Genomic DNA, 115,343 nt, shown 5'->3' on the forward strand with positions numbered 1-115,343 from the left:
CTGGCCGAGGCTGTTGCGCATGTTCCAAAAAAGAGATGGTTGTGCTTTTGCCATAACTTTTAGTTTTAATGTTAAACAATTTTTAATATACTGGGACAACCCGTCGGTAACCGGCGACCCGCCCTCCTTCCGGTCGGGAAACTGCCGCTCCCGCCGTGTTCGATAATGCAATAGTATGACATTCGCGAGCGATAACCAAGAGAAAAACGGATTATTTTTATTTTATTTTTAGCAATGAAAACATAATTTTGCAATAACACCCGTTTTAAGTTAAAACGGTGTTTTTATTATAACATATATTCACCTATTTTAAATATCTCTACAGCCCGCGCCAGGCGTGGGCTAGAGGGGGTATTCTACTGGTATTTTACTGGTATTCTACTGGTATCTTACTGGTGTATATACAGTACTTTTTTAGTTAAATAATGATAATATACCGGTAAAAAATCACGTGTTGCCCGTGGATAGCCGGCGCGTGATTTTCGGGGTGATCGTGGAATGATTAACAACCCATATAGCTTAAATTTTGATAAAATGAAAAATGTGATGCCCGGACGATCGTTTTAGAGTGTTAGAGAGATTATTAAATGATCGTTTATTGAGTTACAAATATATTAACATTTTTGCTAATAGACAATGTTTTTGTTATGTTTTCCACTTTTAATAATCAAATGATTATAAAATTGTCGATAAATGTAATATGGAGATATCTTTTTTATCAATAAACGATCATATAGTGATACAAGAACGAGGAAAGGTAACGATATAGTCAGCGTGTGTGGTAAGTGGCTATGAACCAGTTGGGGTGGGTGTGAGTCTGCCCTGCTTGGTTCTTTTAATATCCATTTTTTTCATTCAACTGGTCAAGAATGATCGAATGAGTTAATTAATTGAATAATAACACTTAAACAAATGAAAATGAGATTTTTTTTATTATCAATGCTAGTTGTCCTGTTCGCGGGATGTGACAAAGACGATGATTCCACGACCGAACCGGAAGAAGAACCTGGAACAGTGACGTATTCGGTGACCTATTCCGTGAACAAGATCAGTGATGATTTCTTCACTTTTGGAAGTTTTATCGTGACTTATGCCGATAAGGATGGCAAAGAACAGGTCGTCGAATTGAAAAAGGCGAGTCAACTACCTTTGTCTATTACCGTGGAAGGTCTGGACGAGGATGGGAAAATTTATTTCGACCTGACTTACGGTTCTTATATTGATGTTGAATTGACCAAGGAGACGTATACTTTCGCGAGAGAAGTGTCTTACTCGGTCAAGGGGTCTAACGGGGCAACGGGTTCGGCAAGCCTTGTGAACAATTCTCTCACGGTTGGCAAGAACAAGGTCGAGGCTTACGTGAAAAAGATGGTTGATGAAGACACCACGCAGGACACCACGATCAAGGATTTGATGAAGAAGGAGTGAACGGCTCATTTTGCCGGGGAATGGTAACGGGCGTGAAAGCTAAAAGATAAAAACTAAAAGCTAAAAGATGAAAAGGACGAGAAAATTCATGATGATTTGTAGCTTGCTGGCGGTGTCGCTGCTGGCGGGATGTCACGATGACAAGGACGAGGTTACTCCCGTGGAACCGCCCCTCCCGGAAGCCGACTACACGGTGATGCTGTACGGGACGGGAGGGGGAAATCTGGACGACAGGTTAAGTTACAATCTCGACCAGGTGGCCGGTTACGGGTATACCCCGAAAGTGCGATTCACGGCTCTCGTGAAATATTCCGCTGATTACCAGGAGGACACGGCGAGACGGGGAACTCGTCTCTACACGATGCGGGAAGAAGGGATGGAGGACGAGGAGGTGCACGATGCCGGTTATCGCATGGACAATCCCGATAACCTGGCCGCTTTTATCAAGGATGCCACGGAACGGTTGCCGGCGAAGAAGTACATCCTCGTGTTGTGGGATCACGGGAGCGGTTTCTCGATCGAGGATCAACCGCTGGACTGGTCGGATTTCGAACCCCTGGGACGCTCCATGGTTTACGATGATAATTGCAAGGACGAGTACGGCTACGACGAGTGCCTGTCTATTTTCGAGCTGGAGGAAGGGTTGAAACGTTCGGGGGTGAAGCTCGACATGTTGTACTGGGATCTCTGCCTGATGAACATGATCGAGAATCTTTACCAGGTGAAGGATTACACGCGCTACGTGCTGGCCGCGGCCCACTTGACTCCCGACATGGGCGGGAATTACGCCTCGTTGATGCAGGCGTTGGAGAATCACCCGGGTATCGAGGAGGCGGCGCGGGAATACGTTCCCGCCACGATGACGTACTGGAAGAATTCGTGTGGTTTGAATAATCTTGACTTGACCTTGACGGACATGGAGAAGGTTGATGCCGTGGTCGAGAGTTTCGCCCCCGTTGCCGCGGCGATGCGGGATTGGAAACAAGCCATGGTCGACGAGCGAGACTGGTTGTGGTTTGATTACTCCCAGAAAACGGCCATGTACTTGTTCGCGGGAGGGTATACCACGATAGACATGCTGCATTACGCCAGGTATATGGCTGACAGGGGAATAGGGGATGGCATGCTATCGGCTAAAGTAACCCGCTTCGGGCAGGCCATGAAAGATATGATCGTGGTGCAGGAGTGCTTCGATTCCGACGGGAAATTGCCGGGGGACGGTATTTCTATCGGTATCCAATTCCTGAGACGGGGCATGTACGAGTATGAATACCCCGGCTTGAAACCGTACAGCATTATTTACCCGCTCACGCGTTTCGATCAAGTGACGCGGTGGAGCGAGTTCTTGAAGGTCAACGAAATGAAGAATGTCGTGGTTGACGAGGAAAGTGGTTCCGCTCACGAGGTGCCGTGGGGGACGGGTGAAAATTAAAAGATGAAGGATAAAAGTTTAGTGTGAAATGGAGTGGCCGGGGGGCGGGAGACGAACCTGTAACTTGCCGAGGGCGACTCTAGCGATTGAAAATTGAAAATGAACAGAAAATTTGGAACAAGAACAACCGCTCTCGCGGCCTTCCTCTTCCTGCTCGCGCTCGGTGCTTGCAAGGAAACGAACATTACGGAGATCATCGAGCCGGGGAACGAGGGCACGGGCAAAGACTCGCTTTATTACTCCACGAGCTGGATCGTGGAGGCGGCGGCCATGAACTACCTCGGGATCGAGGCCCCGGATCGGCTTTTCCCGTCGTACATCCTGCAAGCGAACGGGTTGCGCCGCATGTATGCCGGGAGCCCGTTCGCGCGAGAACTGATCACGGAGGATATTTTCGTCTCCTTCTTGAATCCCGGCAAGGGCACGAAAATCACCCTCACCATGGCGGGGAGCGAGATTAACGAGGAGTTGTCGAGATCAATATATATCGGTGATCAATACGGCGATACCGACACGTTGACCCTCCGGTTTCCCGTGGACTGGAAGCGGCAGGTGTTGTGTCACTGGTGCGCGGACAGGTCGGTTAACTTGCGCTGGGATATCTCGTTTGATGACCGGCCCGTGGAAACCTACAAGCGGACGTTTACCTGCTGCTCGGTCAACGCGGTAACTTACGGGTTCAAGGTTGTTCAACGGGACGGACCGGAGATGTACGCGCATTTCAAGCAGTTCGATTACGGTAATTTCCCGTGCGCGGAGAGCGGCGACACGCTGTCGATCAGCCTCGAAGACTTGATCGCCGGGTACATCGACGAGAACTCCCCGCTCATCGAACGGATGAAACGGGAGTTGATCGAGGACGGGTACACCAATTTCATCTGGGGCGCGGCCGCTTACGAGGATGAACAGGTGGTGGATGGCGTGAGAAACTTTAATTACTTGATGCTGAAACACGGGGTCACCTACGGGATTCGAAACGGGAACACCATGCAATACATGCGTGGTATCGACGAGGTGTTCGCCAACCGTAACGGTTATTGCTCGGAGCTGTCGGCGGCATTCGCTTCGTGGTGTATTAACCTCGGTATAAAAAGCCAGTTGTACAGTATTCCCGGGCACGTGTACCCGATCGTGCAGATGCTGGACGGGAGTCCCTACCCGTGGGACCCCAACCTGTTATGCTTGTATGTTGACAATTATCCCGACCTCGGTGAATTTACGGAGGAGAAAAGGGAAGCCGTGGACTGGTTGTTTGACATCGTGGCGGAAGGTTCGCGGGGAAATTACGAATGGGATCTGGAGAGCGAGGCTCATTCACCTATTGGTTTCCATACAGTTGATGTCACGATGCTACGTTATTACCTGCCCTCGTTCAACGCCAGCGAGGAATACTGGTCGACGACGCTTTCCCGCTCGACGGGGAACGAGATGAGGATCGTGGAACGCCCGCGGTGGTTCAAGCACGAGGAAAAAACGATGCGGGAACCTTCCCGGGTGGAACGAGAGGCCGCGGAAAAAGTCGGTTTTGCGAGCGATGACTACCCCCTCCGGCTCCCCGTTGCACGGGGGAATAGTTGATTACCAAATAGTTGTCGAGTTCGTGCGAGGAGGGGCTAGGGGTAGTGGTTTTATCTTGTCACCCGGAAGAAGAACGTGTATAAGTTTCAACGATCATGGGAATATTATCATCAATAACCAGCCTGCTCACGGGACAGAAGCGTATCCGGGTAAGCGGGCAGACGATTACTCGCAAGAAGGATAACACGTACGTGGCACGGACGAGCAGGAACCGGCAACCGAACAAGCGACGCGGCGAGCGACGGAAACGACGTTCGGAGAAACAACAGGCGTGTAACGAGTCGTTCCGGGGACAACGGAAGTTCTACAAGGCGTTCCGGGTCGTGGTGATGTTGCCTTATCCCGCGTGGGATTTCTTCGCGGAGTGGATGCGGCGCGTGGCCCACACGGGAGACAATTGTTTCCATGCGATCAATCACAAGTACATGAACGGCAACGAGGTGGGATGCCCGGCCCTGTTCCATTTCAGCCGGGGCGAGTTGGGGATGCCGTGGGACATGGCGGTGACCCGCGTGGGGGAGGTCGTGATGTTCACGTGGCACGACGACCGCGATTGCCCTCACGCGAGGGGCTCCGACCGCCTGCTGGTAGGCCTGCTCTACGACGAGTATCGCGATCGCCCCGTGCTGATTGATCCCCACGCTCTCCGGGGACACGGGGCCGCCAGTATCACGCTCGACCCGAAGTACGGTGCCGTCGCGCACGTCTACCTGTTCTTCGAACGGGTGGACAAGAGAGCTTACTCGGATGATCAATATTTCTTATCTTGAACTGCCACCTTTAGCCCCTCCTTGCACGGGCGGGGAAATCGCTTGGTAATTCGTGGGGAAGGCCGGAGGGGATAGTTATTATTTGTTACCGGGAACCTTTTTTCGTGTTCAACTTTCAATTCTCGATTTTCAATCGTATATTCGTGGCTGTATAGATATGTTTATGAATAGAGTACTGATCATTGATGACGAGAATCAAATAAGGGGATTGTTGTCCCGGATTATAGGTCTGGAGGGGTACGAGGTTTTGCAGGCGGATTGCTGCAAGAGCGGTTTGAAACAGGTGGTGGCACACGACCCGGACGTGGTGTTGTGCGACGTGCGGTTGCCGGACGGGAACGGGGTGGAGCTGATCGGCGAGATCAAGCGGTTGAAGCCGCTGGCGGAGGTGATCATGCTGACCGCTCACGGGAATATTCCCGACGGGGTGCGGGCGATCAAGAACGGCGCGTTCGATTATCTCACGAAAGGGGACGATAATAACCGGATTATCCCGTTGATCAGCCGGGCGATGGAGCAGGTGGCGCGGGCGAAGCGGGAATGCCAGGCCGTGCCACCGGCGGGACGGGAATATTCTTTCGACACGATACTGGGTAAATCCGGGGCGATACGGGAGGCGGTGGAGCTGGCCCGGAAGGTGTCGGTGACGGATGTTCCCGTGCTGTTGACGGGGGAGACGGGGACGGGGAAGGAGGTGTTCGCGCGGGCGATCCACCGGAACAGCGACCGGGCGAAGAAGTCTTTCGTGGCCGTGAATTGTGCGGCATTCAGCAAGGAGTTGCTGGAGAGCGAGATGTTCGGTCACGTGGCGGGGGCTTTCACGGGGGCCTTGAAGAGCAAGAAGGGATTGTTCGAGGAAGCCGATCACGGCACGATTTTCCTCGACGAGATCGGGGAGATGGCTTTTGACTTGCAGGCGAAGTTGTTGCGCGTGCTGGAATCGGGGGAGTTTATCCGGGTTGGTGACACGAAACCCGTGAAGGTTGACGCGCGGGTTATCGCGGCGACCAATCGCGACTTGACGCGGGAGATCGAGGGCGGGCGTTTCCGCGAGGATTTGTATTACCGTCTTTCCGTGTTCCGAATCCCGTTGCCCCCGTTGCGGGAGCGGGTGGAGGATATCGAGGTGTACGCCCGGGCTTTCGCGCGGCAAATCGCCATGAGGATCAAGGGGAAAGAGCTGGAGATTGATCCCGCGTGTATCGAGTGCCTGAAACGTCACGACTGGCGCGGGAACGTGCGGGAGTTGCGCAACGTGGTGGAAAGGGGTATCGTCATCGCGGACGACGATCGCCTGACGGTGGACGACCTGCCGATCGAGTTGCAACGCCCCGTTTCCGGTGGAACACGGGAGTTCTCCGATTTCGAGCTGGCCTGTATCGAGAAGAATCACATACGACGCGTGCTCCAACACACGGGCGGCAACAAGACGGAGGCGGCCCGGCTGATGCGTATCGGGTTGACGACTCTCTACCGCAAGATCGAGGAGTACGGGTTGAATGAGAAATAAACAAGTCCATAAAGTTCATAAAGTCCATAAGGTCTATAAAGTCCATAAGGTCACGGGTGTCCTTCGGACGGTGTTTATCGGCAGCGTGAGCTGCCGTAGACCAAGCGCCCCGCGGGGGGCCACGGACTTTATAGACTTTATGGACTTTATGGACCTTATAGACCTTATAGACTTTGTAGACTCTTTTCATCTTTTCTTTTTCAAACTCTTCCGGCCTTCGGTCAAATGAGCCCGAAGCGGTCTCGAACCGCCTCCCACTCGACAGACAAGGAGCAAGCTCACGATCTGTCCTCGCTTACCCGGCGGTTTACTCTATAAACAGAGTGTACTGGAAAAGTCCCATTATTTGAACTACCACCCCTGTCCCCTCCTTACACAGGCGGGGAAACCGCTTGGTAATCAACTCTCCCCCTGTGTAAGGGGGAGCCGGAGGGGGTAGTTATTTCTTGCAAAACGGACTTTTTCAGCAGCTTCATAAACAGAGGAGGAGCTGGTGATTCTTGCCGAAGGGGGAGGGAGTTTGGGATGTTTTACCGAAATGAAAGGGTTGACCCTTTCATTTCGGTAGGGTTTAGCGTGTCTTTACTTTTCATAGTTTTGTAGTTATCTGCTTGTTCGTTAGTTTGTTATGATGATGTTTCCCGTTCGTGGCATGGCTTTGGTACGGGGGAGGGCAAAGAGTAATGAATTAATAGGTAGAATTATGGAACAAGTGTTATCATTTATTTTCTTGTGTTTGACGGGCGTGGCCTGTTACTGGTTTTTCTTCAAGTGTATCGGTTGGTTTGAAAAGATTTAAAGGAGGGAAGTGATGTTTACAGTACTATTTATTGTCAGCGTGGCGATGTTCGGGTACATGATGTACGTGTTGATCAAGCCGGAGAAGTTTTAGGAAGAGGTATCAAGAAAGATTGAAAAGATGAATACAGAGATTCTAGGAAGCGTGTTGCAGGTAGTCCTGATGGTGGTATTGGCTTATCCCCTCGGGCGTTATATCGCGAAAGTGTACAAGGGGGAGCGGGTGTGGACGGATTTCATGGCTCCCGTCGAGAAATGGATGTTCAGGTTGAGCGGGATTAACCCGGCCGAGTCGATGAACTGGAAGAAGTTTCTGGTGGCGTTGCTCACCATCAACGTTTTCTGGTTTTTCTGGGGAATGTTCTTGCTGGTGGCACAAGGACACCTGCCGTTGAACCCGGACGGGAATCCGGGACAGACTCCCGACCAGGCGTTCAACACGTGTATCAGTTTTATGGTGAATTGCAATTTGCAGCATTATAGCGGGGAGTCGGGGTTGACTTATTTCACGCAGTTGTTCGTGATCATGTTGTTCCAGTTTATCACTGCCGCCACGGGTATGGCCGCGCTGGCGGGTATTTTCCGGGCCATGGCCGCGAGAACGACGAGTGATTTCGGTAATTTCTGGGCGTTGCTCGTGAAGAGTTGCACCCGTGTTCTTTTCCCGCTGGCCCTGGTGGTGGGCTTTATCCTGATCGTGGAGGGCGTGCCGATGGGGTTTGACGGGAAGATGGAGGTGACGACCCTGGAGGGAGAGACCCAGATGATCTCGCAAGGTCCCGCGGCGGCGATCGTGCCGATCAAGCAGTTGGGGACGAACGGGGGAGGGTATTTCGGGGTAAATTCTTCCCACCCGCTAGAGAACCCGACTTTCCTCACGAACATGGTGGAGTGCTGGTCGATCCTGGTTATCCCGATGGCGATGGTGTTTGCCCTGGGATTTTATTTGAAGCGGAAGAAACTGGCCTTTACCATTTTCGGCGTGATGCTGTTCGCCTATCTGGTAGGCGTGGTCGGGGCGCATTATTTCGAGATGCGGGGAAGCGACCAGATCGCCCGGATGGGTATTAGTCAGGAGTTGGGGAGCATGGAAGGGAAGGAGATACGCGTCGGTTCGGCCGGGACCGCGTTGTGGAGCCAGACGACCACGGTTACTTCCAACGGTTCGGTAAATGGCATGCACGATAGCCTGACACCGATGACGGGGATGCTCGCGATGCTGAATATGATGATTAATTGCTGGTTCGGCGGTGTCGGTGTGGGATTCATGAATTATTACGTGTTTATCATTATTGCCGTGTTTATCAGTGGTTTGATGGTGGGGCGTACACCCGAGTTCCTGGGGCGGAAGGTGGAGGCGAGGGAGATGAAGATCGCGATGATCGTGGCGTTGTCTCACCCGTTTTTTATCCTGTTGTTCACGGCGATAGCCAGTTTCCTGGTGGCACACGATCCGGAACTGGCGGCGACCTGGTTGAATAATCCCTCGTTTCACGGTTTGAGCGAGATGCTGTACGAGTACACTTCATCAGCGGCCAACAACGGTTCGGGTTTCGAGGGTTTGAGCGATAACACCTATTTCTGGAATTACACTTGCGGTATCGTGCTGATCATGGGGCGTTATCTCCCGATCGTGGGGCAGGTGGCTATCGCGGGATTGCTCGCCGGCAAGAAGTTCATCCCGGAGAGCGCGGGGACGTTGAAGACCGATACCTCGACGTTCGCGATCATGACTTTTCTCGTGATCTTTATCGTGGCGGCGTTGTCGTTTTTCCCGGTACTGACGCTGGGGCCTATCGCTGATTATTTGTCATTTTAGTTGTTGAATTGTAAATAGAATATAGATATGAAATCCAATAAATCAACTTCACTTTTCCCGCGGGAACTGGTGCTGGAGAGCTTGAAGCAGTCGTTCGTGAAGTTAGACCCCCGAATGATGGTCAGGAATCCCGTGATGTTTATCGTGGAGGTCTGCACGGCGTTGATGATCGTGGCGACCTTGTATTTCCTGTTCGCCGGGGTCACGGATCAGGGTGCGTTCGGTTATAACGTGGCTGTTTCCGTTATATTGTTTGTCACGTTGTTGTTCGCCAATTTCGCGGAGGCTATCGCGGAGGCGAGGGGGAAGGCGCAGGCCGACAGCCTGCGAAAGACGAGGGAGGAGACCCCGGCCAAGCTGGTGGAGAACGGGACGATCCGGGTGGTGAGCAGTTCCCGGTTGAAGAAAGGCGATGTTTTCGTGTGCGAGGCGGGCGACGTGATCCCTTCTGACGGGGAGATTATCGAGGGGCTGGCCTCGATCGACGAGAGCGCGATCACGGGCGAGAGTGCCCCGGTGATTCGCGAGGCGGGAGGCGACAAGAGTTCCGTGACCGGGGGAACGAGGGTGCTTTCCGACCGGGTACGGGTGATGGTTACCACGCAACCGGGCGAGAGTTTTCTTGACAAGATGATCGCGCTCGTGGAAGGGGCTTCCCGGCAGAAGACGCCGAACGAGATCGCCCTGACGATCCTGTTGGCCGGGTTCACGCTGGTTTTCGTGATCGTGTGCGCCACGCTGAAGCCTTTCGGTGATTACGTGGGAACGAATATCACCGTGGCCGCTTTTATCTCGTTGTTCGTGTGCCTGATCCCGACCACGATCGGGGGATTGCTTTCCGCTATCGGTATCGCCGGGATGGACCGGGCGTTGCGTGCCAACGTGATCACGAAATCGGGGAAGGCCGTGGAGACGGCGGGTGACGTGGACACGTTGCTGCTCGACAAGACGGGGACGATCACGATCGGTAACCGGAAGGCCACCCGTTTTTACCCGGCCGAGGGGGTCGAGGAGAAGCGTTTCGTGCGGGCCTGCATGTTGTCCTCGCTTTCCGATGACACGCCGGAGGGGAAGTCTATCGTGGAGCTGGGATGCGAGAGTAACCCGCGGGCGCGGGATATCGACGCGGCGGTGACGCGGATGATCAAGTTCACGGCGGAAACCCGTTGTTCCGGGGTCGATCTGGCTGACGGGACCCGTATCCGCAAGGGGGCGTTTGACGCGATCCGGGGGATCGCCGCGAAGGCTGGGAACGGTATCCCCGCGGAAATGGAGGAGATAATCCGCGTTATCTCCGGTAACGGGGGAACGCCGCTGGTGGTCAGCGAGAACGAGAGAATCGTGGGTGTGATCGAGTTGCAGGATATTATAAAACCGGGTATCCGGGAACGCTTCGAGCGGTTGCGAAAGATGGGCGTGAAGACGGTCATGGTGACGGGGGATAACCCGTTGACGGCGAAGTATATCGCCGGGAAAGCGGGGGTGGATGATTTTATCGCCGAGGCCAAGCCGGAGGACAAGATGGAGTACATCCGGAAGGAGCAGCAGGAGGGTAAACTGGTGGCCATGATGGGCGACGGCACGAATGACGCCCCGGCTCTGGCGCAGGCTGACGTGGGGGTTGCCATGAACAGCGGCACGCAGGCGGCCAAGGAGGCGGGGAATATGGTCGATCTGGATAATGACCCGACGAAGTTGATCGAGATCGTGGAGATCGGCAAGCAGTTGTTGATGACGCGGGGGACGCTTACCACGTTCAGTATCGCTAACGACGTGGCCAAGTATTTCGCTATCGTTCCCGCCCTGTTCATGGTGACGATACCCTCGCTGGGTGTGTTGAATATCATGGGATTGCACAGTCCGGAAAGTGCTATCCTGTCGGCGGTGATCTTCAACGCGGTCATTATCCCGTTGCTTATCCCGCTGGCCTTGAAAGGGGTGGCTTACAAGCCGATAGGGGCTTCCGCCCTCCTGCGCCGGAATATGTTGATCTACGGGTTGGGTGGGATTATCGCCCCGTTTATCGGGATCAAGTTGATCGACCTGTTAATCAGTTGTTTGTTATAAAGTTAAATAAAGTATAGTCATGAAATCTAATTTATTGAAATCATTAAGGTTGACACTGGTGTTCTGCGTGTTTTTCAGTGTCTTCTATATATTTGTACTTTGGGTGTTCGCCAAGGTGGCGGGACCGAACGGTGGTAATGCCGAGGTGGTGTTGCTGGATGGGAAGGTGGTCGGGGGCGCCAACGTGGGCCAGAAGTTCACGAAAGATATTTATTTCTGGGGACGCCCGTCCTGTGCCGGGGACGGTTACGATGCTTCCAGTTCTTGCGGTAGTAACAAGGGAACGACGAACGAGGAGTACCTGGCCGAGGTCGAGAGCCGCGTGGATACTTTCCTGGTGAAGCATCCCTACTTGAAACGGGAGGAGGTTCCCGCCGACATCGTGACAGCAAGCGGTAGCGGGCTGGATCCGGATATTTCCGTGGCCTCGGCCTACGCTCAGGTGAAACGTGTCGCCACTGCCCGCGGGCTGTCCGAGGAGAAGGTGAAAGAAATCGTCGGGATGACGCTTCAAGGGCCTTTGTGCGGGATGTTTGGTCCGGCAAAGGTGAATGTTCTGAAACTAAATCTGGCGTTGGACGAGAACGCCGATTAGTTTTATCCTTTCTCTTTCTCGTTTTTCCGGGTTCGGATGAGGACGGGGCGATTGTCGCGTAAGGTTGTGGCGAAGAGATAGATGTCCCCGCCGTCCTTTATTTTTGAACGGGAACGTAGTTCACTGACCGAAAGTTTGAAGTTGCGGGTGGTGAGGTTTGCCCGGGGAATGGCGCGGGAGATTTGTTTCAGTAGCTTGCCGGAGAATTCCAGCACTTCGTCCACTTGGAATGTTCGTCCTGGAAAGTTCTCGACGGGATTGTCGGAGGTGTAAAGGTGACTGTGTTGGTGCAATTTGCTTATTCCGTAACGACTGGTAACGAGTTTGAAGGCTCCTCCTTTGAGGAGCGAACTGTTAGGCTCGTAGAGGTATTTCCCGACCGTGTCGGTATAACGGGGAAGGGCTTCCCGTTCCTCGTCGAAGGAGAACGTGAAGTGCTGTTCTTCGTTGGTGGCGAAGTTCACGGTATGGATGTTCACGGGCTGGTCGACGGGGGTTTTGCCCAGCACGAACAGGAGTTCCTTGCATTCGTTGCGGACGGAGATCACGTGGATATCGGTGGTTTCGGGCAAAAGTAACATGACTGCGGACAGATCGGCCATGGGCGAGATTTTGATGATCAGGCGTTGGCCTTGCCGGAGTAGGGTTTCTTTTATTTCGAGCACGTTCGGGGTGTAGTCGGTGAGGGCGAATACCCGTTTGTTGTCGAGGGCCCGGCGTGCGGGGTCGATGTAGTAGGTGTCGGCGTTGACGCGGTGGGCCACGGTGGTGGCATCGGCGTTGATGACTTCGATGTTCTTCGCTCCGAGTACGCGGAAGTTGGCACGGGCGGCATCGCAGTACGCGGGGTTTTGTTCCACGTATGTCACGCAGTCTGTCACGCGGGAAAAGAAGTAGGAATCAACTCCCAAGCCTCCCGTGAGGTCGCAAAGGGAAGTGCCCGTGGCGAGTTGAGCCTTGTACCGGGCGGTCGCTTCCGAGGAACATTGCTCGGTGGAGAGCCTGGAGGGGTAGTATATTTCCCGGTAGGCGTGCCACGCGGGGAGTTTGTCCCGGATGTTTTTCCGGGCATGAATTTGTTCTACGGTCAGTACGACCCGGTCGTCCGGGTATTCGTTCTTTTTCCACGATAACTGTTCGGGATCGTCATCGAGATGTTCCTGTATGAAACGGAGTATGTCGGGATGTAACGTCATGTGGTGGTGCGTGTTTGTCGGGTTATAAATATATCTGAATGATTCTTTTTAGCTGGCTTGGGGAGATCGGTTTTACCATGTAGTCATTGCATCCGGCGTCAAAGGCTTTTTGCTTGTCGCTGTCGTAGGCGAAGGCAGAGAGGGCAATGATCTTGACATCGGGGTCTGTCTCCCGGATTCTCCGTGTCGCGGCGAGGCCGTCGAGGTCCGGCATGCGGATGTCCATGAGGATCAGGTCGGGGCGGTGTTCGCCGTGCAATCTGGTGGCTTCTTCTCCCGTGCGGGCACGGATGATGTCGTAATTATCGCGCAGGATTGTCGAGACAAGGACAAAATTACTATCCGTGTCTTCCGCTACCAGAATCTTTTTACGGGCATTATCGGGTGTCCGGGGAAGTTGCCGTGACTTGATCGTGTCGGGCTCGTTGATTTGGGGTTGCTGGTTGTAGGGGAGCGTGAACCAGAATCGTGATCCCACGCCCAAGGTTGATTCAACTCCGATGCTCCCGCCGAGTTTATTGATGATGCTTTTGCAGATGGGTAGTCCCAGCCCGGTACCCCTGGCGAAAGAATCCAGTTTGACGAAACGGTCGAAGATTTGTTTCTGGTTTTCGGGGGAGATACCGATACCCGAGTCTTGCACGTAGAATTTGAGGTGTTCCCCGGTAGTTTGATAACCCACCCGGATGTGGCCGTGGTCGGTGAACTTGATCGCGTTGTTGATGAAGTTCGACAGGACTTGGTTAATCCGGTTCCTGTCGCTGCTGATGAAGCAACGCGGGAGGTGATCCTCGAAGGTGAGGATGACGTTTTCGGATAGTTTCATGGCGTGCGCGCGGATTATTTCCTCGCACAGGGCGTTCACGTCGACTTCCGCGTAGTTCACGTCGAAGGTGCCGGCCTCGATCTTGGAGAGGTCGAGTATGTCGGAAATGAGTTGTAATAGAAGTTCGTTATTCTTCTGGATTACGGAAATGTAGAGTTCCCGGTCGGCTAGGTCGTCGGTTTCGGTCAGCAGGTTGGAGAAGCCGACGATGGCGTTGAGCGGTGTGCGTATCTCGTGGCTCATGTTCGCGAGGAAAGCGGATTTGAGGCGGTCGGACTCTTCGGCTTTCTGCTTGGCGGTGATGAGTTCTTTCTCTGTCTCTTTTAATTCGGTGATGTCGATGTTGAGCCCGATGAGTTCGATGACCCCGTTGCGCGGATTGTATTCCTTGACCTTGAAACGAACGCGCATCCAACGCCAGGAGTCCCCGAAACGGATACGGATCTGGTCGGAGAATTTTTGTTCCTCCCCGTCGATGACATCCTTGAAGAAACGGGTTAGTCGCGGGAGGTCTTCCGGGTGTACGTGTTCGTACGCCTCGGTGATATTGTGAATCGGGCGTGGGGTTTGGTTCAGGTTTTGGAACCAGACGTCCGAGCCGAAAAAGCTGTCACGTAGAGGGTTCCAGCGACAAATACCTACCTTGGAGAATTCGGCGATGTCGTTGAACAAGGTTTCGAATTCTTCGATCTTGCGGTACGCTTTCAAGGCGTCGGTGTTGTCGATGACGATGAGAAGGTAGTTCGTGATGTTATGATTCAGGTCGTAGAGGCAGGTGCCTTTCACGGTGAGGTTTCTCGTTCCCTCGTGTTTCGTGTTGTAATATGTTTTGTTTACGCTTGAGAATTTGTACGTGAGGGGGAACATGATTTCTTTCCCTTGTTGTAGTGCTTCAAGGTGCTGTACGGGAAGATTCGGGTTGTCGAACAGGTTAACTCCCAGCACGTCTTCTTTGCGCTCGAAACCGAATATCTCGGATTCGATGTCGTTCAGGTCGAGTAGAATTCCCGCGCTGTCATAGATTTCGATCCCGACGGGGATATTCTTGTATATGTTGCGTAAAGTCTCTTCGCTGCGACGGAGGGCTTCCATGGTTTTCATCTGTTCCGTGATATCGGTGAAGAGTGCGACGATTTCGTCCTGACTTTGCGGGTAGATGATGACGTGGTATTGCCGGCCTGTAACAGGTAGTGTCCGGTTACCTTCATGGGTCCTGCCTGATGACACGACTCGTTGTAGTACTCCGATTTCTTCGGGTTTGTCCATTCCGATGTCTTTGGCTGTTAGTCCGATGTATGTTCCCGGGGCGGAGCCGATGATGTTATAAAAAGCCGGGTTCGCGTCGAGGTATTTGTAATTGTTGGCCTTGCCTGTTTCATCGTAGAGGAGTTGCAGGCGGAGGTAACCGATCGGCATGTGGTCGTAGAGGCTTTTGAAATATTCTCTTTCGATTTGTGCCTTTTTCTCGGATGAGCGTAACTCGATGCAGATATTGATGATGTTGGAGATGGCCGAGAACCATTCCCTGTCGATGGTGCTCCACAAGCGAGGCTTGTCAACGATGTCAATTCCCATGTATCCCCAGATTCCCTTGGCGGATATCAGGGGAAATACCATGAGCGAAGCGATGTTTTGACGGGCGAGGACTTGTTTATCATTCTCTGAGTCCGGGGGCATCTCGTCAAGGTTGTTGAGGATGATCGGGATGTTGTTGAGTATTTGTTTACTCCACCATTGGTTGCTATTGATGTCTATACCTTGTAGCGTGTCGATCTCCGGGGTGACCCCTTCGCGGGTGGCCTCGTAGATGCAACTTTGCGTGCCTTTTTTCTTGTCGTATTCGAAGATGTAGGTCCGGTCGCCGTTAAACTGATGTAGTAGTTCTTGCAGGGTGTCCGTGATCGCTTTCCGGGTATCGGTTGTTTTCAGGAAATTCGATAGAGACTGGGATAGCGAGAATTGGCGAATTAATAATTCTTTTAAACGGGAACCTTTGTTCTGTTTGTAAAGCGTGGCGCTGGTTTCCTCGTCAAGAATTTGCGAGTAGCCGATAGCCGTGATGGTGTTGTCTGCCTGTATGATTTTGTTACCTAGCTTGGAATGTATCCATAATTCACCGTATTTGGTCCGGATCGGGAATACTTCGTCATAAAAGTTTTGGGTCCGGATATGAATGAACGTGTTTGAAACCCGCTGCCTGTGTCCCGCGTTGATGATATCCAGAAGTTCATCAACGGTCATGATGTTGCTTTTAAGATCCAGTATATCCACGATGTAGTCCGAGCAAATGATCTTGTGCGTGTTGAAGTTTACTTTCCACCAGCCGATTTTTGCCGATTTTTGGAGTTCGTTGAGGATGAACTCATGCTCTCGTAAATGTTCTAATTCACTTTTCGGAATTGAGGTGTTGCTTGTCTCAAACATAATCGTGTCTAATTTGTGGCAGGTTTGTTATCTAGGTGATGTTATTTTCGGGTAGCAAATGTAGATAAAAAAAGGTAAGATTGTTATTGTTCGAGGCTAAAAACGGGGGAAGGAAGGGCTAAAGCGTTTAAACTCTTTAGCTCTGGTCTCTAAAGTTAGTGGACTTTACGGACTTTATGGACCTGATGGATTTTACAGACCTATTTTTATTTGGATTATTAACGAATTCGGCGTTTCTTTGTGTTGAAATAAATTAATTGAAAATGACTTGTATAGTATAGGGTGAAAGGAGTGTTGGCCGAGGTGGGAAATTAACCTGTAACTTGCCGAAGGCAAATGTGACCTGTAGCTTGCAACTTGCCGGAGGTTATTAAAAATGATAAAGACGTGTTAGAGCGATTAAAAACATGGATGTTGCCTTTGGCGATGTTAAGCGGAGGGGTGTTTTATTCTTTTTTTAGCCTGTTCTCTTTCTTAACGCCCTATTTGATTTCGGTGATGCTGTTGATCACGTGTTGTCGTTTGTCAATCCGGGAAATGCGTTTCACGAGGTTACATGCCTGGATGTTGGCGATTCAGGTGTTCGGTAGCGTGTTTGTGTACGGTGTGTTGCGTTTTTTCGACCCGTTGTTGGGCGAGGCGATGATGATTTGCGTGCTGGCTCCGACGGCGGTTGCCGCGGCGGTGATTACCGGGATGCTGGGAGGAAGCGTGTCTTGTCTTGCGACGTACACGCTGGCTAGTAATCTTTGCGTGGCGGTCGTGGCTCCCGTGATCTTTTCGCTTGTCGGGGGGCAGGAGGGGGTATCTTTCGGGGCTTCTTTCTGGTATGTTTGTCGTCAGGTTGGTCCTTTGTTGTTACTTCCACTGGCTGGGGCGTGGGTACTTGAATATTTTGTTCCTTCCGTGCATAAGGTGTTGAGGAATCATCAAAGTATATCTTTTTACCTGTGGTCGTTGGGTTTGACGATCGTGATGGGGAAAACGGTTTCGTTTATCATGCAGCAGGATAGTAAGAATTACGGGGAAGAGTTCCTGATGGCTTTCGCCGCTTTGTTGCTTTGTATCGGGCAGTTTGCCCTAGGACGGTATATCGGGCGTCGTCACGGGGAAACGATTGCCGGGGGACAGGGACTCGGACAGAAGAATACGATTCTGGCGATCTGGATGGCACAGGTGTATCTTTCCCCGCTCTCGTCAATTGGTCCCGCGGCTTATGTGCTGTGGCAAAATAGTATGAATGCTTTGCAGTTGTGGTATAAAAAGAAGCAAGAGGGGTAGAAAGATAAAAGTTTGGAGATATTGTAAAAATGTATTATCTTACATGCGAGTATCGGTAGGGAAGAGAAAATGCTAATAGAATTGATATAATTATGAATAATTGGAGGGTGTGCATACTGTTACGATGTTGCAGGATGCTTATATGATTAAATCTTACCTGGAATCGACCGGAATTGAAACGCTTATTCCAGAGGAAATGACCGCGCAGGTAAATAATTTTTACATGAATAAAAAAATGAAATGACCTATGGAGAATGATAAAGTGGAACATGCTGATGATCATGAATTGGTATGTGTTAATGATAAGTTACGGAAAGAGGTGGATATATTATTCACGGACGAGGAAAGGAAGAAGAGGTTTATCGAGGTACTGCTTGGAAGCGTGGAAGAGTCACACGCGATAATGAATACGCTGGGGATGTTGTTAGAGTTTCCCAATATGATGCAAGATGCGGAGTTCCGGATGGAGATGCAGGAAACTATGGTGAAGCATAAGTTGGCATTAGCGGAACTGCTCAAGAAAATGAAAACATTATCCTGATGGGTAACTTAAGGTTTACTGGTTACGATTTTGGGGGTTGTTTTTTTATTGATAAGTAGGAACCCGGCGATAATTAACACTAGGGCAATCGGGTCGTGCCACGAGAATTTCTGTAATCCGAGGGAGATGGATACGATGGCCCCGGTGACGGGAAGAAGGTAGTAATACACGCTTTCCACGAAAGGGGTAATGTATTGCAACGCTTTTAGATTCAGGAAATAGGCGATCATCGTGGCGAAGACAAGAACGAATCCTAGTTCTAACCAGATATGTACCGGAGTTTCCGAGGTGAACAGGGGCGCTGTGAGGACTTGATGAAGTCCGAAAGGAAGCACGATGATCACCGCGGCCAGGCTCATCCAGCGCATGACGATCACGGAATTGAATTTCTGGGTGTACGGTTTGATCAGGATGAGGTACAGGGCGTTGAATATGGAGGAAACGAAAATGAGAACGTCTCCCGAGAACGAGTCTTTCACGGGCCCCGTGTGAGGCATGATCGAAACGTAAAGAGTTCCGGCAAGTCCCAGGGCAATACCGATGGCTTTGTATTTGTTGAAACTGGCATGCAGGATCAGGACGGCGAGGGCGATCACGATAATCGGTTGCACGGTTCGGATGACAAAAGCGTCGACAGGGCCGGTGATGTTCAATCCGTTGATGTATAGTAAAAGGTTGCCCCCAATTCCTAAAACACCGCCGAGCATCATCATCAGTATATCTTTTCTCGTGGGTTTAACCTGGTTGCCCGTGGGTAGGAAAAGAGAGATGATCCAAAAACCGCAAGCCATGATAGCGCAACGGATTAACACGAGTCCATGAGGCCCGACCCAGGTGGGCATCAGTATTTTCATGAAGTTCGTGTTGAAGCTGTATATGATGATTGTTGACAAGACCATAAGATGACCTATGATCTCTCTCGGTTTTCGGGTTGTCTCCATTCGTGTCCTCGTTTGTTTCCGAGATTAACGGAATTTCCCTGAGGAATGTTGTGTAACCCCTTGTAAATTATATTAAAAAACAGGAAATGCCCACGGGGGATTCCTGTTTATTTGTTCATATCTAACGCGACGTCATTGGCCGGGATGGGTTCTTTTCTTATAGAAAAATGGAAACGTGTTCCCCTACCCTCGGCGGAAGTGAATTGGATCGTTCCGCCCATGGCCTCGATGTACGCTTTGCAGATAGATAAACCGAGTCCCGGTCCGTCCGTGAACGTGTTGGCCTTGTAGAATCGCTCGAAAAGATAAGCATGGATTCTCGGAGGCATACCGACACCCGTGTCTTCCACGATGAAGTCTATCAAGTCCTGTTCTTTGTTCACGCTATAAGCCAGTTTGATATGTCCTTTATCCGTGAACTTTTGGGCATTTGACAGGATGTTGATGATGACCTGGTAAAGTTTCTGTTGATCCGTGTAGACGAGTAGTTTCGGGGAATCTCCTTCCAGGTATAGTTCCACGTTCGGGTGGGTGTTGTTCATTCGTAGAAGGATGATGTCCTGGCAGAACTCGTGCAGGCAGAAAGTGGTCATTTGCAGGTCGATCTTGTGAGCGTCGATTCGAGCCAGACGTAACACGTCGTTAGCCATGTGTGAAAGTTGATCCGAATGCTCGTAGATCAGGTTCATGTATTCATTTTGCTGCTTGTGTGTCAGCGTGCTGTCCGTGCTTACTAGGTTTGTCCAACCCAGGATGCAGTTTAACTGGTCGTTGATTTCATTTCCCAGTTTTTCGAGAAACGTGAATTTGGATTTCTCGATTCGTTCCGTTTTGGACAGGGCATCTTCTAACCGGATCTGAGCTTGTTTCAGTTCCGTGATGTCATGAATCGTGATGAGCATTTCCGGACGATCTTGCAGGTTCATGTAGGAACCCGACACGGATACGTTACATTTTAAGTTTTTCTTTTCCGATAAACGAAGGTTAACGGTAGCTTCCAGGTTAGAAAAGTCTTTTTTGCTTCTAAACGCTTCGGTAATAGCCTGTCTGATCGGGCAGGTCTGGCAGAGTTCCCCGTTTCCGCAACCTTTCGCGATAGAATTGACACAGTTGATCAGTTCCCCGACTTTCTTGGGTTGCTCCGATATAGGCGTGTTCGTTATCGCGTAGTAATTCGTTTTCTCGACGATAAAATTCCTGTCAATGACAAGAATATAAGACTTGATATGTTGTAAGATAAAATTGAATAACGCTGTCGAAGTTCCAATTTCCCCTTTTTTCTCGCTAATGATTTGTCTAGCCTGTATATATTTGTATACGATAAACAGGATAATACATATTAATATTGCGATGATAATGTGATTATTCATACTGCACGCTTCTTGTAATTCACCACAAAGTTTGTTATAATTTACCGATGTTCCAAAAGATAGAATTATAAATTTCTATCTTTTTGTGAAAATCGTCTTGTTGTAGTCACCACTATATAGCTTTATTTTCGTTGTAACTCATTGAATGGCGAGCGGTTCCGCTACCGGGAGAGTGTTCTTCGCGAAAATAAATGCAGGGTGTATTTTTTTACTTCTTGAAATGAGTCAAGAGTGTTCAAATGCTGATCAAGTACGAGAAAGTGTTTTTCTGTTTAACTTGTGTCAAAGCAAATTTTCGTATTCTTTATGACGGGCCACGTACACGCGGGCAAAAGGACAGGTTATAATTACTTTTAAATGGTTTGCGCGGGCGTAATCTAACGTGTGTTTTACTAGTGCCGCCCCGTAGCCTTTATTCTGCAAGGGTTTGGGTACGAACGTGTGCATGATGTTTATTCCCCCGTCAAAGGGTTTATATTCTACCACGGCCGAATTCCCGCCTTCGGAGAATTCGAACACGTGGTTCGTCTTGTTATGTGTAATTTCCATATTCTGAGTGTTTTGAGTTTATATTTATCAAGTATACGATAAAAGAGTACGTGCAGTTTCAATCTTTCGATTAAAAATTACTTGCTGTACGTTGATCGGGTTTATTGTGAGCTGTTTAGCCGTGGTTCTGAAGGTTGTCGAAAAGGTGTTTGTATGTTAGGATGGAATTTTATGATTTTTTAGGGAGAGATGATTTGGATATTAGAAAAGTGTTCGTATATTTGCGAACAACGAACAATGATATTATGGAGAAGAAGAAATACACGGAAGAGCAAGAGAAGATTGCTCGTTTTGCGAAGGCCATGGGGCATCCGGCCAGAATGGCTATCTTGGATTTCTTGGTGAAACAAGAGAATTGTTATTTCGGGGAGATTCACGAGGAATTGCCTATTGCTAAAGCAACGGTTTCGCAGCATTTGAAGGAGTTGAAAGATTCGGGATTGATCCAGGGGGAGATTGAGACCCCGAAGGTGAAGTATTGTATTAACCGTGAAAACTGGGAATTGGCCAGTGCTTTGTTTGCCGGGTTCTTTTGCGAGTGTAAGAAGAAAAAATCGTGTTGCGGGTAACACTATTTTTTTGCATGTAATGTTCGTAGTTCTACGAAATACGTATATTGATAAATTAAACTAGATGAATTATGGAAATTAAGATTTTAGGTACAGGATGCGCGAAATGTAGGGCCATGTTTCAGTTGACGGAACAGGCGGTGAACGAGTTGAGATTGGAGGCTAGTGTGGTGAAAGAGGAGGATATTTTGAAGATTATCAGTTATAAGGTTCTGGGGCTCCCGGCGTTGGTGGTCGACGGGGAGGTGGTGTCGGCAGGGCATGATTTGACGAAAGAGGAGATTAAAGTATTAATCGCTAAATAGAATACGGGTATGAAAGGAGTGTTGTATGTGATCGCGGCTGTGGCGTTGTTTGTCGCTTGCGGGAACGGGGCAAAGAAGAAGGCCGTGTCGGAAGAGAAAAGTCAATTAACAGGTGACCGGGTGGAAGTGCTTTATTTTCACGGGGCGCAACGTTGCGTGACTTGTAACGCGATTGAAGCGGAAACGAAAGCATTGCTTGACAGCGTTTACGCGAAGGAGATCAAAGCGGGTAAAGTGGTTTTTAAAGAGGTTGATATTTCGAAGAAGGAGAACGAGAAATTGGCAGACAAGTACGAGGTAACTTGGTCTTCGCTTTTCGTGAACGGTTGGAAAGAGGGACAGGAGACGGTGAATAACATGACGGATTTTGCGTTTTCGTACGTGAAAGCAGCTCCCGACACGTTCCGGAAAGGCGTTCGGGAGAAAGTAGATAGTTTGTTAAGGTAGTAGGATATGGAGTATCTTCAATCGTTAATAGATAATAGCAATGTCCCGTTGATCACGGCTTTTTTGCTGGGGTTGCTGACTGCGGTGAGTCCTTGCCCGTTGGCGACGAATATTACGGCAATAGGTTTTATCGGGAAAGATATCGAGAGTCATCATCGAATTTTTGTCAACGGGTTGCTCTACGCGTTAGGGCGGGTTCTGGCTTACACGGCCTTGGGTTTTATCCTGATCCCGATTCTCCGGGAGGGGGCGAGTATGTTTGCCGTGCAAAAGGTGGTGGCTAAGTACGGGGAAATGTTGCTTGCCCCGGCGCTGATCGTGGTTGGAGTGTATATGCTGGGCGTGTTCCGTTTGAAATTGCCGATGTTGAACGTGGGGAGTGATAAGTTGAAACAACGGAGTCGCGGCGCGTGGGGAGCTTTGTTGTTGGGGGTGTTGTTTGCCTTGGCTTTTTGTCCCACGAGCGGGGTGTTTTACTTCGGGATGTTGATTCCGATGTCAGCGGCAGAATCGGGTGGGTATCTTTTACCCGTGGTTTATGCTATTGCTACCGGTTTACCGGTGATTATCGTGGCTTGGATTCTGGCGTATAGCGTGGCCCGGCTTGGGAAGTTTTACAACCGGATGCAGGTATTCGAACGTTGGTTTCGTAAGGTGGTTGCCGTGTTGTTTATTGGTGTCGGAGTGTATTACGGGTATATTACTTATTTTTAAAATATCAGGTTATGAATACAATAGAGATTTTTGATCCGGCGATGTGTTGTCCTACGGGGTTATGCGGGCCGAATATCAATCCGGAATTATTACGGATAGCGGCAGGGATAGAGACTTTGAAGCGTCAGGGAATTCATGTTGCCCGACATAATTTGCGGGATGAACCGCAGTTATACGTGTCGAATCGGGTCGTGAACGAGTACTTGAAAGAGCATGGAGCGGAGGCGTTACCGATCACGTTGGTAAATGGGATTGTCGTGGTGTCGAAAGGGTACCCGACAAATGAACAATTGAGTGAATGGACCGGGGGCTCGGTAAAGATCGAAGGGATATAGGCTGAAGTTCCAGCCGGGTTTGTCAAAAGTTTGTGAAGTTTATGAACTGGAGCTGAGGCGTTTTAACGCTTTGGTCTTGGGTGTGTTGTTTTTAATCATTAAAAGAAATATATATGAAAGCGTTTAGTTTATCTGCGATTAAGTTGACAAAGTATTTGTTTTTCACCGGTAAAGGTGGTGTTGGAAAGACTTCGGTAGCTTGTGCCACGGCGGTCGGATTGGCCGATCAGGGTAAGAAAATCCTGTTGATCAGTACCGATCCGGCATCGAATTTACAGGACGTGTTTAACCAGCCGTTAAACGGGCATGGTTCGGAGATTCAAGATGTCCCGGGGTTAACCGTGGTGAATCTTAACCCGGAAGAGGCGGCGGCCGAATACCGGGAACGGGTGATCGGTCCTTATCGGGGGGCTTTGCCGGAAAGTGTGATACGTAATATGGAGGAACAGTTATCGGGGTCTTGTACGGTGGAGATCGCCGCGTTTAACGAGTTCTCTGATTTTATCACGGACAAGAAGAAGCAGGCAGAGTTTGATCATATCATTTTTGACACGGCACCGACGGGTCACACGTTGCGTATGTTGCAATTGCCCTCGGCATGGAGTACGTTTATAAACGAGAGTACTCACGGGGCATCGTGTTTGGGGCAGTTGTCCGGTTTGGAGGAACGGAAAGAGGTTTATAAGCAGGCCGTGGCAACTTTGGCCGACGAGGGGATGACGAGTCTGGTTTTGGTGAGTCGTCCGGAAGAGTCGGCTTTGCGTGAGGCGGCTCGTACTTCTGTTGAATTGCAGTTGTTGGGAATTAATAATCAATTACTCGTGGTGAACGGGGTGTTGCAGGTTGCCGATGGGAGTGATCCGGTTGCCCGGCAGATGTATGAACGGCAGCAGGCGGCGTTGAGCGGGATGCCAGACGTCTTGGGCACGTTCTCTATATATAGCGTGCCGTTGCGGTCTTATAATTTATCAGACGTGCGGAATGTCAGAAGGATGTTGCATGATGATTCTTTGTTGGAAGGCTTAGCTCGTGTGTCTGTTGCCGGGGAAAAGAGTCTGGATGATTTGATTAATGATCTGTATGTTTCCGGTAAGCGTGTTGTTTTTACAATGGGTAAAGGAGGTGTCGGGAAAACGACGTTGGCTACTCGTATCGCGTTAGGATTGAACGAGCGGGGTGTAAAGGTGCATTTGACAACGACGGATCCGGCGAATCATTTGAATTATGATCTGGCGATAGAGGCCGGTGTTACAGTGAGCCGTATTGATGAGGCAGAAGTGCTGGAGGATTACAAGAATGAGGTGCGGGCGAAGGCTTCGACGGCGATTAGTCCGGAGGATATGGAATATATAGAAGAAGATTTACGCTCTCCCTGTACGCAGGAGATTGCCGTGTTTAAAGCCTTCGCTGAGATCGTGGACCGGGCGGATTCGGAGGTGGTTGTGATCGACACGGCTCCCACGGGACACACGCTTTTGTTGTTGGATGCAACGGAGAGTTATCATCGGGAGGTGCAACGTACACAGGGGGATAGTTCCGAGACCGTGAGAAATCTGTTGCCGCGTTTGCGAAACGAGCGGGAAACGGAAGTGGTGATCGTGACTTTGCCGGAAGCGACACCTGTTTACGAGGCGGAACGGTTGCAGCAGGATTTACGGCGTGCGGGAATTCATAACAAGTGGTGGATCGTGAATTCCTGTCTTTCGTTGACAAGCACGAATGATAGTTTCTTACAGGCAAAGGCTCGGAATGAATTGGGGTGGATCGAGCGGGTGAAGGAGTTGTCCGGGGGAAACACGGCACTTGTTGAGTGGACTAACGAGTGTGTTTTATGAGTTGTATTGGATGAAAGAATAAGGATGTTATGGGAACGAAACAAGGTATAGGTTTTTTCGAGCGCTACCTGACAATTTGGGTGATGTTGTGTATCATGGTGGGTATCGCGATCGGACAATGGCTTCCGGTGATCCCGCGGGTGTTGAGCCGTTTGGAATACGCTAATGTCTCAATTCCGGTGGCCGTGTTGATCTGGTTGATGATTTACCCGATGATGTTGAAGGTGGATTTCCGGAGCGTGCGGGATGTGGGAAAGCGACCCAAGGGTATTGTTATTACCTGCGTGACGAATTGGTTGATCAAGCCATTCACGATGTTTGGTATTGCTTATTTATTCTTCTACGTGGTGTTCCGGACGCTGATTCCGGCGGAGTTGGCTGGGGAGTATCTGGCGGGAGCCGTGTTGCTTGGGGCGGCTCCTTGCACGGCAATGGTTTTCGTGTGGAGTTACCTGACCCGGGGGGATGCTGCCTACACGTTAGTGCAAGTGGCGTTGAATGATTTGATTATTCTCGTGGCGTTCGTACCGATCGTGGCATTGTTGCTGGGAGTGGGAGGGGTGGCTATCCCGTGGGATACTTTGTTCCTGTCCGTGGTGTTGTTCGTGGTGATTCCTTTGGTGGCGGGAATCGTGACACGTACGAGGGTTATCCGTCGACGGGGCATAGTTTATTTTAACGAGGTGTTCGTGAAGAAATTTGACAATTACACGGTTGGCGGGCTGTTGTTGACGTTAGTTATTTTATTCTCGTTCCAGGGAAAGATTATTTTGAGTAACCCGTTGCACATTTTATTGATTGCAGTTCCGTTGGTGTTGCAAACCGTGTTGATCTTTTTCGTGGCTTACGGCTGGGCGAGGTGGTGGAAGTTACCTCACGAGATAGCCGCCCCGGCGGGAATGATCGGGGCCAGTAATTTTTTCGAATTGGCCGTTGCCGTGGCAATATCGCTCTTCGGTTTGCAATCCGGGGCGGCATTGGTGACCGTGGTTGGGGTATTGGTGGAAGTTCCCGTGATGCTGGCACTGGTTCGGGTGGCGAACGGGACGAGGACTTGGTTCTCGAAAAGTAATTTATGAGAAAATGGGGTTGTATTCTTAAATGTTGCTTGCATGTAAGTTTATACTAAATTTGTATAAAAACAAAGTTTTCCGGTAATGGCGTGCGTTATGGGGAAATTATACAGGTTGGGTTGATTTTAAGAACTTTACGTGTGGAGGCTGATTCGTGATGATATTTTTCTTCATTCGCGTGGTGTATATCTCGGATAATTGTATAATTTTATAGCGCTCCCGTGTGGATGTGGCATGGATGAGCGCGTGAATCATAATTATTTATTTAATACACTATAAGTCATGAAACAAACATTGACATTTAATCTCTCCACGATCGCTTCCACGGAAAGTAAGATCAAGGTTGATCATTTCGATACGAGCGTGGAGGCGTTCGATAACGGAGAATATTTAAAGTCGTTTTACGCTTTGTTGGATTACGTGAACGACGAGTTTCGCGAAAAATACGGGAACGCTAAGGGAACAGAATTTAATATTCCTCACGGTTCGATCGTGGTGAATATTAAGATCGAAGATGATCAGTTGGTGATTCACGCCCCGTTTCTCTCCTTGCCTGAAAAGAACCGGATACCCTTGTTGAGACAGATCGCGGGATTGAATTTTAATGATCTGGATCTGGCCCAGATCGAGTTGAAGAAAGATCGTCTGGCGTTCGAGTACAGTTGTCCTCTGGCGTTGGCAAATCCTTACAAGATATATTATATCCTTCAAGAAATTTGTAGCACGGGCGATAAGTACGATGATGAGTTCGAGACGAAGTTCGGGGCTCAACGGGTGTACGAGCCGAAGGTGACACCTTTTGACGAGGAGACGTTGAACACGGTTTACGAGGTGATCCAGTTGAGTTGTAAAGAGTGTATGGACGCGGTAAAAGGGTTTGAGGTTGATCGGAAGTACGGGTTCGCTTGGAACGTGTTGGATACCACGATCCTGAAAGTGTTGTATTATGCTCACCCGCAAGGACAGTTATTGAATGACTTGAATAAAGCGGTTGCCGAGATGGATCGGGAGGATATCCCGTTGCCGGAAGTGGTAAACTTCGGGAAGTCGGTGATTGCCCGTTTGCAAGGGATGACGAAAGAGCAGCTTGCCGAGGATTTGTATTTCGTGGAGACATTCATTTCCGACAAGCGGCGTTCTAACCTGAAGAATATCCAGGAGAATTTCGAGAACTCGTATAATCGTGCCACGCAAGCATTCGAGTCCAATGATTACATGACTTGTTGCTTGATGATCGTCTACAAGTTCTACGAGATGTATTATTACAATAACGTGCAGGATGACGTGAATGCCGTGGTTGTACGCGCTTTGGAAAAATCCTCTGCTAAACCGTGGGATGAGGCAGCCCCGATTTTGCATGCCGCCATGGATAATATCATGGAGGGAGAGCTTGACGAGGATGATGACGAGGAAGAAGGTGAATTCGACATGTCGCAGATGATACAAGGAATGCAACAAGCCGTGCAAGCCATGCAAAGCGGTGGCGGTATGGTGGAATACATGCAGAAGGTGCAAGAATTGCAACAGCAGTTGGCAGCCGGGCAAGTCGGCATGGACGAGTATTTGCAGAAAGTTCAACAGTTAGCAGCCACTTATATGGGTGGCGGTCAGCAACAATAATGAAATTTAATACACTATGGAACAGAATATTTTTAACGCTGTATATAAGGTAAATCATGCTGGCGGGTCAGGCAGTTGTTTTTACCTGAAAAATAAGGATCTCTTCGTGACGAATTTCCACGTGGTAGACGGGTTTCGTGAAGTTGCCCTGCAAGATAATGATAAGAACCGTTTTTACGCCAGGGTGGTGTTGGTGAATCCGGCTAAGGATATTGCTTTGTTGAAGGCAGACGGTGATTTCTCTACCCTGCCGGAGATTAATTTATCCGTTTTGGACACGGTTTCTATCGGTCAAAAGATTAACGTGGCGGGTTACCCGTTCGGGATGCCTTTCACGGTGACCGAGGGAACGGTCTCTTCTCCTAGGCAGTTGATTAACGATAGTTATTATATCCAGACGGATGCGGCCGTGAATCCGGGAAATAGCGGGGGACCGATGTTCAACGATCAGAATGAACTGGTGGCTATCACTGCCAGCAAGATCACGGATGCGGATAACATGGGATTCGGTATCCCGGTAGCTTCGTTACGGGAATTACTGGAACAGATCGGTGATCTGGATACGGATGTGTTTAACGTGCAATGTAATAGTTGTGACGAGTTTATTTCTGACGAGGAGGAATATTGCCCCTCTTGCGGGGACAAGTTGCCGGAGAATATTTTTAAAGAACGTTCGTTGACCGATCTGGCCGTTTTCTGCGAGGAAGCGATCGAGGCGATGGGGATTAATCCCGTGCTGGCGCGTGTCGGTTACGAGAGTTGGGTATTCCACAAAGGAAGTTCGGAAATCCGGATGTTCGTTTATCAACGCTCTTATTTGTTGTGTACTTCGCCGATTAACGTGTTGCCGAAGAAGAATCTCGAACCGGTGTTGACTTACTTGCTTGACGCGGGAGTGAAACCTTACCAGTTGGGACTGGACGGTAACCAGATTTATCTCTCTTACCGGATTCATATTTCCGACGTGTTCTCGGATTATGCCGACGAGATACAAAAAAATATCACGAACATGGCTTTCAAGGCGGATGAATTGGATAATTACCTGATGGATACGTTCGGGTGCGAGTTGTCCGAGTATGCCAAGAAGGATGCTTGATATCTGAAAATAGATAAATAATAGATGAGGTGTGTCAAAAAGCACTTCTCCTCTAAAGTCACTACCTCCTTCAACTCCCTCTTACACAGGGGGAGAGTTGATTACCAAGCGGTTTCCCCTCCCGTGTAAGGAGGGGCCGGGGGGAGGTAGTGATTCAATAAATACTTTTGGTACCCCCCTTTGTTTTAGAACTTCTTTTGCCTATATTTACTTGTTCGTTAGTTGGGAATGACGCCTGATTTATGGTTCTTCCGTCCGGGGTACAGGGTACTTTGGGAGGGGGTATTCTGTGGTCGTGTCGGTATATCGATGATACTTCAAGGTAAAATCGGGGGTAAGTTCACGGTGTAGATCGGCAACTTATCGGCAACTTATCGTTAACTTATCGGCAACTTACCAGGGAGACACCGGCACGAGTGTACTGGAATAGCGGGTTGACGGGCTATGACGACTATTTAGTGCTTGTTAATAAATGTATCTAATAATACGAATTTTAACTAAGTTGTATCTTTTTTAAGTAAATGATTATTAGTGGATTAGTTTGATATAAATTGTAGTAGATGAAAACAGAAAAAGAGAAAATGATTGCCGGGGAGCTGTATGAATCAGCGGATACCGAGTTGCGTGAGGCGAGAATGCGTTCTAAAGAGTTAATATACGATTATAATCATACCCGTCCTTCCGAGTTGAAAGCACGTGAAAAGATCATACGTGAACTATTCGGGAGCGTGGGGAAGGGGTTTCTGATCGAGCAACCGTTTCATTGTGATTACGGGTATAATATTCGTGTCGGGGAGAATTTTTACGCTAACATGGGATGCGTGATTCTGGATTGTGCCCCGGTAACGATTGGCGATAACGTGATGCTTGCCCCGAACGTGAATATTTACACGGCCGGCCACCCGCTTGACGTGGAACAACGGAATGCCGGGGTGGAATATGCTTATCCCGTGACGATTGGCAATAACGTGTGGATTGGGGGGAACGTGACGATTGTTCCCGGCGTGACGATCGGGGATAATTCGGTTATCGGGGCTGGGAGCGTGGTGACGAAAGATATTCCTGCTAACGTGGTCGCGATGGGTAATCCTTGTCGGGTGGTGCGAGAGATCGTTTCTCGCGGGTGACGCTTAACGTCTGCAATATAACGGAGAGGATGATGATGGCTACCCCGATGTAAAACGGGGTATTCAGTTCTCTCGCCTCGTGGAAAAAGAGAATGGCGAGAATGATGCTGTACACGGGTTCGAGGTTGTAGCTGAGGTTGACCGTGAAAGCGGAAATGACTTTCAGGACTTGTATTTGCAGGGTGTAAAGTCCGATCGTGCAAACGGATGCGAGGATTAACAGGTAAACAAGGTTCGTACCGTCGGGTATAATCGTGGCTACCGGGAAATAATGGAGGTAAAAAGGCAGGAGGCAGGAGAGCCCGATGAACCCGCCGAGCATTTCGTGTAATAACAACGTGTTTGTCGGGTGGTTTTGTCCGATCTTTTTGTTCGTGATCGTGAACAGGGCACAGATTCCCGACGATATGACCCCCAGCCCGATTCCCAGGCGGTAACGGGTGTCGAAATGGAAGATGAGAATAATCCCGAACAGCGTCAGGAGACTGAAGAGTATTTCCTTGATGGATATTTTGCGGTGTAAGATCAAGGGTTCAAGAAAGGCCGTGAAGAAGCTGACCGTGGAAAAGCATACCACTCCGATCGAGATGTTTGACGCCTTGATGCTACCATAGAAAAATACCCAGTGCAATCCGAGTAATAGCCCGACACCCCCGATTTTTAGCGCTTCTTTCCAACCGACGGTTTGCAGTTTCTTGCTAAACCAGAGAATGGCCCCGAAAATCAGCGAGGCAAACAACATCCGGTACCACACGAGCAATCCCTCGTTTAGCGTGATCAATTTTCCGAAGATGCCCGTGGTTCCGGCGATGAGAATAGACAAGTGTAGTTTGGCGAAAGCTTCTCGCATGGCTCTGTGTTTTTAAGTTTGCACGGGGCAAAAGTAGATCTTTTTCATGAAATTTTACCCCGGTGATTGGAAAACTTACTTGCTATCCGGGATAATTAAAGGTCTGTCTCCACGGTATCTTTTTTGTCGATATAGTTCGAGAACCGGAAGGCCGGCATGCCGAGGGCCATGGCCGCGTGGATGGTGCCGTTTATACCCAGCATGTTGGCGAGCGTGTCTTTGTTTTCTTGATGGATGGCGGTGCAGACAAATCCCATGTAGAATTGGTTGACCCCGAGACATTCAGCCATGAGCGAGCCGTTCTGGTAAGCCAGATTTGCGTCGGCACTCCCGAAGCGACTGGATTTCGGCGTGTGGATAAAAAGGGCGGCAGTTGCTCCCCGGAGAATCATATCGTTTCCTTTGGCATACTCCCGGTTCAGACGGTCGAACACGGGTAAATAACGGTAAGCGTCGGGCATGATCTTTTTTAACACGAGTTTCAATATCGGGTTTTTCAGTTTTTTGGCGGCCGAATTGAACACGTCGAGCGTGAAGCGGGTGATCGCGTCGAGTTGTTCGGGATCGGTTACTAGCGTGAAGTATACTTGCTGCATGTTACTTGCTGTCGGGGCACGATGCGCGGCCTCGATGATCTGTTTGAGCGCTTCTTGAGGAATTGGTTGTTTTGAGAATGCCCGGTTGGATCGACGAGCCTTGCATACGAGCATCATTTGCTCGGGCGTGGGGTAGTCGCTATACTTGAACGGGTGAACCTTTTCCGCCGGGAACTCGGAGTGAAGTACCGATCCGGTCGGGCATACCGCCACGCAGTGACCGCACGCGATACAATTTTCCACGTTTTGTACTTTCACTGGAGAACCTTTTTCTTCCTGCGTGATGATCAGAGACGGGCAAATTCGTGCGCACTTGCCGCATTTGATGCAACTTTCCGTGTTAATGCTAAGTTGACCTTCCATTGTTATATGTTTTTGCCTGTGTTAATAATTCTTTGTCTTGTTTACAAAAGTAATGAATATAACGTGACCGCGAAGGTTTAATCCTTATTTTTGTTATGATATTAATCTACTCACGTGCGAGAGATTTGCTCACGCGGAGAATGATCTCGTTTCTTTCTGGAACCGGGAATGATGATAGGGGACTGAAAAGGATGGAGCGAGAATTTTTTCATTAACTTTGGGGTGTAATTTAAACTAACCGGGTGATGTATGAAACGAATTATTTTAACTTTGGGGGCACCCAATGACGAACAAGGAAATTTGAGCCCGATGGCATTGGATCGATTGGAGTGTACGTTGGGGCTTTATCAGCATAATGATCATGTGAAAATCCTTTGTACCGGAGGGTTTGGCGAGTCTTTTAACACGACGAATCATCCTCACGCTTATTATTCGAGACGCTTTTTGATGGAGCAAGGGGTGAGCGAAGATGCCTTGCTGGAACCAGTACTTACCACGAACACGGTGGAGGATTTCAGAATGTCAAAGCCTATTATTGAACGGGAGAAACCGGATTTATTACTGGTGGTGACTTCCGATTTTCACATGAGGCGTGTGAAACTGTTACACGATCTTATTTTGAAATACCCTCACGTGGTTTTTATTCCGGCGAAGTCAAGTTTGTCCGGGGAGGAGTTGGCTCCTTTGGTATTACACGAGGAACTTGCCGTCAAGAGTTTGCAGGAACGGAATTTCGAATTGTATTGATGGCTTAATCTTATCATCTTTTTTTCAAAAAAATGGAATCTTTCTTTTGTAAAATCAATTTTTCCCCTATCTTTGCGTCCGCATTTGGAGAGGTGGCAGAGTGGTCGATTGCGGCGGTCTTGAAAACCGTTGAACTGCGAGGTTCCGGGGGTTCGAATCCCTCCCTCTCCGCGAAATCGACTAGAAAAAAGAGAGTTAGCATGAAGCTGACTCTCTTTTTTGCATTTGAAGGATACGAATGAAGGGTTGGCGGGTTTGTATAATGAGGGTATTGTATAGAGTGATTGATCTGATATTTTCATTGTCGAGTTGTTTCTTTTTTAGAATTGCAAGATTTTTGCTTGAAAAAATGAAATTGAAACTCCGATGAACAGAAGGTTCACCTAATTTTTCATGTGAGCCGATTTTCCACTTGATCCGTAATCGCAATAAAAAAGAGAGGTCTTTAAAACCTCTCTAATTGACTGATGCTCAGTAGTCGGGATGACAGGATTTGAACCTGCGACAACACGCCCCCCAGACGTGGACTCTACCGGGCTGAGCTACATCCCGAAATGCGGATGCAAATGTAGTGAATTTTTTTGAAATGATGCAAGAGGTTGGAGGAAAAAAAAGGGCAGTTATTTGTGTTTTTAGCTTAGAGTGCAGGTTTTCATGGAATTGGAGAACGAAAAAAGGTGATGTGGAATAAAAAATTGGACGTGAAGTTTTTTTTTGGTAACTTTGCGAACCATTAAAAGAAATTGATGTGTTGTAAATTAAAAAAGGAATAGACTATGTCAACAGAAAATGCGATAGAAAGAGTTAAATGCTTGATTATAGGATCAGGACCTGCGGGTTATACTGCTGCTATATATGCTTCGAGAGCTAATTTGAATCCGGTACTTTACACGGGATTGCAGATGGGCGGTCAGTTGACCACGACCACGGAGGTTGAAAATTTTCCGGGATACCCGGAAGGTGTGACGGGTCCGGTGATGATGGAGGATATGAGAAAACAAGCAGAGCGTTTTGGAACGGATATTCGTTTTGGAATTGCTACTGATGTTGATTTTTCCGGTCATCCACACAAAGTGACGATTGATGGAGATAAAGTGATCGAGGCAGATGCGGTGATTATTGCAACAGGAGCTACTGCTAAATATTTGGGTTTGCCTTCAGAGGAAGCTTTCCGTGGGGCCGGGGTAAGTGCTTGTGCTACTTGCGACGGGTTCTTCTATCGCGGAAAAGACGTGGCTGTCGTGGGTGGTGGTGACACGGCTTGCGAGGAAGCAACTTATTTGGCTGGCTTGTGCCGTAAAGTATATTTGATCGTTCGTAAGGATTACCTGAGAGCATCCAAGGCGATGCAGGAACGTGTGTTCAAGACGGAGAATATAGAAGTTTTGTTCGAACATAACACGTTGGAATTGTTTGGTTCTGATATGGGAGTGGAAGGTGCACGTTTGGTGTACAAGAAAGGTTCCCCGGAAGAGCAAGTGAAAGAGATCAAGATTGACGGTTTCTTCCTGGCTATCGGACATACCCCGAATACTGACGTGTTCAAGAAATACATTAAATTGGACGAGCAAAATTATATCATTACCGAGGGTAAGTCTTGCAAGACGAATGTTCCCGGGGTATTTGCTGCCGGGGATGTTATGGACCCGACTTATCGTCAAGGTATCGCTGCTGCCGGTACAGGTTGTCGTGCTGCTATTGACGCGGAGCGCTATTTGGGAGAATTGAACGCGTAAACATGCTTTGACAAGGCTTTTGAAAGCATTGTTCTTGCAATAAAAATAGAAAAGCTGTTTGAAGTAATCTTTGAACAGCTTTTTCATTAAAAATGATACCGATGAAGTACTGGATTATTCTGATCACGCTTGTAATGGCTTGTCCCGGATTGGGAGAAGCGCAAGAGAAACGTAACGGTTTTCGCCTTGACCCGGTTTATAAATCGAACGTGCGGCGTAAGGCCGTGGCCCCGGTGAAGAAGAACGTGCCCTTGAAATCTTCCGTGTCCCGTCAAGCGGGCAAATGGACGTTAAGCGGTTCTTTCGGGATGTCTTTCGGGGATTATACTAGTATTGACGTGTCACCCCAGGTCGGGTATCACTGGAACGAATTTTTTTCCGCTGGTGGGGGTGTTAGTTACAATTATCACCATTCTTCCGGTAATTATGATATGAATTATCTTGGCGTGAACGTGTTCGGGCGGGTGAACCCGGTGAAATATATCGCTCTTCAAATCCAGCCGGAGCTGAAGGGTAGTTGGGGAAAAACGTACGGGCGGAAGATTGATTTCCGTTACGTGCCCACGATGCTTGTCGGCGGGGGCGGGGTTATCCCCACCGGAACAGGCTCTGTTTCCGTGATGTTTTATTATGACGTGATACAAGATCAGTATTCGCCTTACGGGAAAAACTGGGTATGTTCCGTGGGTTATTCCTTTAATATCTGATTATTTTATCGTGACCATGGTAGCCCCGTAGCCGTATTGCTTGAAAGAGGCGTCCTGATGATTGAAGCGCTTGTACTTGGTTTGAAGTTCCCAGAGTATACGTTGGCGCAGCACCCCGTCGCCCTTACCGTGGATGAACACGATCTTTTGCCCCCGTCGCAATTTGTAGTGTTCCAGCGTTTTGCGGAACATGTCCATTTGAAAATCCAGAATATCCTTGTTTTCCATTCCGGTAGTGTCGTCGATCAGGCTGTTAATGTGTAAATCGATCTCGATAATGTTACCGACCGGTTGTTTGACTTCGGGCTTGTGGAGCGTGTCCTCCGTTTTGCGCGGTGTTTTTTGTAGGAATTGTTCGGGGATTGTTTCCAATATTTCTTCTTTCGCGATGGTTTCTTTGTCAAGCGGGCGGAGTAGCGCGATGGAGTTGAACCAGCGGGTATGTTTGTATGCCCCGGCCTTGCAGAGATTCACGGGTGATACTTTTATTTGCGTGTCGATGGCGCTTTTTAACGGGTGGATTCCTTTCTGGTAGAAAACGGATTGCACGTGTATGGCCTTGATGCTGTCAATCTCTTTGAGGGAGTAGTTTCCGATCAGGTAGGTAGAATCCGGGTTACAGTTGCCGGCCGTGATCCCGTTGTATTTTTCCCCGTCTTGAAAGGTTATGGAATAGAGGCTTGTTTGGGGCGTGTCGTTCACGAAATAGATGTCGAATCTACTTTCCATCAGGTTGTTGAAGTTTTCCGGTACGAACGCGACGTAAAGCGTGTCGGCTGATTCCATGGTTACGCTTTTCTGCCCGGAGACGGGAGTGGAGGATGTTTCTTTTGTCGGTTTCACGTCCGAGTGAATCACGACAAGATTGTTCACGGAAGCGGGGATTTCGAACCCGTATTCCTCACAGTATACGTTTACCGTGTTGTTGTCAATAATCCCGGTTACTTTGCCTTCGAGTTTGTCCGATATGAACCGAACGATATCACCTATTCTTATATTCATGTTCTCTTCTGTTTTATTGTTAGACAAAAATAGTGTTTTTTTCATAGGAAAATATTAATTTAGCCAGCTGTTTGGTGAGCTAAGAACTAAAAGTTAAAAGTTAGAAGTGGGGTGGAAAGGGCTTAATCAAGTGATTATTAATTAAATCATGGCGTGTCTTGATGATAAATTGAAATAAAATATAATATAATGACATTACAAGAATTTCAACAATCAATTAGGGAAGGAATCCCGGCTGTGTTACCGGCTCCGAAGGCTTATGACCCGGAGATCAATCATGCACCTAAAAGGAAAGATATCCTGACAAAAGAAGAGAAAAAACTGGCTATACGCAACGCGTTACGTTATTTTGACCCGAAACATCATGCCGAGTTGGCACCGGAGTTTGCCGCGGAGTTGGAGAAATACGGGCGTATATACATGTATCGCCTTCGTCCGGATTATAAGATGTATGCTCATAATATCAATGACTATCCTCACAAGAGCTTGCAGGCCGCGGGTATCATGTTGATGATGAACAATAACTTGGATTATGCCGTGGCTCAACATCCTCACGAGTTGATCACTTACGGGGGAAATGGTGCCGTGTTCCAGAACTGGGCGCAGTATCGCTTGACCATGAAGTATCTGTCGGAAATGACCGACGAGCAGACGTTGGTACTCTATTCCGGCCACCCGATGGGATTATTCCCCTCGCACAAGGATGCTCCTCGTGTCGTGGTGACGAACGGTATGGTTATCCCTAACTATTCCAAGCCGGATGATTGGGAACGTTTTAACGCTCTTGGGGTTTCCCAGTACGGGCAGATGACGGCAGGTTCGTTCATGTATATTGGTCCGCAGGGTATTGTTCACGGTACAACGATTACCGTGTTGAATGCCGGTCGTAAGATCTCGAAGCATGGTGAAGGATTGGGCGGGAAATTATTTATCACCGCGGGGTTAGGCGGTATGTCCGGTGCACAACCGAAAGCCGCTAATATCGCTGGGTGTATCAGTATTACAGCCGAGATTAACCCGAAGGCAACGCATACCCGTTATTCCCAAGGTTGGGTGGACGAGGTGATTGATGATCTCGACAAGCTGGTTGAACGGGTGAAAGTGGCTCGCGAAAAGAAAGAAACGGTATCTATCGCCTTCCAGGGGAACGTGGTCGACGTGTGGGAACGTTTTGCTGAGGGCGACGTGCCTGTTGAATTGGGATCAGACCAGACATCCTTGCATAACCCGTGGGCGGGTGGTTACTATCCCGTGGGTGTCAGTTTCGAGGAGTCCAAGCGGATGATGGCCGAGGAACCGGAATTGTTCAAGCAAAAGGTACAGGAATCATTACGCCGTCACGTGGCTGCCATCAACAAATGCGTGGCTCGTTTTGATACTTATTTCTTTGATTATGGTAATGCTTTCTTGTTAGAGTCTTCCCGTGCGAATGCCGACATCATGAAGCCGAACGGAGACTTTAAGTACCCGTCATACGTGCAGGATATCATGGGTCCCATGTGTTTTGATTACGGGTTCGGGCCTTTCCGTTGGGTATGCTCTAGTGGTGACCCGAAGGATTTGGCCAAGACTGACGAGATCGCAGCTCGTGTGTTGGAAGAAATTAAAGCTCATTCCCCGAAAGAGATACAGCAGCAAATGGATGATAACATTCGTTGGATTAAGGCTGCCATGGAGAACCACTTGGTGGTGGGATCACAAGCCCGTATCCTGTATGCCGATGCCGAGGGACGTATCAAGATTGCCGAGGCTTTCAACAAGGCTATTGCTGCCGGGGAGATTTCGGCTCCCGTGATCCTGGGACGTGATCATCACGATGTTTCCGGTACGGATTCTCCTTATCGCGAGACTTCCAATATATACGACGGTTCTCGTTTCACGGCCGATATGGCTATCCAGAACGTGATCGGTGATTCTTTCCGCGGTGCTACTTGGGTATCTATCCACAATGGTGGCGGTGTAGGCTGGGGAGAAGTGATTAACGGTGGTTTCGGGATGATGCTGGACGGTTCGGCAGATAGCGACAGACGTTTGAAGAGTATGCTGTTCTGGGACGTGAATAACGGTATTTCCCGTCGTAGCTGGGCTCGTAACGAGGGTGCTGTTTTCGCGATTAAACGTGCGATGGAAGCGAATCCGAATTTGAAGGTAACGTTGCCGAATTTCGCGGATGACCAGTTGATAGAGTCTTTATTTTAGATAAAATATTTTTTGATAGCGGGGAATGCTTTTGAACGGCATTCCCCGTTTTGTTTTGTGTTTAGCGGGTAAAGTCCCTGACGAACTTTTGGCGTGTGATTTCTTCGGCTGGGAGAATGAGAATGCGAGGAGCCGAAGTTATAAAATATGCTATAAACAAGGAATAGCCTTGTGCAGAACTGCTTTTTTCCCTTTCGGTTTTCCGGGAATAGATTTAATATTACTTCGTTTGGCGAGCTACCGGAAAGCGTTAAACTTGTATAAATCCCACTAAAATGGCGGCTAGGTGTGGGTTAGGTGGCGGTTAGGTGTGGGCCAAGTGGCCTACATGTGGCCTAATAGTCACTTGGTAGTCGCCTAAAAAAATAGGCGATCCCTTGTTTTGGGGATGAATAGAGATTGTCAGAGAAGTCAATTTACCTGGAACAACCACCCCTAGCCCCTCCTTACACGGGAGGGGAAACTGCTTGGTAATCAATCCTCCCCCCCCGTGTAAGGGGGTGCCGGAGGGGGTAGTGATTTTGTAGGGAAGAGACTTTTCAGACAGCCTTGGAGCTGTACGTTTATTTGAACAAGGACGTGAACTTGGCGGGTATGTGAGTTTCAAATTTCATCTTTTTGCCCGTAACCGGGTGGATGAAATGGAGTTTGAAAGCGTGCAGGGCCAAGCGGTGCAAGGGGTTTTTCGTGGCCCCGTATTTCTTGTCTCCGGTAACGGGGTGACCTATTTCCTGCATGTGTACCCTGATCTGGTTTTTACGTCCGGTTTCGAGACTCAGTTCCACGAGCGAGAATTGTCGGTTTGATTTTAGCGTCGTGTAGTTCGTGATTGCGAGTTTTCCATCTCTAGCGGAGGCTGAATGGACGATGAGAGCGCTGTTTTCACTGATGTATGATTTTACTTGCCCTTGTTCCGGTTGCGGGCATCCCTCGACAACGGCCACGTAGTTCCGTTCGAGAATCATGTCGTTCCAATTTTTCTGTAAGGTTTCCTGGGTTTTCAAGTTTTTGGCGAACATCATGATTCCTGAGGTTTCTTTATCCAATCGGTGGAGGATGAGGACGTGGCCTCGGGGATTTTTACTTTTCACGTAGGTGTTCAGGATATGGTAGGCTGTTTTGGTCTTGTCCCGTTCCGTCCCCATGGAGAGTAAACCGCTCGCTTTCTCAACGACAATCAAGTCTTCATCCTCGTGTAGGATGTTTAACATCGGGTGATGAAAGGGGGCTGCCGTCTTGTTCATGCCAACGGTCACCGTGTCGCCGGGTTTTAGCGGGGTGTCGAATTGGGTGGTAATCCGGTTGTTGACTTGCACGAGTTTATGGGCCAACAGTGATTTAACGGTTGTCCTGCTTTGATCATGCAAGGCTTGCAACAGGAAGGGCATGAGTGTGTTCTCTTCCTGGATTTCGAAATTTCTGCTTCGTGGTGTCGGGCGATGGGATGGGTATTTGGGTTTCATAAGTTTATCTACATTATTCGAGGGTAAAGATAATAAAAGTAAAGATGCGGAATGATGATTAAGTGAATGTTTGTACGAAAATAGACAAATTTAACCTCGTGTTGTTGCGGAAATAGGGGCGTACCACTGGAACTTGGGCTTGATCTTTGTTGTATACTCTGTTTGGAATCTTATTGGCATGGAAAGAAATATGTAAGAGAGGGTAATGTTTGATGAAAAAATGATTATAAATCGGTAATTTAAGTATTATGAAAAACAAGTTGTTATTATTAGTGATTTTAGGTATCACGTTTTTTGCTAGTTGTAGTGATGATGATGATAAGTATGGGCCGAAAGATTTTAACGGGACTTATTCTGCAGCGAGTACAGATCATGTATTAGATTTAAAGTATAGTAATGCTATATTTACGGGGAAATCCGTGGAGTTTAACTCGGTTGATGGGAAGAAAGGGACCTTCAAGTTACAAGGTGTCGTGCCGGGAGAACAAGAGATTGTTATTCCGAACGTGGATTTGACGGGTAGTAATTCTGTTTACTCGTTTTCGGTAGAGGACAAGGATGCCGATCGTACCGTGACTTTGACGGGAACTGTCGAGAAAGGAAAATTGAGTTTGAAGGTTGACGTGAAGTTTGCCCAGAATGATTTGATGAATACATGGGATTTTTCGTCGGTAAAGATGGCATGGACTCCTCACGATTATCCTTTGACGGAGGTTGACCTGGGTTTTACGAAGATGAAGTTGACCACGGGCTTGCTTGCGACGATGGCTCCTACTATGTTAGGAAAAGAGTTGAAAAATTATTTGCAGAACGTGACTTTCAGGGAAGACGGGAATATTGTTGCCAAGTATAATGCAGCTACCGCCACGGAAGCTGATCCGGAGCCCGCGGCTGACTGGCAGGCATCGCCATTGAATCTGGTTCACTATCGCGTAAAAGATGGTGTTTGTTACGTGTACCTGAATATAGAGATGATCATGCGTCAGGTGGAGGAAGATCAAGCCGGAGGACGTTCTACCGGTACGGATCCGATACTTGGTGCCTTGGAACAGCTTTTGACAAATGGAATTCCTGTTCATTTCGAGATCACGGACGGGAGTGCATTGTACGTGTATCTGGACGAGGTTGTGTTGAAACAAGTTGGGCCACTGGTTCCTATGCTTGAAGGATTAATTCCTGATGACATGGCATTCGAAGCTACTTTTTTGGGAAAAACGATTTCGGTTCCTTTAAAACCGATCCTGGAGAATTTGCCGGGTGCGTTAGAGGCTACGACTGCTATGGAAGTCGGGTTGAAGTTTAATGTTACCGAGTAGTATTTGATATGATTTACCGGGCATGCGTTTTAAGGCGTGCCCGGTAAGATTAATTAATAGGTTACTTCCAGTGATTTTACCCATAACGTACTTTCGGGGGCACCTTTATAGGCGTCTCCTTCTTTGCTGGGGGTACAAACAATGGCGATTTTGTATTTTTGGGAGGTCGGATCAAACGTGCCGTTACCCGTGGATTCAAAATTGACTGTTTTTTCTATAAAGCTATCTTGAATTCCACTGCTAAAAGCGGCTTTAAGGATGACTTTGTCTGAAGTGTTGATGTTCGTCCCGTCTAGGTGATCATTATAAGAATCTACCTCGTACACATAGGCCGTCAAGGAGCATTCATCCGTTTTATCCGGAACTTCTTCTGCTGTGACTTTTGTTCCGAAGCCAGACCCGGTGATTACCGTGTTGAAAAATTTGGGGCCTGGCGTGTATTTGTACGTGAATTTAAATGCAACGGGTGCTTTTGTTCCTCGGTATGCTTCCCCGAAATGAGTACTTTTCAGGGGTGCCAGTGCATCCAGTTCAAATGTGCCGTTGAATAACGTTCCGGCCGTGACTTTAGGCATAACTGCGATCAAAGCGTATCCACCGTAAGTGTCTCTGGTTAAGATTTTAGCTGCATCCCCGTCTTGGCTAACGGGATAAGGTGTAGCTGTTAATTCCGGATGCCCGATCATTCCTCCTGATAGCGGGAAGAGGTCTGCAGCAGCGTTAGAACTAGCCAGGTTCGCGGGTTCTTGGTATTCTTTCTCATCGGGGGTGTTCCAGTTGTCCATTTTGTAAACGGATTTGAATTCCGACATTTTTTCCAAACGGAGGGTTTTGGTTGCGGGATAACGGACGTCTTCCGGCGTGATGTAATATCTTACATCGTATTTTTCTCCTTCGATCTTGGAGAAGTCGATAGCGTCATTTTCTTTAAGTTTGGCTTTCGTCCCGTCAGAGTATCGAACCACGATGGAATCGAGGGTTGCTCCTTTCGGAAGTTCAATCTTGGGTGTCAACTTTAATTGATTGGCCGTGGCTGTTTCCCATATATTGAAAATGTAAATCGAGGCCGTTTTTGAGTTGTCCGGTTGGGTCGCAACAGCTTCGCCTTCAATCGTTAATTTGATTTTGGTGTCCGTGTTTTCAGTGATCGTGTCTCCCGTGAAGGTAACGTTAACAACTAGTGGCGTTGCGTTCACGGAGAGGTTCAATTTCATGATATGATTTTCAACGATGGCTCCACGGGCAGTTAGCTTCACTCCCTCAACGCCGGGGATATCCAATCCGGTAAGTTCTCGATCTTTTGCGGTGAAACCGTATACATCTCCTCTTTTAACGAATGGGATCGTGTCAACCTGAATTGTTCCCAAGTTGATACCTTGGAAGGAGAAGTTTTCGATTTTTAGGCGAAGATAATTCGGGTCTTTGCCAGAGGGCTTGCTCACGTACACGCGTTGGGTCATGGTTACGGGTTCTATTCCCAGGTCGATAGTCATTTCTCCCTTGAAGGTTTTGTTATAGAAGTCTTCGGCGCTTGTCGGTTCGCCTTCTATTTCCGTGATTGTGATGTTTATTTCCATGATATCATCCTCGATGTTGGCGTTGGCCTGGACTTTATAGCCGCTAATATTATCCGTGATAGAACCTGTTAGCTGGCTGTAGTAGGAACGACTAAGGGCTTCGAAGGTAACATTGGGTATCTCGAATTCAGTGTATCCGGGGACGATATTGATTAACTTGAAAGAAGTGGTATTGTCTTCTTTTTGAATGATTTGCACGGAGGCGTTTTCGGTAGTAGCGGCTCCGGTGATAGTCGCTTTTAAGTTTTCCCCGGAGTATTGACCGACGACCTTGTCTATCGTGGGGGGTACCGGATCGTCATCGTCCTTGCAGCCGGTGAAAAATACTATGCTTAAAGCTAATAACAATAAAAGTTTGTTTTTCATACTTCATTAAATATTAATTAGACATCTTTTTATAATCAGATTTGCAATATCAATAAACCTTCGTTTATTGATGACGTATGAACAAACATTACACCGGTTGAAATTTAAGAAAGACCACATGGCTATATAGCTAGAAAATAAAAACATGGTATTATTAAATAACAGGTAATTAAATATATACGATTACGAAAATGTTAAAATCATGCATTGGTTGCGTTATTTGATTAATTTTGCACGTTTTTTGCTATTGATAAGGCCATGTAGCACAATAAACGAAGGTTTGTTGATGATGAAATAATTTGAATAAAGGATAGAAACGAATGTTTAATTATTATTTAATGAAGTATGAAAAATAGATTTTTATGGTTGTTGATTTTGGGGATGGCGTTATTTGCCAGTTGTAGTGACGATGATGACAAGGATCCGTTCAAGAATTATTCTGCGGATTACTCTGCAGATAAGTTGGATTTGAAGTTGAACGGAATGGATATAACAGGAGCGTCTGTTGCTTTTAATTCTATTAATAAAGAGAATGCTTCAGTTACATTGAAAGGGTTGATCCCCGGGGAATCGGCTTTGGAGATAAAGAATTTGGTGGTTACGGAATTGAGTGGTGACGATTATTCTTTTATCGGGGAGAATAAGAATGATGATCGTACGGTCTCTGTGGAAGGTGCTGTAAAATCAGGAGTATTGAGTTTGAAGACTGGGTTCAAGGTGACTTCGAAGGTTGTGGGTGAATGGCAATTGGCTCCAGTCGAAACAGATGACAGCGGCGCTCCTCTTTCGTCAGGATTATATATGAATGTTATTCCTGAAGCGGATACTTCAACAATAATGGGATTACCTGTATCAATGTTTATACCAATGGTTTCTAATATAGGAGGACAAATTTTACCGATGTTGTTGAAAAAGGTAGAATTCAAAGATAATGGAACCTTGATTGCAACTTATTTAGAGAATATGGATGAAATGGGTTCTGGTGAAGGTAATTTTGTACAATCTTCAGAAGAGTTGGTAAGATACAATGTAAAAGATGGACAGATATATTTGTCAATAAATATTGCTTTGTTAATACCGGATATGGCATCGTTGTTAATTGGTCGAAGTGAGATGGGATTGGAGGAAATGATGAATATGGTTGTTAATGGAATTCCTTTGAAATTGGATATTAACGAGGGAGGAATTAGAGCTTACGTGGATCAACAAATGATGTTACCATTTATGAATCCTATTCGGGAGTTATTGATTCCGATGATGCAGGGGAATGAGGATATGAAAGAATTAGTTCCTCTTGTTTATGATGTTATCCGTTTAGTCGAAAAAAGTAAAACGATAGAATTGGGGTTAGATTTAGTGCCTTATGTAGAGGCTGAGCAACCTCAGGCTTCAATGGCTTTACCTAGAACTATTAAAGAAACAGTACATGTACTGCAACTAAAATAGGAAAAGAATAAATCAATTTATTTGTAGAAGGTAGTTCAAAATACTCGGTTATTGCTTGAATTAAAGTTTGTAATCCAATCTTTAAAAAGTAATTAACTTGTAAGAGAGTATTTTGAACTACTTTTTTATAAATCGTATTTTATGTTGCGCTGATGTTTATTTAATTAATGGGATTTGTTCTTCGTAATTCAAGGGCTAAATTGAATGTATAATTAAAAATAATTTTCTCCAATTACAGGCTGTTTGGCTTGGTATTTGCTAAGTAGTGTAAATCCAATGGAAAAATTATTATTAATCGGTAATTGAATTATGATGAAAAACAAGTTTTTATTTTTAATTGTCTTGGGATTAGCATTCTTGACTAGTTGTAGTGATGATGATAAAGATAGTCCGAAAGATTTTAATGGAACTTACTCTACGACAAGTACGGATCATGTATTAGATTTGAAATATAGTGACATTGTGTTGACTGGAAAAAATGTGGAGTTTAATTCGGCAGATGGAGTGAAAGCTACATTAAGATTGAAAGGTGTCGTTCCGGGAGAGGAGGAAACTGTTATTTCGGATATTGAATTGGTCGAAAGTAATTCTATTCATACATTTGCGGCAGAGAATAAAAGTGATGTCCGTACGGTGACTTTGAGTGGTTCTATTGAGAAGGGAAAATTGACTTTGGGGGTAAATGTGAAGTTTGTCGAAAACGATTTGATGAAGAAATGGAATTTGACGGGAGTGAAGATGACATGGTTGCCTAGGGATTATGTTTTGATTGAGACCCCTAAGAAGATGAATACGGGTGGTTTCGCAACTTTGCTTTCTTTGTCTGGAATGATGTTGAAACAGTATTTACAAGATGTGACTTTTCAGGAGGATGGAAATATTGTTGCAACTTATAATGCGGCCACAGCTACAGACGAGAATCCGGAACCGGAAGCTGATTGGCGGCAATCTCCCTTAAACTTGGCTCATTATTGCGTGAAGGATGGTATTTGTTATGTATACTTGAATCTTGACATGATTATGAATCAAGCGAATATGGATCAAGTTGGTCGTTCTACAGGTGTAGATCCGACGTTTGCTGTTTTGGAGAAACTTTTGACAGAAGGAATCCCGGTACATTTTGAAATTGCATCAGGGAGTGTGTATGTATATGTAGATGAAGTTTTGGTAAAACAATTGAGTCCCTTACTTCCTATGGTGGGTAGTTTGATTCCTGATGATTATGAGATTCCAGTTTTGAAAGTTCCTGCTAAAGCTCTTATCGAGAGTTTACCAGGAGCGTTAGCCGTGACTACTGAGATGAAAGTAGGTTTGAAATTGGCACCTGCGAAATAATTGTTTGTAAATAAGAGAGCTGATGATATGCATAATTGTCCGGAAGACTAGTCTTCCGGATTTTTTTTTCTTTAAATATTAAAGAAGAGGTTTGGAAAATAGTTTTCCTTTTATATATTTGCAGCACGAAAAAGACAAAATATGAATAGTACATTACATCATATGCATCATCATTGCCATCACTGTTTTCAGGTGAGATGATGCTGTTGTGCTGTAATTTGAAATAAAGAAAGTATAAACGAGCTCGCCTGAATCAGGCGGGCTCGTTTTGTTTTTTTCGATAGATAGATGCCTTTCCGGATTCAGAGCGACGATAAATCAGACAAAAATGGTGAAGTTAAAAGTCGCGATTCAAAAATCAGGTCGATTGAACGAGGATACCCTCGAACTGCTGAAAGAGTGTGGAATTTGTATTAATAACGGGAAAGATCAATTGGTGGCACAAGCTTCGAATTTTCCCTTGGAGGTGTTGTATTTACGCAATTCGGATATTCCTCATTACGTGGAGGACGGGATTGCTGACGTGGCGATTATCGGGGAAAATACGGTGATCGAGAAACGGGCGAGAGTGTTGAAATTACTGGATTTGGGATTTTCCGGGTGTCGGGTTTCTATCGCTATTCCGAAATCGGAGGAGTTTACCGGGCTCGGTTGGTTGCAGGGGAAGCGGATAGCAACTTCTTATCCTAACACGCTGAATGATTTTTTGGGACAGAATAATATTCAGGCGGAAGCGCACGTGATTACCGGATCGGTGGAGATCGCTCCCGGTATCGGGTTGGCAGATGCAATATGTGATATCGTGAGTTCCGGGAGCACTCTTTTGAAGAATGGTTTGACGGAGGTATACACGTTGTTTAAGTCAACGGCTTGCTTGGTTGCTAATCCTACGTTGGATGCGGAGAAACGGGAGTTGATAGAACAGTTGATTTTTCGAATGAAGGCGGTACTGGCGGCCAAGTGTAATAAGTATATTTTATTGAATGCACCGGAGGAGAGGTTACAAAAGATTTGTGAGCTGCTTCCGGGAGTGAAGAGTCCCACGATTATGCCGTTGTGTGCAAAGGGGTGGTATTCGCTTCATTCGGTGGTGAACGAGAACAAGTTCTGGGAGTCGATCGGGGCGTTGAAGGCGGCGGGAGCCGAGGGGATTCTGGTGGTGCCGATAGAGAAAATGATCGAGTGAGTCGCCTGCGGCGAGTTTCGGGTTGATAGGTTATAAGTTACAGGTTTTTATTAATTGAAAAAATGATATGATGAATAAGATTTTGTATCCGGGAAAAGAGGAATGGGCGAAGGTTGTGGAACGTCCGGTGAATAAGGGGGAAGATTTGGAAAAGGTGTGTAAAGCGGTGTTTGACGAGGTGGCGAGAGACGGGGATGAGGCGTTGAGAAAGTACACGTGGTATTTTGATCGGGTGAAGTTGGAGCGGTTTGAGGTGACGGAAGAGGAGTTTCTGGAGGCGGAGAGGTTGGTGAGTGAGGAGTTGAAAGAAGCAATTCGGGTGGCTAAAGGGAATATCGAGGAGTTTCACAAGGTGCAGGTTCCCGTGAGGTGCGAATACGTGAGCGAGCGGGGATTTCGTTGTTGGCAGGAGGCTAGGGCGATTGACCGGGTGGGATTGTATGTTCCGGGAGGTAGTGCCCCGTTGTTTTCGACGGTGTTGATGTTGGCTGTTCCGGCAAAATTAGCCGGGTGTGGGGAAGTGGTGATTTGTACGCCTCCGGGAATGGACGGGCGGGTGAATCCTGCCATCCTGTGGACGGCTCGTTTGTGCGGGGTTACGCGGGTTTTCAAGGTCGGGGGGATTCAGGCGATTGCGGCTTTGGGGTTAGGTACGGGGAGTATCGGACGTGTGGATAAGATTTTCGGGCCGGGGAATCGTTTCGTAACGGCGGCTAAACAATGGGTGGGGAGATACGGTGTGGCGATTGATATGCCCGCAGGGCCTTCGGAGTTGATGGTTGTGGCGGATGAAACGGCACGGGCTTCATTCGTGGCGGCTGATTTGTTGTCCCAGGCGGAGCACGGGCCGGATAGTCAGGTTATTTTGGTGACTTGTGATGAACGGTTGATTGATGAGGTGGAAAAGGAGTTGGTCGGGCAATTGGAACGGATTCCAAGAAAGGCGATTGCCGAGGTGGCGTTGAGAAATTCTAAATATATTGTTTTGGGTTCTCGTGAGGAGTGCGTGGAATTGGTGAATTGTTACGCGCCGGAACACTTGATGCTAAGCGTGAAGAATTATTTGGATTGGGTACCGGAGATTCGTAATGCGGGTTCCGTGTTTTTGGGACATTATTCTCCGGAGAGTGCGGGAGATTATGCTTCGGGGACGAACCATACGTTACCCACGAACGGGTATGCTCGGATGTGTAGCGGGGTGAATATGGATGCCTTTATGAAGAAGATCAGTTTTCAGGAGATTACACCGGAAGGGTTGAATTACTTGGGAAGGACGATAGAGGTTATGGCGGATAACGAGAAGTTGGAGGCGCATGGGAATGCGGTAAGAGTAAGAAAGATAAAAGTTAAAAGCTAAAAACTAAAAGATGAAAAGGTTCGGTGATTGCTATTTAGAATTTGAAATTTAGAATTTAGAATGATGGATTTTGCAAAGATCGTGAGGGATAATATAAAGGGGGTACAGGGGTATTCTTGTGCCCGGGAGGAATTCGAGGGAACGGGTGTCATGTTGCTGGATGCGAATGAGAATCCGTTTGAATCGGGGTATAATCGTTATCCCGATCCTTACCAGCGGGAGTTAAAGGAGGTGATCGGGCGGTTGAAAGGGGTGGAGGTTTCCCGGTTGGTTCTGGGTAATGGAAGTGACGAGTTGATTGATATGTTGATACGTACGGTTTGTACTCCCCGGCAGGATAATGTGATTGTTTTTTCGCCCGGATATTCGATGTACGAGGTGAGCGCGCGGGTGAATGATGTGGAGGTACGTCGCTTGGATTTGGACGAGGAATTTATGCCGGGGTGGGATGCGTTGTTTGATCGGGTGGATCAATACACGAAGATGATTTTTTTCTGTACGCCGAATAACCCGGTGGGGAACGTGATTCCTTTGGAACGGATAGAACGGGTAGCGGCACGTTTTGATGGGGTGGTGGTCGTGGATGAGGCGTATATTGATTTCGCAGATATGGAGTCTGCCGTTAAATTGCAGGATGCTTACCGGAACGTGGTTGTGTTGCAGACTTTGTCGAAGGCATGGGGGTTGGCTGGATTACGGGTGGGGATTTGTGTGGCGGATCCGGAATTGGTGGTTTATTTGAATAAGGTGAAGCCGCCTTATAATATCGGGATTTTGACTCAACGGAAGGCGTTGGAGGTTTTGCGAGATGAAAGTTCTTTCCGGAGGGAGGTGGAGATGATAAAGAGCGAGAGGGAGAGGGTTATAGGGATTTTGCGGGGATTACCTTGGTTGGAGGTGGTGAGTGATTCGGAAGCTAATTTCGTGTTGGTTTGTTGTGAATGTTATCTGGAGTTGTACAAGTATCTGATTGAGAACCGGGTTGTGGTACGAGTACGGCATATCCCTCCCCGGTTGAGTTGTGGGTTGCGGATTACGATCGGGACGAGGGAGGAGAATAATTTATTGATTCGGAAATTAAAGGAATATCGCCTTCAGCGAGTTACAAGTTATAGGTTATGAAAAAGATATTGTTTATAGACCGGGACGGAACGATTATTCAGGAACCTCCGGGAGATTATCAGGTGGATAGTATGGAAAAACTGGCGTTCGTGCCGGGTGTTATCGGTGCATTACGGGAGATCGTGCGGGATACGGATTACCGGTTGGTGATGGTGAGTAATCAGGATGGTTTGGGAACGGGGCGTTTCCCGATGGATACTTTCCTGCCACCACATGAGTTTATGCTGAAGACTCTGGCGGGGGAAGAGGTTGTTTTTGACGAGGTATTGATTGACGAGAGTATGCCTGAAGATTGTTCTCCCCGGAGAAAGCCCGGAACAGGAATGGTCGGGAAGTATCTGAATGAAAGTTTGGACCGGATGAATTCTTACGTGATCGGGGATCGGTTGACGGATATGCAGTTGGCGGAGAATATGGGAATTCGAGGAATATTTTTTGGAGAAGAAGAGGGGGAAGGTTTGCCGATTGTTTTGAGTACGGGGTCATGGGGTAAGATTGTCAGTTTTCTGAAACAAGGAAGTCGTCAGGCGATTCGAGTGAGAACGACGGCGGAGACGGCGGTACGTGTAGCTCTCGATTTGAACGGGACGGGACAAGGGGAGGTGAAGACCGGGATCGCTTTTTTCGATCACATGCTGGAACAGGTTGTTCGGCACGGGGAGGTGGATTTGGTTATTTCAGTGAAAGGAGATTTGCAGGTGGATGAACATCACACGATCGAGGATACGGCTATCGTGCTGGGAGAGTGTTTTGCGGAGGCACTGGGGGGGAAGAAGGGGATCGGGCGATATGGTTTTGCTTTGCCGATGGATGAGGCGAAAGCCGAGGTTTTGCTTGATTTCGGGGGACGGAGTTGGTTAGAGTGGAACGCCACGTTTAGCCGGGAGTACGTGGGTGATTTCCCCACGGAGATGACGAAGCATTTTTTTGCCTCGTTTTGTCAGGGTGCGAGGTGTAACCTGCACGTGACGGCGAAGGGAGAGAACACGCACCACACGATAGAGGCTATTTTCAAGGCTTTTGCCCGTTGCTTGAAAATGGCGGTGAGGCAGGAGACGGGGGGAAGGGTGCCGTCGACGAAGGGGGTAATTTAGGATAATTGAAAGTGAAAAAATAAACTCCTTCACCGGCTATGCCGCCAAGTGAGCCCGAAGCGGTCTACTCTATAAACGAGGGGACGGAAAAAGTCCTTTTGGGAGGAATAACTACCCCCTCCGGCTCCCCCTTACACAGGGGGAGAGCTGATTAGTGAGTGTAGATCTCTTACACGGGGGAGAGAGGATTACCAAGCGGTTTCCCCTCCTGTGTAAGGAGGGGCTAGGGGTGGTAGTTCAAGATAGTAGAACTTTTGCAGCGTCCTCATAAACAGAGGAGGAGCTGGTGACTCTTACTGAAAATGTGGGTATTTAGAGAAATTTAGAATTTAGGATGAAAAAAAGGATAGAATTGGATGATAGGGAAGAACTTGTAACTTGTAAACCTGTAACTTGTAACTCACCGAAGGTGACGATTATAGAATACGGGGCGGGGAATTTATTTTCGGTGAAGGCTGCGGTCGAGCGATTGGGGGGAGAGGTGGTTTGTAGTGCAGATCCGGAGGTGATCCGGGGGGCGGATAAGGTGATATTTCCGGGGGTGGGACAGGCGGCAGCGGCGATGCGACAATTGAGGAGGTACGGGTTGGATCGGGTGATCCCGGAATTGGAGGTTCCCATGCTGGGGATATGTTTGGGTATGCAGTTGATGTGCGCTTACTCGGAGGAGGGGGCAACGGAAGGGTTGGGGATATTTCCGATGCGGGTGAACGAGTTCGAGAAATCGAGTAAGGTGCCTCACATGGGATGGAACGGGGTGTATGATTTGAAATCCGGGTTGTTGGAAGGGGTGAACGAGGGTGAACGGGTGTATTTCGTGCATTCGTATTACGTGCCCGTGAGTGAGTATACTGTGGCCTCGTGTGATTATCAGGTGGTGTTTTCTGCTGCGATTCGGAAAGGTAATTTCTGGGGATGTCAGTTTCACCCGGAGAAGTCGGCGGGGGTGGGAGAAAGGATTATTGAGAACTTTTTAAAAATGTGAGTATGAAGATAACAGTGATTCCGGCGATAGATATTATCGGGGGAAAATGTGTGAGGCTTACCAGAGGGGATTATGACGAGTGTAAGACTTATTATGATGATCCGGTGGAGGCGGCTCGGCGGTTTGAGGATATGGGAATGGAACGCTTGCATCTTGTGGATTTGGATGGGGCTAAGGCTTCCCGGATAATGAATTTGCACGTGTTGGAGCGAATTTGCATGGCTACCGGGTTGAAGGTTGATTTTAGCGGGGGAATAAAGCGGGAAGAGGATATTTGCCGGGTGTTTGATGCCGGGGCTTCGTTTGTTTGTGTCGGGAGTATGGCCCAGAAAGATCGGGACGTGACTTCCGGGTGGTTGGAGAAATTCGGGGCGGATCGGGTTATTATCGGGGCGGATGTAAGGAATGAGCGGGTGTGTATTCAGGGGTGGAAGGTGGAGACTCGAACCACGATTTACGAGTTGATAGATGCTTATTTGCCGATGTTGAAGTACGTGATGTGTACGGATATTGCCCGGGACGGGATGTTGGGAGGAGTTGCTTTGGATTTGTATCGAAAGTTGGTATTCCGTTATCCGGATATTTCGCTGATCGCCTCGGGAGGGGTCGGTTCATGGACGGATGTTCGGGCGTTGGAGAGTTTGGGGGTGTCGTCCGTGATCGTGGGAAAGGCGTTGTACGAGGGGAAAATGGAAGAGAGTTTATAAGGTTTGTGGACCCCTGTGGGGCGCTTTGTTGACAGCAGTTTGTGCTGCTGGATTAAATCGGAAATCATAAATCAAGAAATAAGTCTGACTTTGTGTAGCTGGAATTTAAAATCTAAAATCTAAAATTTAAAATTAATATGGTATTTTTAGCGAAAAGGATTATTCCTTGTTTGGATGTGAAGGAGGGGCGTACGGTGAAGGGGGTGAATTTCGAGAATTTGCGGGATGCCGGGGATATTGTCGAGTTGGCCGGGCGGTATTCGGACGAGGGGGCGGATGAATTAGTGTTTTTGGATATCACGGCAAGTAATGACTGCCGGAAGACGCGGTTGGAATGGGTTGAACGAGTGGCCCGGCAGGTACGGATTCCTTTTACCGTGGGAGGAGGGATCGTGTCGGAACGGGATGTGGAGGCTCTTCTGAGGAAGGGGGCGGATAAAGTGTCGGTTAATTCGAGTGTCTTGAAAGAACCGGGGTTGATTGACCGACTTGCCGCAGCGTTCGGGAAACAGTGTATCGTGGTCGCGGTGGATGCCCGGCAGGATGGGGGTGAGTGGCGGGTGTACAGTCATGGGGGACGTGTGGAGACGGAACGGGAACTTTTTTCATGGGTGAAAGAGGTGGAGGAACGGGGGGCGGGAGAAATTTTATTCACTTCCATGGATCATGACGGGACACATCAGGGATTTGCTTGTGATGCGGTTGCCCGGATGACAACTCTAGTCAATGTCCCGGTTATTGCTTCCGGGGGAGCGGGGTGTATGGAGGATTTTTATGATGCTTTTACCCGTGGACAGGCGGATGCGGTGTTGGCTGCCGGGGTGTTTCATTTCGGGCAGGTTCGAATCCCGGAGTTGAAGTGTTTTTTGAGAGAAAAAGGTATAGTTGTTCGATAAATGAAATAGAAATGATAAACGTTACAGAATTGAAATTTGATGCAGCCGGGTTGATTCCGGCTATTATACAGGATGCTGATACCCGGGTGGTGTTGATGCAGGGATATATGAACCGGGAGTCAATTGCCGTGACCGAGCGTTCCGGTAAGGTGTGTTTTTTCAGTCGTTCCCGACAACGCCTGTGGACGAAAGGGGAAGAAAGCGGACACTTTTTGTTTGTGAAAGAGATGTTGGCGGATTGTGACCGGGACTCGTTGTTGGTGAAGGTCAATCCGGTGGGGCCCACTTGTCACACGGGACAGGATACGTGTTGGGGAGAGAAGAACGAGGAGGCTGATTTCTTGTTTTATTTACAGCGTTATTTACAGAAAAGGAAAGAGGATTCTCCGGAAGTGTCTTACACGGCTCGTTTGATTGGCAAGGGAATTAATAAAGTGGCGCAGAAGGTGGGGGAAGAGGCTGTCGAACTGGTGATCGAGGCCAAGGATAATAACGAGGAGTTGTTTTTAAATGAAGCTGCCGATTTGATGTATCACTATATCGTGTTACTGATTGCGAAAGGGTACGGGTTGGAGGATGTGATCGGGATGTTGAAGGGAAGACACAAGGAGTGAATTTAGAATCTTATTGATTCCGTGATACTTGATTCCGTGATCCGGTTGCCTTGGGTGTTGTTGATAAATTGTTTTATTTGCTAATCAGTTTCCATTTCACGGCATCGGCAAAAATCATTTGCACGGGATCAACTCCCTTGTCGCTTAGTGTGATGCTGTTTTCCCCGGCTTGCAGTTCGTATACCCCGATAGAGGCCCAGCAACTGTAGGTTTGATCTATTTTCAAGGTGACGTTCTCGATGCCTTCCTTGGTTGTCAACGTGTAGTATTGTTCGGGGATTCCTTTGAACAGGGGTTGAGCGGGATGGACGTAAATGAAGATTTCGTATCGCCCGGTATTGGGTAATTCGATGGCCCATGTGGCGGGGCTATCGCCTTTCCCGGATGTTTTGTAGAGGCAACTTTTGATGATATTCCCGTAATAGGGGCTTGCCTCGACGTAAGAAGTCCATTGTACCGGGAGCTTGGTACCTTGGGTATATATTGATGCGTCATCGAAAATGTACGTTTTCTCTTTTTTCCCGTTGAACGGGGAGCCGAGTTTCTTTTTTTTCGAAGATTTTAACCGGAATCCCGGGTCCTCGTTATCCACGATGATCTCGGTGGGATCAGGCAAGAATTCTCGGGGATTCATGGTGAATTGCCCCTCGGAAGTGTCGCTCGTGATGCCCATGATTTTATTAATCCATCCTTGTGTGATGCCGGAGGGGAGATTTCGTGAAAGATTCAGGTCAATATAAATAATTTCAGGTTTTTCGTGAAAGACCTTTTTTATGTTCCAGCAGCTCCCGGCGGGGACGTGGTATATTTGCCACTTGTCTTTTGGTTCCCCCAATTTGGAACTTAAGGAGATAAAACCGTCAACTTTTCCGTTATTTTGTATCTCGAAACTGACTTGGTAGGTTATAAACTCGCCCGGCTCTATTTTGCATACCTGAATATTCCTGACAGTATAAGCGGGAATCTCCTTAGCCTCGTACCACCCGGGTAATACCGAGTCGAGGTCGACCTCGAAGTGAGCTTTTATTTTGCGGTTGAGATCATTGAAATCGAGTTCCCGAAACGAGTGCATTCGTTTGTACTCGCTGATGAACTGTTGTGTTTTTACCGACGTGTTTTTAGAATCGAGAAGATTAACAAGTTCTCTTGTTTTTAGTTTGAGAATGTACAGGAACACGTCTTCCGGTAGCGTCGGGTCTGTGATCGCCTCTTTCAGGCAATGAGACGAGAGATAGCGTGAAGCGGCGAGCGAGATTGAGTTCCCGTAGAATATCGCCGAGGTGGGCTTGTCGGAGGTTTGGAGTAGAAATATGATTTTATTCATGACCGGGTAATTATCAGAATAGATGTAGTTTGGTAGGCGATCGAACAGGGGTTGCAGGCATTGCTCGTTGGGTAGTTCCACTCGTGTTCGGTTACGTTTAGTCAGGTCGGGGATAAAGATATTATGCGGGTAAAACGGGTGAAATGAATTTCTAAATATTCGATTTGTAAAAGCTTTCAGAAATCTTTCTTCCCGTGTTTCATCACTAAAGAAACCTATCATTTCCCGGATAGTTTCATGTTGTTTTCCATCTTTAAAGAAGCGGGTGGGGTACAGGTTTCGGAGGTTAATCCATCTCTCGGGAAACAAGACGATTTCGGGTTGCACGAAATCTCCTTGATTTTCCCATCTTCGTCGATTGGCGTTGAAAGAAACGGGGGTTTCTGCCAGCAGGAACTTATCGTACGGGTATGGTTGATTGAAGTAGTTTTCTATCCTTTCTTTCATGTCGGACACGTATTTTTCTAGCTTCCCTGCTGGAACGTCTTTAAATAATGTGGAGACCGTGTTGTTTTTCTTGAAGGTGTACAGTTCCATATTTACCGAGTCGATCGTGATGGTTTTTCTCTCGTAAAGGCCCGTGCACAAGGTAAGCCCGTGCATGGCTTGCCGGTTCGAGAAACTGGTCGTGTCGCCATGTCGTCGTGGTGAGCCTTGAGAGATCACGGTCCTCTCCCCCGGGACGATTACGCTCAAGCTGAAGCGGGTGAAATCTTTCCTGGAGTTGCAAGGTAAGACGAGGTTCACGGTGGGAACGGGGGTGGGGTACCACAGGCATTCGGGGGTCAAAAGGGTGTATTCCTTATCCATGTAAGCGTAGCGTTTCCCGAAGTAGAGAGGGCAATTTCGCATTTGATAGTCTCGGAAATTTTGATCGTCCGAATCGAGATAACAAATTCGGTCATCAATCGTGCCTTGATAATCGACTTGAATATCTAGTATTTCCCCGTGTTGCAATTTTTGCTCGATCACGATCACCTGGTTCTCCCTTTGGAAGGGAATCTCGTTTCCTGTTCCCCCGGCGAGTCGGGTGATATTCAGCGCCGGGTTCAGGAACAGGATGATCTTGTTGACGGTTCGTCCCTCCCGGTTAATCACCCGTAGGTGACTGGTGGCCGATACGCTTTCCCCTTCTTGTTTGAACGTGATAGCATGTTCGGGCACGTGAACGGGAGAGGAATCAGCAAATTTCATCCCCGTCTCCCTGTAACGGTCACGAGCGATCCCGTCTGCCTTGTAATGGAGGTAGAAGATCGCCCCAGCCGTGATGGCTAGGAGCGGGAAAACGATCCCGACGGTCCCGGGAAGAAAGGTATCTTCCGGGTTGTCGGGTAAGCGTTCCTGTCGAGTAGCGGCGATCCCGAGACACCCGATCCCGAGGGCTAGAAAAGCGATTCGTTGGGTGATGTATGGACGGGGAGCCACGTGTCCTAAAACCTCGGAGAACACGTTCGGAACCGTGGTGGCCATGTAGTCGATCATCCCGTGTTGGATGTCGGTCAAGTAGTACATGGTACAGGTGATAAACCCCGTTAATAGAAGAATGGTTAACGCCCTGTTCTTGATGAACGAGGAGACGAGCGTGGCAAGTCCCGTGAGGAATAGCATGGCGGGGAACGAGAGTGTAACCCCGTAAAAGAGGTAGAGTAAGCCGTCGAAAGGGGCATCACTAGCGAAGAGGTTTATCCCGGCGGCCAACAACATGGATAGTAAGTTAAGAACCAGCAAAACGATCCCGACTCCGAGTGTTTTTCCGGTAATGTACACCAGATTGTTGAAGGGGTGTACCCGCAGGGCTTCTAGGGTATCCGCCCTTTTCTCGGAAGTCCTCCACTCGCTGGTAGCCAGGATAACGAGGACGGACTGGAGGATCATGAACAGGTAAGCGTTTATGAACGGAACGGCCGAGGAGAGGGAGACGAGAAACCATGCCCCGGCGTGCTCTTTTCCTTGCAAGAGGTTTTGCATGATAAAGATGATGATCAAGCCGCTAAGGGCAATCCCGAGGAAGACTGGGTTCCGGCAAATATACTTGCTCTCGTAACGGGCGATTAGGCGGATATTGTGAAAGTTCATAAGTCGATGGTTGACGTGAAACGTTTTGTCTTTTAATAATAAGACACCACCGGGAGGTATGCGGGATGAACAAGAGGTATAATAATTTCAATTAAAATTGTTATTGTTTTTGTTCATCCCTTGGTTCCTTGAACGGTGTCTATAAATTGAGACGTTTGGAAAGAGGAGAGGTATATGTTTAATTAAAACTAAATGCTTATGAAAAGTTTAATTTTGAAAAAATGGATGATGACATTCTTAATTGTCACGTGTTTCGGATTTGGAGCATTCTTTCAATCGTTGAGAATAGAGGGACGTGTAACTGATGAGGTAGGAGAACCTTTACCTGGAGTTACTATCTTGATAAAAGGGACTTCGTATGGAACTTGGACAGATCGTGATGGAAGATTTGCAATACTGGTATCGTCTAATGCTACGTTAGTATTTAGTTTTGACGGATATGAAACAAAAGAAATAAAAATAAAAGAGTGGAAGGCAGGAGATATAAAATTGAAGGAAGCGGCAGTGGAGAATAGATCATTTTTATCTGAAAATAAATTTATTGGAGAGAAAATGTATTTGTTTCTTCCGAGAAAAGAAAATGACGTTGCGTGATTGGTGAAGTACAAACCTATTTTCGGGAATAAACAGGGCAGTAGATACATTTTGTCCGCCGCCCCTTGTTTACGATGATTCTCTTTTCAGGAAATCTTCCTGTTTGTTCATGTCGGGGAACGGGTGGTGTTATTCGGGCAACAAGTATTTCTGGGTATGAGCGTGTTCTTCGGGTAGAATCGGAAGGTGGATCGTTGCGGGGGAATGCCTTGTTGCTGATCGTTCAGGAGAAGAATGAAAGGACGTGTCCCGTGACGTGAAAGGAACTGCCGATTTACTTGCTGGGCAGTTCCTTTTATTTGTTTTAGTGAGATGTTTGCTTGGTAGATTTCGTGTCTTTCGACTCTTTTTTCAGTTTCACGTCTATTGTTGTTTTTTCTCCCACGAGAATTTCTTGGGTTTTCATCCCTTCTTTGGAGTATGTTAATGTGCTATTGGCTGTTGCAATGAAGATGTAGCGTCCTTTTGCGTTGGTCACGGTGCCGATGTCAGTTCCTTTGACCATGATGATTACATCAGGGATGGGTTCTCCGGTCACGCTATCCGTTACAATTCCGGTGATGGTTTTTCCGGGTTCAACAGTTATGGGCGTGGCGTTGCTTCCAAGTATGAAGCTGCCAACTATGGTGCATATTAATAATATTTTAAACATGGCGTTTTGTATTAGTTTGGGTATATATTTCCGGTTATATTGAATAAGCGAGAAGAGACCGGTTTATCACGGGCCGGTCTCTTGGGGGATGGTTAAGTCGTGTAATTAATTTCTATCAGGACGAATACGTGAGTATTTGTAGTGATTGTCGTTGATTAGTGGAAATTCTTCTATGGCGTGTAGTTGCATGCCCCGGGGACGAATAGCCCGGTATTCTACGCTAGGGATGTTTATTCCGGGATAGGCTTGTGAAATTTCGAAGCCCCCGAAATCATCCTGTAACACGACATCTATGACGCTTCTAAAGCTTCTTACACAGACTTTCACGGTTTTCATGCCAAGGTATGAAAACACGAGCGTGTCATTGGGCATGGCGTAGATCGTGTAATTGCCGTCGAAGTCGGTCATGGTGCCAATGTTGGTGCCTTGTATCCTCACTGTTGCACCGATGATCGGGTTTTTGGCTCGGTCTGTCACGGTTCCCGTGATGCCCTGGGCGGATGTTTGGGCAAACGGGCTAAATCCTAGTAATAGAACAAAGAGCACGAGTACTCGTTTCGAAAATGGTTTAGATTTCATAGTTATAATGTTTTAATTAAACAATGGCTGTTATGTGAAACAGCTTGATTTCAAATAATAGACACCGCCCGGATCGGGAGGGGATGAATGAATCTGTCGTTTTTTTTTGAATTTTTTCAAGATAATTTCATCTTCATTCATCCCGTGTCGTGGCGAGTGGTGTCTATTATTTAATTGATATTAAATAATGTGTGGTTTACCTGCATTATTTTTTGAAAGAAAGGAATTCCGAAAATGGATTCTATTTGTTTAATTAAAACTTTAAATTTGTGGAAAAATTAGTATCGAAAAAATGGATGATGACCTTGTTGGTTGTCATGGGTTTCGGGTTGAGTGCTGTTGCTCAAGCGAAAGAAATTGCCGGTAGAGTTTTTGATGATAAAGGAAATACTTTGCCTAATGTCACGATCATGATAAAAGGTACCTTATACGGTACGACAACGAATTCTAATGGAGAATATAGAATTGTAGTGCCTCGTGGTACCACGTTAGTGTACACGTTGTCCGGAATGAAAATTCATGAAGAAATTGTAGGAGATTCGAATGTAGTGAATGTCATCATGGAAGAGGAAACTGATGATCAGGGGCGTTTGTTATTCATGCAAAGATGTGTGTATGGTAAAGTAGGAATGATCGTTGCAATTAAGGAAGATTAGTGTAAATCTAAAAAATAATCTTGTGAGAGGGAGTGTCGGGAATTAAACTTTCGATAATTCCCTCTTTTCTGTGTTAATTTTAGATTTAATGTTTTTATTCGTACGAGCTTCCATTTTTGTTTTTTATATATTTCCATTTAACAGCATCGGCAGAAATGATTTGGTGTGGATGTGTTCCTTTGTCATTTAAAATTAATGTAATTTCTCCCTCATTTAGATGATATGTCCCAATTGAAATCCATTCTTGGGTTGGGTATTCTTTAGAAGTTGTTATAGTAATGTTTTCTTCGATATTTTGATTTTTTAACGTGTAAAATTGCTCGTAAATATTTCTATCTGGTGACTGGAAATATAAGGTAAGAATAAAAATTTCATACTGTCCGGTTTTAGGTAAATGTGCGGTCCATGAAACATGGTGATCACCTTTTCCCGCTTTTTTGCATACGATACTTTTGATCGTGGTACCAAAATAACTACTATGAATGAATTTTGTCCAATGATTCGGGAATATGTCCTTTGTATAAGGTTGCGTTGATATGCTTTTGAATACGGGATTTTGGAATTCTTTTGTGAAATAATTCAATTTCAGTGACTTGATTGGTTCTACGATTCGGAATCCCGGATCTTCGTTGTCTACAATGATCTCGTCCGAGTTAGGTAAGAAATCTCGTGGGGATAGTTGAAACATTCCGGAAGAAGTATCCCGGGTCGTGTTGATAATGGAATTAAAACTTTGTAGGTAGCCGGAAGGAATGTTTTGAGAGAGGGGGGTATGAATGCTTACGGTATGCGTTTTTTCTTGGTATTTTTCCCGGATGCTCCAGTAGGAGTAGGCGGGGATGAGATAGTATTTTTTTTGTTCTTTCCCGTTGGTTGTCAATGAAATGATTCCGTCCGTGTCACTAGTGTTTTGGATTTTGAAACATACCTTGTAACAGTTGTCGTCATCAGTCTCGATCTGGAATATATGAATGTCTTTAATGATATAGCTTGGTATTCGGGAGGAATCGTACCAAGAGGGTAGAATTGATGCGAGTTCTATGTCATATTCTTGTTTAACTTCATGGATAAAAGAGTCGAAGGAGAGGGCTTGAAACGGGAATTTGTTTTTGTAGGTACGGATAAAGTGTAAGAAGTTTTTTCCGGTAGTTTTTAACGTGACATGGTTAAGTAAGTCTCCTGTTTTCAGGCGAAGGATCTCGTCGAAGATGTCTCGTGAGAGGGCTTGGTTATTTATCGCATCTCTGAAACTGTGCGATGAGAGGTAGTGATGAGCAAGATACCATTTTATGTTGCCCTCAAAATTGATGTCTTGGATGTTATTTTGACTTTCAAAGGTGAAAATAACCTTGTTTACGATCGGGTATTTGCTCGATTGCCAGTAGTTTGTGAATGCGTTAAATAACCCTCTGATGTTTTGTTTATTTATTGAATACTCCCTTTGGCTTGACGGAAGGAAAGGGATAAGGAGATTACGGGATGTAAATGATGTTGAGAAATTTTGTAGTGCGATACGGGTGAAATACATCTTCAAATAGATGTCTCCGTCGGAAATATAGTCTTTAATGCCAAGCGTGTTCCTAGATTGTTTATGTGTGGCAATTAATTTCCGCACGTGTTTTGGAGCTAGTTTGCGTAGGGTGATCCATTTTTCCGGGAACATGATGATTTCGGGTTGGACATGCTCGTGTGTATCAGCCCATTGTCTATCATTTGAGGCGAAGGAAACTGGGGTTTCCGTCAGAACGAATCTTTTGAACGGATAACGGAGGTTGTAGTGATTTTCGAAGTATTCTTTTTGTTCCCGTAAGCAGGTATGTAGTTCTTCGTCGGTCATCTCCTCGAACAAGTTGGCCAAGTGGAAATGATTTTTAAAGGTGTAAAGTTCCATGAGCACGGAATCGACCACGATGGAACGCTTCTCGTAATCGCCGATGCAGAGGGAGATAGCGGGAAGAGCGTGCCCGATGTCAAAACGGGTCGTGTCACCGGATAGGCGAGGTGTTCCTTGCGTGATGATCGTTTTGTTATGCCTCTGTATGACGTTCAAATGGAAACGGGTGAAATGTTTCCCGGAGAGGTAGGGTGATCGTAAATTCACGGGTGGGAGGATCACGGGGTACCAGATGGATTCCGGGGTTAAGAGGGTGTAATCGTCACTCACGTAAGCGTAATGTTTCCCGGTGTGCAGGGGAGATGCGTATAGTTGAGAATCCCAATAGTCGGGGGGAGGTATGTCAAGGTAACAGATTCTTTCGTCGATGATGCCTTGGTATTCCAGGGCGAGCGTGATGCTGTCACCGGGGGCGAGAGATTGTTCGAAGCGAATCACTTGATGTTCTCTTTGGTAGGGGATGGCTTGCCCGTGTCGGTTTGTAACGTGGGTGATTTTTAAGCCGGGATTGAGGTAGAGTTTTATTTCTTCAACCCGGGATTCGGTAGGGTTCTCTAGTCTCAAGAGACTCTGGACGAAGAGTTGATTTTTTTCTTGTTTCACGGTGATCTCGTGTTTCTTGACTTGTACCGGGGTGACTTGATCGTGTTTTAATTGGGTTGCCCGGTAGTGTTCCCGGATGGTATCGATGTTTTTGAAATGGTAGAAGAAGTTTGTCGCAACAAGCAGGGCCAAGAAGAGAGTACCCGTTCCGGCCATGCGTGAATGCGTGTTGTCCCGAACGTGGTGGGGAAGTCGCTTTTCGAACCCGATGGCAAGGATTACCGTGGCAATACCGGTGATTAGGAAAAAGAGACGATGCAGGAGGTAGGGAGTGAGTGCGGCGTGTCCCGTTATATCGGAAAAGAGATTCGGTAGGCGGGTGGCCTGGTAGTCGAAAAGTCCGTGTTGCAAGAGGGGCAGGTAATACCATGACACGAGGAAGAAGGCGAGGAGGATTATCAGGGATATCCCTTTCCCTCTCAGCCACCCGGAGAGGGCGGTCGAGATCCCGGTCAGGAAGATCGCCGAGGGGAGGGTGAAAGTGAATAAGTAGAAGATGTAGGGTCGCAAGTGAAAAGGGGCATCACTGTTAAACAGGTGGATGGCGAGGCTCAACGTGATCGAAACGAGATTGAGCGTGAGTATGGTGGCGAGTATCCCGAGGCTTTTCCCGAGTATGTATTCCGAGTTGTTGATCTGCCTTGGTCTTAACGCTTCGAGCGTTTCGGCTCTTGTTTCGCTTCTTCTCCATTCGCTGACGGCTAGTATGATAAGGAAGGACTGGAGGTACGAGAACAGGAGAGCGTTAATGAACGGCAAGCAGGAGGGGAGTGCTATCATGTACCAGAAGGCGGTGTATTGTTTGCCTTGCTGGAAATATTGTAACATGAATATCACGATTAGTCCGAGAATGGCGATCCCGGTGAGTACGGGGGTTCTACGGAGTATTTTGCATTCGAAGCGGGCTACTGTTTTTATGTTTTGCAGGTTCATCATTGTTATGTTTTAGGGGGGACACGAGGTCTTTCCTGTTTATATAATGACACCGCCCGGATCGGGAGGAGATGAATGGAATAAAGAGAATATGTGAAAAAGAGAGCGTTTTATAGTTCTTGTTCCTTGTACCTGGAAATGAGGTACTCCTTTAGTTTCTTCATGGCGGAATACTTTAATGTTTTTATCGTGTTGACGGAAACACCGATCACCTGGGCTATTTCTTTATTTTCATAACCGGAGAGTACGAGGCGCATGATACGGGCACTTTGGCCCGGAAGTTTGTTGATTGCGTCGATGAGTATCTGGTTGATGTCTTCTTCTATCAATCGGTTGAGGACGGTTGGGTGTTCGTATTCTTCAATTTCCAGTTTGTTGTATCTTTTTTTTTCTCGTTCTGTTCCCCGTAAGTAGTTCAATGATTCATTTTTTATCATGGTGTAGAGGTAACTGCTTGCGGATTCAATATCGGGGTAGTTTTCCCGGTTTTTCCAGAATTTGATGATGACTTCCTGGGTTATATCCTGTGCGATGTCGGGCGAGCCGATGAAGCGTAGGGCAACGGCACGCATGGAGGAATAGTGTTTTCGGATGAAAATTTCTAGCTGTTGACTTTCTCTCATAATTTGTAGCACTTATACAGACCGTATTGTTCGTGTGAAGTTTGCGTCAGGGGTGATTATAGAAAATGTGGAATCGTGTTTTTTGAAATATCCTTCATTTGTAATTGTTGTCGGATATGAATCGTGAAGGAAAATTCGTATCGTGAACACAAGGTGGATAAAAATTCCGTGAGGACAAAGTGTCATCAAATCTTGATGTCTGTTTTTTGGGGGCGAATTGTCGGGGATGGCTCTTCGAGGATTGTTTTCTGATAGTTTGTAATAAGTGTTAAATATTGGAAATGCTATCTTGGGGTTATTGTTGGTCCAAAAGTTTAGAGGACAGGGAAATAGTCCCTGTGGATACAAGGTGTCGGGGAATGCACGGAGACTTCGAGAGGGAATCTCCGGGGAAATAAGATTTTGCGGCAGGGAATCTCGGTTGAAATGTTTGATTGTTAACGTGCTCTGGGTGTTCATACAACATACTGGATATTTGTTCGACACGGTATATTATAGTTATAGACACCGCTCGGAATCTTGTGGGATGAATGAAATCCTGTTTTTTTTACTTGAAATCTGTGATTTTGGCTGAGTCTGTCCGGGAGGTGGTGACGTGGTGATTGTTGAATATGGATTTTTGAGATATCGGATATTTTTTTTCAGATTCCGGTTTTAGCCTGTGGAGGAATGTTTCGGACAGGCTTTGTCACGAGGCGTGAAAAAAAACAGGATTTGATTCATCCCGTACTTTGACCAGTGGTGTCTATATACAAAATGCAAGATGATTTAGGTGATGAAGAGAGAACAAATACTGGCAAGAATTATTATCCGGGTACGCTTGGAAATGGCTTCCAATGAAGAACGGGAGATTTTAGGTGAATGGTTGGACGAGAAAGCGGCCAATCGGAGGTTGTATAAGGATATTATCAGGGGAAAGTGTATTGCACGAAGATTGAGATTAGAGGATGAAATTAATCAGACGACTGATTTCCAAAAAGTTTACGAAGAGGTGTCTCGTCGTTTGTCCGTGCATGGTTCTCGTCGGATGCCGTTGAGGCGAATCGTGGTGGGTGCGGCCATAGCATCGTGTTTCGTGGGGATTTTAACGATTTTTCATCCCTTAGTGAAGGTGGAGGTACACCGGACGATGAGTCTTCAAGGTGATCTGAAAGAGATAACGGTGGAGAAAGAGAAGGTGATGCTCGTGTTGGGGAACGGGGAACGTATCGGGCTGGTGAAGCACGTGCCCGATAGTCTGAAGTTGGCGCAAGCTACATTGATCGGGGCGAAGGGGAGTTTGTTGTACGAGATAAATACGGATTCTGTTCCGGCACAGGAAGAGTTCCATAAAATAATGACGGCCGTGGGTGGAGATTTTTTTGTCGTGTTAAGTGATGGAACGCGAGTGTGGTTGAATTCCACGTCGGAATTAGTTTATCCGGTACAGTTTATTGGTGATCGCCGGGTGGTACAGTTGAAAGGGGAGGCGTATTTCGAGGTGAAGCACGATTCGTCACGGCCGTTTATTGTTCAGGTGAGAGATGTAGAAACCAAGGTGTTGGGGACGGCATTCAATATCAGTGCGTACGAGGATGAGGAGTCGGTTTACACGACATTGTTGACGGGAAAAGTACAGGTGAGTTTAAGGGATCAGAAATCGGATATCCCGTCGATGGTGTTGAAGCCGGGGATGCAGTCTTGCTGGAAAAAAGGGACAGGAGAGTTTTCCGTGCGGAAAGTGGATACGAAGAACGTGGTGGCGTGGCGTTACGGGGAGTTCGTGTTTGACGAGGATGATATAGAGGTGGTGACCCGGATGTTGTCTCGCTGGTACGATGTCCGTTTCGTGCATGACGGAGGAATGAAGGGACGACACACGTTTAGCGGGAAGATGAGTAAGGATGAGAAGTTGACGTCTATTTTGAAGATGTTGACGCTGGCGGGGGGACCGGAGTTTAAGTTCGAGAATGGAGTTGTACATATTATAGAAAAAAGGTGAGAAAAAAATGCCGGAAATGTTTAGGAGGCATTCCCGGCTTGGGACCTTGCTGATAACAAGGTACTTGTTTAATTAAAACAGAACAAAGCTATGAAAAAAAACTGCAAAACAAAAGTGTTTTGTAGACTTTCGGTGATGCGTGGTGTGTTATGCGGATTGTTTTTACTATCCTTAATCACACTGTTGGATTATTCACCGGTCTACGGACAGCAAAATGTAAAAAGAATTTCTTTGAAGCTTGAAGCGTCGGGTTTGCTTGAAGCGTTACGCGAAATTAATCGCTTGAGCGATAACCTGGTTGTGTTCAAGAAGGAGGAGGTAGAGCGGGAGAGAAAACGAGTAACCGTCGATTTGAGGAACGTGACGACCAAGGCGGCGGTAGAGGCTTGTGTGGAAGGGACGGGGCTAACTTGCATGGAGTACGAGGGGAAAGTGGTGGTGACACCTCGCCAGCAACCGACGTCGATCACGATCACGGGTACCGTACGGGATGTGGGGGGCGAGCCCTTGCCGGGAACGACGGTTGTCGTGAAAGGGGATTCCCTGTTACTGGGTACGAGTGCGGGGATAGACGGGACATATCGTTTCACGATCCCGACAAACGTGACGACATTGGTGTTTTCTTTCGTGGGGTACAAGTCGAAAGATGTGGTTATTGGCGGACGTACGAAGATCGACGTGGTGTTGGAAGAGGACGTGAAGAGCGTGGACGAGGTGGTGGTGACGGGGATTTTTACCCGCAAGGCGAGTAGTTACACGGGGGCAGTGGTGACGATGACTGCAAAGGATATCATGCGGGCGGGGAATCAGAATCTGTTTCAGAGTCTGAAGAATCTTGACCCGTCGTTGTTTATCATGGATAATCTGGAGATGGGGTCCAATCCGAACGCTATCCCGGAGATGAAAATGCGGGGTGTGTCAAGTTTCCCGTTGGAGGAGACTGGAGTCCGTCTGAAAGGAAATTACCAGAATAACCCGAATCAGCCGTTGTTTATGCTCGACGGGTTCGAGGTGACGGCAGAGCGGGTGATGGATATGGATATGAACCGGGTGGAGAGCGTGACTCTGTTGAAGGATGCTTCCGCAAAGGCGATTTACGGTTCAAAGGCGGCTAACGGGGTCGTGGTGATCACGACCAGGCGGTTGTCCGGTAACGAGCAGCGGGTGACTTACACGGGAAGTGTGGATATACAGATGCCGGATTTGAGTAGTTATAATTTGTGTAACGCAGAGGAGAAGCTGGAGGCGGAGCGAATTGACGGAATTTATGACGATGCGAATTTTCTGTTACATACAGAGAAACAGATGTTGTATCAACGGCGGAAACAGTTGATTGCCGCCGGACTGGATACTTATTGGTTGTCAAAGCCTTTGCGCACGGGAGTGGGACATAAGCATAACCTGAGTGTGGAGCTGGGTGACGCGGAGACTTTGAGGGCTGTGTTGGATTTGTCGTATAATCAGGTGATTGGTGTGATGAAGGGATCAGATCGACGGAATATTTCGGGGACTCTGGATTTGTCTTACCGGAGAAATAACCTGATTTTTAACAATACGATGACGGTGAACAGTAATAAGAGTTATGATTCTCCTTATGGTAATTTTAGTGATTATGCGAAGATGAATCCTTACTGGCGGGCTAAAGATACGGAAACGGGACAGGTGGTGCGTTGGGCCGAGAATAAGGTTGCCAACCCGATGTATGATGCGGAAATCGGTACGTTGAAACGGGAGACTTACGTGGATTTCTTGAACAATTTTCAAGTAGAATGGAGGTTGATGAACAGTTTGATCCTGAGGGCCCGCGTGATGTTGTCGTTTAAACGGAATGATGGTGACGAGTTTTTGCCGGCCACGCATTCCAATTTTGCTGGTATCACGAAGGATTCCCCGGTGGAGGATCAATTGCGGAAAGGGTCTTACCGGTTGGATAATGGCCGGAGTAGTGACGTGTCCGGGGATATTCACGGGAATTATGCTATCACGTTAGGTAAACATGCGATTGTGGCAATGGGCGGTTTTGGAATATCCGAATATTCGTACCAGGCTTACGTGCATCGGGCCGAGGGTTTCCCGAACAGTCAATCTGCGGATATCACGTTTGCCCGTCAGTACGCGTTGGATAAGCGGCCGGAAGGATCGTCTTCTTTACGGCGAGAGATTAATTTTGTGTTGGGTGGTGTTTATAGTTATGACGATCGGTATTTCTTGGATTTTAACGTGCAGACCAGCGCATCTTCTCTTTACGGGAATGATAATCGCTGGGCCACGGGGTGGTCCGTGGGTGTGGGGTGGAACTTGCATAACGAACCTTTCTTTCCTTGGAAGGATTTGGTCAGTCAATTTAAAGTACGGGGTTCGATCGGGTTGACCGGGAACCAGAATTTCGATACGAACGAGGCGGTGGCAACTTACCAGTATTACACGGATGCGAATTATTTGGGAATGACGGGGTCTTATCTCGGTCGTTTGGCGAATCCTTCGTTGAAGTGGGAACAGAAGAAGGATTACAACGTGGGTTTTGACGCCACGATTCACCGGGCTGTTTTGCGTTTTGACCTTTACCGGGCGGATACGGAGAATATGTTGACGGATGTGTCTGTACCGACAAGTACGGGGTTTTCGACGGTAAAGGATAATCTGGGTTTGGTGCGTAACAGTGGTATCGAGGCTTATCTTTCTTATGGCGTGTTGCAGAAGGATCGGACTTTCCTCACGGTTTTCGGTTCACTGGTGACGACGAAGAACGAGATTATTCGTTTGTCGGAGAGTATGCGCGCTTTTAACGAGTTACGGGATAAAATGGCCTCGGACCGGGGAAATAATCGCCCAGTGTTAAAGTACGTGGACGGGGAGTCCATGGAGACGATTTGGGCCGTTCGTTCAGCCGGAATTGATCCTATGACGGGACAGGAGGTTTATATCCGTCGTGACGGTTCGTTGACTTACACGTATTACGAGTCGGATTTGAGTCCGGTGGGTAACGAGTTACCCAAGTACCGGGGAAATTTCGGTTTCACTTTGGAGCATAAAGGATTTGGTATCAGTACGACCTTCCGTTATCAAGCCGGGTTCCAGTATTATAACAAAACGTTGATTGATCGCGTGGAGAACGTGGACATGAATTATAACGTGGATAAGCGGGCGTTGTACGGGCGTTGGAAGGAACCGGGACAGGTGACTCCTTTCAAGCGTCTGGGAACTTTCCAGTATGACGGAGATCCGCAATCCCGTCAGGAGATGACACGGGCGACTTCCCGTTTCGTGCAGGATTGCAGGGAGTTGACGTGGGGATCGTTGAACGTGTATTATGATTTCCAGCCGGAAGTGCTTAATTATCTTCGGATGAAACGGTTGAGGGTGTCGTTCTACATGGAGGAGATTGCGAAAATGTCTTCAGTAAAGGCCGAGAGAGGGTTTGATTATCCTTTCGCCAGAACGATGTCGTTTTCGCTTATTGGAACATTTTAATTAGGTAGATATGAAGACAATAATAGTAAATATCGTGTTGTGTGCGATGTTGTGCACGGTGGTAGCTTGTGATAGTTGGTTGGACACGACGCCCCCGTCGCAAGTGCCGGAAGAAGACCAGTTCGGTGATGAGTTCGGTTTCAGACAGGCTTTGATCGGTTGTTATATTGGTATGGCGAATGAAAATTTGTACGGGAAGCAGCTCACGTGGTACTCGGTGGATATGCAAAGCGGGCAGTACACGCTTCATTCGCAGGGACAGGTGTATGCCATGGGCACTTACCAGTATACGGCTCAACGTTCGTTGACGGTGCTTAATACCGTCTGGCAGAGGGCGTATAGCGTGATTGCTAATGCTAATAATGCGTTGAAGTTTATAGATAATCGTCAGGATGTGCTGGATCCGCTTTCTTATCGGATGATTAAAGGGGAGTTGTTGGCTATCCGCGGTATGCTGCATTTTGATATGATGCGTTTGTACGGATACGGGAATTTGGCTAACCGGACGGATAAAGCGACGAAACCGACTATCCCTTACGTGACGGTGTACGATAAGGAGATGACTCCCCAGTTATCGTATGACGAGACGATTAAGCTGGTGATTAAAGATTTGACGGATGCGTTGGGATTGCTGGATGACGAACCGATCACGGGGAAGCATCCCGCGGATTATTATGAGGCGTTGAATGATGACGGATTTTTTAGTGATCGTAGTTTCCGGTTGAATTATTACGCCGTGAAGGCTTTACTGGCGAGGGTGTATATGTGGGAAGGAAGTGATGCGTCAATCGCATTGGCTCGTCAGGAGGCACTAGACGTAATTCGTGATGGTGAACGCCTGGGACTTTACCGGTGGATCACAACGGATGTGGTGGGAACGGACCCAGTTCATTCCACGGAGCATATCGCTTCTTTGAATATTCCGGCATTTACAGACCGTTTGAAGGATTTTTATCTCTATAATTTCCTAGAAGGTACGGAATATAATGCGATCAAGTTGAGCGAGGGGAATATGATCAGTATTTACGAGGAAGAAGGAGACGGGGAGAATGCCGATTATCGCCGGGAGAAGTTGTTTTTCAGAAATGCCAATGGGTATTACACGCCGTTAAAGCTAGCGCAGGATCGGTCTACGGGGTATCTGAGACTGAACCGGATGCCTTTGATTCGTCTCCCGGAGATGTATCTGATCGTGGCCGAGAGTTATTTGAAAGGTGCGAGTATTGATTTGAACGAGGCGGTATCTTATTTGAAGACCTTGCGGGAGTATCGTTCGAATTATATCAAAATTGACGGTTTTACGCGGGACGAATTGTTGACGTGCTTGATGAACGAGTATCGTCGGGAGTTTTTGTGTGAAGGTGTGACATTCTTCTATTTTAAACGTATCGGGTTGACAGATATTCCCGGTTCGACGATCGTGATGGATGACGGAAGGTATTTGTGGCCTTATCCCGCTATCGAACGGGAGATGGGACGTGCACAATGATGATTAATAATGCTATAAATGAAAAGATATGAACAGATTTAATTTTCTGTATGTAATTTGTTTTCTTTTGGGCGGTTTGCTATGTGGCGGTTGCTCGAAGGAGGGGATCGATACGTTTGACGAGAGTCTGGCCACGGTGACGGTGCCTTGGAATAGTGTGGACGTGAGGACATATCCCGGATATAATACGGCAACGAAGAAGTTTGACCAGAATTACTCGTTCTGGAACGATCCGGAGGAGGAGGTTGTGGTGGTGAATGTCCCGTTGAAGTTGGTGGGTGACGTGCGGGATTATGATCGGACGGTGGGGTATACGGTCGTACGGGACAGTAGTCAATTATTGGAGGGTTCATATAAGGTGTTGAATGCAGTGATTCCTGCCGGGGAACGTTACGGGTATATCTCACTGGAATTACCGAGATTGACTCAACTGGAGGATACGACGTGCGTGATGGAAATCGTGCTGAACGCTTCGGAATATTTCGTGGAGGGACCACCGGAATATTCCCGGATTAAGTTCACTTGGGATAATCAATTACCCATGCTTCCCAGTGGTACGTTTTATGCCCGGACGTATAATTTCCTGATCAATGCGGGACAGAGTATGAATCTGGCTAATTATAATTATTATAGTCGAAGTGCGCATAAGGCGATTCTGGCAGCGTTGGGATGGCCGTGGCAAGCGGATCAATGGCCCCAGTATAACCGGTTTGATCCGGATGGTTATATGTTTTATAATACGGCAATCACGAATGCTTATTATGAGTTGTTGCAGAAGTATCTGGATGATTATGAAGAGGAGCATGGCGGCCCGTTGTTACATGACGGGGGACTCGCCGTGAATCAGCCTGTGAGAGCGAGAAGTTTTTAATAAAACGGATTAAAGATAATGAAGATGAAAACTATATATTACCTGTTTTTACTCGTGCTGGGGTGCGGTTTTGTGTCGTGCTATGATGACAAGAGTACTTATGATACGAAGGATATCCCTAACGTGGAATTGGATGTGAGCGGCGTGCCACAGACGCAGTATGTGGCATATTTGGGAAAGTTGCATATTGATGTTCCCGTGAAGAAGGACGGGAACGCGAATCATCCGGATCTGGAATACAAATGGGAGGTGGAGTTAGGCTCGTCAACGGGGTTGATAGAGGTGTTGTCGAACGAACGAGTGCTTGACACGATTGCTGCAATGCCGATTCTGGCCAGCGGTTACACGCTGGTGTTGGAGGTAACGGATAAGGTGACAACGCTGAAATATTATTCTACTTTTTCGTTAGTGGTGGAAAGTCAGTTCGGGGAGGGGATTATCGTGGCTCATTCCTGGGACGGAGAGATGTCCGATTTGTCGTTAATTATGGATAAGGATATTACCAAAGGGTTTTCGGGAACGGAGAGAGTGGTGTATAATGATATTTTCTCTTCGAAGGGGGAACCGTTGGATGATTGGATTGACAACGTGACTTATACGGTGTCGGGTGCGACATGGAGCACGTACCAGAATATATTGTGGATGGCTGGGAGGAACGGGATGTTCCGGGCTGATTGCCGGGATTATTCCGTGAAGGGTACGGATAAGATTATTCCTTTCGTGACCGAGCCGTATGTTTCGGGACATTTTTACCCGGCTCCCCAAACGACAATAATGGTGGTGAATAATCAAGTGTATCAACATCTTCGTCAGAATGATGAGATATTTATTAAACCGGAAGTGGTTTCCGATCTGGGTGGTGTGCAATCCAATTACGTGGATAATCGTGTTGTTGCTGCGGCCACAGGCGATGGTGTGCATTCCAGCGGGGCTACCATTTGGTATGATTCCCATGTGGGACGTTTCGGACGTTTTAACGGGGCTTTCTCGCAGAATAAGTGTGCGTTGTATTCGCCCTCGGAGAATAACGAAAATTTTCCCTTTGATCCTTCCGCAGTACCGGATAAGGAAGCCGTGGCAGGTGGTTTTATGAACGGTTCGTCGCTGGTGATGGTGTTGAAGGATAAGGTGTCGGGGGAATATTCTCTTTACACGTTCTTCACAAAGAATCAGAATGCAGATTTGGTTAATCCGACACCAAGTTATTTGTATGCGGTCTCGTCGTCGATTAAAGATTTGCTAGATCGTTCCGTGTCGATTTGTTTTAGCACGGTGGACCCGATTATGTACGTGGCGACGAATAGAGAAATTCACGCAGTACGGTTGAATATAGACGGGACAATCAGTTCGTCGTTGAAATACACGGTTACGGCGGGAGAGAATATCAGTGTTCTGAAGTTCTACGCGCAGGGGAGGTATAATGTGAATTCTGATGATTTTGACAGTGACACGGAAGGGTTGTTAACCTTGCCGTTGAACACGAAAGCCGTGATGATGGCGACGCAAGCCTCGGATACGGAGGGATATGTCTATCTGATTCCGCAAAAAGATCCGGGAACGGGAAATCTGGATGCGGAAAAACAGGTGAAGTATGACGGTTTCGGGAAGATTTCGGACATAACGACTCAAGGAAGATAATTTATAATAATGCGGGTGGGTAAGGCGTGACGAAAGCCTTGCCCACCATAATGGTTAATAATTAAAATGAATAACATGGAGAAACCGGTTGTAAAGGTGGAACATTTGTCTCATCGTTATAGTGTGCAGTGGGCGATACGGGATATCAATTTCGAGATTTATGAAAAAGGAATACTGGGGTTGTTGGGTTCGAATGGTGCGGGTAAGTCGACGACGATGAATATTATGTGTGGGGTGTTGAACCAGACAGAAGGAGAGGTGTATATTAACGGGATTAATTTCCGGGAAGACCCGATTGCGGCGAAGATGAATATTGGTTTTCTGCCGCAGAAGCCCCCGTTGTACACGGATTTGACGGTGGAGGAGTATCTGGCCTATTGTGCCGATTTGCGTTCGGTGGCCCCTAAGAAGATTCGTTCATCGGTGGATTACGCTATGGATAAATGTGGGATTACGCATTTCCGGAAACGGTTGTTGAAGCATTTGTCGGGAGGTTACCAGCAACGGGTGGGGATCGCACAGGCGATTATTCATAACCCGAAGTTTGTGGTGTTGGATGAGCCGACGAACGGATTGGACCCGAATCAGATTTTGGAGATCCGAGAGTTGATCAAGGAGATCGCTACCGACCGTTCGGTGTTGCTTTCCACGCATATTCTTTCGGAAGTGCAGGCGACGTGCGATCATATCAAGATGATCGAGGAGGGACAACTTGTATTTTCGGGAACAATGGATGAGTTTAACAATTACATTCAGCCTAATTCGTTCGTGATCGTGCTGAAGAATCCACCGAGAGTGGCAGAACTGGAGCATGTGCCGGGGATTAGCCGGGTGGAGCCCGTGAGCTCGAAGAGTTTCAGGGTGTGGTTTGATACAGATGATGACGTGACGGCCCGTATGGTACACGAAAGTGTAAGCCGGGGATGGGAGTTAAGTGAGATTTCCGTGGAACGGAGTTCCCTGGATGAGGTATTCGCTCGCTTATCGGGAAAAAGTAAATCGTAAGTTCGTATAGTATGAGAAAAATATTTAAGATTGCATTGACAGAGTTATACACTCTGTTTTACTCTCCTATCGCGTGGTTAATACTTATTATCTTTACCGTTCAAGCGTGCATGACTTATTTCCGGTTGGTGGATATTATGTTGATGCAGCAATTCTCACGGCCTTTGTGGTATAGTATTGCGAAAGAGATGTACACGGGGAGTCTGGGGTTGTTCCCGAATATGCTGGTACATCTTTACCTGTATATACCCTTGTTGACAATGGGGTTGATGAGCCGGGAGTATAGTAGCGGTTCTATCAAGTTGTTGTATTCTTCGCCGGTGTCAAGCGTGCAGATTATTTTCGGGAAGTTTCTTTCCATGATGATATACAGTTTTATTTTGGTGGGGATTCTTTTCCTGTTTGTCGGTTTTACGGCGTGGAACGTGCCGTCTTTTGATATGTCGCTGGCTTTGTCCGGGTTGTTGGGAATTTATCTGGTGATCTGTTCTTATGCGGCAATCGGACTGTTCATGTCCAGTCTGACATCTTATCAGGTGGTGGCGGCCGTTGCCACGCTGGGGGCTTTGGCTTTCCTGAATTACGTGGGAAGGATAGGACAGGAGATTCCTTTCGTTCGGGATATCACGTATTGGTTGTCGATTTCCGGACGTTCGGATGAGTTAATCAACGGGTTGATCAGTAGCGAGGATGTGTTTTATTTCCTGATCGTGATCGGCTTGTTCTTGACGCTCTCGATTATGGTGATCTTGTCGGGAAAATGTAAATTGTCGAAAAGCATGGCTTTTACCCGGTATGCAGGGGTGATCGTGTTGGCGATGCTACTGGGATACGTGACTTCCCGGCCGGGACTGCAATGTTCTTATGATGCATCGTTGATCAAACAAAATAGTTTAAATCCGGTGAGTCAGGAAATTATGGAGAAGATGGAAGGCGGGTTGACGATCACGACTTACGTGAATCTTCTGGAAGGAAACTTCCATCGGGGAGCCCCGGCAGAGAGAAATCGTGATGCGAGTCAGTTCAAGAAATTTATTCGTTTTAAACCGAAGATTCGCATGAATTACGTGTATTATTATGCGGATGCGGGTAACGAGGTGTTGGAGGAACGTTTTCCCGATCTGAACACGCAGCAACGAGCATGGAAAATGGCGGTCATGGAAGATTTGGATATAGAGATGTTCCTGGCCCCGGAACAGGTTGCCCAACAAGTTGATCTTTCAGGAGAGAAGTATCGTTTCGTGCGTTTACTGGAGCGGGAAAGTGGGGAAAAAACTTTCTTGCGGATCTTTGATGACAGTTATGTTTATCCGAAAGAGGGGGAGATTGCCACGGCAATGAAACGTTTAGTTACGAAAGCTCCCAAAGTGGCTTTTTTGACTGGACACGGAGAACGTGATATTCAGCGGGCAGGTGACCGGGATTATTACACGTTTGCTATTGACCCGACATTCCGGTATTCGTTGATTAATCAGGGGTTCGACGTGGAGAGTATCACCTTGTCGGGTGGTCGGGCGATACCGACGGGTATTGACGTGCTGGTGATTGCGGATTTGCAACAACCATTGTCGGCGGACGAGTTGGCTCGGGTGGAAGAGTATATCGCAAAAGGCGGGAATATCGTTATCGGCGGAGAGCCGGGTAAATCGGCTTTGATGAATCCGTTGACGGCTTCTCTTGGCGTGCGTTTTTTACCGGGGACTTTAGTGCAGCCTACTAAAGCGTATGATGATAATTTGCTGGTTTGTTCCTTCACGGAAGAGGGGGTGAAGGTGGTTACTCCATTCCAGGGTTTGTGGCGACAAAAGTATGGAATTACTATGCCGGGAGCTGCAGCGTTGAGTTACGAGACCGGAAACGGTTTTGATGTGTATCCCTTGTTGAAAACACAAGATGCGGGGAGTTGGAATGAATTGACAACCGTGAATTTCATGGATGAGAAGGCTGTTCTGAATCCCGAAATCGGGGAGAAAGAGGAGTCCTTCCCGACAATGCTTGCACTGACCCGTACGGTCGGAAGCCGGGAGCAACGGGTGTTCGTGATGGGAGATGTGGATTGTATCAGTAATGCCGAGTTGTTGATGTCACGTGTTGGGATGAGAGTGAATAATTTCTCTCTAATCTCGGGAATGTTCCGGTGGTTGAGTGATGGGGAGTACCCGATCGTGTTGTCGGGAGTACCGCCCGTGGATACGGTGTTGGAGTTGAATAAGGACACGGTTCCTTACGTGCGGATTGCTTTCACGTGGGGATTACCGATCTTGTTCGCGTTGGGGTATTTTGGCGTGTGGTTTAAAAGAAGACGGAGATAACGTAATTATGAACGAATGAGAAAAATATTGAAAATAGCGGGAAATGAGTTACGTGCTCTTTTTTGTTCTCCCGTGGCTTGGTTTATTTTGGTGATATTTGCCGTTCAGGCGGGAATGACATTTACCGATCTGTTCAAGAGTGTTTTGCGACAGCAATTTATGGGAGAACCGATAGAGTTTAGTATCACGAACGCTCTATTGACTGGAATGACGGGGACGTTTACGGTGATACAACAATACCTGTATCTTTATGTTCCTTTATTGACGATGGGGCTGATGAGCCGGGAGTTCGGCAGCGGTTCGATCAAGCTTTTGTACTCATCACCCGTGACTGCGGGACAGATTATCTGGGGAAAGTTTTTATCCATGATGATCTACGGGTTAATTCTGATGGGAGTGTTGCTGGTTCTTGTGATTTTTGCCTCTTGTACGGTGGAGGCGTTTGATATTCCGGCAGCCTTATCGGGGTTACTCGGTTTGTATTTGCTGACGTGTGCTTATGCTGCAATCGGGCTTTATATGTCGTGCCTGACTTCTTATCAGGTGGTGGCGGCTGTGGGTACGTTGGCGGTGTTGATCGTGCTGAATTTTATCGGTAGCGTGGGACAGGATATTGCTTTCGTGCGGGAGATTACCTATTGGCTGTCGATCAAGGGACGGGCAACCGTGTTCATTGACGGGTTGATATGTAGTGAGGATCTCCTGTATTTTATGGTTGTGATTTTGTTTTTCCTGACTTTGGGAATTATGAAAATCGAGGCGCACCGAGCTAAGCGAAATCAAATCATAACGGTGGGACGTTACGTGACTGTGGTGGCGGTTACCGTGATGTTAGGTTATATGACTTCCCGACCTACGTTTTTGTGGTATTACGACACGACGGCGAGGAAGACGCAAACTTTGACCGAGGAGAGTCAAGGTATATTGGAAAGGATGAAAGACGATCTGACGATTGTTACATATGTGAATCTTTTGGGGGATAATTCTTCCTATGGAATGCCCCGAAGTCTGAAAAGTGATATGGAAAATTTCAAGCCGTATATTCGGTTTAAGCCGAATATAGAGTTGAAGTACGTGTATTATTATAAAAAGGCGTCACCTTATATACGGGAACGGTATGCGGACGTGAGTGACCGGGAGATTGCCGAGAAGTATGCGGATCAGATGAAGTTGAGCCTGAAATCGTTTTTATCTCCCGAGGAGATCGAGGAACAGGTAGACTTGGCACCGGAAGGATTCCGTTTCGTGCGACAGTTGGTGCTGCCTGATGGTTCGGCTACATTCCTGCGCTTGTATAATGATATGTTCGTACATCCGATGGAGGCGGAGGTTTCCGCGGCTATGAAACGATTAATCATGGAAGTTCCTAAAGTAGCTTGTCTTACGGGACATGGAGAACGGGATATGAATAACGTGGGCGATCGGGATTATTACGCTTTTGCCAAGAATCCTACTTTTCGTTATGCTTTGGTGAATAACGGGTTTGACGTGATAGCCTATCGTATGACCGATGGTGAGGAGATTCCGGAGGATATCCGTATTCTGGTGATTGCCGATATGAAACAGCCATTGACGGAGAGTGAATTGGAGAAGATTGACCGTTACGTGGCCCGTGGGGGAAATTTGTTGATCGCCGGGGAACCGGGACGTCAGGAGGTGATGAATCCTTTGGTGGAACGTTTCGGGGTACAATTCATGTCCGGGGTTCTGGTGCAACCCAGTAAGGATTTCGATGCTGATTTGATTCGAGGTGAATTGACGAAAGATGCTGCGGAAATGTCTCTTAACTATGCCGATCTATTGAAGAAGAAACGGGTGATAACCATGCCTGGGGCAACGGGGTTGAGTTATACTATGGATAAAGGTTTTACGGTGCGTCCTGTTTTGACCACGTGTGATACGGGATGTTGGAATGAGATTGAAACTCGGGACTTGCTGAATGAACCGGTGGTGCTTAATCCGGTTGTCGGGGAAAAAGAGTGTGCTTACCCGATAGCTTTGACATTGAGCCGGCAAATGGGCGATCGGGAACAGCGGATTATCGTGCTGGGAGATGCGGATTGTATCAGTAATTCCGAGCTGATGATGTACCGGAAAGGTGTCAAGGCTTCCAACTTCTCGTTGATCACGGAGTCGTTCCGCTGGTTGACAGACGGGGAATTCCCCGTGAATACTCGTCGTCCTGATCCGGAAGATATTTCGATTTCGCTGGAATTATCGTCTATGAAATGGGTGAAAATTATGTTCGTGGGGGTATTCCCCTTGTTGTTAATTGCTTGTGGAATTTTAGTCTGGCACCGTAGGAGGGGTAGATAAAGATGAATATGCATAACGTGAATATCGTGGCTCGCTATGAAGCCAAACTGTTAAGACGAGATATTGTTTTTCTGGGATTTGTAGTGCTTGCAATGGTCGGTATTTCGTTATGGCAGATGATTATACAAGGAGGAAATAACGTGTTTTGGTATAAAGTGGCGCTTTCCTCCTCTTTTCCTTTTTTCAGTACTTATTATTATAACCTGGTGCAAGTCTTGATTGCGTTGTTCGTGTGCATGGAAGTTGTGTACCGGGAAAGGAAGAAAGACGCGATGGAAGTATTCCTATGCCGACCGCTTCGGAATAGTGAATACTGCATCGGTCGTTTCTGGGGAATATTCAGAATGTTTCTTTTCGTGAATATATGCGTGTTGTTGGTGTGTATGTATTTGAATATATGGGTCGTGGGATCTCCCTTTGAGGTATGGGTTTATGTTTTCTATTTATTAACGTTGTCGATTCCGACTTTGATCTTTGCTTTAGGATGTTCGTTGGGAATATCGGAGATCGTCAGGAATCGTCCGGTATCGGTTTTGGTGTTGGGTATGCTGGGATTGGGTGTATACTTTTACTTGGGCGAGTGGCAATTTGGCGTGTTTGATTTTTGGGGACGGAATTTACCAAATATGTTTTCAGACGTGACGGGGCATCCGGATTTATATGGTTATTTGCTTCAACGTTTGGCTTATGTTGGGTTGGGTATTGCGGGTATTTTATTCTGGATTGCCAATATGAAACGTTTACGGGACGGCAAAGAGTACCGGGGATTGCAATGGGGTACAGGAGGAGCAATTACTTTGTGTAGTATGGTTTGTTTGTTTCTGTATTGGGATGCGATCCGGCAGCGGGAAATTCGTTCTGAGGAGTATCGACAGGTTTATGTGGAATATCAGTTGCGGCCGAGAGCACGAGTTGTTAATCATGAGATTACGTACGAGTGGAAAGATGGGGAGATGTGGTTGGATAGCCGAATGACATTGCAAAATCGGAATCAGGAAGCACTTTCGTCGATCGTGTTGTATCTTAATCCTTTATTAGAGATTTATTCAATGAAGGAGGTGGGAAACGAGATTGGTTATCATAGAAAACAGCAGGTTGTCGTGCTTGAACGTTCGCTTTTGCCGGGGGATAGCATTTCTTTACAACTCTCTTATAAGGGGAAGATTGATGAGACTATATGTTATCTGGATGTATCCCGGGAGAATCAGCAAAATGCGGGGAGGTATGACCCTCGTTTAAATTATGGTATGTTTAATTTTGGTGCTCATTACGCTTTTGCGAGGGAAGATTACACGTTACTCCATCCGGAATGTCTTTGGTATCCGGTGGCTGTTCCGCCGATAAATATGGTATCTCCTTATGCTCGGGAAGTGAATTTCACAGATTATTCTCTACGGGTAAAAGTGCAGGAGGGACAACAGGCTATATCGCAGGGGGTGCCAGAATATAGTACGAGGGAAGTATTTTTTAGGAATGAACAAAAGTTGTCTGGAATAACTCTTTGTATCGGGGACTACCATAAGAAAGAAGTTGACGTGGGTGGGGTCCGGTTGGAATTTTATTATTTTCCTGGTCACGAGTTCTTTTTTGATCAATATACCCAAATAACAGGGGAGAACATAAGCAAAGAATTGGAAGCGATCAAAGGACGATTGGAGGCAAGAATGGGACGGAATTACCCGTTTCGTAAGTTGATGTTCGTGGAAAGTCCGCTTTCATTTGTTTCTTTTCTGCGTAAATGGAAAGCGGGTAGCGATTTCGTTCAGCCGGAAATTGTTTTTTTCAATGAACGTGCGGTTACTGTTTCTAGTTATACTCCGATGTCTAGGCGGAAAAATCTTGCCATTGAAAGAGAAAAAGACATTTTGAATGATCCGGAAGGAATTTACAGTGTTGAACGTATGGGATTACAATCTGTCGGGATGTATCTTCAACAGGGATTATACGACATTTTGCCCATGTATTACGATTACACGAGCTTTTTGTCCTCGGCTACATACCCGGCAATGAATATGTTGTTTAGTAAAATGTTTGCCTCCAAAAAGAAATATACCACGGGAAATGCAACTGTAAGACCGAATGATATTGATGTCATAGAACATTTAAAAAAGAAGAGCCTGAGGGAAATTCTTTCTAATGATTCGTTACCGGATAAATTACAATCGAGGGTTTTCGAGATGGAAGGGACAACTTTTGGTGCTTATTTATCAGCTTTTGTAGAGCCTGAAAGGTTGTACCGATTTTCGGAAGAGATGGCTTCTTGTGCTCGTTTTGATGAGATCACTTTAAGTCAGTTTGCTCAAGATTTTCAATCTGATTTTGGGGTTAATCTGATCCCGATTTTAGATAAATTATATCAAAGAGAGGGGATTCCGGCTTTTGATGTAAGGGATATTCGAGTAGAACAAATTATCGCAGAGGGTTTTCCGCAATATTTAGTCAGTTTTAAAGTTCGTAATATTTCGGATGTTGATGGCGTGATTTCGATTGTTGCTGATGATGAAACCATAGAGGAATTGAGGTCAAAATATGGTGACGGGATTATCATGAATGTAAATTTTCCCGTTAAGGAGCAGCATTACGTGATTCCTGCCGGGGCGTGTAAGGGGGTGAAGTTTATTATGAATGGAGACGATGGATATATAGGAACAAATTTATCAGCTAATCTTCCGCGGGATTACAATATTCGTATGATAAAAGAAGGAATTTCTAAAACAAAAGAGAGCTCGGAGGGTATTTTTGATATCGATTGTGGTTTGTTCGAGAACCCTCACGAGATTATTGTTGATAACAGGAGTGATCGGTTTCAATTGATAGATTCAGGAGAACGGAAGAGATTACCATTTTTGGCTAAAGAGCGAAAAGTGAATTTTAAAATGTCATTTGATAATCCGGAATGGACAGAAATTATTACCGAGGGGAGTTATGGGATACCCGTGCGAAGCGCTTTTTGCAAAGTTGCCGGAAAAGGTGGTGGTAAGGCCATTTGGACGGCTGATATTGAAGAAGCTGGGAAGTATGAAGTCTTCTTTTATCACCAAACGGTATCTGTTATGTCTCCTCCGGCTAGTTCCGTTTTCACAGGCTCTTTGTTACATTATAAAGTGATGGATAAAGAGGTGATCGTGGAAGCAGACCTTATTTCGAAAGGATGGGTTTCCTTGGGAAAATTTGATTTGCAGGCTGGGGAGACTCAGGTTACTCTTGATGATCGAGGTGGAGAAATCAGGGCAGATGCAGAGGATGATTATTCGAATATACAAGTTTATGCGGTAGCGGATGGTAAGTCGTATCCTAAACGGCAATTAATTGTTGCCGATGCCGTGAAATGGGTGCGTGTGAAGGAGTAGTTTGTGATTTAGGATTTGAATCCTGCCATATTTTTCGTAATTTTGGAAAATCATTTAAAACTACAAGAATTATGAAGAAGTCATTTTTATTTTTAGCAGATGGTTTTGAAGAGGTAGAAGCTCTCGGGACAGTGGATGTTTTACGTCGGGGAACGATTGAAGTGAAAACAGTTTCTATTTCCGATAAGAAAGAGGTCACCGGGGCGCATGGAGTTCCTGTGGTTGCTGATTTTTTACTGAGTGATGTGAAAGAAGAAGATGCCGAATTTTTGATTTGTCCGGGAGGAATGCCGGGGGCCAAGAATCTGGGAGATAGTACCGCATTAGTTCAATGGATACAAAAACATTTCGATAAAGGAGGATACGTGGCAGCTATTTGTGCGGCTCCGGCATTGGTGTTGAGTAAGATAAAAATGGATGGGGAACGTCAGATGACTTGTTATCCTGGTTTCGAGGAATATTTACCAGATGCTCACATGCAACCTCAAGGGGTGGTGGTTGATGGTAATCTGATCACGGGTAGAGGTCCGGCGTATGCCTTTAAGTTTGGCTTGGCTATTCTGGAGCAATTGACTTCGAAGAAAGTGGCTGAGGATGTGGCTGCCGGGATGTTACTGGACTAGGATGAAGTTTTATATTATCCTTTGTATCTGCTGTCTGTATGTTTTGCAAGGAGTCGGACAGGAGCCTGACGGACGGAATACATTGATCCGGTCGGAGGGGACGAGCGTGCTTGTCCGGATTGTACCGCCTTGGGGATACACGAGGATAGGCGTGAAGGAAGGTTCATTCGGGGAATACCTGAGAAACCTTCCTTTGCGTTCTCACGGCTCCAGAGTTCACTATTTTGACGGGGGCGAGAAGCGAAACCGAAAGGTATATTGTGCGGTGGTCGATTTGGATATTGGTAATCGGGATTTACAGCAGTGTGCCGATGCCGTGATTCGTTTGAGGGCGGAATATTTGTATCACCGGAAGGCGTATGATAAAATTCATTTCAATTTCACCAATGGCTTCCGGGCTGATTACACGAAATGGGCCGAAGGATACAGGATCAGCGTGAAGGGAAATCGAGTGTCATGGTATAAAGCCAAAGAGGAAGATTATTCCTATCCGACTTTTCGGGCTTATTTGAATGTGGTATTTGCTTACGCAGGAACGTTGTCACTTGCCAAAGAACTGGTCTCGGTTTCGATTGACGCCATGCAAATAGGGGATGTTTTTATCCAAGGTGGCTCACCCGGACATGCGGTTATTGTGATTGCTATGGCGATTGATAAGACAACAGGGAATAAATTATATCTGTTGGCACAGAGCTATATGCCTGCACAGGATATCCACGTGTTGAATAACCTACAAAACGGGAATATTTCTCCTTGGTATGATTTAAAATCGACAGGAAGGGTTATGACTCCGGAATGGACGTTCGTGACAGGAGATTTGAAAAGGTTCAAAGATTAAAATCTTCGTTTTTTAGTCTCTCAAAAGCCCCTAAGCCGAACAGGGAAAAGTCATAGCGAATCGGATCGACAGGATCCAGCTCCCGGAGACGGGCAGTAAGTTCTTCCACTGCTTTCCGGTCATTCTGGTTACGGGTAAGGAGTCCTAACTGGCGGCTGATATTACCTGTGTGTAAGTCTAGCGGGATCAATAGGGCAGAGGGAGGAATATTTTTCCATAGTCCAAAATCGACTTTCCCGTCTTGTCTTACCATCCAGCGTAAGAACATGTTTACTCTTTTGGCGGCAGAACCTTTCTCCACGTTAGCGATGTGGCGGAGTACACGGGGGGCGGCAGGTAGAGAAGTAAAAACAGTGTGCCATTCCTTTAATACTTCGAACATGTCGTGATACTTTTGATAGGCTTGGGTAAAAACGGATTCTAATCCTCCGTGATTCCGATAGATGTTGGCGAGGGATTTCAAGAAATAGATACAATCGTAGTGATTGAATGTGCGGTGCTTGAAATTGTAAAATCGGTGATAATCTTCCTCTTCCGCATTCATTACAAAATCGTATGGGGCATACTCCATGAGTTGCATTAACTCTTTGCATTTTTTAATAATCGTGGGGCGTTGTCCCCAGGCCAGTGATGCAGCCAGAAATCCTGCAATCTCTATATCTTCTTTCTCTTCGAAACACTTGGGAATTTGGATCGGATCGGTATCTATGAAAAATTCAGATTTACAATATTCAAGGTATTTTTCATCAAGTAATTGTTTAATAGATTCACATGGGTTTTGTGTGATAGAAATCATAAATCTAAAATTATAAAATCATAAATTACTTCACAGCTCTCAACATTTCCCGTTTACCCGGAGGTCCGGGAAGGCGTTTCAAATTGAATCCGACTTTCCGGAGAGCTTGTTTAACCGTACCTTTAACGCAATAGGTTGTGAGAATTCCTTCGGGTTTGAGAGCCGTGTAGAATTTCGTGAGCATGCTTTCACTCCAAAGACGAGGTTGTACATCGGGTGCGAATGCGTCAAAAAAGACAATATCAAAATATTCATGGAAATTGACCTCTTCGAAGTCCGCTTTGTGTTTATGAATTGTAAAATAGGAGGTGATCGGAACATCTTCTCCCCAAGGCGCATCATGAAGTTGTTGAAAAAGAAGTGTGTCTGCCGGATCAAAATAGTCTGTATAATTCATACAACCGATTTCCTGAGGCGTTAGTGGATATTTTTCAAAGGTATGGAACATAACTTTCCTTTGACTCTCTCGAGCCTCCAGTAGGGCTAAAAAGGCATTTAAACCTGTTCCGAATCCCGCTTCGAGAATACGAATGTTGTTTTGACCGTAATACTCGATGCCTGCCTTGATAAATATATGAGTTGATTCCTGAATGGCACCGTGAATTGAATGATAGTGTTCATTCAGTTCGGGAATATATAAAGTGTTGCTGCCGTCTTCGGTGATAACGATTTCTCTATGCATGTTTTAACACAATTCTTGACGAAGCAAATTTGCAAATTCAATGACATCATTTTCTGTGGTATCAAAAGAGCATACCCACCTAACCTCGGCTGCATCTTCATCCCACACGTAGAAGAAGCATTCTTCTTGAAGTTTGGTGATTTTTTCCCTGGGAATAATAGCAAAAATCTCGTTTGCTTCCACTTTTTGCGTGATGCTGACAGAGGGAATTTGTGCTGCTGCTGCGGCTAGTTTTTGAGCCATGGCATTCGAGTGGGAGGCTGATTTTAACCACAGGTTATCTTTCAAAACTGCTGAGAATTGTGCGGCGATAAACCGGGATTTGGAGTGCAATTGCATCAACTGTTTTCGGATATATTTTACCTCTTTCGACATATTGGTATTGAAGAATACAACGGCTTCTCCGAACATCATCCCGTTTTTGGTACCCCCGAAACTCAACACATCAATACCTACTTCTTTCGTGATACTGGCCGGTGTACATCCTAGGTAGGCAATTGCATTTGCCAGTCGGGCTCCATCCATGTGAACGTACATGTCGTGGGCATGAGCAAAGTCACAAATCTCTTTTAATTCGTCATGCGTGTATACCGTTCCGAGTTCGGAACACTGGGTCAGGGAGATAATTTTCGGTTGCGAGTGATGCTGATCGCCGAAACCGTGCATGTGGTTTTGGATCAATCCCAAGGTAAGTTTACCATCAAATGTGGGTACGGTCAATAGTTTACTTCCTGTCTGCTTTTCGATAGCTCCGCATTCGTCCACGTTAATATGAGCTGTTTCTGCACAAATGATGGCGTTGTACGAGTGGGTGAAAGCCGAAAGGCTTAAAATATTTGCTCCGGTCCCATTGTACACGAAATAAACGTCGATATCGTCACCGAATAGTTTTTTGAAATCTGTGATCGCTTTTTCCGTGTACACATCTTCTCCGTAGGAGTGCTGGTGCCCGAATGCCGATTCTTCAAGTGCCTTGAATACTTCCGGTAAAACGCCGGAAAAATTATCACTACCGAAACCTCTAAGTCCCATATATTGATTTGAACGTAAAATTAATTGTTTAAAATGATTGGTCGGACAAAAGTAGTGATTATTTGTAATATTGAAAGCGATTGATCGTAGTTATTTGTTTGAGAATTAATGTGAAGGTAGAAAATGAGAATTATATTGTTGTTTTTAAAGAGATTTTTAAGGACCTATTTTTTTGTAATATATTGGATGCTAATCATATTTAAGAACAAGTGATAAAAAAGAAAGATACAAATCAGAGGGTAATACAAAATAGGCTGTCTTTAGGGACAGCCTATTTTATATGTGATATAATAACTTATTACATCAAGAAACTTAACAGGATACCGGCAGCCACGGCTGACCCGATAACTCCTGCCACGTTAGGTCCCATTGCATGCATCAACAAGAAATTACCGGGATTGGCTTCTTGTCCCACGTTTTGTGATACACGGGCAGCCATCGGAACGGCTGATACTCCCGCGGAACCGATTAACGGGTTGATCTTGTTCTTGGTAAACAAGTTCATGAATTTAGCCAGTAAGACACCTCCGGCACTACCCAAACTGAATGCCAAAATTCCGATCAACAGAATAGCAAGAGTCTGGAAGTTCAAGAAAGCTGCTGCAGTAGTTGTCGCTCCCACGGAAATACCCAAGAATATGGTTGTGATATTCATCAATTCGTTTTGAACCGTTTTGCTTAAACGATCGACAACACCACTTTCGCGCATCAAGTTTCCGAGCATCAAGCAACCTATCAAGGGAGCTGCAGACGGTAACAATAAAGAAACGAAAATTGTAACCACGATCGGGAATACGATTTTCTCTTTTTTAGATACCTTACGCAATTGTTTCATAACAATTTCACGTTCTTTCTGAGTGGTCAACGCTCTCATGATAGGCGGTTGGATCACGGGAACCAATGCCATGTACGAGTAAGCCGCAACTGCAATCGGACCGAGTAGGTTCGGGGCTAACTTTGACGTTAGATAGATTGCGGTCGGACCGTCAGCACCTCCAATGATACCGATAGAACCGGCTTCGGCATACGTGAATCCAAGAGCGAGGGCTCCCAAAAAGGTAGCGAAGATTCCAATCTGTGCGGCGGCTCCCAAAAGGAAACTTTTAGGATTTGCTAATAACGGACCAAAATCTGTCATAGCTCCAACTCCGATGAAGATAATACAGGGATATATCCCTAGTTTTACCCCTAAATAAATGTAATCCAACAAACCTACCTTGTTAGCATCTGCGAAATTCGCCCAGTGTACATGTCCTCCATCGAATAGTTCCGGATGAAATAATCCGGCTCCCGGCAGGTTGGTCAACAACATACCGAAGGCAATGGGTAGTAACAACAAGGGTTCGAATTTCTTCACAATCGCCAGGTAGAATAGTACACATGCCACGATGATCATAACTATACATAGCCAGTTCCCTTGAAAGAGATAAGCAAATCCCGTGTCGTTCAGGAATTTTTCTATTTTCTCTCCCATGTTGATTTCTTCTGCATGGAGGGTAAAAGGTGCTATGAAAAGTCCGATTAAGGCAGCTATTTTCAGTAGATATTTTTCAAATTGTTTCATTTTTGACAAATTTACGGAGAATTAAGCCAATTCAATGAGCGGGTCATCCTGAGATACAGATTGACCAGTGGTTACGTGAATTGTCTTCACCTGGCCATCACTGTTTGCCATAATGTTGTTTTCCATCTTCATGGCTTCCATCACGATTAAGACGTCGCCTCGTTTCACCTGGCTACCAACTTTCACGTTTATAGCGGAAATCGTTCCCGGAAGTGGAGCTTTTATACTAGCACTCTTGTTTGCGGGAGCATTTGATTGAGTTGTGGCATGGTATTGAGTCGCTGCTGGAATCGCTGCTGCTTTGCGAGTAACAGTCGGAGGCACGATATTTTTGCTTTCATAAGATACATCGTAAGAAATACCGTTTACCTCAACAGTAGCCCTATTATGATCTGTTACATTCACAGTGACATCGAAATTATTCTCGTCGATAGTGATTTTGAATTTGTTCATATCTTTTTATTGTTACTTGTTAAGATTTCTCATGCTATAAATTTTAGAACTCCACGGAGAATAACGTCTTTCGACTTCTTCAATGGTGATAACGTGAGGTTCTTCATCATGCGAGTCAAAGTACAGGTGCATGGCCATCGCGATGGCAGCCTGTTCATGTGGCGTCGGATGTGTGTCGGTTGTTACCGAGGCTTCCTCTATAGCGGGATCGTTTTTCACTTGATCTTCCTGTTTATTAACAATTTTTGTCAACAAGTTGATAATCCAAATTTGGAAAACAAGCAACAAAAATACAGTACACATTCCAATTCCCGTAACGAGGAGCGCATAGCCCCAATTGATTGTTAACATGATCATATCTTATTTTATAAAGGTATATTAGAGTGTTTTTTCATCGGGTTGGTAACACGTTTCGTCTGTAAAGACTGGAAAGCGCGAATAATGCGGAATCGAGTATTACGCGGTTCGATAATGTCATCAATATATCCATAAGAAGCAGCTTTGTACGGGTTGGCGAATGCCGTGTTGTACTCATCTTCTTTCTCTGCGACGAATTTAGCTTTTTCCTCCGGATCCGTGAATGCAGCCAGTTCCTTACCGTACAATACCTCGATAGCACCTTTGGCTCCCATTACGGCAATTTGTGCGGTAGGCCAAGCGTAGTTGAAGTCTCCGCGCAATTGTTTACATGACATCACGTCGTGAGCCCCTCCGTAAGATTTCCGTAAAGTGATTGTTACTTTAGGAACCGTGGCTTCCCCGTAAGCGAACATTAATTTCGCCCCATGAGTGATGATACCGCCATATTCTTGTACTCGTCCCGGTAAGAATCCCGGTACGTCTACCAACGTTAAAACAGGAATATTGAAACAGTCGCAGAAACGCACGAAACGAGCGGCCTTGCGCGAAGCTTCAATGTCAAGAACTCCGGCATAGAAACTCGGTTGGTTGGCAATAACACCGACAGAACGTCCTCCCATGCGGCAGAATCCTACAATAATATTGCGGGCGTAGCGTTTATGTACTTCTAGGAATTTTCCGTGATCAACGATAGCTTCGATCACCTCCATCATGTTATACGGGTGATTCGGATTATCTGGAATCAAGCTATTTAACTTGTCTTCCAGACGGTCGATCGGATCACTGCAAGCGATCATCGGGGTTTCTTCCAGGTTATTGGATGGCAAATAAGAAAGTAGGTCACGAATAATAGCGATACCTTCTTCCTCGTTTTCAGCCAAGAAGTGAGATACTCCGGATTTGGTTGAATGAACTTCCGCTCCTCCCAGTTCTTCGGTCGTAATATCTTCTCCCGTTACGGTTTTCACAACTTTGGGGCCAGTTACGAACATGTAAGATGATTGGTCGGTCATCAGGATGAAGTCCGTTAAGGCTGGGGAGTATACGGCTCCACCGGCACAAGGACCGAATATAGCAGAGATTTGAGGAATTACTCCAGAAGCCAAGATATTCCGTTCGAAAATTTCGGCATATCCGGCTAGAGAGTTAACTCCTTCCTGAATACGGGCACCTCCCGAATCATTCAATCCGATAATGGGGGCTCCCACGGTCATGGCTTTATCCATTACCTTACAAATCTTTTGAGCTAACATTTCGGAAAGAGCTCCACCGAAAACTGTGAAGTCTTGAGCAAAAACAAATACGAGACGTCCATCAATTGTTCCTTGACCGGTTACTACACCATCTCCCAAAAATTTGGTTTTCTCCATACCAAAATTGTAGCAGCGGTGTGTTATGAACATGTCAAACTCTTCGAAACTGTCTTCGTCTAGTAACATGGCTATTCTTTCCCGTGCCGTATATTTCCCTTTTTTGTGTTGAGATTCAATACGCTTTTCTCCCCCTCCAAGTTTTGCCTGAGCTCGTAATTCGATTAACTCCTTGACTCTATCTTGATTTGTCATAATATGATAATTTATATAGGCTAATTTGTCTGAGAATTATTTTGTTCCGCAAAGTTCGGTCAATACTCTGCAGGTTGATTTCGGGTGAAGGAATCCGATTCTTAAACCTTCTGCACCACCGCGCGGAGCTTTGTCGATCAACTGACAACCAGCAGCGCTAGCGTCATTCAATGCAGCTTGAACATCCTCTACTGCAAACGCCATGTGGTGCATGCCACCACCCGTTTTTTCAACGAATTTACCAATAGGTCCTTCCGGATCAGTGGATTCTAACAATTCGATCTTGGTTTGTCCTACTTTAAAGAAAGCTGTTTTTACTTTTTGGTCTTTTACTTCTTCAATAGCGTAACATTGCAATCCTAAAACGTTTTCGTAAAATGGAATTGCTTCATCTAAGCTGGCAACTGCAATGCCGATGTGTTCGATATGTGTCGGTTTCATAATAAAAAACATTAAAAATTAATTATTGTATTTTAATCATTTAGCATAAATTTCACGCATCTTTTCAGAGGATATTCCTCGTTAAAATATTAAAGCGCGAAACTACTCATTGTTCTTGCGATTTTCAAGTAAAATCAGCAAATATTTCAAAAAAAAAGAAGTTTATATCTGTTTTAAATAATAGACTTATAACTTCATAACAACTAATTCCGTAGACATGGGAGAGGTGAAGTAGAAAATATTGAAATAAAATAATATGGAATGTTATGAGTAAGCAAAAATTTGTTGTATTTCTAATTGCGATTATCGGTATGATTGCCACTTTTTTACCTTGGTATGAAATCGGAGGTTACGGGATGGTAATGGGGTATGAATCTATCGGTTGGGTTACGTTTATCCTGTTTGCCGTGACTTTTCTCTTCGGGTTCCGGAAAGAACTCCGGAAGGATATGACGATGGGGTTACTGTATCTCGGGTCGGGCTGTTCACTGCTTGCCGCTTTCATGGTGTTGTGGCAGTTAATCATGCTCTATTTGAATCGCGAAGGAGCCGGGATGACCGTTGCTAGTGACACGTTGGCTCATGAAACCCGCGTGTTGTACGGGGCTTATCAGGTGGTGATTGCCGGGATATGCTTACCGTTTGGGGCTTTACTTTTCCGGAATAAATCGAAAAGATAAGGAAAATATATTTGTTCCGGTTTATGGAGTACTAGGAGTAATAGACTGTAATGTGTTGGTAAATAGTCCTATATTGAAATTGATAATTATAGATATTTATATTCCATTTACTCTAGTTTCTATCTTTTTTTCTATCTATCTATCTATCTATCTATCTATGTTCTATTACGATGGGCGTATGTTAGTTTTGATATAGTGATTGATGAGTGGTTGCATTATATTTGACATTCTTTCGCTATAGGGGAGGATCGTTTTTGTATTTTTTTTGTGTAGCTCAAAAAAAAGAACGATAAAACAGTCTTGTAAAGATCGTTTTCAGATTTAAATGAATTTTCGGATTGTGACATTGAAAAAAAATTTATACCTTGTCAACTCATTTTGACAACGAAAATTAATCATTAAATAAAATAATAGATATGTTTGATAAAAGCGTGTATGTAAATAGAAGAAAGCAACTTATCAATAAGATGAGTGGCGGCTTGGTATTGATTCTGGGTAATGAAGAAGCTCCTGCAAATTATCCGGCTAACACGTATAAATTCCGTCAGGATAGTTCTTTTCTTTATTTCTTCGGTTTGAATCTACCGGGTTTCGCCGGGGTGATGGACGTGGATTCTGGGGAGGCTTGTTTGTATGGGAATGATGTAGACATGGACGATATTATTTGGATGGGGCCACAACCGAAAGTGAAGGATTTGGCTGCCAGTGTCGGTGTGACGTGTTCCGCTCCTTTTGGAAAATTGTCCGGAGTGTTGAAGGAAGCTATTAGCCAGGGACGCAAGATTCATTTCTTACCGCCTTATCGTTATCACAATATTTTATTATTGGAAGATTTGCTGGGAATTCATCACTCACTGGTGAAGAGTTATTCTTCATTGGAGTTGGTGAAGGCTGTGGTTGCTTTGCGTTCCGTGAAGGAGGCTTGCGAGATCGAGCAAATTAATCTGGCTTGTAACATCGGATACGAGATGCACGTGGCCGCAATGAAACATGCGTTGCCGGGACAAAAGGAACAATATATCGCCGGGTTGATCGAGGGTATCGCCGCTTCTTACGGGAGCATGGTTTCTTTCCCCGTGATTCTTTCGCAGAATGGCGAGACGTTGCATAATCATGATCATAGTAAGACGCTGACCGTGGGGCGCATGATGCTGACGGATGCCGGGGCAGAGAATAACATGAATTATTGTTCGGATTTTACCCGTACGGTTCCCGTGGGTGGAAGATTCGACCAACGTCAGAAGGAGGTATATAATATTGTATTAGCTTGTAACAATAAGGCTATGGAAATTGCTCGTCCGGGCGTGACGTATCAGTACGTGCATCTGGAAGTTTGTAAGGTGTTAGCTCAGGGATTGAAGGATCTCGGTTTGATGAAGGGTGACGTGAATACGGCCGTGGCTGCTGGAGCTCACGCATTGTTCATGCCTCATGGGTTGGGACACATGATGGGATTGGATGTGCATGACATGGAGGATTTGGGTCAGATTTACGTGGGGTATGACGACGAAACCCGGCCAATCGATCAGTTCGGTACTTCCTCTTTGCGTATGGGACGCAAGTTACAACCGGGATTCGTGGTGACTGACGAGCCGGGTTGCTATTTTATCCCCGCGTTGATCGATCAATGGAGAGAGCAAGGTTTGCACAAGGAATTCCTAGTGTATGACAAGATCGAGACGTACAAGGATTTCGGTGGAATCCGTTTGGAAGATGATATTTTGATCACGGAGAATGGCTGTAAATGTATGGGTGATCGTCGTGCCCCGATTACGGTGGAAGAGGTGGAGAATACGATAAATGGATAAAATTATTAAAGAGTAGATATGAAATTCGTTGTTTCAAGTAGTAGTTTTTTGATGCGGTTGCAGGCCGTGAGTAAGGTAATTAGTGGAAAACCTGCACAACCTATTCTGGATAATATTCTGTTGGTTGCTAAAGACGACATGTTGTACGCCACGGCTTCCGACAAAGAAACGACCATGGAGGCCAAGATCGAGTTGGAGAACTTGGAAAACCCAGGAAGTATCACGATCCCGGCGAAGTTGTTGTTGGATATTTTGAAAGAATTCCCGGAACAACCGTTGACATTTGATATTAATACCGGAACAAACGAGGTGAAAATTATCTCGGACAAGGGAGAGTTTTCCGTGCCGGGTGAGAGTGCCGAGGATTATCCGGTGCAATCGGGGATGGACGAGAGCGTTAACTCGATTACCACGAATTGCGGAATGTTGCTGGAAGGTATTACCCGTACGGTATTTGCCACGGCAAATGATGATTTGCGTCCGGTGATGAATTGTATCCTGATGGAGATGAACGGGGAGAATTTCACGTTCGTGGCATCGGATGCTCACAAGTTGGTACGTTACAAACGTTTTGACGCTAAGACTGAAGGGGATCAATTCTCTTTGATTTTACCGAAGAAGCCGTCTTTGTTGTTGAAAAATATATTACCGAAAGATGATAGCGAGTTGCGTTTGCAATTTAACGAGAAAATGGCTTGCTTCACGTTCGGAAACTACAAGATGGTTTGTACGTTGGTAGAAGGACGTTTCCCGAATTATAACTCCGTGATCCCGCAAAATAACCCGAAGAAGATTATTATCGAGAAGAAGGAGTTGTATAATTCGTTGAGACGCGTATCCGTGATGGCTAACCAGGCTAGTAACCTGGTGAAGTTTGATTTAAGCAACGGGACGATCGTTATCTCGGCTCAGGATGTGGATTACGCTATGTCCGGACATGAAACGATTACTTGTCAATACGAGGGAGAAGAGATGGCTATCGGTTTCAAGTCTCCTTTCGTGCAAGAGATATTATCCAACCTTAACACAGAATCTTTTGTATTGGAGTTATCCGATCCGAGTCGTCCAGGATTGTTCCTGCCGTACGAGAGCGATAACGAGAACGAGGATTTGTTGATGTTGTTGATGCCGATGATGGTTTAATAATTTGGTGATTGACGATTCAATGATTTCGTGATTGTTCGTGCATGGCGCTGGTGGAAATCATTGAATCGTCAATCGTTAAATTACAGAATGGATAGAATCATAAATCTAAAATTAATAGGTTTTGGAATTAAAATTAACCAACCCGATTGTGTTCTTTGATTTAGAAACAACGGGTATTAATATTGCGAAGGACAAGATCGTGGAGATTTCGGTTCTGAAAGTGATGCCGAATGGGAAAGAAGAACAGAAAACGATCCGTGTTAACCCGGAGATGCATATTCCGGAACAGGCGTCAGCTATTCACGGGATATATGACGAGGATGTGAAGGATTGTCCCACGTTCAAGGAGATCGCTAAAGATCTGGCGCGCTATATCGAGGGGTGTGATTTGGGAGGCTATAATTCGAATCGTTTTGATATTCCGTTGCTGGCGGAAGAGTTCTTGCGCGTGGACGTGGATTTCGATATGCGTAAGCGGAAGTTCGTGGATGTACAGACGATTTTTCACAAGATGGAACAACGTACGTTAAGTGCAGCTTATCGTTTTTATTGTAACAAGAATCTGGAGGATGCGCATACGGCTGCTGCCGACACCACGGCTACTTATGAGGTGTTGAAGGCTCAACTGGATCGTTATAATGACACGTTGGAGAATGATATCACGTTCCTGAGTAAGTTTTCAGCCCAGAATAACACGGCGGATTTTGCCGGGTTTATCATATTTAATGAGGACGGGGTGGAAGTGTTTAATTTCGGTAAAAATAAGGGAGTACCTGTCGTGCAGGTATTGAAAGAGCAGCCTGGTTATTTTGCCTGGATGTTAAATGGTGAGTTCCCGTTATACACGAAGAAAATTCTGACGGAGATTCGTTTGCGAACGGCAGGATTGTTGAAGTAAGTTTCTTTGATTTTAAAATATGCGAGAGTACCGGAAGTTGAGATTCCGGTACTCTTTTTATTTTAAGGTGAGAAATGTGTGGGGGAAACAATTTTGTAAACTTTGTGATTTCTTTTTCGTATACGTGTGAAAAGAACTAGAAGAACGGGATGTAATGGTCATGTTCTTAACGAGGTGGATGGCTTTGTAGATAGGGGCGGGATGAGAATGAAACTGCAAAAAACATCGGGATGATAGAGGGTGTTGGATGTTCAATTTGTTACATGTTTTTTTCATGGAGGTTTGATATACTTCTTACTATTTTGCTGAGAGTTGGAATGATAAAAAGAAAAACGTAATTAAATAGTCGATGGTTTATGAGATTTAAATGGATGGTTTACGCTATGTCTGTTCTTTTATGGATCGGATGTAAGGGAAAGAGGAATAATACGTATCAGGATATTGTTCGGCCTGTTAAAGTGGTAAATGTAGAGTCTTTGGGTGCGGTGAACAAATTGTATACCGGTATCGTGGAGGCGGAAGAGTACAGTAATCTGGCATTTAAATTGTCGGGGCCGCTTATCTCGATGAACGTGGACGAGGGACAGAAAGTGAAGAAGGGGCAAGTGATTGCGGCGGTAGATCCGTTGGATTATAAGTTACAATACGAGGCGAATAAAGCCGCTTATCTGACGGCAAAATCACAATTGGAACGAAATAAACGATTGTTGTCCATGCAAGCGATATCCAAACAGGAGTACGAGATTGCCGAGGCGAATTATATAAAAGGGAAATCTGCTTACGAGGCTTCGGCAAACACGTTGGAAGATACGAAATTGCGGGCTCCGTTTGATGGTTTTGTGGAGAAGAAATTCGTGGAGAATTACCAGAAAGTATCCCCGGGAGAATCTATTATAAAGTTGGTGAATCCGAATAAGCTGGCGGTAAGTTTCACGTTACCCGAGACGAGTGTTGATCTGACTCGTACACCGATGACAGTGGCGGTGGAATTTGATACTTATAAGGGAATATGGTTCAAGGCCAAGGTGAAGGAGTTTATTGATGCTTCCCCGGACGGGACGGGTATTCCGGTGAAATTGTCGATTGATGATCCCAGGTTTTCCCGAGACGAGCATAATATATATCCGGGTTTTTCCTGCAAGGTAAACTTGAAGATTGAGGCGGGTGATGAAAATAGTTATATCGTGCCGATGAGTGCGTTGTTTAAAGATTCGACAACGGGTAAGACGTGTGTATGGCTGTACGAGGCTAAGACTGGAACGGTGAGCAGTAGACCGGTGGAGATCGGGCAGTTGTTCGGGAATGATAAGATTATGGTACGGAATGGACTAACCAATGAGGATGTGATTGTGGTGGCGGGAACGAATTATATAACGGAAGGTCAAAAAGTGAAGTTGCTAAAATAAGTAGAGATTATGAATATAGCTAAATATTCGCTAGATAACACGAAGGTAATTTATTTCTTTTTGGCCATTCTCTTGATCGGGGGAGTGTTTTCTTTCGATCTGTTGGGGAAAAAGGAAGATTCGCCTTTCGTGATAAAAACGGCGGTCGTTATAACTCGGTATCCGGGAGCTACCCCGAGTGAGGTAGAGCAGTTGATCACGGAACCGATCGAGAGAGAGATACAATCCATGCGTCGGGTTTACAAGTTGAAATCTGATTCGTATTACGGAATGTCCAAGATTCAGATAGAATTGAGCCCGGCAACCCCGCCGGAGGAGATGCCGCAGATGTGGGACGAGTTGAGACGCAAGGTGTTGAACATTCAACCTTCGTTACCTTCGGGAGCCTCGACGATTAGCGTGTCGGATGATTTCGGGGACGTGTTCGGTATATATTACGGGTTGACGGCAGATGAGGGATTCTCATATCACGATTTGCGGGAGTGGGGACAGAAGTTGAAGACACAGTTGGTTTCCGTGGACGGGGTGCAGAAGGTGGCCCTGTATGGAGAACAGACGGAGGTTGTGAACGTGTTTATTTCCATGTCGAAGTTAGCGAATTCGGGTGTTGATCTGAACTCGTTGATGCAGACGATTAAATCTCAGAATTCATTGATTAACACGGGGGAGAAACGTGCGGGAAATATTGAGTTGAAGATACTGGCGGATGGGACTTACAAGACGCTGGATGATATCCGGAACCAGTTGATCGTGACAACTAGCGGCCAGCAGGTGCGACTGGGAGATATCACGACGATTGAAAAAGGGTATATGGACCCGCCGAGTAGCTTGATGCGGGTGAACGGTAAACGGGCTATCGGTATCGGAATTTCAACCGACCCGGAACGGGATGTGGTGAAGACAGGGAGGCTGGTAGTGGAGAGGTTGCAACAATTGGAGGAGATGATGCCCGTGGGAATCGAACTGGTGACGCTTTACCCGGAGAACGAGATTGCGAGAGAGGCGAACAACGGGTTCCTGTTGAATCTGGTGGAGTCTGTGGCGATCGTGATATTTATTATCCTGTTGGTCATGGGTACCCGTGCCGGATTTCTGATCGGTTCTTCGTTGGTGTTCTCTATCGGGGGAACGATGTTGATTATGCAGTTTATGGGAGTGGGGTTGAACCGGACGTCGCTGGCTGCTTTTATTATCGCCATGGGTATGTTGGTGGATAATGCTATCGTGGTCACGGATAATGCTCAAATATTGATTAAAAAGGGAATGCGACGACGGGATGCTTTGATTAAGGGGGCTACGGTTCCGCAATGGGGATTGTTGGGAGCGACGTTGATTGCCATATTCTCTTTCCTGCCGTTGTACTTGGCGCCTTCGGCTGTTGCCGAGATGGTGAAACCGTTGTTTATCGTGTTGGCCGTATCTCTGGCGTTAAGTTGGATTTTAGCCTTGACGCAGACAACTGTGTTCGGTAATTTCATGTTGAAGGAGAATACGGATGGTCCTGCGAAAGATCCTTATGATACCAAATTTTATAACAAGTTCGTTTCGTTATTGCGCGGATTGATCAAGCATAAGGTGATCACGCTTGTTTCGGTGCTTTGCCTGTTCCTGTTATCTTTATATGTCATGGGGGTTATGCCCCAAAATTTCTTCCCGAGTATGGATAAACCTTATTTCCGGGCCGATTGTTTTTTGCCGGAGGGTTTTAGTATCCGGGAGTCCGAGAAGATGATGTCGGATATCGAAAGTTATTTGTTGAGGCAAGAAGAGGTGACTAATGTTTCCGTGACGATCGGGGGATCGCCGCTCCGGTATTATCTAGCAAGTACCTCTTTCGGGCCGAAGGCGAATTTCGGAAACTTGTTGATCGAGGTACAGAGGAAAGAACAATCCCCGGTCGTGGAAGAACGTTTGAATACTTACGTGCGGGAGAATTACCCGGATGTGTTGATTCGATCGTCCTTGTTCAAGATGTCTCCGGCTGTGGAAGCTGCGATAGAGATCGGTTTTATCGGGGAAAATATTGATACGCTGGCGAATTTAACCGAACGTGCCATGCAGATCATGCGGGGATGTGACATGGTGACCGATGTCCGGGGTAGTTGGGGAAATAAAGTCCCGGTTTGGGAACCTGCTTATTCTCAGGAGAGAGGGCAACGTTTGGGGATTACCCGTCAATCGGTGGCTTATGCCTTGAAGATCGCCACGAATGGATTGGCCCTCGGGGATTACCGGGAGAAGGATTTGTTTATGCCGATCCTGTTGAAAGAGGATGGTTTCGATAGCAAGAATTTGGATAACATGAAAACGTTACCTGTGTTTGCCACGCAAGGTTTCACGGTGCCCCTAGCGCAGGTGGTGGACAGTTTTGCCTATGATTATCACTACAACGTGATTAAGCGGTATAACCGGGACCGGGTGATGATGGCACAATGTGACCCGAAACGGGGGGCTAACACGAAAGCGGCTTTCTCGCAGGTGTGGAGCCGGGTGAAACAGATGGATGTTCCGGAGGGGTATCAGATGAAGGTTTTTGGGGAGGACGAGAGTCAGGTGGAATCCAATCAGGCTTTGGCTGCTAATATGCCGTTGACTTTCATATTGATGTTTATTGTGCTGTTGTTGCTTTTTAAGACTTATCGAAAACCGACGATTATATTGTTGATGGTGCCGTTGATCTTTATCGGGGTCGTGTTCGGTTTGCTCGTGATGGATAAGATGTTCGACTTTTTTGCTCTTTTAGGCGTGTTGGGCTTGGTCGGAATGAATATTAAGAATGCGATTGTGTTGGTGGATCAGATCGGGATCGAGCAGGAAAACGGGCTGGCCCCGTTGGATGCTGTGTTGCAGGCGACGAAATCGAGAATCGTTCCGGTGGCTATGGCTTCGGGGACCACGATATTAGGAATGTTACCGTTGCTGTTTGATGCCATGTTTGGCGGGATGGCGGCTTGTATTATGGGAGGTTTGCTGGTTGCCAGTTTATTGACGATTGTGGTATTGCCAGTGACGTATTGTTTGATATTTAGGATAAAGGCCGATTAATTTTAGATTGAACTCCTCTGTCAGCTTCGCTGCAACCTTCTCAATGAACAGGGTTGGAGCTAGAGACTTTTCCCGAAGACGGTGAGTAGTGTAGCTCTTCCTCTGTTTATAGAGGGAGTACCCGAAGGGGGGAGGAAGTTTAGAAATAAAGTTGAAGGAAATTTAGAATGAAATAATTTTCAATTATTATGAAAGGAATTATTATTACAATAGGAATTCTATTAATAACGATGGTAAGCGGAAAGGCTCAGACTTTGACAGTGGAACAGTACCGGGCAAAGGTGTTGGAGTATAACCAGGATATAAAACAATCGAGAGAGACCGTCAAAGCAGCGATATATGCCTTGAAAGGAGTAAAGACGGGTTTCTTCCCGAAATTACAATTGGGTGGAAACTATTCTTACCAGATCGAGGATCTGGAATTTATGCCAGGAGTGGATTTGAAACATGATAATTATTCGGCTGAAGCCGCTTTATCGCAGAACGTGTATTCGGGGAGTGCGGTACGGAAACAGCAGGAGGCTGCTAAGTTGCAGAAGGCGATTGCCCGGTTGGGAGAAGAACTAACCATAGATAATATCGTGTATGCGGCAGATGTGAGTTATTGGACTGTGGCGGCGAACGAGAGCCTGTTTTATATTTCTCAAGAGTTTGTGATGATTGTGCGGGAACTGGATGGGATCGTGCAAAAACGTTTTGACGAGGGGGCGATTAGTAAGACTGATCTTTTAATGGTGAAAACTCGTTTGAAGGAAGCCGAGTTGCAGCAATCTACCCGGAGTATGAATTATCAAACGGCAATGCAGTCGTTTAAGATCATGATGGGGGCCCCGTTGGAAGAACAGGTGGTGATTATTGATTCGATACAGAAACCGGTGATTGTTCCGGCGTTGCAGCCTTTGGAGGTTGCCTTGAAGCGGAGGGCTGATTACCAGATCGCTGCGCAGGATTTTAATTTGACAAAACAACAAACGAAGATTATTCGTTCCAAATATTTGCCACAGTTTGCCGTGGGATTGAAAGAGACGTGGGGAACACCAATGATCAACGTGGATGGAAAGGAGAAGTTTGCCACAGTGGCTTTTGCCAAATTTAGCATGCCGATTTTCAACTGGGGAGAGAAACGTCAATACGTGAAGCAAAATCGGGCGATGGAAACAAGCAAGGAGTTAGCCATGAGTAAGGTGGAAGATCAGGTGAAGGAGGAGTTGGCGAACGCCTGGGTAAAGTTGAATGAGAATTGGAAACAGGTGGAGATCGCTAATTCCACGTTGGAAATTGCTCGTGAAAACTTGAAATTGAATACGTTCAGTTATAACGAAGGGAAATTACCGATTCTGGATGTACTCTCTTCACAGGCAACTTGGTTGCAGTCATATACGAACGTGGTATCAGCTAATTACCAGTATAAAGTAGCCTATGCCGAGTACGTGAAGATTTTGGGAGGACTTTGATGGGCTGAAAGCCCGTTTAATTTTAGATTTAATGATTTTAGATTGAAAAATTCCGTGATTGGGAGATTGCCGATTCTGTGATTCAGCAGCACAAGCTGCTGTGAACAAAGCGCCCCGCAGGGGTCCATTGACCTTATAAACTTTATGGACTTTATAAACTTTATGAACTCGTTTTTTCAATTGTTTAGCAGTATTTTGATAAAGAAGTTAATGGCTCCGGTGGCGTGATCGCCTTTGAGGTCTGTTAATTTTACGTTGCAACCTCTTTTTTGAAATTCGTCGAAAGCTTTTTGGGTGTTGAAGTAGGGAACGTAATCATCGGTTGGAGAGTGCATGAATGTAATCGGGGCTTCGGGAATCCAGTTGAGTAACGTGTTTGCTGCTAATAACTGATCCAGACGTTGGATAGAGGTATTTTTGGCCGCAGTGTAGAAATCCGGATGCAGGATCGCATCCAGACGGTTTCCCAGTTGGTAATTAATTTCATTTAGCCCGTGTTGTCCGTCATACAAACTTTCTATTTTTGGGGGATCTATAAACAATTCATCAAGCTGCATTTCGTTCTTTGTGTTGAGTCCCAAAATCAGATAGGGGGCAAAGGCCGGGGCAGACATGATATTTTGTTTCAGGTATGCCTGATAGGTTTGGGTGAAATCGTAAACGCCACCTCCCGCGTATACTTGTTTTACTTTCCAAGGGGAGGTTGACGAGTTTTCCATTTCTCGAAGCAAGGCTAGCGTGGCGCTACCTCCTTGCGAGTATCCGGCGAGGGTGATTTCCTCCGGGAGTTGAAAACCTTGCGACGTCAAGTATTCTTTCCCGGCACGGATCATGTCGAGACAAGTGTGTCCGGTGATAGAGGATTGCATGAATGGGTGGGGGAGAGAGTGCGTTTTTCCGAACCCGATGTAATCAGCCATGACCACGATTTGGTTAAAGAAAACGGGGATGATTTCCGGTGAAAGCAATACCAATGATGGCGCCTGTGATTTTAAGAACAGAGTGGAGTGTTGTATGCTGGTAATTCCTTTGATTTCTCCGGCCGGATAGGCGATGATACCCGAAGCAACGACATCTTTGTTGTTAACATCCTTTGTCCAGTAGTTGATGGCTATCACCCGGATGTCTTTGACAAAAGAAGATAAGAACGGGTAATTGTTGAATATTTCCGGGTAAGCTTTTTGAATATCTTGGGATGAAAAACTTTTTTCTTGCGTGACGAAAATTAAATAACGGGCGATATCTTTATCCTTGTCGTCTGAACATGAGGCGAAAAACAGACATGCGATACATACGAAACAGATTAATTTTTTCATCATCACTAGATCGATTTGTAAGTTCAAGATCAAAAGTAAGGAATAAATTCGGGATTATAAGAGAAAATCATGTTCAGTTTTATATTTCTAGTTTTTAATTTTAACCAGGATGGGTGTTTTTTTTCGGGTTTAGCGGGGATTTACACTAAGAAATTGTATTTTTGCAGATCAATGGATAACTGTATTAAAAGTTTGAGCGATATGACGATAGAAAAAATGCTTACTCAGCAGGTGCTGGAAGCCGTGAAGGCTTGTTATGGGGTTGAATTAACCGAGAAAGACGTGCAATTACAAGAGACCCGAAAAGAGTTTGCCGGGGATTTAACAGTGGTCGTTTTTCCATTTACCCGATATTCCAGGAAATCGCCGGAAGAGACGGCCAAAGAGCTGGGAGAGTATTTGAAACAAAATATTGAGGAGGTGGAGACTTATAACGTGATCAAGGGATTTTTGAACGTGGTGATTTCTTCGGCTTACTGGATTGAGGTGTTGAATGACGTGTCGAAAGAGGAAAAATACGGCTACGTGAAGAAATCGAGCGGAAAAACGTACATGATCGAGTATTCTTCACCGAACACGAATAAGCCTTTGCATTTAGGACATATCCGGAATAACTTCCTAGGATGGTCGGTATCCGAGATTCAGAAAGCGAACGGACACGAAGTGATTATGGTGAATCTGGTGAACGACCGGGGAATTCATATCTGCAAGAGTATGATTGCGTGGGAGAAGTTTGCTAATGGAGCCACGCCCGAAAGCACGGGAATCAAAGGGGATCATTTCGTGGGCGATTATTACGTGCGTTTTGACAAGGAGTACAAGGCTCAGATCAAGGAGTTGATGGACAAGGGGCGGACGGAAGAGGAGGCGAAGAAAGAGGCCCCGATATTACTGGAAGCTCAGGAGATGTTGCGTAAATGGGAAGCCGGGGATGAACAGGTGGTTTCTTTGTGGCGGACGATGAATGATTGGGTATTGAAAGGTTTTGACGAGACCTATAAGATGATGGGAATTTCGTTTGACAAAGTATATTTCGAGTCGCAGACTTACAAGAAAGGGCGGGATCTCGTGTTGAAGGGATTGGCCGATGGCGTGCTTTATCGGAAAGATACGGGAAGCGTGTGGGCGGATCTGACAGCAGAGGGATTGGATCATAAATTGTTGTTGCGGGATGATGGAACTTCGGTTTACATGACTCAGGATATCGGTACCGCTTACGATCGGTTCAACGAGTTCAACATGGATCAGGAGATTTACGTGGTGGGTAACGAACAGATTTATCATTTTCAGGTATTGTCATTGGTTTGTAAGAAGTTGGGTTTCGATTGGGCCGACAAGATCAAGCATCTTTCTTACGGTATGGTTGAGTTGCCGGAGGGAAAAATGAAATCCCGTGAGGGTACCGTGGTGGATGCCGACGATCTGATTGCCGAAATGATCCACACGGCTCGTACGACGTCCGAGGAATTAGGAAAGTTGGAAGGATACTCGCAAGAGGAAGCCGAGGAGGTGTATCGTAAGGTGGCTTTAGGGGCTTTGAAATATTTTATATTGAAGGTAGACCCGAAAAAGACAATGATGTTTAACCCGAAAGAATCAATTGATTTTAATGGAAACACGGGCCCTTTCATCCAGTATACTTACACGCGGATCAAATCCGTTTTGCGCAAGGCGGGCGAGAGTGGTATTATCATTCTTTTAGCTGATATTCACACGGAATTAACCGAGAAAGAGCAGAACTTGATCAAGTTGATCGCCAAGTTACCTGCCGTGGTGAAAGAGGCGGGTGATAATTATAGTCCGGCTTTACTGGGAAATTACGCGTACGATCTGGCGAAGGAATTTAACCAGTTCTATCATGATTACTCTATATTGAAAGAGGAGAACGAGCAGGTTCGGAATTTACGTCTGTTGCTGGCTTTGCAGTGTAGCGTGGCGATCCAGAGTGCGATGGGGATGTTGGGAATCGAGATGCCGGAGAGAATGTAAGAGGGGTGCCTGCGGCGAGTTACAGGTTACAATTTAAATGAAATGGAAATGAAAAAAATAGAACCGAAGGAAATAGATAAGAACGTGATCCGGTTGATCGGGGAGGATTGGATGTTGGTGGCAGCCGGGAATCGGGAGAAATTTAATATGATGACGGCTAGTTGGGGGTCAATGGGATATTTGTGGAACAAGCCTGTGGTGATGGTGTTCGTGCGTCCGCAACGTTACACGTTCGAGTTCTCGGAGAAGCAGAATGGGTTCACGTTATCATTTTTTGACGAGAAATATCGTAAGGCGTTAAATGTATGCGGTACGGTTTCCGGAAGGGAGGTTGATAAAGTAAAAGAGAGTGGTTTGACACCTTATTTCACGGAGGCGGGGAATCCGGCTTTCGAGGAAGCTGTTTTGGTGTTGGAGTGTAAGAAGTTGTATGGAGACTTTCTGAAAGAAGAGGCATTTGCGGATCAGAAGATCGTGGACAGTCAGTACGGTCAGAAGGATTTTCATAAGATGTACGTGGCAGAGATAGTTAACGCTTGGGTGAAGGAGTAGCCAATGGATTTATGTACTTATCATAGTCATTGTAATTTTTGTGACGGAAAAGCTCCGACAGAGGATTTCGTGAAGGCTGCTATCGAGGCGGGTTTTCACAGTTACGGGATTTCCTCGCATTCGCCGCTTCCGTTCGAGACTCAATGGTCGTTGAGCAAGCGGGAGGTGGAGGCATACCTGTCGGAAATTAAGCGGTTGAAGGAGAAGTATGCCGGAGAAATCGAGCTATACGTGGGGATGGAGATTGACTATCTGAATGACGAGTGGGGGCCTGCTGTCGATTATTTCCAACGGATGCCGTTGGATTATCGCATCGGCTCGGTACATTTGGTTACTGAAGAGCAAACGGGCGAGATCATGGATATGGATGGGAAGTTTGAAGATTTCTCGGAGAATTTGCGCTTGGTGTTTCATGATGATCTGAAGCATCTGGTGAAGTCCTATTTCCGGGCTTCTTCCCGGATGGTGGAATTGGGAGGTTTTGATTTCGTGGCACATCTGGATAAAATATCCATGAACGGTTCTTTGATGGACAGCACGTTGACCGGGCAGGCATGGTATAACCAGTTGTTGTGGGAATACTGCTCGTTGATCGCCGAGAAAGGTGTTATGGTGGAAGTGAACACGAAAGCCTACACGAAGAAGGGGATGATGTTCCCGAACGTGAAGTATTTTAAATGGTTGAAAGAGTTGAATATTCCCGTGATGGTGAATTCCGATGCCCATTTACCTCAATTGGTGAATGATAACCGGGCGTTGGCTTTCGAGTGGTTGCGGGAAGCGGGCATAAAAAGCACGATGCGTTTGCGTCAGGGTGCGTGGGTAGAAGTACCAATAGATAATAACTAAAGTAATGAATAAATTTCTGATTCTATTAGGCGGTTTGTTCGCATTGATGTTCGCCGGGTGTAATTCCGACGGGCCGGAGGATGATTTGATTGATACCCTGGAGAAGGAAAAGATCGCTATTCACCAGTATTTGAGCACGATTACTTCTCCGATTCTTTATATCGAGTATTACAGCGTGCACGGGCAGTTGATCGACACGCTTTATATTTTTAACTATGACAACAGTGGTGAGGTTGCCAAGGACACGGGATGGGTGTTGATGGACTACGAGAAGTTCTTTTTGCAGGGGGATAAATTAGACACGACCGATCCGCAAATAGCTGATTCTTTGATTCCCGTTACGTATGCTTATGGCGGACCTGTTTTTTATCGTTTGGATACGGTGAAAAAATATGATTACGTGGCAGAGGCTTTGCGTCATATCAGCGTTGGAGAAATGGGGGGCGAAATGATTGTACCTTCTATATTGGCGGGAGGAAATTACGGGAATCCTTTGCATTATAAACTGCTTTCTCGTAAGATTGTCATGGATGTGAAAGAGAATGAAGAGAAATTAATACAAGGATATTTAAATCCTCTTGGTGCATTGGAGACTTTTGAAGATTATCCTAATACGGATTTGGTATCGGATACAACAACTTACACCGCTCTTATCGAAAAGGGAACGGGTGACCGGAAAATTCAAACCGGGGATTCGGTTTTGTTGGAGTTTTCTACCGCATTATTGAGGGAGAAAGGTGGGCTACAGTTGGAAATAGGTCGATTTGCCCATGATTCCGTGAAGATTCTATTTAATGATACTTGGCAGAAGCGAAACACGTCGGGGTTGGTGAAAGGGATGCAGCGTTTACAGGAAGGTGATTCAGCCCAGATCGTCGTTCCTTATGGAATGGCTTACGGGGGTGTGGGGACAACTCGCGATATCACGGTCAATGGAACAAAACAAAAACAATATTTGATTCCTCCTCTCACGACCTTGCTTTATGAAATCAGGATTCGTAAGGTCGTTGCCCCGAAAACAGAAGAATAGATTATTTTTATAACAGCTAAATAAAAACGGAAATGAAGAAAAACTATTTAATTATGATGCTTGTCTTGTTGGCAAGCGGTTTCGTCGGGTGTTCCGATGATGATGACAGTTATGATTGGTATGGGGCACATGAGAAAGAAAAGGAAAAATTGGCCGAGTACGTGAAGGATAAAAATCCAAAGCAGCTTTTTGAATATAAAGGGTCGGTCGGAGGAAAAGAATTTGTCGCTAATGCTTATGTGTTTAATTACAAGCAAGAAGGAGTAACGGCTGGGAATGGAGATTTCGTGTTGTATAATTATGTCAGGAAAACACTTGATGGAACAATCTTGGATGCGACTTATCCGAGTGTGGCTGTTGGTAGTGGAGTAACTCCGCTTGTTGCCTTGGGTGGACCTGTTTATATGTTTATGAAAACAAAGGATGATGAAATTGATCCTATGGCCGATGTTTTTGAATATATCCCGGAAGGAACAAAAGCAGAGGCTCTTTATTCTAGTATGACTCCCGGTTTTTGGGGTGGTTCTACTTACTTCTATTATGAGTATACTGTGGAGAAAGTGATTAAGGATATGACCTTGCTGGCTTATGAGAATAAACTGATTGATGACTTTCTGGAGTCTGTTAAGGATGAAATAAAGGGTGATATCATAAAATTGCCTCTGAATGAAGGAAGTGGGAAAGATACGATTACGCAAGTTGCAAAGATACTTGTTGAGTCTGATGATAAAACGCAGGTAGAATTGACGGATAGTGTAACAATACATTTTGATACTTACATTTTGGATGAAATTAACGACAAGAATCGCGTGATTACCGAAATGAAGGAGGATGAGAAAACTACATTATACTTGCCCAGAGTGGAAATAGTGGGTCTTAAACAAGGGATTGCTAAATTGAGAGTCGGGGAAGAGGCTTGTATTCTTGTCCCTTCGGGCATGGGATATAGTTACAATGGATTGAAAGATTATAATGAACAGTATTTGATACCTCCTTATGCAACTCTTTTGTACAAGGTTAAGGTTATATCTACCAAAAAGAATGCTAAGAAAGACTAATCTCCATGATTATTGATTTAGAAAATACCCTAGAACTTGCCGTGACATGGGCAAAGGAAGTGGGAGAGGTACAACGATCCTATTTCCGGGGGGGGCACTTGGATATCGAGACGAAGTCAACGGTGCATGATGTCGTGACGAAGGTGGATAAATTGAGTGAGTCCATGTTGATCGAGCGGATCGGTAAATATTTTCCGGAGTATAGCGTGTTGGGAGAGGAGAGCGGGGAACATGATGCTCATAGTGATTATTTGTGGGTGGTCGACCCATTGGACGGGACGAATAATTACAGCCAGGGATTACCCGTTTATAGCGTGTCTATCGGGCTTCAATATCGGGGAGAGACGTTACTGGGCGTGGTGTACGCTCCTTATCTGGATGAGTTGTACACGGCGATCCGGGGAAAAGGGGCGTTTCTGAACGGGGTGCAGATTCACGTGTCCGATAAAACGGAGCTTGATCGCAGCGTGTTGGCAACGGGATTCCCTTACGACAAGGGAATACATCCCGTGAATAATATCGACAATTTAAGTCGTATCCTGCCGCATCTTCGGGGAATACGGCGTATGGGCTCTGCGGCTTACGATCTTTGTGGCGTGGCAGCCGGGTTCCTAGACGGGTACTGGGAACTGGGACTGAAACTCTGGGACGTGTGTGCTGGTGTGTTAATCGTGCAGGAAGCGGGAGGGCATGTTGAACCTTTCCGGGATGATCGGGGAATTGCCATTATAGCGGCAAATCCACTACTGTTACAAAAGATACGAGATTATATTCAATAAATGGGCAGTAAAGCCCATTTATTCGTTTACGTATTTCCCGTATTAACAAAAGGTATAATTTTTTCTCCATAAGATAGAAAGTTCTTTTTTATTATATACCTTTGTAACAAAGGAGTATTCTTTTATATGGGAATTGATGAGACTCAAATTTTGCGTGGGGTAAATGATAAGGATGAGAAGGCTTGGAAGAGTGTTTTCATCTATTATTATGCTGCCTTATGCTCTTATGCGGATAGAATTATTAAGGATACTGTTGTTGCGGAAGATTTGGTGCAGGAGGTTTTGATGAATGTCTGGAAAAATACCAGAAAGTTTCCCAAGGTGGACGATCTTACTTATTATTTATATCGTTCGACTTATAATCAGGCGATGATGCATTTGCGTCGAGAAAAGTTTCAGGAACGTTACGTGCAGCAATTTTTGCAGGAAGAAAATGTCGAATTCACGGATGAAGAATTTGCCGATACCGTGCGTGAAGAATTAATACGGCAACTATATTTTTATATTGATGAGCTTCCGGAAGAGAGACGGAAGATTATTTTATTGAGTATAAAAGGTCACTCCGGTAACGAAATTGCCGAAGAGTTGGGCATATCCATTAATACGGTAAAAACACAGAAAAGTCGTAGTTTCAAATACTTGCGTGATAAAATGAAGAGTTCTTCCAATTCATTCTGGTTGACCATTTTCCTTTCCTGATAAAAAAATCATTTTTTAAAGAAAAAAATTTCTGTTTTTGTCACACCAAATAAAATGTCGTGCATTTTATAGATGTAATGAATATCGAAATGAAGAGAGATTTTAATAAAATAGTAACCTTGATGCGTAAAGCTTATTCCGAAACATTGCAGGACGGAGAACAGGAGGAGTTTGAAGAGGTGTTGGAGAATAAGGCCTTGCGGGATGTTTATTCCGAAATTGGAGATGATGATTACTTGGAAAAACATTTTGCCCGTTATGAGAAATTCTCTCCGGAGAAAGCGTACGAAACGTTTAGATTGAATCAGCGTAAAAGTAGATTCCGGTTAATTTTACGGCGGGTATCTGTTGCGGCTTGTTTTATTCTGCCGTTATTGGGTGCGGGTATGTGGATGTTGTTACAGAAAGAACAAGTGGAAAGTCCGGTTGTACTGGCGAAAAAGGAGAATGTGCAGTTGAAATTGTCAGATGGAAGGATTGTAAATGTATCCACGGGAAACGAGAACGAGATTCAGGAGCAGGGTGGTTTAAAAGTTCGGTTGGAAAATGGACAACTGTCATATAAACAAGATTCGGTTGGTAAATCCGAGTTAGTGTATAATGAATTGATTGTACCCCAAGGAGGAGAGTGTTACGTGGTTCTAGATGACGGGACGCGGGTCTGGGTGAATGCCGGAAGCCGGATAAAATATCCGGTACGTTTTTCCGGGAAAGAACGAGTTGTGACAGTAAAGGGAGAGGCTTATTTTGACGTGACGAAAGACGGTCGTCCTTTTGTTGTCGAGACGAATTTAGGCAAAGTGAATGTGCTGGGGACTTCTTTCGGGGTGATGGCGTATGAAAACGAGGCAGTATTGACCACGCTGGTATCCGGGAAGGTGATGTTCACGGGTAAAGAGGGTAAATCAGTCGTGCTCGCTCCGGGAGAGCAGGCCGTGGTCTCTTTGGCGGGAACCTTGACAAAACGGGAGGTGAACGTGGAGGAGTATGTCGGTTGGAAAGATGGTTGGTATATATTCAAGGAAAAACGTCTGGAAGACGTGATGCACACGTTGTCAAGGTGGTATGATGTTTCGGTGTTCTACCAGAATCCGAAAGTAAAAGATATCCGGTTTTCGGGTAACTTGAAACGATACGATTCTATCCGTATTTTCCTGGAAGTCCTTGCCGGTTCGGAAGAAGTGAAATATAAAATAGATGGAAATGTGGTGATCCTTTATGAATAAAAAGAAACACGGGCAACAAATTTCCTAGGTCTGGTGTCCGTGCTCTAGTGTATTATCATTTAAATACTTTACAAAGTTATGAAAAAAAAGGAACGATTAAGGTTCTGGGACCTTATTATGTGTAAAAAAAAGACTTGGTTGATTATGAAATTAACATGTATTCTAGTTGTCGTATTCAATTTGAATGTTTGTGCGGTGGCATTTTCACAGAGTAAGATTTCATTGGATTTGAAGAATGCTACGATCGAGGAGTTTATCGCCGCGATGAAAGAACAAACGGGAACACAGTTTTTGTATAATTCTTCTTTGATGCAGGTGCACGAGTTGATCACGGTAAACGTGATGGACGAGGAGTTAAAGGAGGTGTTGGATCAGGTTTTGTTACCGTTAAAACTGACATATGAATTTATTAATGATGTGGTCGTGATCAAGCGTCTATCACAGGTAGTTCCGGATAACAAGTGGGTGCTGAAAGGAAAAGTGACAGATCACAAGGGGAGCCCTCTGCCTGGTGTGACCATACGTTTGAAAGGGACGACTATCGGGGTGTCCTCAAATATAGAGGGGCTTTTCTCTCTGGAAGTAAAAAAAGCCGTGGATACATTAGTTGTCTCTTTTATCGGGATGAAAACACAACTTGTTCCGGTGAATAAAGAAAAGAATGATTACGTGATCAAACTGGAAGAAGAGGTGCTGGCCATGGACGAGGTGGTTGTGGTATCTACCGGTTATCAGGATATTGATAAACGAAGGCTCACGAGTGCAATCACTACTCTAAAAATGGATGATATAAAAGTTGCGGGATTATCTTCTGTTGATAAAATGCTGGAAGGGCATGTTCCGGGAATGATTTTCATGCAGAATTCGGGACAAGCGGGAGCCGCACCCAAGGTACGTATCCGGGGTACATCAACGGTATTAGGTAATCAGGAACCTTTGTGGGTAGTGGACGGTATTGTTCAGAGTGATCCGGTGAACGTGGACCCGTCACAGTTAAATGATCTGGATTTCGTGAATTTGTTGGGGAATGCTATTTCCGGATTGAACCCGGATGATATCGAGCAAATAGACGTGTTGAAAGATGCTGCCGCCACGGCGATTTATGGCGTTCGTGCAGCTAACGGGGTAATCGTGATCACGACGAAGAAAGGAAAAGTGGGAGCTCCCTCGATAACTTATTCTTTGTCGGGAACGGTGAATATTCGCCCTTATTATTCCGATCAGGGTATTTATTTGATGAACTCTCAGGAGAGAGTTGACGTTTCACGGGAGATGTTTAACCGGGGGATGGAGTTCAAGAATATCACGAACTGGATCGGATATGAGGCTGCCTATCTGGATTACAAGTCCGGTATTACGGATTTTAATACCTTTAATAATTTGGCTAATTATTATGAAACGGTAAACACGGATTGGTTTGACATCTTGTGTGAGAATTCGTTTTCGAATAAACATACTTTGAGCGTGAGCGGTGGTTCTGCTAATTTACGTTACTATGCATCCGTGGGTTATAACGACGAGAAGGGTGTCATCAAGAAAGAGTTGAATCGAAATTACACGACTTCTATTAAACTGAATGGTAATTACGATCGGGTGTCTTTTCAATTCGGTCTTCAGGGTAATTCGAATAAAAGAAAGTATACTCCTTCAACGAATGGCATCAATATAATTTCGTATGCCTACGAGACTAGCCGGGCTATTCCTGCATACAATCCGGATGGTTCGAAATATTTCTATATGAAAGGAAATACGGCTATTAATTCATATTTATTTAACATGGAGAACGAGATGGAGACCACTCGTCAGGAGATGAATAGTGCCACCTTCACGTTAAATGCGAATGTGAAATACAAGATATTACAGGAATTGTCGGCAGAGGGGACATTTGCTTACACGGTGGGAAATACGAATCAGGAAACGGTGTATGAAGAAGGATCTTATTATATTGCGGGAGAGAAAAAAGGAGGAGCTGGAGATGCTTCGTCTACTTGTCCTATTGGAGGTGAATTGCAGGAATCAACCACTCGGTTGCGTTCTTATACCGCCCGTTTGCAGTTGAATTATAATTCGCTTTTTGCAGATAAACACGCTCTGAATGTGGTTTTGGGAGGTGAGGTTTCTTCTAAAGAATACAATGGCGTGAGTACAAAACATCGCGGATATTATCCTGATCGCGGAAAAACGTTCGGGACGATCACGGAAGAACTGTTGGCTCAGCCGGAATACAAAGGGTATCGCGGATGGTTAGCTGCAAATTCGAGAGCCACGATCACGGATCAATTGACGAACTTGGCTTCAGCTTATTTCACGATAACGTATACTTACGATAATCGTTATACGATCAATTTCAATACCCGTATGGATGGTTCCAATCAATTCGGGAGTCGTAGTAATGAAAAATTATTACCGATCTGGTCTGTTTCCGGTAGGTGGGATATCGCCAGGGATTTCTTTAGAGATAATGCCAACGTGAACGAATTATCGTTGAAGCTTTCTTATGGTAAACAAGGAAATATGTTGGATAATCAGACTTCTCGTATGATTATTGCGAAGGGAGCGTTAAATTCTTGGTATCAGGAATTCTCTTCTACAATCAGCCATTATCCCAATCCTGATTTGCGTTGGGAGAAGACTTCTTCTTATAATGCCGAACTAAGTTTTTCTTTGTTGAAAAATAAGATAGGGGGAACTGTTTCTTATTATTACAAGCATACAGACGATGCGTTCTTAACTAAAAAGGTGTCAGATATTAATGGGGTTACCAGTTACGTGGTTAATAAAGGAGAGATTTCTAATCAAGGTGTGGAAGTGACGTTGAAATTCGTGCCTATCGACCGTAAAGTGGATGCTTCCGGTAAACAAGGTTTCGTGTGGCGTTTTGATCCCCAGATTGGTCAGGTGGTCAACAAATTGATAAGTAAAGCTATTGACAACCGGTCCAATACATTGCGTGATGAAGTGTCTTATACCGATTATTTGAGTGGTAACGTGGAATTGGTTAACAAGCCCTTGAATACATTCTTTTCTTATCGTTTCAAAGGTTTGAGTTCAGAGGACGGTAGCCCGATTTTTTACGGGACTGAAGAAGAATTCAAAGATGAATTGCACGAGCGCTATCGGAATATGGAGGAAGAAGAGGTTTGGATGGAAGTGTTAAAGGAATCGGGTACTCGTGTTCCGGTATTGCAGGGGGGTATTTCTAACTATTTGGGATACCGTCAATTCGGGCTTTCTTTCAATCTGGCGTATAGCTTGGGTAATAAGATTCGTTTGTTAAAATTGTGTGGCGATAATAATATTCGTCCTTATCCGGAAAAGAATATGCGAAGAGAGTTTGTCAAACGCTGGCAGCGCCCAGGGGATGAAACAAAAACGAATATTCCGAGTTTGGTCGCTTCCGATAACGTGAGATTACCCTGGTGGTCACAAAATGAATATAATAGTACGAATCCGAATAAGTTTGCCGGTAGTGATATTTATCAGATGTATGATATGTCGGATCTTCGTGTGGTGAGTGGAGATTATCTGAAATTACAATCTTTGTCATTCCGTTATAATGTGCATGATGTTTTCTGTAAAAAAATGGGAATTAAATCGGCATATATCAGCGTGACCGGAACAAATTTATTTACGATTGCAAATAAAAAGCTGAAAGGTCAGGATGTGACCCAATCAGGAGCTTCGCCTTCCGTGAATTTGTCTGTCCGTCCAAATTATTCTTTGACTTTAAATGTAACGTTTTAATTAGATCGTGAACAATGAAAAATAGAATCACACATATTGGTATTCTCGTGTTGATCCTGCTTGCGTGTGTTGCTTGCGGGGATTTTCTGGAGGAAAGGTCTCAAAATATGGCTTACGTGGAAAACGTGAGCGATCTGGATGAGCTATTGATCGGGGAAGCTTATTTGTCCGGGGGGTTGACGATGGATTCCATTGATGCCGACCTCATAAGTAACTGGGCATCTATCCTTAGTGTTTCCTCTGTCAATCGTGTATATTTCCCTTACATTCATATTCTGGATGATGATTCCGAGGAGTATGTGTCAGGAGGATATATGGGAACTACGGAGAAAAACTATCTTCGAATGAAGGGTGAACGCTTGCATACCTGGCAGGCCGATCCGTTCTACGATTCGGAAATGCTTGAGATTAAGGATTTGAACTGGAGTGATTATTACAAAAGAATCGCCGCATTGAATTCTATTATCTTTCAGGTTGGCGAGTTACGCGGAGGGGAAGACGACAAGGATTTATGCAACCGGGTGGAGGGAGAAGCTTATTTTCTGCGTGCTCAGTGCTATTTCTGGTTGGCTAACTTGTACGCTCGTCCTTATTGTAAGGCGACGGCTGATACAGATCCTTGTATTCCGCTAAAGACCTCTGAGGTGGTGGAGGATCGTTATTTCGCAAGAGATCCTATGGCTGACGTGTATGGACAAATGGTAGAGGATTTGCAACATGCCATTACCTCTTTGCGCGGAATTCCACAAACAACGAAATATCGTACTAATCAAGCGGCTGCTTTTGCTTTGTTGAGTCGGGTTTATCTTTACATGGAAGAGTATGAACAAGCTATTGCTTGTGCCGATAGCGTGCTGAAAAAGGATTACAAGTTGTTGGATCTCAATGATTATAAAAGAGGAAATAGTGCTGTCTATGTTAATTCTCCGGAAACTATTTTCACGCATGGTCCCAATATTATGGCCATCATTCATGCCCCGGCGATTAGATATACTGCGGCGATCTACAGGACTTCAACCTTTACCTCTTCTTC

The 115,343-nt window shown here is 46.1% G+C and carries 92 protein-coding genes and 2 tRNA genes (2 of these 94 cut by a window edge); 68 read left to right on the forward strand and 26 right to left on the reverse strand.

Annotation, left to right across the window (positions count from 1 at the left end; genetic code table 11):
• Window positions 1-54, reverse strand: the beginning of a protein-coding gene (locus DWW52_RS10085; protein WP_118715391.1) for a hypothetical protein. Its footprint begins 1,065 nt before the window's first position; 54 of the gene's 1,119 nt are visible here — the first part of the coding sequence; the start codon lies at window positions 52-54; its stop codon lies beyond the left edge, outside the window.
• An 864-nt stretch (window positions 55-918) separates the two neighbouring features.
• On the opposite strand from DWW52_RS10085, the gene DWW52_RS10090 reads away from it, so the two are divergent.
• The 9 genes from DWW52_RS10090 (at window position 919) to DWW52_RS10135 (ending at window position 11,997) form a co-directional block, all read left to right on the forward strand.
• Window positions 919-1,428 (forward strand): hypothetical protein, encoded by a 510-nt coding sequence (locus DWW52_RS10090; RefSeq protein ID WP_148315350.1) that lies wholly within the window; start codon window positions 919-921, stop codon window positions 1,426-1,428.
• 67 nt (window positions 1,429-1,495) lie between these two features.
• Complete coding sequence (locus DWW52_RS10095; protein ID WP_118715393.1) at window positions 1,496-2,860, forward strand: clostripain-related cysteine peptidase; 1,365 nt, start codon at window positions 1,496-1,498, stop codon at window positions 2,858-2,860.
• Between the two features lie 99 nt (window positions 2,861-2,959).
• The gene (locus DWW52_RS10100) at window positions 2,960-4,438 is read left to right on the forward strand and encodes a hypothetical protein (RefSeq protein ID WP_118715394.1); all 1,479 of its coding nucleotides are present in this window, start codon (window positions 2,960-2,962) and stop codon (window positions 4,436-4,438) included.
• A gap of 95 nt (window positions 4,439-4,533) precedes the next feature.
• Window positions 4,534-5,208, forward strand: a complete 675-nt coding sequence (locus tag DWW52_RS10105) for a hypothetical protein (protein WP_118715395.1) — start codon at window positions 4,534-4,536, stop codon at window positions 5,206-5,208.
• A gap of 163 nt (window positions 5,209-5,371) precedes the next feature.
• Entirely contained in the window at window positions 5,372-6,718 is a 1,347-nt protein-coding gene (locus DWW52_RS10110; protein WP_118715657.1) for a sigma-54 dependent transcriptional regulator, read from the forward strand.
• An 844-nt stretch (window positions 6,719-7,562) separates the two neighbouring features.
• The gene (locus tag DWW52_RS21380; RefSeq protein WP_229031778.1) at window positions 7,563-7,610 is read left to right on the forward strand and encodes a potassium-transporting ATPase subunit F; all 48 of its coding nucleotides are present in this window, start codon (window positions 7,563-7,565) and stop codon (window positions 7,608-7,610) included.
• A gap of 27 nt (window positions 7,611-7,637) precedes the next feature.
• The gene (gene kdpA, locus DWW52_RS10125) at window positions 7,638-9,335 is read left to right on the forward strand and encodes a potassium-transporting ATPase subunit KdpA (RefSeq protein ID WP_118715398.1); all 1,698 of its coding nucleotides are present in this window, start codon (window positions 7,638-7,640) and stop codon (window positions 9,333-9,335) included.
• Window positions 9,336-9,362: 27 nt separating this feature from the next.
• On the forward strand, window positions 9,363-11,402 hold the full coding sequence (gene kdpB, locus DWW52_RS10130) for a potassium-transporting ATPase subunit KdpB (RefSeq protein ID WP_118715399.1): 2,040 nt from the start codon (window positions 9,363-9,365) through the stop codon (window positions 11,400-11,402).
• 19 nt (window positions 11,403-11,421) lie between these two features.
• Window positions 11,422-11,997, forward strand: a complete 576-nt coding sequence (locus tag DWW52_RS10135) for a K(+)-transporting ATPase subunit C (RefSeq protein WP_118715400.1) — start codon at window positions 11,422-11,424, stop codon at window positions 11,995-11,997.
• Between the two features lie 2 nt (window positions 11,998-11,999).
• On the opposite strand, the gene DWW52_RS10140 is transcribed toward DWW52_RS10135, so the two are convergent.
• Both DWW52_RS10140 and DWW52_RS10145 read right to left on the reverse strand, forming a co-directional pair.
• On the reverse strand, window positions 12,000-13,193 hold the full coding sequence (locus DWW52_RS10140; protein ID WP_118715401.1) for a class I SAM-dependent methyltransferase: 1,194 nt from the start codon (window positions 13,191-13,193) through the stop codon (window positions 12,000-12,002).
• Window positions 13,194-13,215: 22 nt separating this feature from the next.
• Window positions 13,216-16,443 carry an ATP-binding protein gene (locus tag DWW52_RS10145; RefSeq protein ID WP_118715402.1) on the reverse strand — a complete coding sequence of 1,076 codons (3,228 nt, stop codon included), beginning with the start codon at window positions 16,441-16,443 and terminating at the stop codon, window positions 13,216-13,218.
• A 387-nt stretch (window positions 16,444-16,830) separates the two neighbouring features.
• Between DWW52_RS10145 and DWW52_RS10150 the strand changes: the two genes are divergently transcribed.
• Window positions 16,831-17,724: a transporter gene (locus DWW52_RS10150; protein ID WP_118715658.1), complete on the forward strand. Its 894-nt coding sequence runs from the start codon at window positions 16,831-16,833 to the stop codon at window positions 17,722-17,724.
• Window positions 17,725-17,971: 247 nt separating this feature from the next.
• Window positions 17,972-18,265 carry a hypothetical protein gene (locus tag DWW52_RS10155; RefSeq protein ID WP_118715403.1) on the forward strand — a complete coding sequence of 98 codons (294 nt, stop codon included), beginning with the start codon at window positions 17,972-17,974 and terminating at the stop codon, window positions 18,263-18,265.
• An 8-nt stretch (window positions 18,266-18,273) separates the two neighbouring features.
• On the opposite strand, the gene DWW52_RS10160 is transcribed toward DWW52_RS10155, so the two are convergent.
• The 3 genes from DWW52_RS10160 to DWW52_RS10170 all read right to left on the reverse strand — a co-directional run bounded on the left by DWW52_RS10160 (window position 18,274) and on the right by DWW52_RS10170 (window position 21,125).
• Window positions 18,274-19,206: a DMT family transporter gene (locus DWW52_RS10160; RefSeq protein ID WP_118715404.1), complete on the reverse strand. Its 933-nt coding sequence runs from the start codon at window positions 19,204-19,206 to the stop codon at window positions 18,274-18,276.
• A 107-nt stretch (window positions 19,207-19,313) separates the two neighbouring features.
• Complete coding sequence (locus DWW52_RS10165; protein WP_118715405.1) at window positions 19,314-20,576, reverse strand: HAMP domain-containing sensor histidine kinase; 1,263 nt, start codon at window positions 20,574-20,576, stop codon at window positions 19,314-19,316.
• 282 nt (window positions 20,577-20,858) lie between these two features.
• Window positions 20,859-21,125: a GNAT family N-acetyltransferase gene (locus DWW52_RS10170; RefSeq protein WP_118715406.1), complete on the reverse strand. Its 267-nt coding sequence runs from the start codon at window positions 21,123-21,125 to the stop codon at window positions 20,859-20,861.
• A gap of 245 nt (window positions 21,126-21,370) precedes the next feature.
• Between DWW52_RS10170 and DWW52_RS10175 the strand changes: the two genes are divergently transcribed.
• The 10 genes from DWW52_RS10175 (at window position 21,371) to DWW52_RS10220 (ending at window position 30,246) form a co-directional block, all read left to right on the forward strand.
• Window positions 21,371-21,694, forward strand: a complete 324-nt coding sequence (locus DWW52_RS10175) for a helix-turn-helix transcriptional regulator (RefSeq protein WP_118715659.1) — start codon at window positions 21,371-21,373, stop codon at window positions 21,692-21,694.
• 71 nt (window positions 21,695-21,765) lie between these two features.
• Complete coding sequence (locus DWW52_RS10180) at window positions 21,766-21,999, forward strand: thioredoxin family protein (RefSeq protein WP_118715407.1); 234 nt, start codon at window positions 21,766-21,768, stop codon at window positions 21,997-21,999.
• Between the two features lie 9 nt (window positions 22,000-22,008).
• Entirely contained in the window at window positions 22,009-22,446 is a 438-nt protein-coding gene (locus DWW52_RS10185; RefSeq protein WP_118715408.1) for a nitrophenyl compound nitroreductase subunit ArsF family protein, read from the forward strand.
• A 6-nt stretch (window positions 22,447-22,452) separates the two neighbouring features.
• Window positions 22,453-23,160: an aromatic aminobenezylarsenical efflux permease ArsG family transporter gene (locus DWW52_RS10190; RefSeq protein WP_118715409.1), complete on the forward strand. Its 708-nt coding sequence runs from the start codon at window positions 22,453-22,455 to the stop codon at window positions 23,158-23,160.
• A gap of 11 nt (window positions 23,161-23,171) precedes the next feature.
• Window positions 23,172-23,495, forward strand: a complete 324-nt coding sequence (gene arsD, locus DWW52_RS10195) for an arsenite efflux transporter metallochaperone ArsD (RefSeq protein WP_118715410.1) — start codon at window positions 23,172-23,174, stop codon at window positions 23,493-23,495.
• A 113-nt stretch (window positions 23,496-23,608) separates the two neighbouring features.
• On the forward strand, window positions 23,609-25,330 hold the full coding sequence (gene arsA / locus DWW52_RS10200) for an arsenical pump-driving ATPase (protein WP_118715411.1): 1,722 nt from the start codon (window positions 23,609-23,611) through the stop codon (window positions 25,328-25,330).
• Window positions 25,331-25,359: 29 nt separating this feature from the next.
• Complete coding sequence (arsB, locus tag DWW52_RS10205; protein WP_118715412.1) at window positions 25,360-26,409, forward strand: ACR3 family arsenite efflux transporter; 1,050 nt, start codon at window positions 25,360-25,362, stop codon at window positions 26,407-26,409.
• 276 nt (window positions 26,410-26,685) lie between these two features.
• Window positions 26,686-28,023: a hypothetical protein gene (locus tag DWW52_RS10210; RefSeq protein WP_118715413.1), complete on the forward strand. Its 1,338-nt coding sequence runs from the start codon at window positions 26,686-26,688 to the stop codon at window positions 28,021-28,023.
• 16 nt (window positions 28,024-28,039) lie between these two features.
• Complete coding sequence (locus DWW52_RS10215; RefSeq protein WP_118715414.1) at window positions 28,040-29,119, forward strand: trypsin-like peptidase domain-containing protein; 1,080 nt, start codon at window positions 28,040-28,042, stop codon at window positions 29,117-29,119.
• A gap of 560 nt (window positions 29,120-29,679) precedes the next feature.
• Entirely contained in the window at window positions 29,680-30,246 is a 567-nt protein-coding gene (locus DWW52_RS10220) for a sugar O-acetyltransferase (RefSeq protein WP_118715415.1), read from the forward strand.
• Here DWW52_RS10220 and DWW52_RS10225 read toward each other — a convergent pair.
• Window positions 30,185-31,096, reverse strand: coding sequence for a DMT family transporter (locus DWW52_RS10225; protein WP_118715416.1), 912 nt, complete (start codon window positions 31,094-31,096; stop codon window positions 30,185-30,187). The genes DWW52_RS10220 and DWW52_RS10225 overlap by 62 nt on opposite strands.
• Before the next feature lie 95 nt (window positions 31,097-31,191).
• A complete protein-coding gene (locus DWW52_RS10230) occupies window positions 31,192-32,055 on the reverse strand; it encodes a nitroreductase family protein (RefSeq protein ID WP_118715417.1) in 864 nt (287 codons plus the stop codon).
• Between the two features lie 249 nt (window positions 32,056-32,304).
• Between DWW52_RS10230 and DWW52_RS10235 the strand changes: the two genes are divergently transcribed.
• Both DWW52_RS10235 and DWW52_RS10240 read left to right on the forward strand, forming a co-directional pair.
• Complete coding sequence (locus DWW52_RS10235; RefSeq protein ID WP_118715418.1) at window positions 32,305-32,802, forward strand: YdcF family protein; 498 nt, start codon at window positions 32,305-32,307, stop codon at window positions 32,800-32,802.
• A gap of 86 nt (window positions 32,803-32,888) precedes the next feature.
• Window positions 32,889-32,973 (forward strand) — tRNA-Ser (locus DWW52_RS10240).
• 307 nt (window positions 32,974-33,280) lie between these two features.
• Here the strand turns inward: DWW52_RS10240 and DWW52_RS10245 are convergent.
• Window positions 33,281-33,354, reverse strand: a tRNA-Pro gene (locus tag DWW52_RS10245).
• A gap of 224 nt (window positions 33,355-33,578) precedes the next feature.
• Between DWW52_RS10245 and trxB the strand changes: the two genes are divergently transcribed.
• Both trxB and DWW52_RS10255 read left to right on the forward strand, forming a co-directional pair.
• Window positions 33,579-34,538 (forward strand): thioredoxin-disulfide reductase, encoded by a 960-nt coding sequence (trxB, locus tag DWW52_RS10250; RefSeq protein WP_118715419.1) that lies wholly within the window; start codon window positions 33,579-33,581, stop codon window positions 34,536-34,538.
• A gap of 101 nt (window positions 34,539-34,639) precedes the next feature.
• A complete protein-coding gene (locus DWW52_RS10255) occupies window positions 34,640-35,245 on the forward strand; it encodes a hypothetical protein (protein WP_118715420.1) in 606 nt (201 codons plus the stop codon).
• On the opposite strand, the gene DWW52_RS10260 is transcribed toward DWW52_RS10255, so the two are convergent.
• On the reverse strand, window positions 35,246-36,247 hold the full coding sequence (locus tag DWW52_RS10260; RefSeq protein ID WP_118715660.1) for a DUF2027 domain-containing protein: 1,002 nt from the start codon (window positions 36,245-36,247) through the stop codon (window positions 35,246-35,248).
• 189 nt (window positions 36,248-36,436) lie between these two features.
• On the opposite strand from DWW52_RS10260, the gene DWW52_RS10265 reads away from it, so the two are divergent.
• Complete coding sequence (locus DWW52_RS10265; protein ID WP_118715421.1) at window positions 36,437-38,446, forward strand: urocanate hydratase; 2,010 nt, start codon at window positions 36,437-36,439, stop codon at window positions 38,444-38,446.
• 563 nt (window positions 38,447-39,009) lie between these two features.
• Here the strand turns inward: DWW52_RS10265 and DWW52_RS10275 are convergent.
• Window positions 39,010-39,909: an RluA family pseudouridine synthase gene (locus DWW52_RS10275; protein WP_118715423.1), complete on the reverse strand. Its 900-nt coding sequence runs from the start codon at window positions 39,907-39,909 to the stop codon at window positions 39,010-39,012.
• Window positions 39,910-40,157: 248 nt separating this feature from the next.
• On the opposite strand from DWW52_RS10275, the gene DWW52_RS10280 reads away from it, so the two are divergent.
• Entirely contained in the window at window positions 40,158-41,225 is a 1,068-nt protein-coding gene (locus DWW52_RS10280; RefSeq protein WP_118715424.1) for a DUF4925 domain-containing protein, read from the forward strand.
• 53 nt (window positions 41,226-41,278) lie between these two features.
• Here DWW52_RS10280 and DWW52_RS10285 read toward each other — a convergent pair whose 3' ends face one another.
• Entirely contained in the window at window positions 41,279-43,168 is a 1,890-nt protein-coding gene (locus tag DWW52_RS10285; protein WP_118715425.1) for a PCMD domain-containing protein, read from the reverse strand.
• 345 nt (window positions 43,169-43,513) lie between these two features.
• Here DWW52_RS10285 and DWW52_RS10290 point away from each other — a divergent pair, with 345 nt between their 5' ends.
• The 10 genes from DWW52_RS10290 (at window position 43,514) to hisIE (ending at window position 53,910) form a co-directional block, all read left to right on the forward strand.
• Window positions 43,514-44,614 carry a DUF4925 domain-containing protein gene (locus tag DWW52_RS10290; protein ID WP_118715426.1) on the forward strand — a complete coding sequence of 367 codons (1,101 nt, stop codon included), beginning with the start codon at window positions 43,514-43,516 and terminating at the stop codon, window positions 44,612-44,614.
• Between the two features lie 312 nt (window positions 44,615-44,926).
• Window positions 44,927-45,949 carry a DUF4925 domain-containing protein gene (locus DWW52_RS10295; protein ID WP_158582556.1) on the forward strand — a complete coding sequence of 341 codons (1,023 nt, stop codon included), beginning with the start codon at window positions 44,927-44,929 and terminating at the stop codon, window positions 45,947-45,949.
• Between the two features lie 328 nt (window positions 45,950-46,277).
• Entirely contained in the window at window positions 46,278-47,135 is an 858-nt protein-coding gene (hisG, locus tag DWW52_RS10300) for an ATP phosphoribosyltransferase (RefSeq protein ID WP_118715428.1), read from the forward strand.
• A 70-nt stretch (window positions 47,136-47,205) separates the two neighbouring features.
• Window positions 47,206-48,492 (forward strand): histidinol dehydrogenase, encoded by a 1,287-nt coding sequence (hisD, locus tag DWW52_RS10305; RefSeq protein ID WP_199691990.1) that lies wholly within the window; start codon window positions 47,206-47,208, stop codon window positions 48,490-48,492.
• Between the two features lie 60 nt (window positions 48,493-48,552).
• Window positions 48,553-49,614 carry a histidinol-phosphate transaminase gene (gene hisC / locus DWW52_RS10310; RefSeq protein ID WP_233556826.1) on the forward strand — a complete coding sequence of 354 codons (1,062 nt, stop codon included), beginning with the start codon at window positions 48,553-48,555 and terminating at the stop codon, window positions 49,612-49,614.
• On the forward strand, window positions 49,611-50,708 hold the full coding sequence (hisB, locus tag DWW52_RS10315) for a bifunctional histidinol-phosphatase/imidazoleglycerol-phosphate dehydratase HisB (protein ID WP_118715430.1): 1,098 nt from the start codon (window positions 49,611-49,613) through the stop codon (window positions 50,706-50,708). The genes hisC and hisB overlap by 4 nt, the downstream gene beginning before the upstream one ends.
• A gap of 334 nt (window positions 50,709-51,042) precedes the next feature.
• Window positions 51,043-51,693 (forward strand): imidazole glycerol phosphate synthase subunit HisH, encoded by a 651-nt coding sequence (hisH, locus tag DWW52_RS10320; protein WP_118715431.1) that lies wholly within the window; start codon window positions 51,043-51,045, stop codon window positions 51,691-51,693.
• A gap of 2 nt (window positions 51,694-51,695) precedes the next feature.
• On the forward strand, window positions 51,696-52,400 hold the full coding sequence (gene hisA / locus DWW52_RS10325; RefSeq protein WP_118715432.1) for a 1-(5-phosphoribosyl)-5-[(5-phosphoribosylamino)methylideneamino]imidazole-4-carboxamide isomerase: 705 nt from the start codon (window positions 51,696-51,698) through the stop codon (window positions 52,398-52,400).
• 137 nt (window positions 52,401-52,537) lie between these two features.
• Window positions 52,538-53,296, forward strand: coding sequence for an imidazole glycerol phosphate synthase subunit HisF (gene hisF / locus DWW52_RS10330; RefSeq protein ID WP_118715433.1), 759 nt, complete (start codon window positions 52,538-52,540; stop codon window positions 53,294-53,296).
• An 11-nt stretch (window positions 53,297-53,307) separates the two neighbouring features.
• Complete coding sequence (hisIE, locus tag DWW52_RS10335) at window positions 53,308-53,910, forward strand: bifunctional phosphoribosyl-AMP cyclohydrolase/phosphoribosyl-ATP diphosphatase HisIE (RefSeq protein WP_118715434.1); 603 nt, start codon at window positions 53,308-53,310, stop codon at window positions 53,908-53,910.
• A gap of 73 nt (window positions 53,911-53,983) precedes the next feature.
• On the opposite strand, the gene DWW52_RS10340 is transcribed toward hisIE, so the two are convergent.
• Window positions 53,984-57,310: a hypothetical protein gene (locus tag DWW52_RS10340; protein ID WP_118715435.1), complete on the reverse strand. Its 3,327-nt coding sequence runs from the start codon at window positions 57,308-57,310 to the stop codon at window positions 53,984-53,986.
• Window positions 57,311-57,508: 198 nt separating this feature from the next.
• On the opposite strand from DWW52_RS10340, the gene DWW52_RS10345 reads away from it, so the two are divergent.
• Both DWW52_RS10345 and DWW52_RS20945 read left to right on the forward strand, forming a co-directional pair.
• Entirely contained in the window at window positions 57,509-57,904 is a 396-nt protein-coding gene (locus DWW52_RS10345) for a carboxypeptidase-like regulatory domain-containing protein (RefSeq protein WP_158582557.1), read from the forward strand.
• 74 nt (window positions 57,905-57,978) lie between these two features.
• Window positions 57,979-58,164: a hypothetical protein gene (locus DWW52_RS20945; RefSeq protein WP_158582558.1), complete on the forward strand. Its 186-nt coding sequence runs from the start codon at window positions 57,979-57,981 to the stop codon at window positions 58,162-58,164.
• 44 nt (window positions 58,165-58,208) lie between these two features.
• Here DWW52_RS20945 and DWW52_RS10350 read toward each other — a convergent pair whose 3' ends face one another.
• Complete coding sequence (locus tag DWW52_RS10350) at window positions 58,209-58,556, reverse strand: carboxypeptidase-like regulatory domain-containing protein (RefSeq protein ID WP_118715437.1); 348 nt, start codon at window positions 58,554-58,556, stop codon at window positions 58,209-58,211.
• A gap of 105 nt (window positions 58,557-58,661) precedes the next feature.
• Complete coding sequence (locus DWW52_RS10355) at window positions 58,662-59,135, reverse strand: carboxypeptidase-like regulatory domain-containing protein (RefSeq protein WP_118715438.1); 474 nt, start codon at window positions 59,133-59,135, stop codon at window positions 58,662-58,664.
• 269 nt (window positions 59,136-59,404) lie between these two features.
• Here DWW52_RS10355 and DWW52_RS10360 point away from each other — a divergent pair, with 269 nt between their 5' ends.
• The gene (locus DWW52_RS10360) at window positions 59,405-59,791 is read left to right on the forward strand and encodes a carboxypeptidase-like regulatory domain-containing protein (RefSeq protein ID WP_118715439.1); all 387 of its coding nucleotides are present in this window, start codon (window positions 59,405-59,407) and stop codon (window positions 59,789-59,791) included.
• A gap of 94 nt (window positions 59,792-59,885) precedes the next feature.
• On the opposite strand, the gene DWW52_RS10365 is transcribed toward DWW52_RS10360, so the two are convergent.
• Window positions 59,886-63,224 carry an ABC transporter permease gene (locus tag DWW52_RS10365; RefSeq protein ID WP_148315352.1) on the reverse strand — a complete coding sequence of 1,113 codons (3,339 nt, stop codon included), beginning with the start codon at window positions 63,222-63,224 and terminating at the stop codon, window positions 59,886-59,888.
• 107 nt (window positions 63,225-63,331) lie between these two features.
• Window positions 63,332-63,844 carry an RNA polymerase sigma factor gene (locus tag DWW52_RS10375; protein WP_118715442.1) on the reverse strand — a complete coding sequence of 171 codons (513 nt, stop codon included), beginning with the start codon at window positions 63,842-63,844 and terminating at the stop codon, window positions 63,332-63,334.
• Window positions 63,845-64,619: 775 nt separating this feature from the next.
• Here DWW52_RS10375 and DWW52_RS10385 point away from each other — a divergent pair.
• The 11 genes from DWW52_RS10385 to DWW52_RS10435 all read left to right on the forward strand — a co-directional run bounded on the left by DWW52_RS10385 (window position 64,620) and on the right by DWW52_RS10435 (window position 83,738).
• Window positions 64,620-65,825 (forward strand): FecR family protein, encoded by a 1,206-nt coding sequence (locus tag DWW52_RS10385; protein ID WP_118715444.1) that lies wholly within the window; start codon window positions 64,620-64,622, stop codon window positions 65,823-65,825.
• A gap of 90 nt (window positions 65,826-65,915) precedes the next feature.
• Entirely contained in the window at window positions 65,916-69,296 is a 3,381-nt protein-coding gene (locus tag DWW52_RS10390; protein ID WP_118715445.1) for a SusC/RagA family TonB-linked outer membrane protein, read from the forward strand.
• Window positions 69,297-69,306: 10 nt separating this feature from the next.
• The gene (locus DWW52_RS10395) at window positions 69,307-70,785 is read left to right on the forward strand and encodes a RagB/SusD family nutrient uptake outer membrane protein (RefSeq protein ID WP_118715446.1); all 1,479 of its coding nucleotides are present in this window, start codon (window positions 69,307-69,309) and stop codon (window positions 70,783-70,785) included.
• A 28-nt stretch (window positions 70,786-70,813) separates the two neighbouring features.
• Window positions 70,814-71,656, forward strand: coding sequence for a DUF4843 domain-containing protein (locus tag DWW52_RS10400; RefSeq protein WP_118715447.1), 843 nt, complete (start codon window positions 70,814-70,816; stop codon window positions 71,654-71,656).
• Between the two features lie 24 nt (window positions 71,657-71,680).
• Complete coding sequence (locus DWW52_RS10405) at window positions 71,681-73,294, forward strand: PKD-like family lipoprotein (protein ID WP_158582559.1); 1,614 nt, start codon at window positions 71,681-71,683, stop codon at window positions 73,292-73,294.
• Between the two features lie 75 nt (window positions 73,295-73,369).
• Complete coding sequence (locus tag DWW52_RS10410; RefSeq protein WP_118715449.1) at window positions 73,370-74,299, forward strand: ABC transporter ATP-binding protein; 930 nt, start codon at window positions 73,370-73,372, stop codon at window positions 74,297-74,299.
• An 11-nt stretch (window positions 74,300-74,310) separates the two neighbouring features.
• Window positions 74,311-76,611: a Gldg family protein gene (locus tag DWW52_RS10415; protein ID WP_118715450.1), complete on the forward strand. Its 2,301-nt coding sequence runs from the start codon at window positions 74,311-74,313 to the stop codon at window positions 76,609-76,611.
• A 15-nt stretch (window positions 76,612-76,626) separates the two neighbouring features.
• Window positions 76,627-78,927, forward strand: a complete 2,301-nt coding sequence (locus DWW52_RS10420; protein ID WP_118715451.1) for a Gldg family protein — start codon at window positions 76,627-76,629, stop codon at window positions 78,925-78,927.
• A 2-nt stretch (window positions 78,928-78,929) separates the two neighbouring features.
• A complete protein-coding gene (locus tag DWW52_RS10425; protein WP_118715452.1) occupies window positions 78,930-82,277 on the forward strand; it encodes a hypothetical protein in 3,348 nt (1,115 codons plus the stop codon).
• Window positions 82,278-82,348: 71 nt separating this feature from the next.
• Window positions 82,349-82,900, forward strand: coding sequence for a DJ-1 family glyoxalase III (locus DWW52_RS10430; RefSeq protein ID WP_118715453.1), 552 nt, complete (start codon window positions 82,349-82,351; stop codon window positions 82,898-82,900).
• Between the two features lies 1 nt (window position 82,901).
• On the forward strand, window positions 82,902-83,738 hold the full coding sequence (locus DWW52_RS10435; RefSeq protein WP_118715454.1) for a DUF4846 domain-containing protein: 837 nt from the start codon (window positions 82,902-82,904) through the stop codon (window positions 83,736-83,738).
• Here the strand turns inward: DWW52_RS10435 and DWW52_RS10440 are convergent.
• The 8 genes from DWW52_RS10440 to mce all read right to left on the reverse strand — a co-directional run bounded on the left by DWW52_RS10440 (window position 83,728) and on the right by mce (window position 90,631).
• The gene (locus DWW52_RS10440; RefSeq protein WP_118715455.1) at window positions 83,728-84,534 is read right to left on the reverse strand and encodes a TIGR02757 family protein; all 807 of its coding nucleotides are present in this window, start codon (window positions 84,532-84,534) and stop codon (window positions 83,728-83,730) included. The two genes, DWW52_RS10435 and DWW52_RS10440, sit on opposite strands and share 11 nt — an antisense overlap.
• A 25-nt stretch (window positions 84,535-84,559) precedes the next feature.
• On the reverse strand, window positions 84,560-85,216 hold the full coding sequence (mnmD, locus tag DWW52_RS10445) for a tRNA (5-methylaminomethyl-2-thiouridine)(34)-methyltransferase MnmD (RefSeq protein ID WP_118715456.1): 657 nt from the start codon (window positions 85,214-85,216) through the stop codon (window positions 84,560-84,562).
• 3 nt (window positions 85,217-85,219) lie between these two features.
• Complete coding sequence (locus DWW52_RS10450; protein ID WP_370449510.1) at window positions 85,220-86,269, reverse strand: low specificity L-threonine aldolase; 1,050 nt, start codon at window positions 86,267-86,269, stop codon at window positions 85,220-85,222.
• A gap of 277 nt (window positions 86,270-86,546) precedes the next feature.
• Window positions 86,547-87,722: a sodium ion-translocating decarboxylase subunit beta gene (locus tag DWW52_RS10455; RefSeq protein ID WP_370449511.1), complete on the reverse strand. Its 1,176-nt coding sequence runs from the start codon at window positions 87,720-87,722 to the stop codon at window positions 86,547-86,549.
• Window positions 87,723-87,833: 111 nt separating this feature from the next.
• Window positions 87,834-88,265, reverse strand: a complete 432-nt coding sequence (locus tag DWW52_RS10460; protein WP_118715459.1) for a biotin/lipoyl-containing protein — start codon at window positions 88,263-88,265, stop codon at window positions 87,834-87,836.
• Window positions 88,266-88,277: 12 nt separating this feature from the next.
• The gene (locus DWW52_RS10465; protein WP_158582560.1) at window positions 88,278-88,616 is read right to left on the reverse strand and encodes an OadG family protein; all 339 of its coding nucleotides are present in this window, start codon (window positions 88,614-88,616) and stop codon (window positions 88,278-88,280) included.
• A 14-nt stretch (window positions 88,617-88,630) separates the two neighbouring features.
• Window positions 88,631-90,190: an acyl-CoA carboxylase subunit beta gene (locus DWW52_RS10470; RefSeq protein WP_118715461.1), complete on the reverse strand. Its 1,560-nt coding sequence runs from the start codon at window positions 90,188-90,190 to the stop codon at window positions 88,631-88,633.
• Between the two features lie 36 nt (window positions 90,191-90,226).
• Complete coding sequence (gene mce, locus DWW52_RS10475) at window positions 90,227-90,631, reverse strand: methylmalonyl-CoA epimerase (protein WP_118715662.1); 405 nt, start codon at window positions 90,629-90,631, stop codon at window positions 90,227-90,229.
• A 266-nt stretch (window positions 90,632-90,897) separates the two neighbouring features.
• Here mce and DWW52_RS10480 point away from each other — a divergent pair, with 266 nt between their 5' ends.
• The 7 genes from DWW52_RS10480 to DWW52_RS10510 all read left to right on the forward strand — a co-directional run bounded on the left by DWW52_RS10480 (window position 90,898) and on the right by DWW52_RS10510 (window position 101,068).
• The gene (locus tag DWW52_RS10480) at window positions 90,898-91,311 is read left to right on the forward strand and encodes a hypothetical protein (protein ID WP_118715462.1); all 414 of its coding nucleotides are present in this window, start codon (window positions 90,898-90,900) and stop codon (window positions 91,309-91,311) included.
• Between the two features lie 416 nt (window positions 91,312-91,727).
• Window positions 91,728-93,119: an aminopeptidase P family protein gene (locus DWW52_RS10485; protein WP_118715463.1), complete on the forward strand. Its 1,392-nt coding sequence runs from the start codon at window positions 91,728-91,730 to the stop codon at window positions 93,117-93,119.
• An 18-nt stretch (window positions 93,120-93,137) separates the two neighbouring features.
• Window positions 93,138-94,262 (forward strand): DNA polymerase III subunit beta, encoded by a 1,125-nt coding sequence (gene dnaN / locus DWW52_RS10490; protein WP_118715464.1) that lies wholly within the window; start codon window positions 93,138-93,140, stop codon window positions 94,260-94,262.
• A gap of 124 nt (window positions 94,263-94,386) precedes the next feature.
• The gene (locus DWW52_RS10495; protein WP_118715465.1) at window positions 94,387-95,163 is read left to right on the forward strand and encodes a 3'-5' exonuclease; all 777 of its coding nucleotides are present in this window, start codon (window positions 94,387-94,389) and stop codon (window positions 95,161-95,163) included.
• Between the two features lie 356 nt (window positions 95,164-95,519).
• Window positions 95,520-96,569 (forward strand): efflux RND transporter periplasmic adaptor subunit, encoded by a 1,050-nt coding sequence (locus DWW52_RS10500; RefSeq protein ID WP_233556827.1) that lies wholly within the window; start codon window positions 95,520-95,522, stop codon window positions 96,567-96,569.
• Between the two features lie 9 nt (window positions 96,570-96,578).
• Entirely contained in the window at window positions 96,579-99,614 is a 3,036-nt protein-coding gene (locus DWW52_RS10505) for an efflux RND transporter permease subunit (protein ID WP_118715466.1), read from the forward strand.
• A gap of 188 nt (window positions 99,615-99,802) precedes the next feature.
• Complete coding sequence (locus tag DWW52_RS10510; protein WP_118715467.1) at window positions 99,803-101,068, forward strand: TolC family protein; 1,266 nt, start codon at window positions 99,803-99,805, stop codon at window positions 101,066-101,068.
• Window positions 101,069-101,244: 176 nt separating this feature from the next.
• Here DWW52_RS10510 and DWW52_RS10515 read toward each other — a convergent pair whose 3' ends face one another.
• Entirely contained in the window at window positions 101,245-102,387 is a 1,143-nt protein-coding gene (locus DWW52_RS10515) for a S9 family peptidase (RefSeq protein WP_118715468.1), read from the reverse strand.
• 198 nt (window positions 102,388-102,585) lie between these two features.
• Here DWW52_RS10515 and argS point away from each other — a divergent pair, with 198 nt between their 5' ends.
• The 10 genes from argS to DWW52_RS10565 all read left to right on the forward strand — a co-directional run.
• Window positions 102,586-104,373: an arginine--tRNA ligase gene (gene argS, locus DWW52_RS10520; protein WP_118715664.1), complete on the forward strand. Its 1,788-nt coding sequence runs from the start codon at window positions 102,586-102,588 to the stop codon at window positions 104,371-104,373.
• A 42-nt stretch (window positions 104,374-104,415) separates the two neighbouring features.
• Complete coding sequence (locus DWW52_RS10525) at window positions 104,416-104,925, forward strand: flavin reductase family protein (protein ID WP_118715469.1); 510 nt, start codon at window positions 104,416-104,418, stop codon at window positions 104,923-104,925.
• 3 nt (window positions 104,926-104,928) lie between these two features.
• Window positions 104,929-105,774: a histidinol-phosphatase gene (locus DWW52_RS10530; protein WP_118715470.1), complete on the forward strand. Its 846-nt coding sequence runs from the start codon at window positions 104,929-104,931 to the stop codon at window positions 105,772-105,774.
• A gap of 4 nt (window positions 105,775-105,778) precedes the next feature.
• Window positions 105,779-106,804, forward strand: coding sequence for an FKBP-type peptidyl-prolyl cis-trans isomerase (locus DWW52_RS10535; RefSeq protein WP_118715471.1), 1,026 nt, complete (start codon window positions 105,779-105,781; stop codon window positions 106,802-106,804).
• A 32-nt stretch (window positions 106,805-106,836) separates the two neighbouring features.
• Entirely contained in the window at window positions 106,837-107,862 is a 1,026-nt protein-coding gene (locus DWW52_RS10540; RefSeq protein ID WP_118715472.1) for an FKBP-type peptidyl-prolyl cis-trans isomerase, read from the forward strand.
• Between the two features lie 5 nt (window positions 107,863-107,867).
• Window positions 107,868-108,641 (forward strand): inositol monophosphatase family protein, encoded by a 774-nt coding sequence (locus DWW52_RS10545; protein WP_118715473.1) that lies wholly within the window; start codon window positions 107,868-107,870, stop codon window positions 108,639-108,641.
• Between the two features lie 126 nt (window positions 108,642-108,767).
• A complete protein-coding gene (locus DWW52_RS10550; RefSeq protein WP_118715474.1) occupies window positions 108,768-109,340 on the forward strand; it encodes an RNA polymerase sigma-70 factor in 573 nt (190 codons plus the stop codon).
• An 89-nt stretch (window positions 109,341-109,429) separates the two neighbouring features.
• Window positions 109,430-110,566: a FecR family protein gene (locus tag DWW52_RS10555; RefSeq protein WP_158582561.1), complete on the forward strand. Its 1,137-nt coding sequence runs from the start codon at window positions 109,430-109,432 to the stop codon at window positions 110,564-110,566.
• A 144-nt stretch (window positions 110,567-110,710) separates the two neighbouring features.
• Complete coding sequence (locus tag DWW52_RS10560) at window positions 110,711-114,310, forward strand: SusC/RagA family TonB-linked outer membrane protein (protein ID WP_233556829.1); 3,600 nt, start codon at window positions 110,711-110,713, stop codon at window positions 114,308-114,310.
• A gap of 14 nt (window positions 114,311-114,324) precedes the next feature.
• On the forward strand, window positions 114,325-115,343 hold the 5' portion of the coding sequence (locus DWW52_RS10565) for a RagB/SusD family nutrient uptake outer membrane protein (RefSeq protein ID WP_118715477.1). Its footprint extends 577 nt past the window's final position; 1,019 of the gene's 1,596 nt are visible here — the first part of the coding sequence; it begins with the start codon at window positions 114,325-114,327; its stop codon lies off the right edge, out of view.

It is taken from the genome of Odoribacter sp. AF15-53, from assembly GCF_003479425.1.
GTDB lineage: Bacteria > Bacteroidota > Bacteroidia > Bacteroidales > Marinifilaceae > Butyricimonas.

Excerpts from the sequence above, each read along its gene's own strand:
- DWW52_RS10350 (WP_118715437.1), bottom strand. The coding sequence starts at position 58,556 with ATGTTTAAAATATTATTAATATGCACCATAGTTGGCAGCTTCATACTT.
- DWW52_RS10275 (WP_118715423.1), bottom strand. The coding sequence starts at position 39,909 with ATGAAACCCAAATACCCATCCCATCGCCCGACACCACGAAGCAGAAAT.
- hisD (WP_199691990.1), top strand. The coding sequence starts at position 47,206 with ATGAATAAGATTTTGTATCCGGGAAAAGAGGAATGGGCGAAGGTTGTG.
- DWW52_RS10220 (WP_118715415.1), top strand. The coding sequence starts at position 29,680 with ATGAAAACAGAAAAAGAGAAAATGATTGCCGGGGAGCTGTATGAATCA.
- DWW52_RS10525 (WP_118715469.1), top strand. The coding sequence starts at position 104,416 with ATGGAAATGAAAAAAATAGAACCGAAGGAAATAGATAAGAACGTGATC.
- DWW52_RS10355 (WP_118715438.1), bottom strand. The coding sequence starts at position 59,135 with ATGAAATCTAAACCATTTTCGAAACGAGTACTCGTGCTCTTTGTTCTA.
- mnmD (WP_118715456.1), bottom strand. The coding sequence starts at position 85,216 with ATGCATAGAGAAATCGTTATCACCGAAGACGGCAGCAACACTTTATAT.
- DWW52_RS10165 (WP_118715405.1), bottom strand. The coding sequence starts at position 20,576 with ATGAATAATCACATTATCATCGCAATATTAATATGTATTATCCTGTTT.
- hisB (WP_118715430.1), top strand. The coding sequence starts at position 49,611 with ATGAAAAAGATATTGTTTATAGACCGGGACGGAACGATTATTCAGGAA.
- DWW52_RS10530 (WP_118715470.1), top strand. The coding sequence starts at position 104,929 with ATGGATTTATGTACTTATCATAGTCATTGTAATTTTTGTGACGGAAAA.
- dnaN (WP_118715464.1), top strand. The coding sequence starts at position 93,138 with ATGAAATTCGTTGTTTCAAGTAGTAGTTTTTTGATGCGGTTGCAGGCC.
- DWW52_RS10175 (WP_118715659.1), top strand. The coding sequence starts at position 21,371 with ATGGAGAAGAAGAAATACACGGAAGAGCAAGAGAAGATTGCTCGTTTT.
- DWW52_RS10540 (WP_118715472.1), top strand. The coding sequence starts at position 106,837 with ATGAAGAAAAACTATTTAATTATGATGCTTGTCTTGTTGGCAAGCGGT.
- arsA (WP_118715411.1), top strand. The coding sequence starts at position 23,609 with ATGAAAGCGTTTAGTTTATCTGCGATTAAGTTGACAAAGTATTTGTTT.
- DWW52_RS10260 (WP_118715660.1), bottom strand. The coding sequence starts at position 36,247 with ATGAATATAAGAATAGGTGATATCGTTCGGTTCATATCGGACAAACTC.
- DWW52_RS10480 (WP_118715462.1), top strand. The coding sequence starts at position 90,898 with ATGAGTAAGCAAAAATTTGTTGTATTTCTAATTGCGATTATCGGTATG.
- hisG (WP_118715428.1), top strand. The coding sequence starts at position 46,278 with ATGGTGAAGTTAAAAGTCGCGATTCAAAAATCAGGTCGATTGAACGAG.
- DWW52_RS10415 (WP_118715450.1), top strand. The coding sequence starts at position 74,311 with ATGAGAAAAATATTTAAGATTGCATTGACAGAGTTATACACTCTGTTT.
- DWW52_RS10155 (WP_118715403.1), top strand. The coding sequence starts at position 17,972 with ATGGAGAATGATAAAGTGGAACATGCTGATGATCATGAATTGGTATGT.
- DWW52_RS10375 (WP_118715442.1), bottom strand. The coding sequence starts at position 63,844 with ATGAGAGAAAGTCAACAGCTAGAAATTTTCATCCGAAAACACTATTCC.
- DWW52_RS10100 (WP_118715394.1), top strand. The coding sequence starts at position 2,960 with ATGAACAGAAAATTTGGAACAAGAACAACCGCTCTCGCGGCCTTCCTC.
- hisH (WP_118715431.1), top strand. The coding sequence starts at position 51,043 with ATGAAAAAAAGGATAGAATTGGATGATAGGGAAGAACTTGTAACTTGT.
- DWW52_RS10225 (WP_118715416.1), bottom strand. The coding sequence starts at position 31,096 with ATGCGAGAAGCTTTCGCCAAACTACACTTGTCTATTCTCATCGCCGGA.
- DWW52_RS10390 (WP_118715445.1), top strand. The coding sequence starts at position 65,916 with ATGAAAAAAAACTGCAAAACAAAAGTGTTTTGTAGACTTTCGGTGATG.
- DWW52_RS10140 (WP_118715401.1), bottom strand. The coding sequence starts at position 13,193 with ATGACGTTACATCCCGACATACTCCGTTTCATACAGGAACATCTCGAT.
- DWW52_RS10440 (WP_118715455.1), bottom strand. The coding sequence starts at position 84,534 with ATGATTTCTATCACACAAAACCCATGTGAATCTATTAAACAATTACTT.
- DWW52_RS10420 (WP_118715451.1), top strand. The coding sequence starts at position 76,627 with ATGAGAAAAATATTGAAAATAGCGGGAAATGAGTTACGTGCTCTTTTT.
- DWW52_RS10185 (WP_118715408.1), top strand. The coding sequence starts at position 22,009 with ATGAAAGGAGTGTTGTATGTGATCGCGGCTGTGGCGTTGTTTGTCGCT.
- DWW52_RS10295 (WP_158582556.1), top strand. The coding sequence starts at position 44,927 with ATGAAAAACAAGTTTTTATTTTTAATTGTCTTGGGATTAGCATTCTTG.
- DWW52_RS10215 (WP_118715414.1), top strand. The coding sequence starts at position 28,040 with ATGGAACAGAATATTTTTAACGCTGTATATAAGGTAAATCATGCTGGC.
- argS (WP_118715664.1), top strand. The coding sequence starts at position 102,586 with ATGACGATAGAAAAAATGCTTACTCAGCAGGTGCTGGAAGCCGTGAAG.
- DWW52_RS10505 (WP_118715466.1), top strand. The coding sequence starts at position 96,579 with ATGAATATAGCTAAATATTCGCTAGATAACACGAAGGTAATTTATTTC.
- DWW52_RS10365 (WP_148315352.1), bottom strand. The coding sequence starts at position 63,224 with ATGATGAACCTGCAAAACATAAAAACAGTAGCCCGCTTCGAATGCAAA.
- DWW52_RS10235 (WP_118715418.1), top strand. The coding sequence starts at position 32,305 with ATGAAACGAATTATTTTAACTTTGGGGGCACCCAATGACGAACAAGGA.
- DWW52_RS10135 (WP_118715400.1), top strand. The coding sequence starts at position 11,422 with ATGAAATCTAATTTATTGAAATCATTAAGGTTGACACTGGTGTTCTGC.
- DWW52_RS10180 (WP_118715407.1), top strand. The coding sequence starts at position 21,766 with ATGGAAATTAAGATTTTAGGTACAGGATGCGCGAAATGTAGGGCCATG.
- DWW52_RS10545 (WP_118715473.1), top strand. The coding sequence starts at position 107,868 with ATGATTATTGATTTAGAAAATACCCTAGAACTTGCCGTGACATGGGCA.
- hisF (WP_118715433.1), top strand. The coding sequence starts at position 52,538 with ATGGTATTTTTAGCGAAAAGGATTATTCCTTGTTTGGATGTGAAGGAG.
- DWW52_RS10510 (WP_118715467.1), top strand. The coding sequence starts at position 99,803 with ATGAAAGGAATTATTATTACAATAGGAATTCTATTAATAACGATGGTA.
- DWW52_RS10455 (WP_370449511.1), bottom strand. The coding sequence starts at position 87,722 with ATGGGAGAGAAAATAGAAAAATTCCTGAACGACACGGGATTTGCTTAT.
- DWW52_RS10170 (WP_118715406.1), bottom strand. The coding sequence starts at position 21,125 with ATGGAAATTACACATAACAAGACGAACCACGTGTTCGAATTCTCCGAA.
- DWW52_RS10405 (WP_158582559.1), top strand. The coding sequence starts at position 71,681 with ATGAAAACTATATATTACCTGTTTTTACTCGTGCTGGGGTGCGGTTTT.
- DWW52_RS10290 (WP_118715426.1), top strand. The coding sequence starts at position 43,514 with ATGAAAAATAGATTTTTATGGTTGTTGATTTTGGGGATGGCGTTATTT.
- DWW52_RS10255 (WP_118715420.1), top strand. The coding sequence starts at position 34,640 with ATGAAGTACTGGATTATTCTGATCACGCTTGTAATGGCTTGTCCCGGA.
- arsB (WP_118715412.1), top strand. The coding sequence starts at position 25,360 with ATGGGAACGAAACAAGGTATAGGTTTTTTCGAGCGCTACCTGACAATT.
- DWW52_RS10385 (WP_118715444.1), top strand. The coding sequence starts at position 64,620 with ATGAAGAGAGAACAAATACTGGCAAGAATTATTATCCGGGTACGCTTG.
- hisC (WP_233556826.1), top strand. The coding sequence starts at position 48,553 with ATGATGGATTTTGCAAAGATCGTGAGGGATAATATAAAGGGGGTACAG.
- DWW52_RS10535 (WP_118715471.1), top strand. The coding sequence starts at position 105,779 with ATGAATAAATTTCTGATTCTATTAGGCGGTTTGTTCGCATTGATGTTC.
- DWW52_RS10560 (WP_233556829.1), top strand. The coding sequence starts at position 110,711 with ATGAAATTAACATGTATTCTAGTTGTCGTATTCAATTTGAATGTTTGT.
- kdpA (WP_118715398.1), top strand. The coding sequence starts at position 7,638 with ATGAATACAGAGATTCTAGGAAGCGTGTTGCAGGTAGTCCTGATGGTG.
- DWW52_RS10095 (WP_118715393.1), top strand. The coding sequence starts at position 1,496 with ATGAAAAGGACGAGAAAATTCATGATGATTTGTAGCTTGCTGGCGGTG.
- DWW52_RS10410 (WP_118715449.1), top strand. The coding sequence starts at position 73,370 with ATGGAGAAACCGGTTGTAAAGGTGGAACATTTGTCTCATCGTTATAGT.
- DWW52_RS10460 (WP_118715459.1), bottom strand. The coding sequence starts at position 88,265 with ATGAACAAATTCAAAATCACTATCGACGAGAATAATTTCGATGTCACT.
- DWW52_RS20945 (WP_158582558.1), top strand. The coding sequence starts at position 57,979 with ATGATTCTCTTTTCAGGAAATCTTCCTGTTTGTTCATGTCGGGGAACG.
- DWW52_RS10400 (WP_118715447.1), top strand. The coding sequence starts at position 70,814 with ATGAACAGATTTAATTTTCTGTATGTAATTTGTTTTCTTTTGGGCGGT.
- DWW52_RS10190 (WP_118715409.1), top strand. The coding sequence starts at position 22,453 with ATGGAGTATCTTCAATCGTTAATAGATAATAGCAATGTCCCGTTGATC.
- arsD (WP_118715410.1), top strand. The coding sequence starts at position 23,172 with ATGAATACAATAGAGATTTTTGATCCGGCGATGTGTTGTCCTACGGGG.
- DWW52_RS10265 (WP_118715421.1), top strand. The coding sequence starts at position 36,437 with ATGACATTACAAGAATTTCAACAATCAATTAGGGAAGGAATCCCGGCT.
- DWW52_RS10515 (WP_118715468.1), bottom strand. The coding sequence starts at position 102,387 with ATGATGAAAAAATTAATCTGTTTCGTATGTATCGCATGTCTGTTTTTC.
- DWW52_RS10090 (WP_148315350.1), top strand. The coding sequence starts at position 919 with ATGAGATTTTTTTTATTATCAATGCTAGTTGTCCTGTTCGCGGGATGT.
- DWW52_RS10430 (WP_118715453.1), top strand. The coding sequence starts at position 82,349 with ATGAAGAAGTCATTTTTATTTTTAGCAGATGGTTTTGAAGAGGTAGAA.
- DWW52_RS10345 (WP_158582557.1), top strand. The coding sequence starts at position 57,509 with ATGAAAAGTTTAATTTTGAAAAAATGGATGATGACATTCTTAATTGTC.
- DWW52_RS10500 (WP_233556827.1), top strand. The coding sequence starts at position 95,520 with ATGAGATTTAAATGGATGGTTTACGCTATGTCTGTTCTTTTATGGATC.
- DWW52_RS10485 (WP_118715463.1), top strand. The coding sequence starts at position 91,728 with ATGTTTGATAAAAGCGTGTATGTAAATAGAAGAAAGCAACTTATCAAT.
- DWW52_RS10550 (WP_118715474.1), top strand. The coding sequence starts at position 108,768 with ATGGGAATTGATGAGACTCAAATTTTGCGTGGGGTAAATGATAAGGAT.
- hisIE (WP_118715434.1), top strand. The coding sequence starts at position 53,308 with ATGATAAACGTTACAGAATTGAAATTTGATGCAGCCGGGTTGATTCCG.
- DWW52_RS10555 (WP_158582561.1), top strand. The coding sequence starts at position 109,430 with ATGAAGAGAGATTTTAATAAAATAGTAACCTTGATGCGTAAAGCTTAT.
- DWW52_RS10105 (WP_118715395.1), top strand. The coding sequence starts at position 4,534 with ATGGGAATATTATCATCAATAACCAGCCTGCTCACGGGACAGAAGCGT.
- DWW52_RS10470 (WP_118715461.1), bottom strand. The coding sequence starts at position 90,190 with ATGACAAATCAAGATAGAGTCAAGGAGTTAATCGAATTACGAGCTCAG.
- DWW52_RS10435 (WP_118715454.1), top strand. The coding sequence starts at position 82,902 with ATGAAGTTTTATATTATCCTTTGTATCTGCTGTCTGTATGTTTTGCAA.
- trxB (WP_118715419.1), top strand. The coding sequence starts at position 33,579 with ATGTCAACAGAAAATGCGATAGAAAGAGTTAAATGCTTGATTATAGGA.
- DWW52_RS10280 (WP_118715424.1), top strand. The coding sequence starts at position 40,158 with ATGAAAAACAAGTTGTTATTATTAGTGATTTTAGGTATCACGTTTTTT.
- DWW52_RS10285 (WP_118715425.1), bottom strand. The coding sequence starts at position 43,168 with ATGAAAAACAAACTTTTATTGTTATTAGCTTTAAGCATAGTATTTTTC.
- DWW52_RS10425 (WP_118715452.1), top strand. The coding sequence starts at position 78,930 with ATGAATATGCATAACGTGAATATCGTGGCTCGCTATGAAGCCAAACTG.
- mce (WP_118715662.1), bottom strand. The coding sequence starts at position 90,631 with ATGAAACCGACACATATCGAACACATCGGCATTGCAGTTGCCAGCTTA.
- DWW52_RS10110 (WP_118715657.1), top strand. The coding sequence starts at position 5,372 with ATGAATAGAGTACTGATCATTGATGACGAGAATCAAATAAGGGGATTG.
- kdpB (WP_118715399.1), top strand. The coding sequence starts at position 9,363 with ATGAAATCCAATAAATCAACTTCACTTTTCCCGCGGGAACTGGTGCTG.
- DWW52_RS10340 (WP_118715435.1), bottom strand. The coding sequence starts at position 57,310 with ATGAACTTTCACAATATCCGCCTAATCGCCCGTTACGAGAGCAAGTAT.
- hisA (WP_118715432.1), top strand. The coding sequence starts at position 51,696 with ATGAAGATAACAGTGATTCCGGCGATAGATATTATCGGGGGAAAATGT.
- DWW52_RS10230 (WP_118715417.1), bottom strand. The coding sequence starts at position 32,055 with ATGGAAGGTCAACTTAGCATTAACACGGAAAGTTGCATCAAATGCGGC.
- DWW52_RS10465 (WP_158582560.1), bottom strand. The coding sequence starts at position 88,616 with ATGTTAACAATCAATTGGGGCTATGCGCTCCTCGTTACGGGAATTGGA.
- DWW52_RS10210 (WP_118715413.1), top strand. The coding sequence starts at position 26,686 with ATGAAACAAACATTGACATTTAATCTCTCCACGATCGCTTCCACGGAA.
- DWW52_RS10145 (WP_118715402.1), bottom strand. The coding sequence starts at position 16,443 with ATGTTTGAGACAAGCAACACCTCAATTCCGAAAAGTGAATTAGAACAT.
- DWW52_RS10395 (WP_118715446.1), top strand. The coding sequence starts at position 69,307 with ATGAAGACAATAATAGTAAATATCGTGTTGTGTGCGATGTTGTGCACG.
- DWW52_RS10160 (WP_118715404.1), bottom strand. The coding sequence starts at position 19,206 with ATGGAGACAACCCGAAAACCGAGAGAGATCATAGGTCATCTTATGGTC.